General features: G+C 60.2%; 107 protein-coding genes and 2 pseudogenes (2 of these 109 cut by a window edge). 57 read left to right on the forward strand and 52 right to left on the reverse strand.

All coding sequences use genetic code 11. From position 1 onward, the window contains the following. From SGN16_RS12140 to SGN16_RS12195, 12 genes and pseudogenes are all read left to right on the forward strand, one after another. On the forward strand, nucleotides 1–58 hold the 3' portion of the coding sequence (locus tag SGN16_RS12140; RefSeq protein WP_335944157.1) for a DegT/DnrJ/EryC1/StrS family aminotransferase. It extends 1058 nt beyond the left edge of the window; the window shows 58 of its 1116 coding nt (coding positions 1059–1116); its start codon lies beyond the left edge, outside the window; its stop codon occupies nucleotides 56–58. Further along, entirely contained in the window at nucleotides 42–911 is an 870-nt protein-coding gene (locus SGN16_RS12145) for a sugar phosphate isomerase/epimerase family protein (protein ID WP_335944158.1), read from the forward strand. The genes SGN16_RS12140 and SGN16_RS12145 overlap by 17 nt, the downstream gene beginning before the upstream one ends. Beyond that, the gene (locus tag SGN16_RS12150) at nucleotides 895–2169 is read left to right on the forward strand and encodes a M20/M25/M40 family metallo-hydrolase (protein ID WP_335944159.1); all 1275 of its coding nucleotides are present in this window, start codon (nucleotides 895–897) and stop codon (nucleotides 2167–2169) included. The genes SGN16_RS12145 and SGN16_RS12150 overlap by 17 nt, the downstream gene beginning before the upstream one ends. A gap of 6 nt (nucleotides 2170–2175) precedes the next feature. After that, nucleotides 2176–3261 carry an Ldh family oxidoreductase gene (locus tag SGN16_RS12155; protein ID WP_335944160.1) on the forward strand — a complete coding sequence of 362 codons (1086 nt, stop codon included), beginning with the start codon at nucleotides 2176–2178 and terminating at the stop codon, nucleotides 3259–3261. Continuing rightward, nucleotides 3258–4175, forward strand: a complete 918-nt coding sequence (locus SGN16_RS12160) for a Gfo/Idh/MocA family oxidoreductase (protein ID WP_335944161.1) — start codon at nucleotides 3258–3260, stop codon at nucleotides 4173–4175. Before SGN16_RS12155 ends, SGN16_RS12160 begins: the two co-directional genes overlap by 4 nt. Further along, entirely contained in the window at nucleotides 4165–4581 is a 417-nt protein-coding gene (locus SGN16_RS12165; protein WP_210644315.1) for a hypothetical protein, read from the forward strand. The genes SGN16_RS12160 and SGN16_RS12165 overlap by 11 nt, the downstream gene beginning before the upstream one ends. Before the next feature lie 68 nt (nucleotides 4582–4649). Beyond that, a pseudogene (locus SGN16_RS12170) lies at nucleotides 4650–5150 on the forward strand (phenylalanine--tRNA ligase beta subunit-related protein); the annotation flags it as partial. A gap of 84 nt (nucleotides 5151–5234) precedes the next feature. Beyond that, on the forward strand, nucleotides 5235–6446 hold the full coding sequence (gene trpB, locus SGN16_RS12175; RefSeq protein ID WP_246883143.1) for a tryptophan synthase subunit beta: 1212 nt from the start codon (nucleotides 5235–5237) through the stop codon (nucleotides 6444–6446). Beyond that, nucleotides 6443–7231: a tryptophan synthase subunit alpha gene (gene trpA / locus SGN16_RS12180; RefSeq protein WP_335944162.1), complete on the forward strand. Its 789-nt coding sequence runs from the start codon at nucleotides 6443–6445 to the stop codon at nucleotides 7229–7231. Before trpB ends, trpA begins: the two co-directional genes overlap by 4 nt. Then, nucleotides 7228–7854 (forward strand): phosphoribosylanthranilate isomerase, encoded by a 627-nt coding sequence (locus SGN16_RS12185; protein WP_335944163.1) that lies wholly within the window; start codon nucleotides 7228–7230, stop codon nucleotides 7852–7854. The genes trpA and SGN16_RS12185 overlap by 4 nt, the downstream gene beginning before the upstream one ends. 64 nt (nucleotides 7855–7918) lie before the next feature. After that, nucleotides 7919–8950: an anthranilate phosphoribosyltransferase gene (gene trpD / locus SGN16_RS12190; protein WP_335944164.1), complete on the forward strand. Its 1032-nt coding sequence runs from the start codon at nucleotides 7919–7921 to the stop codon at nucleotides 8948–8950. A gap of 29 nt (nucleotides 8951–8979) precedes the next feature. Next, complete coding sequence (locus SGN16_RS12195; RefSeq protein ID WP_210644324.1) at nucleotides 8980–10272, forward strand: nucleotide sugar dehydrogenase; 1293 nt, start codon at nucleotides 8980–8982, stop codon at nucleotides 10270–10272. Here SGN16_RS12195 and SGN16_RS12200 read toward each other — a convergent pair. The 3 genes from SGN16_RS12200 to SGN16_RS12210 all read right to left on the reverse strand — a co-directional run bounded on the left by SGN16_RS12200 (nucleotide 10254) and on the right by SGN16_RS12210 (nucleotide 13183). Continuing rightward, entirely contained in the window at nucleotides 10254–11054 is an 801-nt protein-coding gene (locus tag SGN16_RS12200) for a LuxR family transcriptional regulator (protein WP_210644326.1), read from the reverse strand. The genes SGN16_RS12195 and SGN16_RS12200 overlap by 19 nt on opposite strands. Before the next feature lie 78 nt (nucleotides 11055–11132). Next, nucleotides 11133–11717 (reverse strand): aminodeoxychorismate/anthranilate synthase component II, encoded by a 585-nt coding sequence (locus SGN16_RS12205; protein ID WP_335944165.1) that lies wholly within the window; start codon nucleotides 11715–11717, stop codon nucleotides 11133–11135. Continuing rightward, complete coding sequence (locus SGN16_RS12210; protein ID WP_335944166.1) at nucleotides 11714–13183, reverse strand: anthranilate synthase component I family protein; 1470 nt, start codon at nucleotides 13181–13183, stop codon at nucleotides 11714–11716. The genes SGN16_RS12205 and SGN16_RS12210 overlap by 4 nt, the downstream gene beginning before the upstream one ends. Before the next feature lie 654 nt (nucleotides 13184–13837). Between SGN16_RS12210 and SGN16_RS12215 the strand changes: the two genes are divergently transcribed. The 7 genes from SGN16_RS12215 to SGN16_RS12245 are packed head-to-tail and all read left to right on the forward strand — an operon-like array spanning nucleotide 13838 to nucleotide 19443. Further along, complete coding sequence (locus SGN16_RS12215; protein ID WP_210644331.1) at nucleotides 13838–15190, forward strand: phenylacetate--CoA ligase family protein; 1353 nt, start codon at nucleotides 13838–13840, stop codon at nucleotides 15188–15190. A gap of 8 nt (nucleotides 15191–15198) precedes the next feature. Then, nucleotides 15199–15744 (forward strand): acetyltransferase, encoded by a 546-nt coding sequence (locus tag SGN16_RS12220; protein ID WP_210644333.1) that lies wholly within the window; start codon nucleotides 15199–15201, stop codon nucleotides 15742–15744. Nucleotide 15745: 1 nt separating this feature from the next. Further along, nucleotides 15746–16429: an iron-containing redox enzyme family protein gene (locus SGN16_RS12225; RefSeq protein WP_335944167.1), complete on the forward strand. Its 684-nt coding sequence runs from the start codon at nucleotides 15746–15748 to the stop codon at nucleotides 16427–16429. A gap of 3 nt (nucleotides 16430–16432) precedes the next feature. Further along, nucleotides 16433–17044, forward strand: coding sequence for a flavodoxin family protein (locus SGN16_RS12230; RefSeq protein ID WP_210644337.1), 612 nt, complete (start codon nucleotides 16433–16435; stop codon nucleotides 17042–17044). A 5-nt stretch (nucleotides 17045–17049) separates the two neighbouring features. Beyond that, the gene (locus SGN16_RS12235; RefSeq protein WP_210644339.1) at nucleotides 17050–17955 is read left to right on the forward strand and encodes a DMT family transporter; all 906 of its coding nucleotides are present in this window, start codon (nucleotides 17050–17052) and stop codon (nucleotides 17953–17955) included. Beyond that, the gene (locus tag SGN16_RS12240) at nucleotides 17942–18844 is read left to right on the forward strand and encodes an alpha/beta fold hydrolase (RefSeq protein ID WP_210644341.1); all 903 of its coding nucleotides are present in this window, start codon (nucleotides 17942–17944) and stop codon (nucleotides 18842–18844) included. Before SGN16_RS12235 ends, SGN16_RS12240 begins: the two co-directional genes overlap by 14 nt. Further along, complete coding sequence (locus SGN16_RS12245; protein WP_210644343.1) at nucleotides 18838–19443, forward strand: acyl-homoserine-lactone synthase; 606 nt, start codon at nucleotides 18838–18840, stop codon at nucleotides 19441–19443. Before SGN16_RS12240 ends, SGN16_RS12245 begins: the two co-directional genes overlap by 7 nt. On the opposite strand, the gene kdgR is transcribed toward SGN16_RS12245, so the two are convergent. Next, entirely contained in the window at nucleotides 19419–20201 is a 783-nt protein-coding gene (gene kdgR / locus SGN16_RS12250; protein ID WP_335944168.1) for a DNA-binding transcriptional regulator KdgR, read from the reverse strand. The two genes, SGN16_RS12245 and kdgR, sit on opposite strands and share 25 nt — an antisense overlap. 155 nt (nucleotides 20202–20356) lie before the next feature. On the opposite strand from kdgR, the gene SGN16_RS12255 reads away from it, so the two are divergent. From SGN16_RS12255 to uxuA, 6 genes are all read left to right on the forward strand, one after another. Then, on the forward strand, nucleotides 20357–21358 hold the full coding sequence (locus SGN16_RS12255) for a sugar kinase (RefSeq protein WP_335944169.1): 1002 nt from the start codon (nucleotides 20357–20359) through the stop codon (nucleotides 21356–21358). A 4-nt stretch (nucleotides 21359–21362) separates the two neighbouring features. Further along, nucleotides 21363–22574 (forward strand): D-mannonate dehydratase ManD, encoded by a 1212-nt coding sequence (gene manD, locus SGN16_RS12260; protein ID WP_335944170.1) that lies wholly within the window; start codon nucleotides 21363–21365, stop codon nucleotides 22572–22574. 54 nt (nucleotides 22575–22628) lie between these two features. Continuing rightward, a complete protein-coding gene (locus SGN16_RS12265; RefSeq protein WP_335944171.1) occupies nucleotides 22629–23660 on the forward strand; it encodes a Zn-dependent oxidoreductase in 1032 nt (343 codons plus the stop codon). 78 nt (nucleotides 23661–23738) lie between these two features. After that, nucleotides 23739–25031 carry an MFS transporter gene (locus SGN16_RS12270; protein ID WP_335944172.1) on the forward strand — a complete coding sequence of 431 codons (1293 nt, stop codon included), beginning with the start codon at nucleotides 23739–23741 and terminating at the stop codon, nucleotides 25029–25031. Nucleotides 25032–25048: 17 nt separating this feature from the next. Next, a complete protein-coding gene (locus tag SGN16_RS12275) occupies nucleotides 25049–26503 on the forward strand; it encodes a mannitol dehydrogenase family protein (RefSeq protein ID WP_335944173.1) in 1455 nt (484 codons plus the stop codon). Between the two features lie 16 nt (nucleotides 26504–26519). Continuing rightward, the gene (gene uxuA / locus SGN16_RS12280; RefSeq protein ID WP_210644356.1) at nucleotides 26520–27695 is read left to right on the forward strand and encodes a mannonate dehydratase; all 1176 of its coding nucleotides are present in this window, start codon (nucleotides 26520–26522) and stop codon (nucleotides 27693–27695) included. Nucleotides 27696–27851: 156 nt separating this feature from the next. Here the strand turns inward: uxuA and SGN16_RS12285 are convergent, their stop codons facing one another. From SGN16_RS12285 to SGN16_RS12295, 3 genes are all read right to left on the reverse strand, one after another. After that, nucleotides 27852–28565 (reverse strand): FadR/GntR family transcriptional regulator, encoded by a 714-nt coding sequence (locus SGN16_RS12285; RefSeq protein ID WP_210645227.1) that lies wholly within the window; start codon nucleotides 28563–28565, stop codon nucleotides 27852–27854. An 84-nt stretch (nucleotides 28566–28649) separates the two neighbouring features. Beyond that, entirely contained in the window at nucleotides 28650–30176 is a 1527-nt protein-coding gene (locus SGN16_RS12290; protein WP_335944174.1) for an altronate dehydratase family protein, read from the reverse strand. A 13-nt stretch (nucleotides 30177–30189) separates the two neighbouring features. Then, nucleotides 30190–31200 (reverse strand): zinc-binding alcohol dehydrogenase family protein, encoded by a 1011-nt coding sequence (locus SGN16_RS12295; protein ID WP_335944175.1) that lies wholly within the window; start codon nucleotides 31198–31200, stop codon nucleotides 30190–30192. Between the two features lie 612 nt (nucleotides 31201–31812). On the opposite strand from SGN16_RS12295, the gene treA reads away from it, so the two are divergent. After that, entirely contained in the window at nucleotides 31813–33438 is a 1626-nt protein-coding gene (treA, locus tag SGN16_RS12300) for an alpha,alpha-trehalase TreA (RefSeq protein WP_335944176.1), read from the forward strand. Between the two features lie 86 nt (nucleotides 33439–33524). Here treA and SGN16_RS12305 read toward each other — a convergent pair whose 3' ends face one another. From SGN16_RS12305 to SGN16_RS12320, 4 genes and pseudogenes are all read right to left on the reverse strand, one after another. Then, on the reverse strand, nucleotides 33525–34751 hold the full coding sequence (locus tag SGN16_RS12305; RefSeq protein ID WP_335944177.1) for a zinc-dependent alcohol dehydrogenase: 1227 nt from the start codon (nucleotides 34749–34751) through the stop codon (nucleotides 33525–33527). Nucleotides 34752–34895: 144 nt separating this feature from the next. Beyond that, a pseudogene (locus SGN16_RS12310) lies at nucleotides 34896–35110 on the reverse strand (cupin); the annotation flags it as partial. A gap of 7 nt (nucleotides 35111–35117) precedes the next feature. After that, on the reverse strand, nucleotides 35118–36077 hold the full coding sequence (locus SGN16_RS12315) for a diguanylate cyclase (RefSeq protein WP_210644365.1): 960 nt from the start codon (nucleotides 36075–36077) through the stop codon (nucleotides 35118–35120). Between the two features lie 3 nt (nucleotides 36078–36080). After that, entirely contained in the window at nucleotides 36081–37079 is a 999-nt protein-coding gene (locus SGN16_RS12320) for a response regulator (protein ID WP_335944178.1), read from the reverse strand. A gap of 276 nt (nucleotides 37080–37355) precedes the next feature. Here SGN16_RS12320 and SGN16_RS12325 point away from each other — a divergent pair, with 276 nt between their 5' ends. The 3 genes from SGN16_RS12325 (at nucleotide 37356) to SGN16_RS12335 (ending at nucleotide 38397) form a co-directional block, all read left to right on the forward strand. Then, nucleotides 37356–37421, forward strand: coding sequence for a hypothetical protein (locus SGN16_RS12325; protein WP_335944290.1), 66 nt, complete (start codon nucleotides 37356–37358; stop codon nucleotides 37419–37421). Between the two features lie 67 nt (nucleotides 37422–37488). Beyond that, nucleotides 37489–37650, forward strand: a complete 162-nt coding sequence (locus SGN16_RS12330; RefSeq protein WP_210644368.1) for a DUF2986 domain-containing protein — start codon at nucleotides 37489–37491, stop codon at nucleotides 37648–37650. 51 nt (nucleotides 37651–37701) lie between these two features. Beyond that, nucleotides 37702–38397 (forward strand): tRNA (adenine(22)-N(1))-methyltransferase TrmK, encoded by a 696-nt coding sequence (locus SGN16_RS12335; protein WP_335944179.1) that lies wholly within the window; start codon nucleotides 37702–37704, stop codon nucleotides 38395–38397. A 30-nt stretch (nucleotides 38398–38427) separates the two neighbouring features. On the opposite strand, the gene glcF is transcribed toward SGN16_RS12335, so the two are convergent. The 3 genes from glcF to glcD are packed head-to-tail and all read right to left on the reverse strand — an operon-like array spanning nucleotide 38428 to nucleotide 42206. Continuing rightward, entirely contained in the window at nucleotides 38428–39645 is a 1218-nt protein-coding gene (gene glcF, locus SGN16_RS12340) for a glycolate oxidase subunit GlcF (protein WP_335944180.1), read from the reverse strand. Between the two features lie 9 nt (nucleotides 39646–39654). Continuing rightward, a complete protein-coding gene (glcE, locus tag SGN16_RS12345) occupies nucleotides 39655–40707 on the reverse strand; it encodes a glycolate oxidase subunit GlcE (RefSeq protein ID WP_335944181.1) in 1053 nt (350 codons plus the stop codon). Continuing rightward, on the reverse strand, nucleotides 40707–42206 hold the full coding sequence (gene glcD, locus SGN16_RS12350) for a glycolate oxidase subunit GlcD (RefSeq protein ID WP_335944182.1): 1500 nt from the start codon (nucleotides 42204–42206) through the stop codon (nucleotides 40707–40709). Before glcD ends, glcE begins: the two co-directional genes overlap by 1 nt. A gap of 201 nt (nucleotides 42207–42407) precedes the next feature. Between glcD and SGN16_RS12355 the strand changes: the two genes are divergently transcribed. Beyond that, nucleotides 42408–43100: a type 1 glutamine amidotransferase domain-containing protein gene (locus SGN16_RS12355; protein ID WP_335944183.1), complete on the forward strand. Its 693-nt coding sequence runs from the start codon at nucleotides 42408–42410 to the stop codon at nucleotides 43098–43100. 72 nt (nucleotides 43101–43172) lie between these two features. Here SGN16_RS12355 and SGN16_RS12360 read toward each other — a convergent pair whose 3' ends face one another. The 3 genes from SGN16_RS12360 to SGN16_RS12370 form a co-directional block, all read right to left on the reverse strand. After that, the gene (locus tag SGN16_RS12360) at nucleotides 43173–43685 is read right to left on the reverse strand and encodes a hypothetical protein (RefSeq protein WP_335944184.1); all 513 of its coding nucleotides are present in this window, start codon (nucleotides 43683–43685) and stop codon (nucleotides 43173–43175) included. Nucleotides 43686–43894: 209 nt separating this feature from the next. Next, entirely contained in the window at nucleotides 43895–45922 is a 2028-nt protein-coding gene (locus SGN16_RS12365; RefSeq protein WP_335944185.1) for a methyl-accepting chemotaxis protein, read from the reverse strand. Nucleotides 45923–46210: 288 nt separating this feature from the next. Continuing rightward, nucleotides 46211–47206, reverse strand: a complete 996-nt coding sequence (locus SGN16_RS12370) for an aldo/keto reductase (protein ID WP_210644383.1) — start codon at nucleotides 47204–47206, stop codon at nucleotides 46211–46213. 112 nt (nucleotides 47207–47318) lie between these two features. Here SGN16_RS12370 and SGN16_RS12375 point away from each other — a divergent pair, with 112 nt between their 5' ends. Continuing rightward, the gene (locus tag SGN16_RS12375; RefSeq protein ID WP_335944186.1) at nucleotides 47319–48242 is read left to right on the forward strand and encodes a LysR family transcriptional regulator; all 924 of its coding nucleotides are present in this window, start codon (nucleotides 47319–47321) and stop codon (nucleotides 48240–48242) included. Nucleotides 48243–48256: 14 nt separating this feature from the next. Here the strand turns inward: SGN16_RS12375 and phnE are convergent, their stop codons facing one another. Genes phnE through SGN16_RS12395 form a run of 4 tightly spaced genes read right to left on the reverse strand, consistent with a single transcriptional unit; the run spans nucleotide 48257 to nucleotide 51487 of the window. Beyond that, nucleotides 48257–49024, reverse strand: coding sequence for a phosphonate ABC transporter, permease protein PhnE (phnE, locus tag SGN16_RS12380; protein ID WP_335944187.1), 768 nt, complete (start codon nucleotides 49022–49024; stop codon nucleotides 48257–48259). Then, on the reverse strand, nucleotides 49021–49848 hold the full coding sequence (locus SGN16_RS12385; protein ID WP_335944188.1) for an ABC transporter permease: 828 nt from the start codon (nucleotides 49846–49848) through the stop codon (nucleotides 49021–49023). Before SGN16_RS12385 ends, phnE begins: the two co-directional genes overlap by 4 nt. Further along, complete coding sequence (locus SGN16_RS12390) at nucleotides 49842–50639, reverse strand: ATP-binding cassette domain-containing protein (protein WP_335944189.1); 798 nt, start codon at nucleotides 50637–50639, stop codon at nucleotides 49842–49844. The genes SGN16_RS12385 and SGN16_RS12390 overlap by 7 nt, the downstream gene beginning before the upstream one ends. Beyond that, complete coding sequence (locus SGN16_RS12395) at nucleotides 50636–51487, reverse strand: putative selenate ABC transporter substrate-binding protein (RefSeq protein ID WP_210644398.1); 852 nt, start codon at nucleotides 51485–51487, stop codon at nucleotides 50636–50638. The genes SGN16_RS12390 and SGN16_RS12395 overlap by 4 nt, the downstream gene beginning before the upstream one ends. Nucleotides 51488–51722: 235 nt before the next feature. Here SGN16_RS12395 and SGN16_RS12400 point away from each other — a divergent pair, with 235 nt between their 5' ends. Further along, a complete protein-coding gene (locus SGN16_RS12400; RefSeq protein WP_335944190.1) occupies nucleotides 51723–52634 on the forward strand; it encodes a hypothetical protein in 912 nt (303 codons plus the stop codon). Between the two features lie 222 nt (nucleotides 52635–52856). Here SGN16_RS12400 and SGN16_RS12405 read toward each other — a convergent pair whose 3' ends face one another. After that, entirely contained in the window at nucleotides 52857–53666 is an 810-nt protein-coding gene (locus SGN16_RS12405; RefSeq protein WP_335944291.1) for an AraC family transcriptional regulator, read from the reverse strand. Between the two features lie 93 nt (nucleotides 53667–53759). Between SGN16_RS12405 and SGN16_RS12410 the strand changes: the two genes are divergently transcribed. Together SGN16_RS12410 and SGN16_RS12415 are read left to right on the forward strand one after the other, a co-directional pair. Next, nucleotides 53760–54716 carry a threonine dehydratase gene (locus tag SGN16_RS12410; RefSeq protein ID WP_335944191.1) on the forward strand — a complete coding sequence of 319 codons (957 nt, stop codon included), beginning with the start codon at nucleotides 53760–53762 and terminating at the stop codon, nucleotides 54714–54716. Nucleotides 54717–54978: 262 nt separating this feature from the next. Then, nucleotides 54979–57333, forward strand: coding sequence for an EAL domain-containing protein (locus SGN16_RS12415; protein ID WP_335944192.1), 2355 nt, complete (start codon nucleotides 54979–54981; stop codon nucleotides 57331–57333). A gap of 31 nt (nucleotides 57334–57364) precedes the next feature. Here the strand turns inward: SGN16_RS12415 and SGN16_RS12420 are convergent, their stop codons facing one another. The 7 genes from SGN16_RS12420 to SGN16_RS12450 form a co-directional block, all read right to left on the reverse strand. Beyond that, nucleotides 57365–57802, reverse strand: coding sequence for a phosphate ABC transporter substrate-binding protein (locus tag SGN16_RS12420; protein ID WP_335944193.1), 438 nt, complete (start codon nucleotides 57800–57802; stop codon nucleotides 57365–57367). 11 nt (nucleotides 57803–57813) lie between these two features. Continuing rightward, nucleotides 57814–59034: a hypothetical protein gene (locus SGN16_RS12425; RefSeq protein ID WP_335944194.1), complete on the reverse strand. Its 1221-nt coding sequence runs from the start codon at nucleotides 59032–59034 to the stop codon at nucleotides 57814–57816. Nucleotides 59035–59198: 164 nt separating this feature from the next. Next, on the reverse strand, nucleotides 59199–61061 hold the full coding sequence (locus tag SGN16_RS12430) for an ATP-binding protein (RefSeq protein ID WP_335944195.1): 1863 nt from the start codon (nucleotides 61059–61061) through the stop codon (nucleotides 59199–59201). A gap of 189 nt (nucleotides 61062–61250) precedes the next feature. Beyond that, the gene (locus tag SGN16_RS12435; protein WP_210644412.1) at nucleotides 61251–61985 is read right to left on the reverse strand and encodes a transporter substrate-binding domain-containing protein; all 735 of its coding nucleotides are present in this window, start codon (nucleotides 61983–61985) and stop codon (nucleotides 61251–61253) included. 24 nt (nucleotides 61986–62009) lie between these two features. Next, the gene (locus SGN16_RS12440; RefSeq protein ID WP_335944196.1) at nucleotides 62010–63353 is read right to left on the reverse strand and encodes a diguanylate cyclase; all 1344 of its coding nucleotides are present in this window, start codon (nucleotides 63351–63353) and stop codon (nucleotides 62010–62012) included. 1 nt (nucleotide 63354) lies between these two features. Then, a complete protein-coding gene (locus SGN16_RS12445) occupies nucleotides 63355–64113 on the reverse strand; it encodes a transporter substrate-binding domain-containing protein (RefSeq protein WP_210644415.1) in 759 nt (252 codons plus the stop codon). Nucleotides 64114–64474: 361 nt separating this feature from the next. Beyond that, complete coding sequence (locus tag SGN16_RS12450; protein ID WP_210644417.1) at nucleotides 64475–65218, reverse strand: GntR family transcriptional regulator; 744 nt, start codon at nucleotides 65216–65218, stop codon at nucleotides 64475–64477. 134 nt (nucleotides 65219–65352) lie between these two features. Here SGN16_RS12450 and SGN16_RS12455 point away from each other — a divergent pair, with 134 nt between their 5' ends. From SGN16_RS12455 to SGN16_RS12480, 6 genes are all read left to right on the forward strand, one after another. Beyond that, on the forward strand, nucleotides 65353–66192 hold the full coding sequence (locus SGN16_RS12455; RefSeq protein WP_335944197.1) for an ABC transporter ATP-binding protein: 840 nt from the start codon (nucleotides 65353–65355) through the stop codon (nucleotides 66190–66192). Further along, nucleotides 66189–67190 (forward strand): ABC transporter substrate-binding protein, encoded by a 1002-nt coding sequence (locus SGN16_RS12460; RefSeq protein WP_335944198.1) that lies wholly within the window; start codon nucleotides 66189–66191, stop codon nucleotides 67188–67190. The genes SGN16_RS12455 and SGN16_RS12460 overlap by 4 nt, the downstream gene beginning before the upstream one ends. 7 nt (nucleotides 67191–67197) lie before the next feature. Beyond that, complete coding sequence (locus SGN16_RS12465) at nucleotides 67198–67947, forward strand: ABC transporter permease (RefSeq protein ID WP_335944199.1); 750 nt, start codon at nucleotides 67198–67200, stop codon at nucleotides 67945–67947. Nucleotides 67948–67999: 52 nt separating this feature from the next. Beyond that, nucleotides 68000–70369 (forward strand): hypothetical protein, encoded by a 2370-nt coding sequence (locus SGN16_RS12470; protein WP_335944200.1) that lies wholly within the window; start codon nucleotides 68000–68002, stop codon nucleotides 70367–70369. A gap of 85 nt (nucleotides 70370–70454) precedes the next feature. After that, entirely contained in the window at nucleotides 70455–71261 is an 807-nt protein-coding gene (locus SGN16_RS12475) for a DeoR/GlpR family DNA-binding transcription regulator (RefSeq protein WP_335944201.1), read from the forward strand. Between the two features lie 115 nt (nucleotides 71262–71376). Continuing rightward, on the forward strand, nucleotides 71377–72303 hold the full coding sequence (locus tag SGN16_RS12480; protein ID WP_210644428.1) for a Gfo/Idh/MocA family oxidoreductase: 927 nt from the start codon (nucleotides 71377–71379) through the stop codon (nucleotides 72301–72303). A 105-nt stretch (nucleotides 72304–72408) separates the two neighbouring features. On the opposite strand, the gene yghU is transcribed toward SGN16_RS12480, so the two are convergent. From yghU to SGN16_RS12530, 10 genes are all read right to left on the reverse strand, one after another. After that, on the reverse strand, nucleotides 72409–73248 hold the full coding sequence (gene yghU, locus SGN16_RS12485) for a glutathione-dependent disulfide-bond oxidoreductase (protein ID WP_210644430.1): 840 nt from the start codon (nucleotides 73246–73248) through the stop codon (nucleotides 72409–72411). 257 nt (nucleotides 73249–73505) lie between these two features. Further along, nucleotides 73506–73742, reverse strand: coding sequence for a thioredoxin family protein (locus SGN16_RS12490; RefSeq protein ID WP_210644432.1), 237 nt, complete (start codon nucleotides 73740–73742; stop codon nucleotides 73506–73508). A gap of 20 nt (nucleotides 73743–73762) precedes the next feature. Next, complete coding sequence (locus tag SGN16_RS12495; protein WP_210644434.1) at nucleotides 73763–74800, reverse strand: permease; 1038 nt, start codon at nucleotides 74798–74800, stop codon at nucleotides 73763–73765. 27 nt (nucleotides 74801–74827) lie between these two features. Next, entirely contained in the window at nucleotides 74828–75907 is a 1080-nt protein-coding gene (locus tag SGN16_RS12500; RefSeq protein ID WP_335944203.1) for an ArsO family NAD(P)H-dependent flavin-containing monooxygenase, read from the reverse strand. A gap of 65 nt (nucleotides 75908–75972) precedes the next feature. Beyond that, entirely contained in the window at nucleotides 75973–76161 is a 189-nt protein-coding gene (locus tag SGN16_RS12505; RefSeq protein ID WP_210644437.1) for a DUF2892 domain-containing protein, read from the reverse strand. Between the two features lie 13 nt (nucleotides 76162–76174). Then, nucleotides 76175–76594 (reverse strand): DUF6691 family protein, encoded by a 420-nt coding sequence (locus tag SGN16_RS12510; protein ID WP_335944204.1) that lies wholly within the window; start codon nucleotides 76592–76594, stop codon nucleotides 76175–76177. A gap of 2 nt (nucleotides 76595–76596) precedes the next feature. After that, entirely contained in the window at nucleotides 76597–77031 is a 435-nt protein-coding gene (locus SGN16_RS12515; RefSeq protein WP_210644441.1) for a YeeE/YedE family protein, read from the reverse strand. 43 nt (nucleotides 77032–77074) lie between these two features. Then, entirely contained in the window at nucleotides 77075–77878 is an 804-nt protein-coding gene (locus SGN16_RS12520; RefSeq protein WP_335944292.1) for a sulfite exporter TauE/SafE family protein, read from the reverse strand. A 28-nt stretch (nucleotides 77879–77906) separates the two neighbouring features. Then, entirely contained in the window at nucleotides 77907–79577 is a 1671-nt protein-coding gene (locus SGN16_RS12525; protein WP_210644445.1) for a bifunctional protein tyrosine phosphatase family protein/NAD(P)/FAD-dependent oxidoreductase, read from the reverse strand. A 38-nt stretch (nucleotides 79578–79615) separates the two neighbouring features. Beyond that, the gene (locus SGN16_RS12530; protein ID WP_335944205.1) at nucleotides 79616–80494 is read right to left on the reverse strand and encodes an MBL fold metallo-hydrolase; all 879 of its coding nucleotides are present in this window, start codon (nucleotides 80492–80494) and stop codon (nucleotides 79616–79618) included. 226 nt (nucleotides 80495–80720) lie between these two features. Here SGN16_RS12530 and SGN16_RS12535 point away from each other — a divergent pair, with 226 nt between their 5' ends. The 6 genes from SGN16_RS12535 to SGN16_RS12560 all read left to right on the forward strand — a co-directional run bounded on the left by SGN16_RS12535 (nucleotide 80721) and on the right by SGN16_RS12560 (nucleotide 85498). Next, complete coding sequence (locus SGN16_RS12535) at nucleotides 80721–82040, forward strand: sigma 54-interacting transcriptional regulator (protein ID WP_210644448.1); 1320 nt, start codon at nucleotides 80721–80723, stop codon at nucleotides 82038–82040. A gap of 155 nt (nucleotides 82041–82195) precedes the next feature. After that, nucleotides 82196–82372, forward strand: coding sequence for a cytochrome oxidase putative small subunit CydP (gene cydP / locus SGN16_RS12540; protein WP_178084266.1), 177 nt, complete (start codon nucleotides 82196–82198; stop codon nucleotides 82370–82372). After that, entirely contained in the window at nucleotides 82369–83940 is a 1572-nt protein-coding gene (locus tag SGN16_RS12545) for a cytochrome ubiquinol oxidase subunit I (protein WP_335944206.1), read from the forward strand. Before cydP ends, SGN16_RS12545 begins: the two co-directional genes overlap by 4 nt. Then, entirely contained in the window at nucleotides 83933–85069 is a 1137-nt protein-coding gene (gene cydB / locus SGN16_RS12550) for a cytochrome d ubiquinol oxidase subunit II (protein ID WP_335944207.1), read from the forward strand. The genes SGN16_RS12545 and cydB overlap by 8 nt, the downstream gene beginning before the upstream one ends. Before the next feature lie 22 nt (nucleotides 85070–85091). Further along, complete coding sequence (gene cydX / locus SGN16_RS12555; protein WP_335944208.1) at nucleotides 85092–85214, forward strand: cytochrome bd-I oxidase subunit CydX; 123 nt, start codon at nucleotides 85092–85094, stop codon at nucleotides 85212–85214. Continuing rightward, complete coding sequence (locus SGN16_RS12560; RefSeq protein WP_335944209.1) at nucleotides 85211–85498, forward strand: cyd operon YbgE family protein; 288 nt, start codon at nucleotides 85211–85213, stop codon at nucleotides 85496–85498. Before cydX ends, SGN16_RS12560 begins: the two co-directional genes overlap by 4 nt. Before the next feature lie 36 nt (nucleotides 85499–85534). On the opposite strand, the gene SGN16_RS12565 is transcribed toward SGN16_RS12560, so the two are convergent. Next, nucleotides 85535–88279: a cation-transporting P-type ATPase gene (locus SGN16_RS12565; protein ID WP_335944210.1), complete on the reverse strand. Its 2745-nt coding sequence runs from the start codon at nucleotides 88277–88279 to the stop codon at nucleotides 85535–85537. A gap of 57 nt (nucleotides 88280–88336) precedes the next feature. Next, the gene (locus tag SGN16_RS12570; protein WP_210644452.1) at nucleotides 88337–89260 is read right to left on the reverse strand and encodes a universal stress protein; all 924 of its coding nucleotides are present in this window, start codon (nucleotides 89258–89260) and stop codon (nucleotides 88337–88339) included. Between the two features lie 255 nt (nucleotides 89261–89515). Between SGN16_RS12570 and SGN16_RS12575 the strand changes: the two genes are divergently transcribed. From SGN16_RS12575 to SGN16_RS12585, 3 genes are all read left to right on the forward strand, one after another. Beyond that, complete coding sequence (locus SGN16_RS12575; RefSeq protein ID WP_335944211.1) at nucleotides 89516–90589, forward strand: NAD(P)-dependent alcohol dehydrogenase; 1074 nt, start codon at nucleotides 89516–89518, stop codon at nucleotides 90587–90589. 306 nt (nucleotides 90590–90895) lie between these two features. Further along, a complete protein-coding gene (locus SGN16_RS12580) occupies nucleotides 90896–92143 on the forward strand; it encodes a DUF4010 domain-containing protein (RefSeq protein WP_335944212.1) in 1248 nt (415 codons plus the stop codon). A 100-nt stretch (nucleotides 92144–92243) separates the two neighbouring features. Then, nucleotides 92244–93155 carry a universal stress protein gene (locus tag SGN16_RS12585; protein ID WP_335944213.1) on the forward strand — a complete coding sequence of 304 codons (912 nt, stop codon included), beginning with the start codon at nucleotides 92244–92246 and terminating at the stop codon, nucleotides 93153–93155. A gap of 54 nt (nucleotides 93156–93209) precedes the next feature. Here the strand turns inward: SGN16_RS12585 and SGN16_RS12590 are convergent, their stop codons facing one another. Next, nucleotides 93210–93773: a GNAT family N-acetyltransferase gene (locus SGN16_RS12590; RefSeq protein ID WP_335944214.1), complete on the reverse strand. Its 564-nt coding sequence runs from the start codon at nucleotides 93771–93773 to the stop codon at nucleotides 93210–93212. Nucleotides 93774–94021: 248 nt separating this feature from the next. Between SGN16_RS12590 and SGN16_RS12595 the strand changes: the two genes are divergently transcribed. Continuing rightward, complete coding sequence (locus tag SGN16_RS12595; RefSeq protein ID WP_210644460.1) at nucleotides 94022–94915, forward strand: universal stress protein; 894 nt, start codon at nucleotides 94022–94024, stop codon at nucleotides 94913–94915. Here the strand turns inward: SGN16_RS12595 and SGN16_RS12600 are convergent. Next, nucleotides 94905–95888 (reverse strand): zinc-dependent alcohol dehydrogenase family protein, encoded by a 984-nt coding sequence (locus SGN16_RS12600; protein WP_335944215.1) that lies wholly within the window; start codon nucleotides 95886–95888, stop codon nucleotides 94905–94907. The two genes, SGN16_RS12595 and SGN16_RS12600, sit on opposite strands and share 11 nt — an antisense overlap. 242 nt (nucleotides 95889–96130) lie before the next feature. Here SGN16_RS12600 and SGN16_RS12605 point away from each other — a divergent pair, with 242 nt between their 5' ends. The 3 genes from SGN16_RS12605 to SGN16_RS12615 all read left to right on the forward strand — a co-directional run bounded on the left by SGN16_RS12605 (nucleotide 96131) and on the right by SGN16_RS12615 (nucleotide 100900). After that, a complete protein-coding gene (locus tag SGN16_RS12605; protein WP_335944216.1) occupies nucleotides 96131–98500 on the forward strand; it encodes a phosphoketolase family protein in 2370 nt (789 codons plus the stop codon). Nucleotides 98501–98566: 66 nt separating this feature from the next. Then, entirely contained in the window at nucleotides 98567–99457 is an 891-nt protein-coding gene (locus SGN16_RS12610; RefSeq protein ID WP_210644465.1) for a universal stress protein, read from the forward strand. 87 nt (nucleotides 99458–99544) lie between these two features. Continuing rightward, complete coding sequence (locus SGN16_RS12615) at nucleotides 99545–100900, forward strand: MBL fold metallo-hydrolase (RefSeq protein ID WP_335944217.1); 1356 nt, start codon at nucleotides 99545–99547, stop codon at nucleotides 100898–100900. 195 nt (nucleotides 100901–101095) lie between these two features. On the opposite strand, the gene SGN16_RS12620 is transcribed toward SGN16_RS12615, so the two are convergent. The 5 genes from SGN16_RS12620 to SGN16_RS12640 all read right to left on the reverse strand — a co-directional run bounded on the left by SGN16_RS12620 (nucleotide 101096) and on the right by SGN16_RS12640 (nucleotide 107142). Next, on the reverse strand, nucleotides 101096–101632 hold the full coding sequence (locus SGN16_RS12620) for an Hsp20/alpha crystallin family protein (RefSeq protein ID WP_335944218.1): 537 nt from the start codon (nucleotides 101630–101632) through the stop codon (nucleotides 101096–101098). A 90-nt stretch (nucleotides 101633–101722) separates the two neighbouring features. Then, the gene (gene arcD, locus SGN16_RS12625) at nucleotides 101723–103216 is read right to left on the reverse strand and encodes an arginine-ornithine antiporter (protein WP_210644471.1); all 1494 of its coding nucleotides are present in this window, start codon (nucleotides 103214–103216) and stop codon (nucleotides 101723–101725) included. A gap of 137 nt (nucleotides 103217–103353) precedes the next feature. Continuing rightward, nucleotides 103354–104106 carry a fumarate/nitrate reduction transcriptional regulator Fnr gene (fnr, locus tag SGN16_RS12630; RefSeq protein ID WP_335944219.1) on the reverse strand — a complete coding sequence of 251 codons (753 nt, stop codon included), beginning with the start codon at nucleotides 104104–104106 and terminating at the stop codon, nucleotides 103354–103356. A 477-nt stretch (nucleotides 104107–104583) separates the two neighbouring features. Then, nucleotides 104584–106413, reverse strand: a complete 1830-nt coding sequence (gene ftsH / locus SGN16_RS12635) for an ATP-dependent zinc metalloprotease FtsH (protein WP_335944220.1) — start codon at nucleotides 106411–106413, stop codon at nucleotides 104584–104586. Nucleotides 106414–106494: 81 nt separating this feature from the next. Beyond that, nucleotides 106495–107142, reverse strand: coding sequence for a BON domain-containing protein (locus SGN16_RS12640; RefSeq protein ID WP_335944221.1), 648 nt, complete (start codon nucleotides 107140–107142; stop codon nucleotides 106495–106497). Nucleotides 107143–107383: 241 nt separating this feature from the next. Here SGN16_RS12640 and SGN16_RS12645 point away from each other — a divergent pair, with 241 nt between their 5' ends. Together SGN16_RS12645 and SGN16_RS12650 are read left to right on the forward strand one after the other, a co-directional pair. Then, nucleotides 107384–107638 (forward strand): Lpp/OprI family alanine-zipper lipoprotein, encoded by a 255-nt coding sequence (locus SGN16_RS12645; RefSeq protein ID WP_210645232.1) that lies wholly within the window; start codon nucleotides 107384–107386, stop codon nucleotides 107636–107638. A gap of 142 nt (nucleotides 107639–107780) precedes the next feature. Then, a complete protein-coding gene (locus SGN16_RS12650; RefSeq protein ID WP_335944293.1) occupies nucleotides 107781–108551 on the forward strand; it encodes an EAL domain-containing protein in 771 nt (256 codons plus the stop codon). A 92-nt stretch (nucleotides 108552–108643) separates the two neighbouring features. Here SGN16_RS12650 and SGN16_RS12655 read toward each other — a convergent pair whose 3' ends face one another. Together SGN16_RS12655 and SGN16_RS12660 are read right to left on the reverse strand one after the other, a co-directional pair. Next, complete coding sequence (locus SGN16_RS12655) at nucleotides 108644–109042, reverse strand: VOC family protein (RefSeq protein WP_210644479.1); 399 nt, start codon at nucleotides 109040–109042, stop codon at nucleotides 108644–108646. Between the two features lie 79 nt (nucleotides 109043–109121). Next, the gene (locus SGN16_RS12660; protein WP_335944222.1) at nucleotides 109122–110105 is read right to left on the reverse strand and encodes an EamA/RhaT family transporter; all 984 of its coding nucleotides are present in this window, start codon (nucleotides 110103–110105) and stop codon (nucleotides 109122–109124) included. A 93-nt stretch (nucleotides 110106–110198) separates the two neighbouring features. On the opposite strand from SGN16_RS12660, the gene SGN16_RS12665 reads away from it, so the two are divergent. Further along, nucleotides 110199–111140: a LysR substrate-binding domain-containing protein gene (locus tag SGN16_RS12665; protein ID WP_335944223.1), complete on the forward strand. Its 942-nt coding sequence runs from the start codon at nucleotides 110199–110201 to the stop codon at nucleotides 111138–111140. Here SGN16_RS12665 and gstA read toward each other — a convergent pair. After that, a complete protein-coding gene (gstA, locus tag SGN16_RS12670) occupies nucleotides 111129–111740 on the reverse strand; it encodes a glutathione transferase GstA (RefSeq protein WP_335944224.1) in 612 nt (203 codons plus the stop codon). The genes SGN16_RS12665 and gstA overlap by 12 nt on opposite strands. Nucleotides 111741–111858: 118 nt before the next feature. Here gstA and SGN16_RS12675 point away from each other — a divergent pair, with 118 nt between their 5' ends. Further along, nucleotides 111859–112785 (forward strand): transcriptional regulator GcvA, encoded by a 927-nt coding sequence (locus tag SGN16_RS12675; protein WP_335944294.1) that lies wholly within the window; start codon nucleotides 111859–111861, stop codon nucleotides 112783–112785. A 51-nt stretch (nucleotides 112786–112836) separates the two neighbouring features. Here the strand turns inward: SGN16_RS12675 and SGN16_RS12680 are convergent, their stop codons facing one another. Further along, nucleotides 112837–113927, reverse strand: the 3' portion of a protein-coding gene (locus tag SGN16_RS12680) for an OprD family porin (protein WP_335944225.1). 253 nt of this gene lie beyond the right edge of the window; the window shows 1091 of its 1344 coding nt (coding positions 254–1344); its start codon lies beyond the right edge, outside the window; its stop codon occupies nucleotides 112837–112839.

Here is a 113927-nt window from a genome sequence, read left to right on the forward strand (position 1 = left end):
GCAGGTTTCGCGCGTCATCGAGGCGTTGAAGGAGTTCAGCCATGCCGAGGTCATTTAAGCTCACGGGGATCGCCGATGAAGGCTGCGCGTCCTTGGCCGAGCAGTTGGCGTGTCATGCGGAACTGGGCTGGCGGCATCTGGAGCTGCGCAGTGTCGACAGCGTGCCGCTGGCCAACCTGTCGGAGCGATCACGCGTATCGATGTGCGATTCGCTGCTCGCACAGTCCGTGGAAGTGGTGGTCTTGGCCTCGCAGATCGGCAATTGGGGCAGCAGGATCGATACCGACTGGCAGACCGACTGGGCCGAGTTGCAATGCCTGTTACAGATGGCCGGGCGTCTTGGGACGCGGATGATCCGTGTCATGTCCTACCCCAATTGTGGCTGGGAAGAGGCTCGCTGGCGGCATGCGGTCATTGAGCGATTCAAGCGTCTGGTCGAGGTGGCCGAAGATGCCGACGTCGTGCTGATACACGAGAACTGTGCCGGGTGGGCCGGCCAGGGAGCCGAGCAGACCCTGCAATTGCTCGATGCCGTTGGCTCGGATCACTTGAAGCTGTTGTTCGATATCGGCAATGGCTTGAGTTATGGCTATGACGCCTTGGCGTTTCTGCGCCAAGTTCTCCCGCATGTGGCGCATGTGCATCTGAAGGATGGGGGCCGGGAAGCGGACGAAGTGCACTACACCTTCCCCGGGGAAGGTCAGGTGCGGGCCAAAGACTGCATCAATCTGCTGTTGGACAAGGGTTACGACGGCTGGTTTTCGATCGAGCCGCACCTGTGCCTGATCCCGCACCTCAAACAGTCGGCTACGGATCCGCATCGACAACGGCAGATCTATCAGGCCTATGCCGGGCATGCACGGGACTTGCTGCAATCGTGCCAGGAGGCGAAACATGCTATTCACGGATAAATACGTAGACCGGCTTGAGCAACTGCTGTGCATCGACACGGTAACCCCGATGGAGACCGGCCAGCCCTCGGGCATCGCACAGGCCAATACGCTCTTCGCCCAGTGGGCGCAGGCAGTGGGCATGCGCGAGGTGTTCAACGGTCCTGGTGCCTTGCCCGATGAGGCGCGGGTGCCGGTATCGGTACAGCGCCGGATGAACGAGGCGCCGCAGTTCCTGGCTTGGCAGCCCCATAGCGTGCTGGAGATCGGCAACGGGCCGCGGGAACGCACGGTCATGTTCAATTTCCACATGGACACTGTGTCGCCCCACCTGCCTGTGCAGGTAGTCGATGGCTGCGTGCAGGGGCGCGGTGCGGTGGACAATAAGGGGCCAGGCCTGGCGGTGCTGGCAGCGCTGGAGGCCTTGCAGATGCAAGAGCCGCGGGCACTGGATGATATCCGCGTGCTGATCCAGGTGGTCGCCGGTGAAGAAGGGGGCGCCATGGGCGTCTATGGTACCCGTTACCTGTGCGAGCAAGGCCACCTGGGCTGTCTGAACATCTTCGTGGAGCCGACAGGACCTGGTTACTTCGATGCTTCTACCACCTCGATGACGTACGAAGTACGGATGGATGGCAGGGATTCGACCGACGACTTTCCGCACCAGGGCGACAATGCAACGCTGGTTCTGGGCTTTGTCGCCCAGGCCATGGCTGCCCAGTTGGCAGAGCCGTTGCACGTGCTGCAGGTGAAGATGACCCTGGCCGGTCTGCATACGGGCATGCACCACAACCGGGTTTACGGTAGTGGGCACTGCCTCTTCAATTTTGCCTATCGCAGTGCCGCTCAGGCGCGAGATGCCGAGGTGCTGGTCGAGCAGGCGTTCGACCAGGCGTTGCAGCAATGCAGTTCACGTTTCGCCCAGAGCCCGCCTTTCCTCATGACCCTCGAACGCCTGCGTACCACCTGCAGCGCTCGCTGGCTCAAGCGCGGCTTGCCGGTCCTGAACAACCACCATGTGGCCTTGCAGCGCCTGTTGGGCGAGGCCGGCATCGTGGCGAACCCGGATGCCGAACAGGCTTTCACCTGCGATGCGATGTGGGCTCAGGTCGACGGCGCCTACAGCATCGTCTGGGGGCCGGGTTCACTGGCCGACAACGGTGCGCATACCTCCCGTGAATTCGTTTCGATCAATGACCTGGAAACCTTCGCAGTTGCGGTGAAGGGGCTGCTACGCCGCTTTGCCGAGCCGATCGAAAACACTCTCAAGCAAGGATAAAACACTATGGATTTCTTCTGCATTGCAGCCAATGAGCTGCAGGGGTTCACTGTGGCTGCCCTTAAGGCAGCCGGGTTCACCGCATCCCAGGCCCAGAAGGCGGCGCCCGTGTTATTGCATGCCGATCTGAACGGCCACGATACCCATGGCATTGCCAACCTGGCCAATGTCTACATCGCCGGCGCCCGGAGTGGCGAAATCAATCTGGCCGCCACCGGTCAGTGGATCAGCGACCAAGGGGCCTGCGCCACCCTTGATGCCAATGGCGGGCTGGGGCTGTTGGCGGGACAGCAGGCCATGGAACGGGCCATCGAGAAGGCTCGGGACTTTGGGATTGGCTGTGCGGTGGTGCGCAACAGTTCCCACTTCGGCGCGGCGGGTTTCTACGCCAGCATGGCGCTGGAACACGGCATGATCGGCATGGCCATGACCAACCTGGGTCGTGAGCCCGTCGCTCACCCGTTGGGCAGTGTGGCGCCCTTGATGGGTACGAACCCGATCAGCCTGGCGGCTCCGGTGGCTGCCATGCCAGCGCCATTCCTGTTGGACATGAGCACTACAGTTTGCGCCAGCGGCAAGATCAAACAGGCCATTCGACGCCAGCAAACCATTCCCACTGGCTGGCTTCACGATGCCGAGGGCCGCGAGGTCACCGATCCTGGCGCGTACCTGAACGGCAGCGGGATGTTGCCGATGCTCGGCGGGGCTTACGCGGAGCAGGGCGGACACAAGGGCCTGGGGCTGGGCCTGATGGTCGAGATCCTGTGTGGGGTGCTCAGTGGCGCCCAGACAGGTGCGGACCATGCCAGACCGGGGCGCAATAGCATCGGTCACTTCTTCCTGGCCCTGTCTCCCGATGCCTTTGGCGCTGGCGAAGGCTTTCGTTCATCGATGGACCGATTACTCCAGTACATCACGCAGGCGCCCGTGCATTCGGCGTTCGACCCGCTGAGCTATCCCGGCGCGCCTGACCTGAGGGTGCGTACCGAACGCTTGGCACAGGGCATTCCCGTCGATGCCGCACTGTTGGAACAGCTCGACAGCATCGCGGGACAACTCGGCATTTCACCGATCACGAGGACAGCGGCATGACGATCAGGCTTGGCATCATCGGCATGGGAGTGATTTCCCATTACTACCTCAAGGCGCTGCAAGACAGCACCCTGTGCCAACTGGTGGCGGTGTGCGACAAGGCGTCCGAACGGCTGGCGCCATTCGCAGCGACGGATGTGCGTTGCCACACCGATTACACCACCTTGCTCGCCGACCCGGATCTCGACGCGGTGATCATCAACCTGCCCAACCATCTTCATTTCACCGCCTGTATGGCTGCCCTGAAGGCGGGCAAGCATGTGTGCTGCGAGAAGCCATTGACCCTCGAACTGGACCAGGCCGAACAGTTGCGCGACATGGCCCGCCGCTCGAACCTGACCCTGCTCACGGCCTTTCACCGACGCTACAACATCCACCTGCTCAATGCCGTGAAGCAAGGTCTGTTCAATGATGCGGTGCATGTGCGGGCGCGTTATCACGAGCGCATCGAAGATCATGCCGGCCATGACACCTGGTACCTGGACAGTGCTTCCTGTGGCGGCGGCTGCATTGCTGACAATGGCCCGAATGTCTACGACACGCTGAGCTTCGTACTGGGTCGGTTCGAGGTCACCGGGGCGCAGGTTCGTCGAAATGCGATGGGGATCGACATGGGAGCGTTCGTCACGCTAACCAACGCGGACGGGCTTGAGGCGAGCGTTGAACTGAGCTGGGACTACGCCCACGGCGAACAGAAGGACCTGGTGATCGACTACGCCGACGGACGCCAGGTCGTCGTCGACTTGCTCAAGGACAGCGTGGGTTTCAAGACGTCCCTCTATCACGAATACGAGGGTGTCATCGCCCATCTCGCCCGGAGCATCCAGGGCATGGCCGAAGACGGTTCGATCGGTGTCGATGCGGTGCGGCTGGTGCGCGCCACCTATGCGATGGAGGCCCGCGATGCTCGCTGAACAGCCCCGTCGGCCATCCAAGGCCAGGCTCGAGGCACGGCTGGTGAAGCTGCTCTATCACACTCAGCAAGCACGTGGCATGACGCTGATCGAGCACCGCTCCCGTTGTGTACGGCGCGGCGAGTTGCACGAAGTAGTGACGACCGATCAGGCAGGGGCCGAGCCGGGCGACCGGATTGAGCGGGTCGGCTTCATCGGTTTCGTCGAAATCCAGCAGGCCGGGGTCATCGAACGCGGTGATCGAGTGCTGCTTGGCGATACCTGCGTTGGTCGGGTCATTGGCTTCGACGAATGCCATTTTCCCAACCATTACAACATCCTGATAGCGGCGGACGACCTGCTGACCGGTGGCACCCTCAGGGATTGCGGCTTAGGCAGTTACCTGCACTTCGAGGAAGAACAATGAACGAGATATTCGAGATCAATGTATCGGCAGCGGCGCGTGAGCAGTTCCCAGGCGCCAGGGTCCTGGCAATGCGCCTGCCTGGTGTGGGAAGCGTCGATGGGGCAGGGCTTGACTGGTCGGCCAACCGCGCGGCATGGACAGGTGTGGACAAGGACGCGTTGTTGACCCATCCGTCGATTGCGCCGTATGCGAACTACTACCAACGTGCGGGCATCAACCCGCGCAAGCACCTGCCTTCGGTCGCCAACTTCATCCACCGTGCATTCGGCCGGGCCCAGGCCCGGTTGCCGCGCATAAATGAGGTGGTCGACACGGTCAACTGGGTGGCGGTCTCTACCATGACTTCGCTGGGGGCATTTGATGCCGCGGGAATCGAAGGACCGGTGCTGTTGGACCTCTCTGGCGAGGACGAATCGTACGAGCCCGTCGGCGGTCAAGGACGCGAGCCGCTGCCGGCCGGCCTGCTGGTGCTACGTGACTCAAAGAAAGTCCTGTCGCTGTTTTCCATTCGAGACACGGTCCATACCGCTACGCATGACAGCACCTCTGAGCTGTTGTTGCTAGGGTGCGTATTGCCGCCACTCGACAGCACGCCAGTCAGGGCGGCCCTGCAACTTGTCGCGCAACGCCTGGGAGGCGGGCGTTCGCCGGCGCTGGAAACCTTGGCGGGGCAAGGTCCTTGGTTCGCTGACCATGGTGGTTGTTTTATCGCTGAAACCCTCTCGCCACCGGTCAGCGAACTGACCGAGCGTTATCAGCACATCATTGCCAGTGCAGCGTTCCAGCAACGCTATCGCAGCTTGCTCAAACACTATGTGGGGCGGGCCACTCCCTTGACGCTGGTGGAGAATTTCTCGCGGGAAATCGGGGTGAAAACCTACCTCAAACGCGAAGACCTGGCCCATACCGGTGCGCACAAGATCAACAATGCCCTGGGACAGGCGCTGCTGGCGCAGATGATGGGTAAACGCCGCGTGATCGCAGAAACAGGCGCAGGCCAACATGGTGTGGCGACCGCGGCGGCTTGTGCCCTGCTGGGGATCGAATGCGTGATCTACATGGGCTTGCGTGACATGCAACGCCAAGCGCTGAACGTACAACGCATACGCCTGATGGGCGCGCGGGTAGTGGCGGCCACCGGCGGGACCCAGACACTCAAGGACGCGATCAACGACGCCCTGCGCGACTGGGTGGCCAATGCCGACACAACATATTACCTGCTGGGATCGGCGTTGGGCCCGCACCCATACCCGGCCATCGTCCGCTATTTCCAGAGCGTCATCGGCGACGAGGCCCGGCAGCAGTTCGCAGCGCTTGAGGACGGAGCACTCCCGGATGCGCTGGTGGCATGTGTCGGAGGGGGATCGAACGCCATCGGCCTGTTCTCGGCCTTCATCGAGGAGCCTGGCGTGCAACTGTTCGGTGTCGAGGCCGCCGGCCAGGGCGAGAGCAGTGGCAATCACTCGATTCGTTTCGGCCAGGGCGGACAGAGCCGGTCCGGGGTCTTGCAAGGGTGTCGCTCCTACGTCCTGCAGGACGCCAATGGGCAGATAGGTGAGACCCACAGCATCGCGCCCGGGCTGGATTACCCAATGGTCGGGCCCGAGCATGCCCAGTTGCGTGACAGCGGTCGCGCCAACTATCTCTGGGCCAGCGATGACGAGGCGCTGCAAGCCCTCCAACTGCTGTCGCGCTGTGAAGGCATCATCCCGGCCCTGGAAAGCGCTCATGCGTTGGCCGGCGCCATCAAGGTCGCGCGGCAACTGCCCCAGGGAGCGCGAATCATCGTCAACCTCAGCGGGCGTGGCGACAAGGACATGCAAACCATTGCCCAGCTCACGAGTGCGGAGGAAAACCCCCAATGAACCGTATCGACGGCTGTTTCGCCGAGCTCGCCCGGCGGGGCGAGAAGGCACTGATGCCTTACCTGACGGTCGGCTATCCGGCACTGGACAGCCTGCCGGAGCTGGTAAAGGCCGCACGCAATGCTGGTGCCGATGTCATCGAGCTGGGTGTGCCTTTCTCCGATCCGGTCGCCGATGGCCCGGTGATCCAACAGACCAGCCACGCAGCGATTGCCAATGGCATGACCATGACGTTGGCGTTGAAGCAGATCGCTGGACTCCCCCAGGACGAGCAGGCGCCCGCCCTGGTGGTCATGACCTACACAAACCTTCTGCTTAATCATGGCTACGAGCGGTTCGCCGCGCAGGCGGCTGAGGCGGGCATCAGTGCGGTGATTGTCCCGGACATGCCCGTCGAAGCCAGTGGTGAGCTACGTGCTGCCTTGGAGGCGCGAGGGTTGTATCAGATCTTTCTGATGACGCCGAACCTCAGTGACGAGCGCCTGCGCGCGATTGCCGGACACGCCAAGGGGTTCATCTATCTGGTATCGGTGCTGGGCACGACCGGTGAACGCGACCAACTGGCCGACATCCGCCCGTTCGTGGAAAGGGTACGGCGATTTACTGACTTGCCTTTGGCTGTCGGTTTCGGCATCGGCACCCCCGAGCAGGCCAGGGCCATGTGGCAGCAGGCAGAGGGCGTGATCATTGGCAGCGCCTTGGCACGCCGGCTGGATGATCCAAGCGAAGCCGCTACGCAGGCCCATCACTATCTGGCGGCTTTCAAGACCGGGGGGCGGCGATGAATAGCTGGCAACAGGGAACGATCAAGGTGTGCGGGGTCCGGACTCCGGAGGATATCCAGGCATGCCTGCAGGCCCGTGTCGATCTGATCGGCCTGGTCATGGTGCCCGGTTCCAAGCGCGAACTGTCGCTCAAACAGGCAACGGCCTTGCGCGATCTGATCGGTGACCGGGCCAGGGTCGTGGGCGTGTTCATGAATCAGCCGTACAACCAGGTGTACGAAACCACCCAGGCCCTGGACCTGGATCTGGTGCAGTTGCATGGCCAGGAGCAGGGGCGTTGTTGGGAGCAGCTGGGACGGCCTTTGATCCGTCGTGTGATGCCGTCGGATTACCGCCGCGATCGAAGGGCCTCGGCGCTCCCGCTGGTCGATGCCGGGGCAGGCCATGGGATTGCGCATCCTTGGCCGGCAGCGCGCTACCCGGAGGCGATGATCGCGGGCGGTTTGACGGTCAACAGCGTCGCCGCGTTGATCGAAGCGCTCGAGCCTGCGGCCGTGGATGTGTCCTCGGGGGTGGAGTCGTCGCCAGGTTGCAAGTCGCCCCAGGCTATTGACGAGTTCTGTCGAAATGCCCGGATCGCCTTCGGGCAAGTGCGACGCGTGCAACGCAGCAGCAATCAGTAGTGACGGCAGCCGCCGTGGCCTGCCAACAGGCGGGATAAGCCCAGGTAACAAGTGAGGGAAAACAATGCCGCAGAACGTGCGTGGAGTGGTTGCACGGTACAGCCAGGGGGAGCCGGTCGAGGCGCATCAGCTGCAAAGTGCCTTTCGAGCATTGATGCAGGGGCAGTTGCCGGATTCGTTGATCGCTGCGTTGCTGGTGGCTTTACAAGTGAAAGGCCTCGATAGCCAGGCGATCGAGTGTGTTGCCCGTGTGGTGCGTGAATTTCTGGTCCCGGTCCGGCATTCGCTGGCGGGTCCGCTGGTGGACCTGTGTGGAACAGGAGGGGATGCGCGGGCCACGTTCAATGTATCGACCACCGCCAGCTTCGTGGTGGCCGCGGCGGGTGTGCGGGTGGCCAAGCATGGCAATCGCAGTGTCAGCTCGACCTGTGGCAGCGCCGATGTGCTGGAGGCGCTGGGCCTGGATTTGCAATTGACGCCCGCGCAGATCGCGACATGCCTGGAACGGGTGGGAATTGGCTTCATGTTCTCGCCAGTCCATCGACCGGCTCTGCCGGGCTTGACGCGGGTCCGCAGTGAGCTGGCCATCCGCACCATTTTCAATGTCATCGGCCCGCTGACCAACCCCGCCGCGGCGAGCAGGCAATTGCTGGGTGTGTTCAGTGCCGAGCTGGTGCCGATCATGGCGCAGGTACTCAGGGCACTGGGCAGCGAGCGGGCGCTGGTGGTCCACGGCGAGGATGGCTTGGACGAGATTTCCCTGTCCGGTAGCACGCTGGTCGCTGAGCTCTGGGATGGCGACATACGCCAGTACCACCTCCACCCCAGCGATTTCGGACTGAAAGTGTGCGATCTGGCGAGCCTGCAGGTCAGCAGCATCGAACAGGCCCGGGCGTTATGCCTGGAAGTGCTTGCGGGTCGGGAGGGTGCTCCACGCGACATTGTCCTGCTCAACAGTGCCGCGGCGCTCTACCTGGGCGACAAGGCCGGGAGTATCGCCCAGGGGCTGGAGCTGGCGACCGACATTCTGGACAGCGGACAGGCAATGCAAACCTACGAAACGTTGTTGTCATTTACCCGTGGATTGCGAAATTGAAGGCACAGCCGGGTTTCAAGGAGCGAAGTATGGAACAGACTTTTGGGACTGTCGCGGTGGTGGGGCTGGGCTATGTCGGGCTTCCTCTGGCGGTCGAATTCGGCAAGCGCTTGCCGACCATCGGCTTCGATATCTGCCAGCACAGCATCGATCAATTACGCGATGCTATAGATCCGGCCGGGGAGCTTGACGAGGAGCAGATGCAGCAGGCGAACTTGCTCACTTATACGAGCGATCCAGCGGCGCTGCGCGGCGCGGACATTATCATCGTCGCGGTCCCCACGCCTGTGGATGCGGCGAATCAACCGGACTTGTCACCCTTGATACGGGCCAGCGATACGGTTGGCCGGCATATGAAAGCCGGGGCATTGGTCATCTACGAGTCTACCGTCTACCCGGGTGCGACCGAGGAGCGCTGTATTCCCGCCTTGCAGCAGGCTTCGGGGCTGGTGTGGAAAGAGGACTTCACGGTCGGCTACTCGCCTGAACGCATCAATCCCGGGGACCGTACTCACACGCTTTGCGACATTGTCAAAGTCGTGTCCGGCGACAGTCCGCAGAGCTTGCAGACCGTGGCCGCGTTGTACGAGTTGATTGTCCGCCCAGGCGTGCACCGGGCTCCTTCGATCAAGGTGGCTGAAGCGGCCAAGGTTATCGAGAATACCCAGCGCGACCTGAACATCGCCCTGATGAATGAGTTGTCGCTGATCTTCTCGGAACTGAAGATCGACACCCGCCAGGTGCTGGAAGCGGCGAACACCAAGTGGAACTTCCTGGATTTCAAGCCGGGGCTGGTTGGCGGTCATTGCATTGGCGTCGATCCCTATTACCTCACCTACAAGGCCGAGTCCCATGGTTACCATCCCCAAGTGATCCTTGCCGGGCGGCGGATCAACGATGGCATGGGCAAGTGGATCGTCGAGAAAACCATCAAGCTGCTGATCGCCGCCAACCGTGTGGTGAAGGGCTCGACGATCAATGTGCTGGGGATCACGTTCAAGGAAAACTGCGCGGATGTACGCAATTCGAAGGTTCACGACATCATCGTCGAATTGCGAGCCTATGGCGTCAACGTCCATGTGCATGACCCACTGGCCGACGCAGCGACGGTCATGCGTGAGTACGACTGCGCATTGAGCAGTTGGGAGCAGCTGCCCGCAGGCGATGCGATGATCGTGGCTGTGCCGCATGAGGTCTATCGACGCACCTCACTGCAGCAAATGCGCACCAAGTTATTGCCCGGGGCCTGTGTGATCGATGTCAAGGCTGTCCTGGATCGAGAGTCCTACGAGGCTGAGGGTTATCATTTCTGGCGCCTGTAAGCCGGTGGGACAACCGCAGGCATGACCAACCCGCAGGCCGCCGCAGCACTGACGGCCTGCTGGCGACTCACTGAGCCGAGTTTGCGTCGGGCATTGAGCAAGTGGAAGTCGATGGTGCGCTCGGAACAGGTCAGGATGTGGCTGATTTCCCAGGTGGTCTTGCCGACGCTGGCCCAATACAGGCAGTCCATTTCCTTGGGCGTCAGGTCCTGGCGGGGTTGGGCGGGCCCCTGCAACTGATGGCGCATCCCGGCGAGCAGGTAGGGGATGAGCATGAACAACTGATAGACGGCGGGGTTGGAAAACCCCTCCTGTTCGGTGATCTGGGTGTCGTCGAAAGCCACGCTCAGTGTTCCTCTGAGCAGTTCGTAGCGCAGCGGGATGCTCAGGCCGCTGCGCAGGCCGTGTTGCTCGCGTTGCTGCCAGAAGTGCCGGGAGCGTCCACGGGCGCGCCTGCGTTCGCTGTCCCAGAAAAAAGGCACCAGTTCGCGTCGACAGTGCCGCAGTATCGGGTCGATCTCGATCAGCCCGTCACCGCGATAGTGTTCCAGCCAGCGTTTGGGAAAGGTGGTGATCAGGCCGGCGAGGGGGTCGGTATCCCGGCGTGCTACCGGTCCCAGGCTGATGAGGTAGCTGCCGAAGCCGAGCTGGCGCAAAACTTTGTTGACCAGGCGCTCCCAATCGCAACGGTTGGCATCTTTGGCCAGACTCATGAAGGCGGTCAGCGGTGCGGTTCGCCCGGCCTGGGTCCGGTCGCAGACGGGGGAGTTGAGTTTGTCCATAAACGAGTCGCTCTTGTTATCGCGGGAATGAAACAGCCGGAGCACGGAAAAGAAGGGGCGTGTGCCCCTCCTGGCGAATCACTGGTGCACGTGACACCGGATGAAACTGCGGAACAGTTCCAGGCCGTTTTCAGTCAGGATGCTTTCAGGGTGAAACTGCACCCCCTCCACCGGTAGGTGCTGATGCCGCACGCCCATCACATAGCCGTCATCGGTGGACCTTGAGGTAATCTCCAGGCAATCGGGTAACTGCTGGTCGCTGATCATCAACGAGTGATAACGGGTAGCCTGTATGGCGCGGGCTTGCATATGGTCATAGACACCCTTGCCATCGTTCTCGATCTTGCTCACCTTGCCGTGCATCACGTGCGGGGCCCGGCAAACCTGGGCACCGAAGGCCAGGCCGATGGCCTGATGACCCAGGCAAACGCCCAGCAGCGGCAAACGCCCCTGAAAGTGCCGGATCACTTCGATGTAGCCAACGTCGGCCGGATGCCCAGGGCCGGGGCCCAGTACACAGAAATCCGGCGAGAAAGCTTCGATACGCTGGATCAGGTCGGGCACGTCGTGACGTTCGACGCGGGTTTCCAACCCCAGTTGTTCCAGGTATTGGCTGATGATAAAGACGAAGCTGTCGTAGGCGTCGATCAGGAAGACTTTCACAGTGCGATCTCCTTGCCGGTCACTGCCCGGTATACAGAACCCATCTTGTACAACGTCTCTTTCCACTCCAGCTCGGGAACGGAATCGGCGACCACCCCGGCGGATGCGCGCAAGTGGTAGGTACCCTCGTCGAAGACCGTCGAGCGAATGCACAGGGCGGTATTGACGCTGCCATCGAAACCCACCAGGCCCAGGGCGCCGGCGTAGATACCACGGCGATTGCTCTCCATCCCCTCGATCAACTCCATTGCCCTGACCTTGGGTGCGCCGGACATGGTCCCGGCGGGGAACGAAGCCTTGATCACGTCGTAGGCATCCAGGCCTGGGCGCAGCAGGCCGCGAACGTTCGACACCATGTGATAGAGGTGCGAATACTCCTCCACCAGCATGAACTCGTCGACTTCCAGCGAGCCGGCCTGGCAGACGCGACCGATATCATTGCGACACAGATCGATGAGCATCAGGTGCTCGGCGCGCTCCTTCTCTGAACGGGTCAGCTCCAGGACCAGTTGAGTCGGATCGACGCCAGGTTTCTTGCCGACGGTGCCGGCAATCGGGCGCATCTCTATCAAGTCGTCCTTGATCCTGACGAATAGCTCAGGACTGGCACCGATCAGGTCGATACCGCCCACATGGGCCAGGTACATATAAGGAGAGGGGTTGCGAAGACGCAGGTTCTGGTACACATCGAATGGCGAAACCTGCGAGCGAATACGAATCTCATGGCCAAGCTGGATCTGATAGACGTCGCCAGCGCGGATGTGCTCCATCGCCACTTCGACACGTTCGAAAAATTGCTCCGGAGTGACCGTGCGGGCTTCCTCGAATGTCTCAGGATACGGTGGCGGCTCCACTGCCTCGCACGCCACAGGCGTGGTCAGGAAGGGGTAATCCTCCACCGTCCGGGGTGCCCATAGCGGGTGGTTGTTGATCAGGGTCTCGACAATGCCGTTGCTGTGGAAATAAACCAGTGTCTGATAGACCGACAGAGCGATGAGCGGATAGTCGTAGGTCTGTTCGGCCAGATCGGGAAGCCGCTCGATCAGGCGCACGCAGTCGTAGGAGAAATAACCGAAGAACGCCAGGCTGGAAGGGGCATTGGGCGCGGGCTGGAACGTAGCCTGGATCGCCCGGAGCAGGTTCCATGCGGCCTCGCTGTCCGGCAGATGGATCTTGTACGCGTGGTCTATCTGCACGTCTGCTTCGCGCAGGCAGGCGGACAAATGTTCACAAAGCGCAGGACAGCCGCGCAGCTGTGCCTGGCCCTCATCGATACACACTTCGAAAAGGGGCTCGAGCCCAATGATTGTCGCCTTGCGATCACGGCTTGGACCGGACAGTGATTCAAGAATGAAGACAGACTCGCGACCCAGTTGTTCCAAGGCATTTGCATATATGCCAAGTGCATCTGTAGATCGACGTTCTTCGCGGCGAAGAACATTGACGTCAATTAAATGTTTATTCATGGTTAATACCATTTTTTAGGTGCAACGATTCAGGCACTCCATTAAGAGAGCGCCACGGGAATATAAAGTGCACGAACACTTTAAATGGGTGCTGACGGATATCCTGAATAGTCGGGACGAACGCTTTTTATGTCGCGCGCAATACAAGGCTTGCAACGGATTGCGGCCAGGCAATGTGCAGGACACAAGGCGCGAGCGCCTTCGATTTCATGGGTAAAAGATCAGGACGTTGCTGGCAAGCAGCAGACAGGCTCCGGTCTTCGCTGAATTAGCGACGCCAGATATTGCTTTTGAAGATGGCCAGAATGGCCCGGGAACAGCTGTCGGGATAGCTGTGGGAGGAACTGATAGCAGAAAGGTGATAGTACATTTTAGACATCCCAGTCTTGGCTAGGCACTGCGGGAATGATCGGCAGTGCGGCGAAATTACCAGTGCGCCCCAGGGCTGTCAACAGTTGGGCGGATATTAATCTTTCATTCTTTCTTAGTGTCAATGATCAGCTGATCTATCCCGCGCATATGTAATCGCGCGTGCCCTTAACAAGAAACTCGTGCGCGCACAACTGCGGAATAGCGCAGCTGGGTATTTGTAACTTCTGTCACTAACGTAGCGGCCGTTGAGTTCCAGTAACCCATCAAACCTGAGCGGCTGAAATGAAAGAGCATTTAGACACATTCAAGAAGCGGTACGATCCGATTCATCATGCCTATTGGACCGATGTCCTGAGCGACACCGCGCTGGCTGCATGGCACCAAGAACAGTTGCGGGAAGTGATCGGCCACGTGAAGCGTTCTTCGCCGTTCTATGCCAGGCACCTCGCCCAGGTCGACGAGCGTTCGCTGACCTTGGATGACCTCGTCACCTTGCCATTCACGACCAAGGATGACTTGCGCGAAGCCGGGTTCGATATTCTGTCCGGCCCGTTGGAAGACAGCATCTTCTATTACGAGACCACAGGCACCACTGGGCCTGCCACGCCATGCCCGCGGGACCGCAAGGAAAGCTACGCGAGCAATCGTCAACTGGCGATGGCCTATCAGGCGGTGATCGAAAAGCACTTTCCAGGTGAGAAGACCGTAGTCGGCATCATGGGGCCTACCGAGGTCCACTCCTTCGGCGACACCCTGGGCGATGTCTGCACTCAGCTCGACGTGTGCAATGCCAAGATTTGGCCGCACTCGCCGGTGATCGGCTGGCCCAAGGCGCTGCAACTGCTCAAGGACCTGCGGATCGGGGTGCTCGCTTCCGCACCGGGGCTGTTGCTGGCCATGGCCAAGGAAGCCGAGCGCCAGGGCTTCAACCCGCGCGAGGACTTCGCCCTGCGAGCTTTCATGATGAGTGGAGAGCTGTGCACTCCGGCGTTGAAGAACAACCTCTACAGCCTGTGGGGTGCGCAGGCCTACAACAGTCTGTATGGCTCCCAGGAAGCGATGATCATCGCGGCGTGCAACGCCAACGACCAACTGGTACCTCATCGTCTCAACTACATCATCGAAGTGCTTGATCCCAAAACCGGCGAGAGCCTGGGCGGTACCGGCGATGGTGAGTTGTGCGTAACCATGCTGATTCCCGGTAGCAAGCCGTTGATCCGCTACCGCACGGGCGACCTGGTCTCGATCCAGTCGCGTCCGGGCTATCCCCAATCGATGCGCCAGACCGTCAAGGTCGTCGGTCGAGTGAAGGATGCCGTGCAACTGAACGATCGTGCTTTTTCGGCCGCACAGATCGAGCAGGCGCTGCTTGAAGGCGTGGAACAGTGCCTTGGCTATCAGATCGTCCTCAGCCGCGCCAATGAGCGCGATACCGTCATCGCCAAGCTGGAGATGTCGCGCTTCTTCGATGGCGATCGCGCACGCCTGGTGCTGCTGATCAAGGAGCGCCTGCGCGAACGGCTGGGCGTCGAAGCCACGGTCATGGTGGTGGGCGATCTTGCCGAACACGTGAACCTTGGCAGTTGGTTCAGCTGGAAAGAAGCCCGCATCGTCGATCAACGCGAAGGCCAGTGAGGTCACCGATGAGCTTGTCTGTTCGCGTGATCGACAGCGCCAGTGATCTGTTCGAGTCCGTCAGGCAACTGCGCAGTCGCTACCTGGGGACCAACCCGGCGAAGGAGGATGACTTCGATCGAAGGGAGCAGCTGCGCGACGCCATGTCCTACCACCTGGTTTATCTGGACAACGACGAAGTGGTTGGGACGCTGCGCGTCACACCGCTGGGCCATGGCCTGAGTTTCGTCGAGCGGGCCGTCAATGTGCACGCCTATTTCCAGCAGTCGACGGATGCCTTCGATGCCAATCGGCTGGTGCTGGACGAGCGCTACCGCGGCGGGCGGCACCTGCGCATGTTTCTCCTGCAGGCGGCGATCTGGCTGAAAGCCAACACCCACCTGCGATTCATCTCGGCACTGTGTCGCGGCCAACTGGCTGCGCTGTATGTCGGCCTGGGCGGGCGCGTGCTGGAGGAAGACGTGACCTGGACCGGGGAACAGGTCGAGCGGCGCTACAGCCTCGTGTACCTGGAACTCGAAAGTGTTTACCACAATGTTAAAGGAGCCAATTGAAATGCAAGCATTCTTCAAGGAACTCGACGCTATCGTCGATGCGGGCTGGGCCCAGATCAAGCAGGGCGCCTACTGGAAATTCAGTCTGGACAACCCTACACCGCCAGCCCTCTACCAGCAGCTCATGTTGCAGGTGTACCACTACACCCGCTACAACTCGGTCAACCAGGCGGCTTGCGCCTACAGTGCCGACCCGGAAGAAACGACGTTGCTGCGCTTCGTCTACAAGCACGCCCTGGAAGAGCTGGGCCACGAGCGCATGGTGCTGCGCGACCTCGAGTCGGTCGGGCTGCTGCCGCAGGACATGCCGGCACCCCTGGCGCCAACCCAGGCGCTGATCGCCTTTCTCAATGATGTGGCTATCCGCAAGGGGCCGATCGCACGGCTGGGCTACAGCTATTGGGCCGAAGACGTCTACGAGCACATCCAGCCGATCCTGGACCGGTTCCGCACTGACCTGGGCTTGAAGGACGAACAGATGACGTTCTTCGTCGCCCACTCGACCATCGATGAGAAGCACGCCGAAGAAGTGCGCACGGCCATGCAGCGTGCGGTGAAGACCGAGCAAGATCGTCGCCAGATCAAGGAAGTGGCACGCGTCACGTTGTGGCTGACCGGGCAGTTGATGGAGGAAGCGTTGCGAGCCTATCTGGCTGGCGAAGAAGGGCTGCGAGAGGCGTCCTGAATCATGAATCTGACCATCATTGTTGGCTCTAGCCGACCTTGTGGTGTCAGTGCACGGGTGGTGGCGCTGGTGCGCCGCCACTTGGGCGAGGAGGTCGAGGTCGATGCCATCTGGCTCAAGGACTACCGGATCGATTATTGCGATGCCGACAACGCCTGCTCAGACCAGGACTGCGAGTTGCAGGACGACGTCGGGCAGTTGGTGGCGCGGCTGGATCGCGCCGATGCGGTGCTCTATCTCCCCGTCATGCACGCCTACGGCACCAACAGTCGTTTCCAGGCGTTTCTGGAGCGAGTCGGCTATGGCTTCCTGCGTCCACGCCAACGTCCCCTGCGCGACAAGCTCGCGGCGATTGCGGTGGTCGGTCGGCGCTATGGGCACACGGCTGTTTTCTCCCAGGTCGCGCTGAACGTACTGCTCAACAAGATGATTCTCGTCGGCTCGGGATTCCCGCCGTGCTTCCAGACACAGCTGGCCCACGATCCAGAAGCGGAACAGGCCTTGTGCGAGACGCTGGACCGGCTCTGTGAGCACTACCGTCGACTTCATCCAACGGAGGTTGCCACAAGCAAGCCGGAAAGAATCCTGCGGCCCATTCAATTTCAGAAGGGATAACTGTCATGCCATTGAAAGATTCATTGCTGGCGCTGCTGGTCGCGTTGCTCTGGGGCGCCCAGGTTACCGCCGTGAAGATGGGGGGCGCCGAGCTGCCGCCTATCCTCATGGTCGCCATGCGCTACGCGATCATGGCGCTGTTTCTCCTGCCCTTGCTCAAGCGGGTCAAGCGTGAGCAGTTCGGGGCCGTGGCCGTGATCGCCACGATCACCGGCACTTTGCATTTTGGTTTGCTGTATTGCGGTATCGCCCGGGTAGACGCCTCTACCTCGGCAATCATCTATCAGTTGACGGCCCCCTTTACCCTGATTCTGGCGTTCGCGTTATTGGGTGAAGTCCTGAAAATGCGCGTACTGGCGGGCATTGTGCTGGCGTTCGCCGGCGTCCTGGTACTGCTGGTCAAACCGTCGGCGAGCGGGACCTTCGTCGGCATGCTCCTGGTGGCGCTCGCGGCCTTGGCATTCGCTGTCGGATCGGTGTTGACCAAGCGTCTTGGGCCGCTGGACCCGCTGGCCTTGAGTGCCTGGACCGCTGTTATTGCCGCACCGCAACTGTTGCTGTGGTCCTTCATCCAGGAGGGTGGACAATGGGCAAGCATCCATACGGCCAGCGCTCAGGCGTGGTGGGCAGTGCTGTACACAGCGCTCAGTGGTGGTCTGCTGGGGTTCGGTCTGTGGTTCTGGTTGCTTGGACGCAACTCGATGCAGCAGCTGAGTCCGTATTTGCTTCTGGTGCCAATGTTTGCGATCGCCGTCAGCCAGATCATGCTCGCCGAAGGCATTAGCCAGCGCCTGCTGATCGGGGCCGTGTTGACGTTGTCCGGCGTGGCGCTCTGCCAACTACGGCTGCCCGCAAAACTCTTTCTAAAGGGCGCTAGCAAAGGGCAAGGAGTGGCGGATGAACAGCGTTGATCGACTGTTGCTTGGCAGCTTGCGCCTGGTCCAGCGCTGGCGGTTCGGTTTGAGACTGCGCTGGCACACCAGTGGGCAAGGGCGCTTGGCCTACCTGCAAGGCACTGCGCCTCAGAAGGGGCCGACACTGGTCATCCTTCATGGCTTGGGCGCCAGCAAGGACCAGTGGGGGCCCGCGATGCTGGGCATGGCGCGCCATTACCCTTGTGTTTTCGTCGATTTACCAGGGCATGGCCAATCCTTGTACGAGTCGCGTGCAGGCTTCGGACCGCAGGCCTTGCTGCCAGCGCTGGAGGGTTTGTTGGAAACGGTAGGCGAGGGGCCTTTCGTGCTGGTCGGCAGCTCTTTGGGCGGTTGCGTGGCCGGGCTGTATGCCGCGAAGTACCCGCAGCGTGTCAGTCATCTGGTCTTGCTGGCACCGGCTGGTCTCGGTCCGACGGTGTTAGGGCCGGCATTACAAGCCAGCCTGCAAGGGCAAGGAACCGTCTTCGGCTACCGTACGGTCGAGGAGATGAAGCGCTTCTGGAGCCTGGTGTTCAAGCGGCCTCCCCAGGTGCGAGGACGCCTGGCGCAGGCCATGGCAGCCAGCGGTAAATCGAGGTTTGCTGCCGTGCAGCGGGCCATCGAGGATTTTCGCCGCGAAGGCCTGGACGTCCTTCTCGAACGGCTTCCGCAGATCGCTTCGAAGACGCTGGTGATCTGGGGGCGACATGACCAAGTGTTCCTGCCCGTCGCCCTGGAGAACCTGCTCCAACAACTGCCCGATGCCCGTGGTCAGGTCATCGAGGACTGCGGGCATGTGCCCTACCTTGAACGGGGTGCCGAGGTGGTCGCGGCCATCACAGGGTTCCTATCAACCTCCCGTGCCGGGGGGGATCGACCATGCTAGAAGTGATTGCCAGCACCCGCAGCGAGATGTCCCCGGCCTTGTTCAAGGCACTGGCGCGCTATCGGTATGAAGTGTTCGTCAAGGGCCTCGGCTGGGCATTGCCCTGCGCCGAGGGCTTTGAGGTGGATGACTTTGATCGGCCGGATACGGTGTATGTCCTGGCCCGCGACAGTAGGCAGGAAATCGTCGGATGCGCGCGGTTGATTCCTACCGATCGTCCCTTTCTGTTGGGGGAGGTGTTTCCCCAGTTGATGGGCGACACGCCGTTGCCGTCCTCAAGTTCCGTCTGGGAATTGTCGCGGTTCGCCAGCCGACGTCCACTGTCGCGACGCGCCCAGGTCATGCGGGCCTGGCACGACACCACATGGCTGATGAGCAAGGTTATCGGCGTCGCGCAGACCCTCGGCGCACGGCGGTTGATCGCATTCAGTGCGCCGGGAAACGAGCGCCTGCTCAGGCGCATGGGGGTCAGCACTCACAGGATTGCGGGGCCGCAGATGGTCAATGAGTTTCCCGTGGTGCCTTTCTGGATCAATGTGGCGGGTTATCGTCACCGTACAGTTGCAGAGAAGACTCAACGCGAGTGCCAGCCCAACTGAGCTGAAATCTGTTGCGTAGCTTCCATCAGTTGCTTGACGTAGTCCTGCTTCAACTCTTCCCGGAAGCGAAAACACGGGAATGAAACGCTCATGCCGCCGATCACGTGACCGAAACGGTCGCGAATCGGCGCCGCCAGGCAGCGCATGTTGTCTTCGAATTCTTCATGGTCTTCGGCATAGCCTTGTCGGCGAACGGTTTCCAATTCTTCCAGATAGGCTTGGACGCTGGTCAGTGTGTTGGCCGTGCGGCGCTCGAAGCTTTCTTCCTTGAGGTGCGCGAGCAACTCATCTTCTTCAAGCCAGGCCATCAGCACCTTGCCGATGCCGGTGCAATACAGCGGCGCTCGCCGACCGATACGCGAGTACATGCGCAGGTTGTACTTGGAGTCGATCTTGTGCACGTAGACGATGCTGCCTTCGTCAAGAATCCCCAGGTGAACCGTCTCGCCCGTCAGCTCGTTGATCCGCCGCATGCCTGGCTCCGCCTCCCGGACGATATCCAGGTGGGGCAGGGCCTGGGCGCCCAGTTCAAATAACCGGACGCTGAGACGATAGCGATCCTCGGCATCCTGCACCACATATCCCCGCGCCTTGAGCGACTGCAAAAAGCGATAAACCGTGGCCTTGGACATGTCCAGTTTGGTGGCGATTTCCGAGACACCGCTTTCTTCCGGATGCTCGGCCAGGGCCTCGAGAACGGCCATGGTCCGGCCCACCGCCGATACCAGCTCGTTGTTTGGGATGACGCTGTTGTCCATGAAGGCTCCAACGTGAAAAGTAAAACCCAAGGATATACGCAAGCAGAACAAAACGCTGTTTCATTTTTGCTTGACGAGACGGGAAATCTGATTAGACTCGGGCCTTGCAAGAAAATGAAACGCCGTTTTAAAAACATAAAAAAGGCGCGTTGATTATGGATGTAACGCTTGACCATGGCCCGCAGACCCGCTCTGCCCGCCCGCTGAAGGTGGCGTTGGTGGGGGAGTGCATGATCGAGATGCGCGGTGAACCGGGCGCCGCGATCACCCAGACCTTCGGCGGCGATACGCTCAATACGGCGGTGTACCTGGCGCGATCGAGCGGCCGTGACGCAGTGGCCGTGGACTACGTGACAGCCGTGGGGGGCGATGGGTTCAGCGTGGCTATGCGCCGATCCTGGCGAAACGAGGGAGTCACGGACATCCATGTACGGGTGATCGAAGATGCGCTGCCGGGGCTGTATTTCATCCAGACCGATCCACACGGCGAGCGGCGTTTCCTCTACTGGCGCGGGGAAGCGGCGGCGCGGCGGATGTTCGACGGGCCTGAGGCCGACGCCATGTTGGCTGCGCTGGCCGAGTACGACTACATCTATCTGAGCGGTATCAGCCTGGCGATCCTCAGCGGCGAAGGCCGTGAGCGCCTGATGCAGGCCTTGCATCTGGCCAGGCAAGGCGGCACGCGCATCGTCTTCGACAACAACTACCGCCCCCATCTTTGGCCTGATCCTGACGCGGCTCGGCAGGCCTACCGTGAACTATTGCGCCTGACCGACCTGGCCTTGGTCACCTGGGAAGATGACGCCATCCTGTTCGGCTACCGCGATACCGATGCCTTGTTCAGTGCTTATGCGCAGAAGGGAATCGGCGAAGTAGCCCTCAAGCGCGGTGCCGATTCCTGCTTGATCCAATGCCCGGCTGGCCGTTTCGCCGTGCCTGCCCAGCACGTTGCCCATGTCATCGATACCACCGCCGCTGGCGATTCGTTCAGCGCCGCTTACCTGGCCTGTCGCCTGCAGGGCGGCGATCCGGAGCAGGCCGCTCGCTGGGGCCATTGCCTGGCTGCCCAGGTTGTCCAGTACCGAGGTGCACTGATTCCCCTAGCGGCCATGCCGAATATGGGAACGCTCTCATTTCCTTCTGTTGCACAGGTTTGACCTTATGAAAATTCTTGAAGCGCGCGTCATCGTTACCTGTCCGGGTCGCAACCTGGTCACCCTGAAGATTGTCACCGATGAGGGCATTTACGGCATTGGCGATGCGACGCTCAATGGCCGCGAACTGGCGGTGGTCGCGTACCTGGAAGAACACGTCCTTCCCGCGTTGATCGGCCGCGATGCCCACCGCATCGAGGACATCTGGCAGTACCTCTATCGCGGCGCGTATTGGCGTCGTGGCCCGGTAACCATGACCGCCATCGCCGCCGTCGATGTCGCACTTTGGGACATCAAGGCCAAGGCGGCGAACATGCCGCTGTATCAGTTGCTCGGTGGCAAGAGCCGTGAGCGGGTGATGGTCTACGGGCACGCCACTGGCAAGGACATCGAAGGCTGCCTGGATGAAGTCGCTCGCCATGTCGAGTTGGGCTACAAAGCCGTGCGCGTGCAATGCGGCATACCGGGTATCGCCACCACCTACGGCGTCGCAAAGCGCAGCGGTGAACGCTATGAGCCGGCCGACAGTGACCTGCCCGCCGAACACGTCTGGGACACCGCCAAATACCTCAACCACGTCCCCAGGCTGTTTGCCGCCGTACGCGAGCGCTTTGGCGACGACTTGCATATCCTCCATGACGTGCACCATCGCCTGACCCCCATCGAAGCGGGGCGCCTGGGCAAGGCCGTGGAGCCATACAACCTGTTCTGGCTCGAAGACTGTACGCCGGCCGAAAACCAGCAGAGCTTTCGCCTGATCCGCCAGCACACCACCACACCGTTGGCCGTTGGCGAGGTGTTCAACTCCATCCATGACTGCCGCGAGTTGATCCAGGAGCAGTTGATTGACTACATCCGCACGACGCTGGTGCATGCCGGCGGCATCACCCATGTGCGGCGCATTGCCGATTTTGCCGCGTTGTTCCAGGTGCGTACCGGTTTTCACGGCGCCACCGACTTGTCACCGGTGTGCATGGGCGCGGCCCTGCACTTCGATACCTGGGTGCCCAATTTCGGCATCCAGGAACACATGCCTCATGAAGAGCGCATCGATGAGGTCTTTCCCCATGCCTATCGCTTCGAGGACGGCCATTTCACGCCCGGCGATGCGCCGGGGCATGGCGTCGACATTGATGAAGACCTCGCCCGCCAGTACCCCTACAAGCGAGCCAGCCTGCCGGTCAACCGTCTAGAAGACGGCACGCTCTGGCATTGGTGAAGCGTTTCCAACACATCAAGCGGCGGGGCGCACGTCCCCGTCAGGAGTGACCCGATGAAAGCGTTCCAGGTTAGAGCACCCTTCGAGTTCGGGCTGGCCCAGGTCGACCGACCCCAGGTCGCCTATGGCGAGGTCCAGGTCGATGTGGCTTACGCCGGCATCTGTGGCTCGGACATGCACATCATTCATGGGCAGAACGCATTTGTGCGTTTCCCCCGAGTCACCGGCCATGAGTTTTCCGGGGTGATCCGGCAAGTCGGCGAAGGCGTTGAACACCTGCAGGTGGGCGACCGGGTGTGCGTCGATCCGGTGATCAGTTGCGGCACCTGTTATCCCTGCCGCATTGGCCGACCGAATGTCTGCACGCGGCTGCAAGTGATCGGCGTGCATCGCGACGGTGGCTTCAGTGAGCAGGTCTGTGTCCCTGCGCAGAATGCCCACCGCTTGCCCGACTCAATGTCCCTCAGCCACGGAGCCCTGGTGGAGCCTTACTCCATTGCCCTGAATGTGCTCGATCGCATGCAGCCCCATCCGGGCGACAGCGTGCTGATCTATGGGGCCGGTGTTATCGGCCTGACCCTGGTACAGATGGCCCGGGCGCTAGGGCTGACCGACATCACCGTGACCGATGTCATCGACAGTCGCCTGGAGACGGCCCGGGCGCTGGGTGCGAGCCGGATCCTCAACGGTCAGCAAGTCGATGTCGAAAGCACAATGCGGGAACTCACCCAGGGTGAGGGCGTGCCGTTGATTGTCGATGCCGCCTGCATCCCGGCGCTGATGCCGCAGATGGTGCGCCTGGCCTCGCCGGCCGGACGCATCGGCTTGCTGGGTTTCAATGCCACGCCCAGTGATCTGGTGCAATTGGAGATGATCAAGAAAGAACTGACCCTGGTGGGCTCGCGGCTCAACAACCGCAAGTTCCCCAAGGTGATCGAACTGATCGCCAGCGGCCAGCTGCAGGTCCAGGACCTGATCAGCCATCGCGTCACTTTCGACGAGATGCCCGGTGCAATCGACCTGATCGAAAAACACCCCGAGCAAACCCGAAAAGTACTGGTGGAGCTGACGAACGCCCAGCACTGAGCCGTCTGTACCACCGATTTCATCGTGCCTGTTATGGGCATCCTCACCGAATAAACACAACAAGCGGGAGGTTCCACCATGTTTGGTCAAGGACGTAGCTTAATCATCATCATGCTGTTCCTGGCGGGGGTCATCAACTACCTCGACCGCTCGGCGTTGTCTGTGGCAGCCCCTTTTATCCAGAAGGACTACGGTCTGAGTACGGGTGAAATGGGTATGATCTTCAGCAGTTTTTTCGTCGGCTATGCCGCCTTCAATTTCATCGGTGGCTGGGCCGCTGATCGATACGGCGCCAAGACCACGCTGCTGCTGGCCATGGTCTTGTGGTCGTTGTTCAGCGGCCTGACTGTGCTGACGGTGGGCTTCGCCTCGCTGGTGCTCATCCGGATTCTGTTCGGCATGGGTGAAGGACCGTTGAGCGTCACCACCAGTAAGATGGTGAACAACTGGTACACCCCCAAGCGCAGGGCGCGGGCGATAGGCACGTCGATGTCCGGCACACCGTTGGGTGGGGCAATTTCCGGTCCTGTGGTGGGTTTTATCGCCGTCACCTACGGCTGGAAAATGTCGTTCATTATCATCATGGTGATCGGCCTGGTCTGGGCGGCGGTGTGGTTCAAGTTCGTCAAGGAAAGGCCAGAAGGCGAGGGCGCCGAGGAGATTCTTCGGGCCGAGGGGCAAAGCGAGCTGGCGGCACAACCGGTGTTCCCGCTGCGGTACTACCTCAAGCAGCCGACGGTGCTGTTCACATCCTTGGCATTCTTTTCCTATAACTACACGTTGTTTTTCTTCCTGACCTGGTTCCCCAGCTACCTGACCATGGCCCACGGGCTGAACGTCAAGGACATGAGCATCGCCACGGTCATTCCCTGGGTCCTGGGTTTCCTCGGCCTGGCCTTGGGCGGTTTCATTTCCGACTTCGTGTTCAAGAAAACCGGAAAGATGATGTTCTCGCGCAAAGTGGTGCTGGTGACGTGCCTGTTGGCCTGCGCCGCCTGTATCGCTTGTGCCGGGATGGTCAAGACCCTGTATCCGGCGGTCATCCTCGTCGCTTTGGCGGTGTTCTTCCTTTACCTCACCGGCGCCATTTACTGGGCGATCATCCAGGACACCGTACCGGCGGCGCGAGTGGGTGGCGTCAGTGGCTTCATGCACTTTCTGGCGAACACCTCGGGCATTGTCGGCCCGACCTTGACCGGCTTCCTGGTGCAGTTCACCGGTTCGTTCACCAGTGCGTTCCTGCTGGCGGGGTTGTTGACTGTGATCGGTGCCGTGTGTGTGGCGCGCTATGTAAAACCCCTGGCGGTGGCCAATACCGGTGACTCGCCTGCACAAGGCTCACAACCGGTTTCGGCCCTGAGCCATCCCTGAACAGAAGGAGTGTATTGATGCCTGTTGTGAAGCGAGTGCCCTCCACCGGCGCTGCAGCGCAGATCGGTATCGTCCATTTGGGCTTGGGCGCGTTTCATCGCGCCCACCAGGCGGTCTACCTGCAGCGCCATCTCAATCGCCATGGTGAAAGTGATTGGGGGCTGTGCAGCGCCAATCTGCGCTCCAATCGCACCTTGGTCGATCAATTGCGTGAGCAGGACGGTCGCTACCATGTGGCTGAGTACCGCGACCGCGAGCAGGTGACGCTGCGCGAGATCGGGGTGTTGCGCCAAGCTTTGTATGTGGGAGAGGGCGGTCATGACCTGGAGCTGCTATTGCAGCGCATGGCCGCGCCGCAAACGCGGATCGTCACCCTTACCGTCACCGAAAAAGGTTATTGCTTGAGCCCGTCCTCGGGGCAACTGCGCAGCGAAGATCCGCTGATTGCCCATGACATCGCTCATCCACAAGCGCCGCGCTCGGCCCCCGGTATTGTCCTTGAGGCCCTGCGCCGTCGCCGCGCCGCCGGCATCCCGGCATTCACCGTGCTGTGCTGTGACAACATGCCCGATAACGGTCAACGCACCCGTCAGGCGGTCAGCGCGTTGGCGGCGAGGCAGGATGAGGCGCTGGCGCAGTGGGTCGACCAACAGGTGGCGTTTCCCAGCTGCATGGTCGACCGCATTGTGCCTGCGATGGATGGCGAGTCCTTTCGGCGGCTGGAGCAGATGGATTGTCACGATGCGGCGGCAGTGGTCTGTGAAAGCTTCAGCCAGTGGGTGATCGAGGATCACTTTCCCCTCGGACGCCCGGATTGGGAAGTGGAGGGCGTGCAAATGGTGGAGGACGTGCGCCCGTTCGAGACGATGAAACTGCGCATGCTCAATGGCAGTCACTCGTTGCTGGCCTATGTGGGGTTGCTGGCTGGCCATGAGTCGGTGTTCGACGCCGTCAGTGACGCGAATCTGGCACGGCTCTTCGAGCGTTACATGGCTGAGGAAGCGGCGCCCACCCTGGACATGCCGGCGGGCATCGATCTTTCGCTGTATGCCCGCGATCTGAAGGCGCGCTTTGCCAATGACAGCCTGCAACATCGCCTGCGCCAGATCGCCATGGACGGTTCGCAGAAACTGCCGCAACGCTGGTTGCTCGGTGCCCGGCACTTGCTCGATCAAGGGCGAGGTATCGACTGTACCGCGCTGGGCATCGCGGCATGGATTCACTACTGCACGCAACCGTTGCCGGGTCATCCGATGCACGTGGTTGACGACCCTTTGAGTCCGACTTTTGCCGATCTGGCGGGGCGCTTCGACGGCGCATCGTTGGTGGAGGCCTTTCTCGATTTGGACGAAGTCTTCCCGGCCGCGTTGTCGGAGCGTCCGGCGTTTCGTGAGGCTGTGCAACGTGCTTATGGCGCCCTGATTCGCGACGGTATCGGCAGCTTTTTGCAGACCTTTGCCGCACCCAACTAACAAAAAGGAGAACAACATGGAACAGACATGGCGTTGGTTTGGCCCCAAAGACCCGATCTCCCTGGCGGACGTTCGCCAAACCGGTGCGACCGGTATCGTCACCGCGTTGCACGAAATCCCCAACGGCCAGGTGTGGCCGGTGGACGCCATCGCGGCGCGTAAAGCGATGATCGAAGCGGCTGGTTTGAGCTGGTCGGTGGTGGAAAGCATTCCGGTGCACGAGGACATCAAGCGTGGCTGCGGGCGGCGTGACGAGTACATCGCCAACTACCAGCAAAGTGTGCGCAACCTGGCGAGCTGTGGCATCGATATCGTGTGCTACAACTTCATGCCGGTATTGGACTGGACCCGTACTGACCTGACCTATGCGCTGGCGGACGGTGGCTGGGCGCTGCGTTTCGATCAAACCGCATTTGCTGCCTTTGACTTGTTCATCCTCCAGCGTCCGGGGGCGCAGGCTGAATACAGCGCCGAGGACATCCAGCAGGCCAAGGCCTACTTCGAGCAACTGACGCCGGCCCAGAGCGAGACCTTGGTCAACACCTTGATCGCCGGCCTGCCCGGTGCCGAGGAGCACTACAGCCTGGAAAACTTCCGGGCCTTGCTGCGCACCTACGCCGATATCGACGAGGCCAAGTTGCGTGAACACCTGGGGTATTTCTTGCGCGCGGTGATCCCGGTGGCAGAGGAAGTGGGTGTGCGCATGGCGATCCACCCGGACGATCCACCCCGGGCGCTGCTCGGCCTGCCACGCATTCTGTCCACCGCCGAAGACGCCCAATGGTTGCTGGACGCCGCCCCGAGCCCGGCCAATGGCCTGACGTTCTGCACCGGTTCCTATGGCGTGCGCGAAGACAACGACCTGGTGGCGATGGCCAAGCAGTTTGCGCCGTTCATCTACTTCACCCACCTGCGCTCAACCCGCCGGGAAGCGGATCCGCGCAGCTTCCACGAAGCCCATCACCTGGATGGCGACGTCGACATGGTCGGGGTCATCAGTGCCTTGGTGGCCGAAGAGCGCAGGCGTGAGCGCGAAGGCGGCCCGCGCTTGCCGCTGCGTCCGGATCATGGGCATCAATTGCTCGACGATCAGCACCGCAAAAGCAACCCCGGCTACTCGCTGATCGGTCGCCTCAAGGGCCTGGCGGAAATCCGTGGTGTGGAATTGGCCGTGCGGCAACAGTTGAGCTAGCCAGGACACACGGCCCCTGTGGGAGATTCATATTCACCCCAAATCCCCTGTGGGAGCGAGCTTGCTCGCGATAGCGGCGGTTCGGTTTGCAGGGATGTTGACTTTGCCGCCTCCATCGCGAGCAACGCCCTCGCCACAGGCTCATAAACTGCAGGGCTAGTCGCTCAGTTCTTCCGGCCCCAGCGCTTGTAGCCAACGGTTCTCCGAGCGGCTCAAGTGCTGGCGCATGGAGGTCTGAGCACCGAGCACATCTTTGCTGGCGACGGCGCGCAGGATCGCCTCATGCTCGATGACGGCGGCTTCCCAGGTCAATGCGTTCTCGGAATGCTTGCTCAGGTGCGCCGAAATAGGGTTGTGTCGTTCATCAAACAGCGCGGTGATGATCCGGACCAGGGCAGAGTTACCGCTCATTTTGGCCAGGCGCTGATGAAACCTGCGGTCGTCCTCCAGAGGGGGCTGGCCGTTGGCGATGCTGGCGCGCATGGCGTCGATACATTCCTGCAGATAGCGGTAGTCGCTTTTTTTGCCATGCAAACAGGCCAGGATCACCGACTCACCTTCGATCAGGGCGCGCGCCTGCATCAGTTCCGAGGGGCTTTCGCCCAAGGTTTCGCTCTGGTTTTTCCCGTCCATGGGGCGGGTGCGCACGTACACGCCCGAGCCCATCTTGATTTCAATTTCGCCCTCGATTTCCAGGGCGATGAGCGCCTCGCGCAGCGAAGGCCGGGAAACCCCCAGCAGTTGGGTCAAATCGCGCTCGGGAGGAAGCCTGGAGCCTGCCTTGAAGTCCCCCTGGACGATGTAGTTTCGCAGTTGGTCAGCGATTTTCTGGTACGGCTTTCGCTCGGCGGCGTTGATCGGTGAGACCATGGCAACGGTGTCCATCGGATAGTCTGCGAAGGCTACCATAGGCGCTTGATGCTGTTCATTCATGTGGGAGCGATGGTGCGGCAATCACATCACCGCGCCAATCTGCCAAGGCACAAACTCGTTATCGCCCAAGCCATTTTCCTCACTGCAGGTGCGGTGTCCGGAAGCGGTATCGAGCATCAATTGGAACAACCGTTCACCGGCCTCGGCCACCGACTCCAGGCCATCGACAATGCCTCCGGCGTTGAAATCCATGTCCAGCTCCATGCGTTGGAACAGGCGGGTATTGGTGGCGATTTTCAAGGATGGTGTGGGCTTGCAACCGTAGGTCGAACCACGGCCCGTGGTGAAGCAGATGAGATTCGCGCCTCCCGCCACCTGGCCGGTCGCAGACACCGGGTCGTAGCCGGGCGTGTCCATGAACACCAGGCCTCGGGCATCCACCGTTTCAGCGTATTGGTAGACACCCATCAACCCACTGGCGCCTGCTTTCGCCACCGCACCGAGGGATTTCTCCAGGATGGTGGTGATGCCGCCGGCCTTGTTGCCAGGCGAGGGGTTGTTGTTCATGTCACCGTCGTTGTGGCGCACGTAGGCTTCCCACCAATGGATCCGCTGCATCAATTTTGCCGAGATGTCAGCGGATGCCGCGCGGGCCGTCAGCAGGTGTTCGGCGCCATAAATTTCCGGTGTTTCCGAAAGAATGGCGGTGCCGCCATTTCGCACCAGCAGGTCTACAGCGGCGCCGAGTGCTGGATTGGCGGTAATCCCCGAGTAACCATCCGAGCCGCCGCACTGCAGACCGACCCTCAGATGGCTGGCCGCCACGGCAGTACGTTGGAAGTCGTTGATGATCGGCAGCATCTGCTCGATATGGGAGATGCCTCGTTGCACAGCTTCGCGGGTACCGCCGGCGTCCTGAATGATCAGGCTGGCCTTGAGCGGCGCTGAGCGATCGCCGAGCTCGTCCATCAAGGGGGTGAGTTGGTTGACCTCGCAACCCAGGCCGATCAACAGCACGCCAGCGAAGTTGGGGTGATCGGCATAGCCACGCAAGGTACGCTTGAGGATATCGATGCCTTCACCCGTAGCCCCCATGCCACAGCCGCTGCCATGGGTAATTGCCACGACGCCATCGACGTTGGGAAAGTCTTTCAGGCGCTCGGCAGAGAAGGCGTTGGCGATGTGTTTGCACACGGTTGCCGAGCAGTTGACGCTGGAAATAACCCCGATGTAGTTGCGGGTACCAACGCGCCCATCATCGCGCACGAAACCCTCGAACGTCGCCGGCTCACCGCTGAGCACGGTAGGTATATAAACGTTCTGCACGCTCTGTTCGGCACTGGTCGTGGGCATGTCCAGGTTGTGCACGTGGACATGATCGCCGGGCTCTATGCCCTGGGTCGCCTGGCCGATGGTCTGGCCATATTTGAGTACCCGTTGGCCAGCCAGCACCCTGCGCAGGGCGATCTTGTGCCCGGACGGAATCGGCTGTCGGGCGACTAGCGCGATGCCGTCGGCGTTCAACTGTTGGCCCGTGGCAATATCGCCACGGGCCACAGCGACATCGTCACCAGGGGTCAACACAAGCAGAGAAGACGGCAGGTTCATGGTACGTCCTCCTCTAGCACTCGATGATTGCTTTGACGACACCCTGCTTGGGGTCGAGCAAGGTGCTGAACGAATGGGCGACGTCGCTGAGTGTCAGTCGATGGGTGTTCAGGGCGGCGTCCGGGATCAATCCGTTGCGCAAGCATTCTTCCACGTGGCGGAAGTCTTCCTGAGTGGCGTTGCGGCTCCCCATCAACGTGGCTTCACGCTTGTGAAATTCGGGGTCGGAGAAGGTGATGGAGTCCCGCACCACTGAAATCATCACATAGGTGCCGCCGTGGGCGATGAACTCGAACCCGCGCTCCATGGCCCGGGCATTACCAGTGGCATCGAACACCACGTCGAAAAAATCACCCTCAGTCAGTTCCGCCAGGGCCTGCTTGTCGCCTTCGCCGATTTGCACGGCGGCATGGATATTGAGATGTTGCCGACAGAACGACAGACGATCCTCACGGGTATCCAGGACAGTGACTTGCGCCCCGCGCAGGCTGGCGAAGATCGCCGCCGCCATGCCGATCGGGCCGGTGCCGACTATCAGGGCGCGTTTACCCGTCTGGACATTTGAGCGCCGTACAGCATGAGCGCCGATGGACAGGAATTCGATCATCGCCGCCTGATCAAGGGAAACCCCCACGGCCTTGTGCACGAATTGGTGGGGAACGCTCAGGTACTCAGTGAAAGCCCCGTCGCAATGCACACCCAGCACTTGAATGCGGGTGCAGCAGTTGGTCTTGCCCTGGCGGCAGGCGATGCAGGTTCCGCAGGAAAGGTAGGGCATCACGTAGACAACATCACCGATGATGAGGTCGCTGGCGCTGTCCGTCTCTTCTACCAGTCCGGAAAACTCGTGGCCCATGACACGCGGGTATTCGAGGTAGGGCTGGTTGCCGGTGAAGATATGCAGGTCAGTGCCGCAGACCCCGACGCGCTTGACCCGGATGAGGATCTCTCCTGGTTTCCTGGGTGGTTTGTCACGTTCGATGGTGCTTAGCGAGCCAGGTTCGTTACAGATGACGGTCAACATGTCGATGCTCCTTGACTGGCGCGCAGACAACGGGTGCCTGCACGCGCAGGAGGGTTGCGAGCAGCCGGGTACCGCGCCCGGAGCTCTTTTTTTGTTATAGGCGGGTCGTAACCCACTCGGTCGATCTTCGCCCAAAACCTACACGCCGGGGAAAATATTGGCAAGACCAATTTGTTATTTTATAAATTGGACTGACCAAAGTGAAATTTAAGGAGGTGTCTCACGCTTCTCTATTAACATCGCCAGGCCGATGGAAAAAAGGCAACTGTGGGCCGGAAAACGTTTCGGGGCGCAATGGCGGGTGGACTGCTATGGGGAGTTTGGATGAGCACACAATGGGAGAAAAAGGGTTGTCCGGTTTGCCGGGCGCTATGGGAGTCCGGCCAGCATCCCCCTGAGCTTGCCATGAGCATTGTTCTCCATTCCCGCTTGCATCGATGTTCATCGTGCGCAGCCTTCTGGGAGCAGTTGGAGCGTTATGCCGACGTCATTTGTGAGCGGCAGGCGCGTGCGTCATATCCTGAAGCTTTCCAGTCGGAGGGGGTTTAATGAACCCAGGCCATTCCTTCATGTCAGTCGTTTGTCAGGACCGACAACATGATGGAGCTGTTTATGCGACCTATGGATTTCACCAGCCTGTCCTTCGCCGCGTTGCTGTGCGCGGCTTGCTCAAGCCAACCGGCCGCGACATGGAGTTACGAAGATGCCCAGGGGCGAGCCAATCTGCCGCCCGACCAGGCCTATCCCGAACTGTTTGAAGCGGTTCAGCGCGGGCAGCTTTTCACTGACCAGAAACACTTCGTGGACGCGCTGCCCAAGCGTGATCCGGCGAAAATCCGCGCCGATTACCTGGCTCGTCGGGGGAGTGATGGCTTCGATCTGAAAATTTTCGTGCAGGACAATTTCATCGAATCCGGCGAGGCGCAAAGCCCGGCGTCGAAACCTGGCGCTTCGATTGAAGAACACATCGACAATCTCTGGCCGGTGTTGAGCCGAAGTTACAAGCAGGTGCCGCAATACAGCAGCTTGCTGCCCTTGCCGCAGCCCTATGTGGTGCCGGGCGGGCGCTTTCGCGAGATGTATTACTGGGATTCCTACTTCACCATGCTGGGGCTTGAGCAAAGCGGTGAGAAGGCCCGGGTTCGCCAGATGACCGACAATTTCGCCTACATGATCGATACCTACGGCCATATTCCCAATGGCAATCGCACCTACTACCTGAGCCGATCGCAGCCGCCGTTCTTCGCTTACATGGTGGAGCTGCAGGCGCACATCGAAGGTGAGCAGGCCTACGGGCGCTACTTGCCACAATTGCAGAAAGAATATGCCTACTGGATGGAAGGAGCCCAGACGCTCAAACCCGGGGCAGCCGCCAAGCACGTGGTCAAACTGGCCGATGGCAGTGTTCTCAATCGTTATTGGGACGCCAGCCCGACGCCTCGCCAGGAGTCCTGGTTGCAAGACGTCAAGACTGCCGAGCAGGCGCCGGACAGGCCCAAGGAGGAGGTTTGGCGTGATCTGCGTGCTGGCGCCGAAAGTGGTTGGGACTTCAGTTCCCGTTGGCTGGGCGATGGCCAGAATCTGACGACCATACGCACCACCTCCATCGTGCCCGTTGACCTGAACAGCCTCATGTATCACCTGGAGCGGACTATCACCAAAGCCTGTGAGACCGTTCAGAACACACCCTGCGTCCAGGCTTATGGGCAGCGCGCGGAGCGGCGTCAGCGGGCTATCGAGAAGCACTTGTGGAATGCCGAGGCAGGCTTCTACGTGGACTACGACTGGCAGAAAAACCAACAACGCCAGCAGCTCACCGCCGCTGCGCTTTTTCCGCTGTTTAGCGGCCTGGCCTCCACCGAGCACGCCAATCGCACCGCCGATGCGGTACGCGAAGGCCTGTTGCGTCCCGGCGGCATCGCCACCACCCAGGTCAGCAATGGCCAGCAGTGGGATGAGCCCAACGGCTGGGCACCGCTGCAATGGGTGGCAGTAGAGGGGTTGGACCGCTACCAGCAAACAGCGCTGGCGCAGCAGATCGGCAGCCGTTTTTTGCAGCAGGTTCAGAACCTCTACCGCAAGGAAAACAAGCTGGTGGAGAAATATGATTTATCTGCCCAGGGCAATGGTGGGGGAGGCGGCGAATATGAGTTGCAGGACGGCTTTGGCTGGACCAACGGCGTGACGCTGAAACTGATGAGCAAGTATGGCGCAACCCCACCCACCACCAGGCCGTAGACTGAACACCGTGGCGAGGGAGCTTGCTCCCGCCGGGCTGCGCAGCAGCCCTTGAGTTTCCCTCACCACCATGAACCCGCCAAGTCTCAAGTCAGAGCCATCGTACCATTCGGCACATCACCCTCCGGCAACACCACGTGCGGGCTGCCCGGCGTCAAAATGACCTTCCTGCAATCCTCCTGCTTCTTGTCGAAAAGCTTGTAGCCCTCGGCGGCCTGCTCCAGCGACATCCGGTGGCTGATGATCACCTCAGGGGACAAGCGACCGGTCTCGATATGGCCAAGCAGTTCAGGCAGATAACGCTGCACATGGGTCTGGCCCATCTTGAAGGTCAGGCCTTTGTCGAACGCATCGCCAAACAGGAAGCCGTGGATGAAGCCGGCGTACACCCCCGGCACGCTCACCACGCCGCCGCGCCTGACTGCCGCGATACATTGACGCAGCGCCTTGCCGCTGCTGCCTTCGAGCTTGAGCGTGGCCAGCACCGTTTCGGTGGTGCTGCCCTTGGCCTCGAAGCCCACCGCATCGACCACACCGTCCACGCCGCGCATGCCTCTGGTCTGACGAATGATCGTGTCCGCTGGGTCGTCGTCTTCATCGAAGTTGATCGGAATCACGCCGTAGGTTTGCTGCGCGTAGGCCAGGCGATAGGGATGATGATCGACCATGAAGATCTGGTCGGCGCCCAACATCCGCGCGCAAGCGGCACTCAACAAGCCGACGGGCCCGGCGCCGTAGATCGCGATACTCGAACCCTTGCCGATCCCAGTGTTGGTGACCGCTTGAAACGCGGTCGGCAAGATGTCCGAGAGGAACAGTACCTTTTCGTCCGACAGGGTCCCCGGCACCTTGAACGGCCCGGTATTGGCCTTTGGAACACGCACGTACTCGGCTTGGCCACCCGGTATGCCGCCGTACAGGTGGCTGAAACCGAAAAGTGCCGCGCCCGGTGCAATGGCCTTCTTGTTCAGGATCGCGCCACGCCCGGTGTTGGTGGTTTCACAGGCGGCGAACAGATCCATCTGGCAGAAAAAACAGCTGCCGCAGGCGATCACGAACGGAATCACCACACGGTCGCCGGGTTGCACCGCAGTCACCGCTGAACCCGTTTCCTCGACGATCCCCATGAACTCATGTCCGAAGATATCACCGTGCTCGACGGCGGGGATTTTCCCGCGATAGAGGTGCAGGTCGGAACCGCAAATCGCCGTTGCGGTAACGCGCAGAATGATGTCGTCGCTGTCCACCAGGATGGGGTCGGCGACCGTATCGACTTTCACACTGTGGGCACCGTGATAGGTGAGTGCTCTCATGACGTCCTGCCTCTCTCGATAGTTGGTAAAGGGCAGAGGGGCGATTCCAGACGGAAGTTCACAGAGATGACGGGCCATGGGACTAGCGGTCGTTTAGTGCTGCGAGGGTACTTTTGGACGGGTTCTGGTAGCGTTGCCTGGGTGCTATCGCCGGCTTGTCCAGTAGCGAACGATAGCCTCATCTCGCCCCTGCACCGGATCCCTTTCGGGAAATGGCAGGGTGGCGATATTCGCCAGTTTGGCTTCGCTCGGTGCTTCACGGCAGATGTCGGCTTGTTGGCCGGGAGGGTAGGCGCCGACTACCAGAAAATTCTCGCTGGCGTGCAGTTGCAGTGGCCTGTACCGGCGGGGAGCAGCATCCGCAGGCTAAACCTGCTCGTACACTGTCACCCGGTTACGCCCGGTCTTCTTCGACGTATACAACGCCTGGTCCGCCCGGGCGATCAGGTCGGCGTGGCTGTTCGAGGGTTGGCTCAGGTCGGCCACTCCCAGGCTGATGGTGAAACGGATGCGCTGGTCGTTGTACACCACCTCCAGCGCCTCTACGGAGTGACGCATGCGTTCGGCGAAAGTGTGCGCACCAGTGCTGTCGGTATCCGAAAGCACCACGCCAAACTCTTCACCGCCATACCGGCCGACCACATCGGAGTCGCGCGCATGTTCGCGCAGCAGCCTGGCGACATGCTCGATGACCTTGTCGCCGGCCTGATGGCCGTAAGTGTCGTTGACTCGCTTGAAGTGATCGATGTCGAGCATCACCAGGCTCACCGCGTTGCCGTAGCGCTGGTGTCGAGCATAGGCGGCCCGCAGGCTTTCCTCCCAATGACCGCGGTTGTACAACCCCGTCAGTCGATCGGTACTGGAGAGTTGTTGCAGTTGCGCATTGGCGGCTTGCAGCTGATGCCGGTTGGTGGCGACGTCGGTGACGTCATAGATCACCAGGCAGATGTGGTTGATTTTGCTGTCGGGCGAGCGCAGCGGGAGCAGGGTGGTGTTCTGGTACATGAACTCTTCGCTGCCGGTGATCGGCTGATAGTTCTCGAACCGTACCAGATACGGACGTTGCTCCCACACCGTGAACGCTGGAGTGCCCAGGGTGGCGACGCTTTCCACCTTGCGACTGAACCACTGACGATCGATTTCGGGGAACAGGCTGAAAATAAGTTGATTGTGGGCATCCTTCGGCTGCACCCCGGAGCGGTTCTCCATGAAGGTGTTCCAGACCTGCACGCGGTAGTCGCGATCGAGCACCACCACGCCGACATCGATACTCTGAACGACGGCAAGCAACCAGTGAAATTCGTTCAGATCAATAGAATCGTTCATGGCTCAGTTCATCAAATAGGCGAGTTTGTGGGTCAACCGCTCGATGGAGTCTTCCGTGAACAGCAGCAATAGGTCGAAACGAATATCGTGCCCTTCCAGGCTGTAGCTGATTTCCACTGCCAGGGTCTTTTTCCAGCGCTTGCGGTTGACCCGGATCAGCTCATCAATCGCCGCGTGTTGGCCAAGAATCTGCGGGTGGCCCTGAGAGAATCCCACATCGATCTGTTCGGCAATGCTGGTCAGGCAAGCGCCGATCAGGACGCTGGAAAGGTCCAGCAGCATTTCCAGGTCGGAGTAGTCGCTGCTCTGACGTTGCATCAGTTGCGCGATGTCGGAGATTTCCGAGTCGTGAAACATCAGCAGGGCTTCACCCGCGATGCCACTGCCAATGAAACCCTGGCAGATAGCCGTGAGTTGCTGCGAGCTGCTGGCATCGTTCAGCGCCATATGCAACTCACCGACTTCGAGGATGTTCACATTGGGCACGGGCAGTTGCACAAAAACGCCCAATACCTTGGCGATCAGGGCGGCGGCCTGACCGATGGCGACATTGACTGTCTCGCGGAACACATCGTGAAAACTGATGGTCGTGTTCGATACTGGACGATTTTGTAGCGGTGTCTGGCCGGGTTTCGCCAATAGCCCCAATCGACTGAGGGTCTGGCGCAGCTCATTTTCGTCGAAAGGTTTTTTCAGGAATGCCAGTGCACCCAGCTCATGCACGCGGCGCACTGCTTCTTCCTGGACGTCACCGGAGATCACGATGACTTGCGCCTTCAGGCCTTCGGCGCGCAATGCGCTCAATACCTGATAACCGTCCATTTCCGGCATGGTCAGGTCGAGCAACACCACCTGTCCCAACCCCTGGCGTATGGCGTCCATGGCCTGGCGGCCATTGGTGGCCTCGGTGACCGAAACCGGCCAGTCTGCGGGCAGCGCGCGTAATACCTGTTTACGGGCCATGTTGGAGTCGTCACACACCACTAGGGGAATCACTGACACAGAAGGCTCTCATCGGGGGGTGGATATCAGGGAAACTCTTACGTGCATCATGACATAGGGTAGCAAAGAGCACCTAATGCACAGGTTTTCCCGGGAGCGCCATCCAACAACATAGGCGGCTTGTGGGGGGGCGGCCAAGGCTGCGCGCCTGGCATTGCGGCGCAGCGTGCTTGTACCGCGACAGATCGAGGCGCGCCTCTGTAGGCCGCTTGCCAACAGTGCTACAGTCCCGCGCTTTCAGGATGGGGCGTCGTGGGCGCGTTGGCATCGCTTGCAATGATCGACCTCCCTTTCAGTGTCGTCGCCGATACGTTAATCCTGCGTATGCGATTTTTCATATGAAGCCTGCCGAGGAGTAGCGCTATCCCGGTATCCTCATAACCACTCAGCATCCATCGAAGTAGAAAACATGAATCGTCGTAAGAAAATAAATCAGTTGCTCAAGGCTCATGCCAAAAAGGCCAGTGCCAAATTGGCACCGGCCAGCAAGTCCAGGTACATCAGCAAAGCCGACCGATTGAAACTGGCCGCTGAAGCCAGCCCAGATGCGATCATCCTGCCTGAGGACTGACCCAGGCAGTTTTAAGGTTCTGGACGTTCGTAGTAAAAAAAGAGGTCGTAGTTGAACCAGCAGACGTTGTCCATGCGCCTGGAGCGCGTGGCGGAGCAGGTACCCATAGGCGCCCGCCTGGCCGATATCGGCTCGGATCACGCCTACCTGCCGGTGGCATTGATGCGCCGTGGCGCCATCGCGGCGGCGGTGGCGGGTGAGGTGGCATTGACGCCGTTTCGCTCGGCCCAACGCACCGTGGCTGAAAATGGCCTGGACGAGCAGATCAGCGTGCGCTTGGCCAACGGCCTGGCGGCGATCGAGCCGGGAGACGGGATTACGGCGATCAGCATCTGCGGCATGGGCGGCGAGACGATTCGCGACATCCTCGACAGCGGCAAGGCGTGCCTGAGCGGCCAGGAGCGCCTGATTCTGCAGCCCAACGGTGGCGAACAACCGTTGCGCCAATGGTTGATGGAAAATCGCTACCGCATCCTTTGCGAGCTAGTGCTGCGGGAAAATCGCTTCGACTACGAAATCATTGTCGCCGAGCCTGACGGCCCGGTGTCGTACACCGCCGAGGAGCTGTACTTCGGCCCGCTGCAGATGCAGGCCCGCAGCCCGGCGTTCCTGGCCAAGTGGCAGCGTATGCTGCGCCTGAAGCAGCGAACCCTGGCTGACTTCGCCCGGGCGCGAAAGACCGTGCCCGAGGACAAGGTGCAGGAGGTCGTGCGACAGGCCCGGTGGATCACTGAACTGCTGGCTTGAGCCGGCCCATCGGTCGCCCTACAGGGTTGTCTAGATCAGTGCTTCTTCGACCAGTTCGATCCAATGACGCACCGGTGTGCGTCCGGCGCTGTCGAGGTGGGTCTGGCAGCCGATGTTGGCCGTTACGATCACTTGCGGATTGCCGCTCTCCAAAGCGTTGAGCTTGTTGTCGCGCAATTGCCGGGACAGCTCGGGTTGGGTCAGCGAATACGTGCCTGCCGAGCCACAACAAAGATGACTGTCGGGCACCGTCGTGAGGCTGAACCCGAGGCGCCCGAGTACCCCTTCCACGGCGCCGCCGAGCTTCTGGGCATGCTGCAGGGTGCAGGGGCAGTGGAAGGCCAGGCGCCGGTCGCCATGCAGGCCGAGGGTTTCCAGGGGTTCGGCGTGCAGCACTTGCACCAGGTCGCGAGCCAAGGTGCTGACACGTTCGGCCTTGGCGGCGTAGGCCGGGTCATGCTTAAGCAACTTGCCATACTCTTGCACGAAGGCGCCGCAACCGCTGGCGGTCTGGACAATGGCTTCGGCCCCGGCCTCGAGGGCTGGCCACCAGGCGTCGATGTTGCGCCTGGCCCGCTCGAGGCCTTTTTCCTGGGCATTGAGGTGGTAGTCGATTGCCCCACAACAACCGGCCTCTGGGGCCGATACCACCGAGATGCCCAGGCGATCCAGGACGCGTGCGGCAGCGGCGTTGGTGTTGGGCGACAGGGTCGGCTGCACGCAACCTTCGAGCATCAGTACATGGCGCGCATGGCGTACTGGCGGACGTGGCTTGGCCGCAGGGTGCTGGCGCGGCAGCTTGGTTTGCAGGGCATGGGGTAGCAGCGGACGGAAAACCTTCGCAACCTGGGTCAACGCTTTGAAGAGTGCTGGCCGTGGCAGTACCGCGCGCAGGCCCTGGCGAAACATGCGTTCGGTGAGCGGGCGCGGTACCTTCTGCTCGACGACAGCGCGACCGATATCCAGCAGGTTGTGATATTGCACGCCGGATGGACAGGTGGTCTCGCAGCTGCGGCAGGTCAGGCAGCGATCCAGGTGCAACTGGGTCTTGGCGGTGACCGCCTGGCCTTCGAGTACCTGCTTGATCAGGTAGATGCGCCCGCGGGGGCCGTCCAGTTCATCCCCCAGCAATTGGTAGGTGGGGCAGGTGGCCGTACAGAATCCACAATGCACGCATGAGCGCAGGATACGCTCGGCTTCCTCGGCGCGGGGGAGGCTTTTGGCTTGTTCGCTCAGATGGGTTTGCATGGCTCGTCCTCAGAGGTCGGCGTACATACGGCCCGGATTGAAGATGCCCTGGGGGTCGAGCTGCTTCTTCAGGTTCTGGTGGTAGCGCAGCAACGGTCCGGCCAACGGCTGGAAGGGCGTTTCGTCGATGGCGTAGAGGGTTGCGTGACCACCGACGTTGGACGCAGCCTGGCGAATGATTTCAGGCGCAGCCGTGGATTTCAGCCACCGCTGGGCGCCCCCCCAGTCCAACAGTTGTCGACCGGGTAGATCCAGGGGAGCGATGTTGTTCGGCAGCGAAAGCCGCCACAACGGTTCGGGTGTGGCAAAGAACCCCAGGCGCTGTTCCCGCAGGTCAGCCCAGTAACTGTTATCGAGGGTGTCGCCACCGAGACGGTCGATGGCCGAGGCCACCGAGCCCTCGCCACCTTCCAGGCGCAGGTGCAGTGCCGCGCCGTCATGACAGGCCGCGCTGATCGGGATTGGCTGCTGGCCCCATTCGGCCAGTTCACCCAACGCCTGGTGAACATCCATTTCCAGTCGCACGCTGCGGCACTGGCGTGGCTTGGGCAGGACCTTCAAGGACACCTCCGTGAGTAGCCCCAGGCAGCCGAAGCTGCCGGTCATGAGGCGCGACAGGTCATAGCCGGCGACATTCTTCATGACTTCGCCGCCAAAACGCAGCAACTTGCCTTGCCCGGTGATGACCCGGGTGCCCAACACGTAATCCCGCACCGAGCCGGCCCAGGGGCGCCGTGGCCCGGACAAACCGGTGGCGACCATGCCGCCCAGGGTCGCCTGCGGGCCCAGGTGTGGGGGCTCGAATGGCAGGAATTGGCCGGCGGCGTCGAGGGCTGCTTCGAGCTCCACCAGGGGGGTGCCGGCGCGTGCGGTGAGCACCAGTTCGGTCGGGTCGTAGCTGACGATGCCGCGATGCAGGCGGGTATCCAATATGTCACCGCGGGCTGGTCGGCCCAGCATGGCTTTGCTGTTGCCGCCTTGGATGCGCAGCGGTGTGCGTTCGCCGAGGGCGTGGTTGACCTGTTCCAGCAGCGTGGCGCTGGCGTCATGATCGTAGGGCATCAGAAGCGCTCCAGTTCCGGGAACGGCAGGTTACCGAGGTGCACGTGCATCGAACCAAACTCCGCACAGCGCTGCAGGGTCGGGATGTTCTTGCCGGGATTGAGCAGGCCCAGCGGGTCAAAGGCCTTTTTTACCGCGTGGAACACGGTCAACTCGTCGCTGTTGAACTGCGCGCACATTTGGTTGATCTTCTCGCGCCCGACACCATGCTCCCCGGTGATGCTGCCACCGACTTGCACGCACAGTTCCAGGATCTTGCCGCCCAGCGTCTCGGCGCGCTCCAGCTCGCCGGGCTGGTTGGCGTCGAACAGAATGAGTGGGTGCATGTTGCCGTCCCCGGCATGGAATACGTTGGCCACGCGCAGGCCATGTTCGTCGGACAGGTCGCTGATGCCTTTGAGCACCCGCGGCAGTTCGCGTCGTGGGATGGTGCCGTCCATGCAGTAGTAGTCCGGTGAGATGCGCCCCACGGCGGGAAACGCGTTCTTGCGCCCGGCCCAGAAACGCGCCCGTTCGGCCTCGTCGCAGGCCACCCGCACATGAACGGCCCCGGCAGCCTTCAAGACGGCCTCGACCCGTTCGCAATCGTCCCGCACATCGGCTTCCACACCGTCCAGTTCGCACAGCAGGATGGCCGCAGCGTCTACCGGGTAGCCGGCGTGGATGAAGTCCTCGGTGGCTCGAATCGACAGGTTGTCCATCATCTCCAATCCGCCGGGGATGATCCCGGCGGCAATGATGTCGCCCACGGCGCGACCGGCCTTTTCCACCGAGTCGAAACTGGCGAGCAGCACGCGGGCCACCTGGGGCTTGGGCAGCAGTTTGACCGTCACTTCGGTGATGATGCCGAGCATCCCTTCCGAGCCCGTGAACAGGGCCAGCAAATCGAATCCAGGCGTATCCAGGGCGTCGCTGCCCAGCGTCATGCTTTGGCCCTCGACGGTGAGGATGTCGACCTTGAGCAGGTTATGCACGGTCAGGCCGTACTTCAGGCAATGCACGCCGCCGGCGTTCTCCGCCACGTTGCCACCGATGGAACAGGCGATCTGGGAAGACGGATCGGGTGCGTAGTACAACCCGTAAGGCGCGGCAGCCTGGGAGATCGCCAGGTTGCGCACCCCAGGCTGGACTCGTGCATAGCGGCCTTGAGGGTTGACTTCCAGGATGCGATTGAAGCGCGCCATCACCAACAGAAGCCCCTGTTCCAACGGCAAGGCGCCGCCCGACAGCCCGGTGCCGGCACCTCGGGCCACGACCGGTACCTGACGGGCATGGCAGATACGCAACAGCGCCTGTACCTGCTCGATGCGCTCGGGCAGGGCGACCAACAGTGGCATGACGCGGTAGGCCGAAAGCCCGTCGCATTCATACGGCCTCAGGTCCTCCGGGCTGTGCAGCAGCTCAAGGTCGGGGAGGGCCTCACTCAGTTCTGAAATCAGCGCGGACTTGTCGACCCGGGGCAATACACCATCGACGCGCTCATCGTAGAGAATATTCATAGGCTTCTATTGTTCTTAGTGCCAGACGAAAGGGCATTTGACAGTGTAGCGCTCGATGGTTGAGCCAAGCACATTCATCGGGTCCTGCCAGTCGGGAAAGTATCGCGACGGCCCACTGAACGTCTGCGCCCGCCCGCCCTCTGAAGCTAGAGCAGGGCGGCGACCACGCGCCGTCCATTAGCACCAGGAGGAAAGGCACGCATGAAAATTCTAATGGTCCTTACATCCCACGATCAGTTGGGCGACACCGGCAAGAAAACCGGTTTCTGGCTGGAAGAGTTCGCCTCGCCCTATTACGTGTTTGCCGACGCCAAGGCGACAGTCACGCTTGCATCTCCCAAGGGCGGACAGCCGCCACTGGACCCCAAAAGCGATGAGGAAGATGCCCAGACAGCCGCCACGCGCCGTTTTCGCGCCGATTCGCAGGCCCAAGCGGCCCTGGCCAACACGGTGCCGCTGGGCGAGATTGATCCCTATGATTTCGATGCCGTGTTTTACCCCGGCGGTCATGGGCCGCTCTGGGACCTGGCCGAGGACACGGATTCGAAGACCCTGCTCGAAGCCTTTTATGCCGCTAACAAGCCCGTGGCCGCCGTTTGTCACGCTCCTGGCGTGTTCAAGAACGTTCAAGCCCCGGACGGCCAGCCTGTGGTGAAGGGCAAGAAAGTGACCGGGTTTACCAACTCAGAGGAAGCGGCGGTGGGGCTGACACACGTGGTGCCGTTTCTGGTGGAGGACATGCTCAAGGCTAAAGGCGGCGAGTATTCCAAGGGGGCGGACTGGGCGAGCCATGTGGTCGAGGACGGGCACTTGATCACGGGTCAGAACCCGGCTTCATCCGAAGCGGCCGCCAAAGCGTTGCTCAAGCGGCTGGGGCAGGAACAGATGGCCTGAGCCGTCGCAGGAGGCGGCCCGGCTTGGGCCGCCTATGAGTGCCAGCGGGTCACTGTATCCGCTGCCAATACCCTATGCGCCTGGCTTGGCCGGTGGTTGCCCCTGCATGTAGCTTTGATGCCGCATCATTTGCTCCATCATCATCTGTTGCATGCCGGTGAACCTGTCCATCATGTACTGGTGTTGACTTCTTTGCTCCGCAGGCAACTTCGAGTAGTCCTGCCAGCCCATCATGTGTGCGCCGCCCATCATCTTCCCTTTGCCCATCATGCCCGGGCCTTGGCAGCATCCCATCATTGCCGGCCCCCCCATTGCGTGCATCATGGCCATGCCACTCTGCATCGTATTCCAATGTTCCTGAAGGAGTTTCTGCCGCTCCTGAGGATCCTGGGTCTGCTGGATCTTCGCCATCTGTTCCTGCATTTTCTGGAAGGTCTCTTGCGCCTGTGCCATCTGTTTGTCGAACTCTGCAACATTGGGGGTTTGTTGCTGCGTCGACGGTACTTCAGATTGCTCTGCTGCTGACGTCCAAAGGGGGGAAAGCGATGCAAGAAGCAAAAGCATGGCCAGTGGGGTATTTTTCATGTCGAGCTACCTGTATGGGGGAGGAGCCGAACCAAAATCAAAGGTTTCACACGATTGTGGAGAGTGGAGTCAGCCGCATTCGTCGGAACTCATGGACTTCAGCATGACAGTCGCTTACTAACGCCCCCAAATGATGAGTAGATATACCCGGGACAACCTTGATTTATGTCATCTTCGAAGGTGGCCGCCGGTTTTATGCCTCGACGTGCTCAGGCATTGGCGTGGGTCAGCCCGGTCAAGGTGTCGGCGATGGTCTTGGTGCGTTGCGCCGTCCCTTCAGTGGTGCGGCTTGAGTCCTCCAGGACATCGAGCATTTCGCGCAGTGCGCCCACGGCGGTGGACTGATCTTCGATCTGTTGGGCGACGCCTTGGATCTCCTTTGACAGCAGGTCAATATCCACGCCGATTTCAGCGGCATTCTTGCGGGTGATTTCGGCGAGCTTGCGCACCTCGTCAGCCACCACGGCGAAACCTCTGCCCATTTCACCCGCCCGCGCGGCTTCGATGGCAGCGTTGAGCGCCAGCAGGTTGGTCTGCCCGGCGATTTGCTGAATCACCTGCACGATCGACTGGATACGCAGGCTTGAACTGGCGAGCGCACGCGCGCCGACCACCGCTTCACCGGCTTGCGTGGCCAACTGCTCCACGGTCGTGCCGGCCTGCTCGGCAACGGTGTTTTGCCGATCTATCGTGCCCGTCAGGTCATCCATCGACAGGTGCAGTTCACCCGAGTAATGCTTGATTTGTGTAGCCATATCCGCTTGCTGCTGGCTGGCCTGTGCCAACACCTGGCCCAGGTCTGTCAGGCCGTCGAACACTGGCAGGATCGTGTTATCCAGGCCGCGGGTGTCCAAGGCGCTGTTGAAGTCATTCATCTTGAACGCCATGATCTGCTTGACCACTACGTGGTTCAGGCCCGCCAGCTTCTTGATCTGGCGACGCAGGAAGAAGGCTTTGAACTCGCCATAGTGGGCGATGAAGTTATCGACGTATTCATCGCTGAAACTGGCGCCCTTAGTGATTCGAAAGAAAAAGATCGCCGTGAGCGTCTGATTCAGGTTCAGGCCCAGGATTTCACCAAAAGTCGAAAAGCCGGCCAACGGCACATCACCGAAAATACCGGCCATGCTGCCCAGGTCGCTGCTGTTGTTGAGCCGGCGCAGGATGCAGTCGTTGAGAATGGCCGCTACCGGTCGACCGCCTTTACCTCTGAGGAATTTCTCGTAGTCGATGCGGGTCGCTTCGCGAAGGGGCGTGCGCTTGACCATCACCAGCTCTTCGCCGGGCGCAACGTCGCAGAACAGCTGAATGATTTGTTGTTGATAGTCAATGCGGGCAATGGAGCGCACGAACAGTTCTTCACCCACCCGGATGGCGAACGAGTAGTCGGCCAGTTTCTTTTCCAGCGCTTGGGCTGTGCACTCGAATGCGTCGCACAGTGCTTGCACCATGCTCTTGATGTTGCCACGGCTGTCGATGACCTGGTCAATGGTGCGGTCTTCCACCGACGCGGTCAGCACGTTGAAAGTCAACCCGGCCGGTTGGAAGTTCTGGCTTTTGAATACCCCGAAGCGCACATCCGCGGCGGTTTTCAGGAAGACTATTTGCGCATGGTTCTGGTAACTGCGCTGGCCGTCACTGATCAGGGTTTTCTTGAAATCAGTCTTGCCCCCGGCAGAGCCGCCGACGAACAGGCAAGGGAAACGCCCGGACTCGTAGAGCGCCTCCATAAAGAACGACTCGGACGCCGAAAGACCATCGAACACCACGTAGGCCAAGGTATCACGGTGGTCAATGGGCGTGTTCACCCGCGCCTGTTTGATGTTGTTCACCAGCTTGGCGATTCGCTCACGCATGGCCAGGCGTTTGCCCCCGCTGCGAATGTCTTCGCACTCCAGCGGCACCATCACCACCTCGGCCGAGGCAATCACACTGGAATCAAACAGTTGCAGCACCACCCGGTCCCAGGTGTCGCCGGTCTGGCAGTACAGCGTGTTAGTGCCATTGCACAGCTCTCCAGACGTCGTGCACAGGCTGATAGCACTGTGGGCGAAGCGCTTTTTGACCTTGGCGGCGATCTGGTCGATGTCCAGGTGAGGGGAGACAAATCCGGTGACCAACACCGGTTCTACGCGCACGCTGGCCAGCGCCTGATCAAGTTCGCCAGCGCTACAAACCACGCTGACAGCACCTTGGGTGTGGGCTCGGGCCTTTTTGAAGAGATTCAGTAGATTCATGGCTGGACTCGTTGAGTGCGACGTGACGCATACAAGGTATACGTGCAGAGGCCTTACTCTGTATCGGCCACGGCTGGGTAGGCTGGAGCGAACTTGGCAGCAGTGGCTACGCAGAGGCGCCTGGCGGCGTTCAGGCTGTACGGCAACGCCTGCGCAGGATCCTTTGCGTATAACCCAGTCTCAAACTATCGATTTCCATCGGCCGCCCACAGTGTCCTTTCGTCTGTGTTGCCTGCGCCCAATGATTAGCGACTTTCGTACATACCCAGGGCAAACCCGGCGACTCGATCAGCCGTTCAATAGAGTCATCGTCTGCGCACTGTACCGATCGCCGGCCACAACCCCTTCGGCGGCAAAAATTTCATCCAGATGGGCCAGCTCATCGGCGCTCAATGCCAGCGTAGCGGCTGCGACATTGCTCTCCAGGTATTTGCGTTGCTTGGTGCCCGGGATCGGGATGACGTCGTTGCCCTGAGCCAATACCCACGCCAGGGCCAGTTGCGAAGCGCTGATGCCCTTGTTCGCAGCCAATGCCTTGACCCGCTCCACCAACACCAGGTTTCGACTGAAATTGTCGGCCTGGAAGCGCGGGTTGAAGCGGCGATAATCATCGGCGGCAAAATCGTCCGGGCTCTTCAGCTCACCCGTCAGAAACCCGCGGCCCAGCGGGCTGTAGGCGACGAAGGCAATGCCCAGGCGCCGACAGGTGTCGAGCACGCCATTGTGCTCAGGGTCACGGGACCACAGCGAGTATTCGCTTTGAACCGCAGCCAGTGGATGGACCGCATGGGCCCTTTGGATGGTCTCGGCGCTGGCTTCCGAGATGCCAATGTGGCGGACCTTGCCTGCCTTGACCAATTCGGCCATGGCCCCGATGGTCTCTTCGATGGGAACGAGCGGGTCAACGCGGTGCTGATAGTAGAGGTCGAGGTAGTCGGTATTGAGCCGTTTGAGGCTACCCTCGACCGATTGCCTGACGTATTCGGGGCGGCCATTGACGCCTCGGGCGTGGGGGTCGCTGCTGCGCACCAGGCCGAACTTGGTGGCCAGGCAAATGCTTTCACGCTTGCCGTGCAAGGCGCGTCCGAGCAGTTCTTCGTTGGTGTGCGGCCCATACATGTCAGCGGTGTCGAACAGCGTCACGCCCAGTTCCACGGCGCGGTGCAGCGTGGCGATCGCCTCTCGCTCATCCACCCCGGTGGTGTAGAAGTCCGACATGCCCATGCAGCCCAGGCCGATGGCTGAAACGTGTGGGCCGTGATGGCCGAGTTGGCGGGTCATCATGATGATTGCTCCTGGCTGTAAATGACCCGTTCAGTTTCCATGAGGCTGTTTTATGGATAAACCCGTGATTTTTGGTTTAACTATTCGTGAAATCTAAATAGTGAGCCCGAAAATGGATCGATTACAGGCAATGCAGGTGTTCAGGCGTATCGTCGAACTGGGTGGTTTTGGCAAGGCGGCCGACGATCTGGGACTGCCCCGGGCCACTGTCAGCCTGTTGATACAGCAGCTGGAAACCCACTTGGGTGTGCAGCTGTTGCAACGCACCACGCGGCAAGTGCGTGCGACCCTCGATGGCGAGGCCTATTACCAGCGCTGCGGTCAACTGCTCGACGACCTCGACGACCTCGAGAGCGCGTTGTCGGTGCAGCGCAGCCAACCGCGCGGCACCTTGAAGGTGGACATGCCCATCGCCTTTGGCTGCACCTGGATCCTGCCGCACCTGCCGGACTTCTATCGGCGCTACCCGGGACTGCAGTTGGACATCGGTTTCCACGACCGGCAAGTCCATCTGCAGCGCGAGGGCGTGGATTGTGCGATCCGTGCTGGCAATGTCGTCGACCAGGCCTTGGTGGCACGACCCATTGTGCGGCTGCAACAACTGACCTGCGCCAGCCCCGACTACCTGGCTCGTTCGGGCACGCCCCAGCGGTTAGAGGATTTACCAGAACATCGAGCCATCAACTTCGCGTCGGGCAATGGGCGATTTTTTCCTTTCGAGTTCGAGGTGGCGGGGCAGTTGCATGAGTTGCAACTGCCGGGCGAACTGACTGTCAACAACGCCGACGCCTACGTGACGGCCTGTGAGGCAGGATTTGGCTTGATTCAAGTACCGCGTTACCACGTTCAACGGCAGTTGGCCGAGGGGCGCCTGGTGCAAGTGCTGGATGAATACGCCGTGCCGTTATGGCCGATCTCAGCGGTGTACCCACCGCATCGACAGTTGTCGCCTCGGGTGCGGGTCTTTATCGACTGGGTGATCGAGCTGTTGCACGGGGTGGCGGATGCGCAGGGGGAGTTGATGGTGAGGGTCTAGAGGGCGCGACCACGTCAAGCCTGGACCCAACGCTGACGACTCCAGCTACTCAACGTATCGACCGCGAACACCAGTAACAGCATCGCCAGGATCACCGTGCTGCCCTGGGCTTCCTGGAACAGACTGAGGCTGACATAGAGCATTTGCCCCAGGCCTCCGGCGCCGACGAAGCCGAGCACGCTGGCCATGCGGATATTGTTTTCCCAGCGGTACAGGGTATAGGCCAGCAGTTGGGGCAACAGATTGGGCAGTGTGCCGTAACAGAATGCCACGACAGCATTGCCGCCCTGCAGGCGGATGGCGTTGGCCGGTTCCGCCGGGGTATTTTCCAGGGCTTCGGCGAACAGCCGACCGAGTACGCCAGTGGTGTGCAGGGCTAACGCCAGGGTGCCGGCATTGGGGCCGAGTCCTGCGGCAAGGACCATCAGCGCGGCCCACACCAGTTCCGGAACCGCGCGCAAGGCATTGAGCACCAGGCGCGAGGCGCTCTGGAACGGCCAGCCATAGCGCCCGGCTGCGGGCAATGCCAATAACAAGCCCAAGACTGCCGCCAGCAGCGTGCCGATGGCGGACATCGCAAGGGTTTCCACCGCCCCATGGCCAATTGCACGCAGGTGGCCCGGGCTCAGGTCCGGGCTAAGAAAGCGCTGGGCATAGGCGCCCATCCGGCTCAGGTTGCCACTGTCTCCCAGCTCCCCGAGGTCGATGCCCAGATAGGCGAACGAGGCGACGACCGCAGCGCCGATGCCCAGGACAATGAGCGCGTTGAACAGGCGATTCATGCCAGCCTCCAGCGCAGCAGGCGGCTGAGTTGATCGGCGAGCAGCACCAGGACGAGGAACGTCAGCAGCAGGCTGGCCACTTCACCTCCGGCGAACATGCGTAACGACAGGTCCATTTGCTGGCCCAGGCCACCGGCGCCGACGAAACCCATCACCACCGAAGCACGAATCGCGCACTCCCAGCGATACACCGTGTAGGACAACAGTTCCGCCGCGACATTGGGCAGGATCCCGTAGCAGAACGCCGCGAGCCGGCTGCCGCCCGCCTGCAGCAGCGCGTGGGCTGGGCGTTGGTCGACTGACTCGTAGATTTCCGCGTAGACCTTGCCCAACATGCCGCTGTAGGTAATGGCGATGGCCAGCACCCCGGCGGTCGGGCCGAGGCCGACGGCGCGCACGAAGAGCAAGGCCCAGACGATTTCCGGCACGCTGCGCAGGAAGATCAACAAGCCACGTACAGGCCAACGCAGCAGTTGGCCCCAATAGCTCGGTTGACCGGCATGGGAGGCCGCAGACAGCGACAGGGCACGGCTGGCCAGCAGGCTGGCGGGAACGGCCAGCAGCAGCGCCAGGGCCATACCGGCCGTGGCGATGGCCAGCGTTTGCAATGTGGCTTGCAGCAACAGCCCGATGAATTCCTCACCATGGGCTGGCGGCCAAAAGGCCGAGACAAAACGGCCCATCTCGCTCTGACTGTCACTGGCTGCCAGCACGCCGAGGTCCAATTCGCTGAAGCGAATGCCCGGCCACAGCAGGGCCAGCGCCAGCAAACCGAGCAGCAGGCGAGGACGGGCGGCGGGGTCTCGGGTATCGCGTGTCAGCATCGGGGAATCTGTACGCTCAAGGGCGGTGTCGGGATCGGCGTGGATTGCAATTGTTCATTGGCGTAGAGCTTGTCGAGCAGCGCACGGTCGACCGCTTCGGTTGGCAAGTCGAACAGGACCTGTCCATCGCGCAGGCCAATGATCCGCGAGAAATGCGCCAGGGCCAACTCCACCGCATGCAGGCTGGCGACCAGGGTGACGTTGTGCTCCCGGGCATGGCGGCAGAGCACCGACAGCGTGTGTTCGGCCAACACCGGGTCCATGGCTGATACCGGCTCGTCGGCCAGCAGCACCTCCGGCGCTTGATACAGCACGCGGGCGATGCCAACGCGTTGGAGCTGACCGCCGGACAGTTGCTGGCATTGCGCGAACAACTTGTCGCCCAGGTCAAGCCTGGCCAGTGCCGCACGAGCTCCCGGGATATCCAGTGGATGCAGCAGGTTCAGCAGGCTCTTGCCCATCCCCCACTGGCCCAGTTTGCCGGCCAGAACCGCAGTGACGACGCGCTGGCGCGGCGGCAGCGGGGGCGCTTGATGGATCAGGCCGATACGCGCGCGCAGACGTTGACGCTGGCGCGCCGACAGCTGCCAGGCCCGTTCGCCGAGCACCCGCATTTCACCGCTGCCCGGACGCAGAGCGGTGCCCAACACGTTGAGCAGGCTCGACTTACCCGCGCCGGACGGGCCGATGATGGCGACCTGTTCGTTGGCGCCGATGTGCAGGTCCACGTCACGCAGTGCCTGGACACCGTTGCCATGGACGAGGCTGACCTGGGTCAGGTGCAATGTCATTTGAGCAGTTCGGCGGCGCGTGCGGCTTCCTCGATGCCCTTGTAGTTCTCAGGCTTGGTTTCGATGAAGCGGCTGGCGGCCTGCAGGTCGAGGATTTCCTTGTCTTTCGGGTTCGCTGGATCGAGCGCCAGGAAGGCGGCCTTTATCTTGGCGGCCAGGGCGGGGTCGAGGGTGCCGCGCACCGTCCAGTTGTAGTCGAAGTAGGCCGGTGTGGTGGCAAACACCTTGACCTTGGAGGTGTCGACCTTGCCGGCGGCGACCAGTTTTTCCCAGACACTGGCATTCAGCACCCCGGCATCGACCTTGCCGGCCTGAACCCAGGCGACGGTGGCGTCATGGGCGCCCGAGTAGCCGACCCGGCTGAAGTAAGTTTCCGGCTTGATGCCGTCCTGGAGCATGAAATAACGCGGCATCAAACTGCCGGAAGTCGAAGACACCGAGCCGAATGCGAAGGTTTTGCCCTTGAGGTCGGCCAGGGACTTGACTGCGGGGTCGGCAGTGATGAATTTGCTGGTGAATTGGGCATCCTGTTCGCGCTGTACCAACGGGATGGCGTTACCGGTCTTCAGGCGTGCCTGCACGAAGGTGAAGCCACCCAGCCAGGCCATGTCGATCCGGTCGGTGGCCAGTGCTTCGACCACGGCCGGGTAGTCGCTCACGGGCACGAACTCGACTTTCATGCCGGTTTGCTGCTCCAGGTAAGCGCCAAGTGGCTTGAACTTGCGCAGCAGCTCGGTAGGGGCTTCATCGGGAATCGCGCTGACCTTGAGCGTGTCGGCGGCCTGCGTCAGCAGGGTGCAAAAAGACAGGGTCAAGCCTGCGGCCAGTGCCAGGGAACGCTTGAACATGGAAGATCTCCGGTACATTAACGCAAGAATGTTTGAGCGCCAGGCATGGGTTGATGGCAGGCGCTTTGTGAGGGTAGACGAAAGGAGCCCTCTCGACCGTTTTTGGCCGAGCCGTTGAATCTCTGTTAATCGTACCGGCGGGATCCTACAAGCCCACGCCTATGATGCAAGCAGTTCTTGATCCAAGCATGATCAACGATCCGATGAACGATGACTTCAAGAGCCTATTCGATCCATGAGTGATGACGTCTACACACAATTCATGCGCTTCAAGACCCCTGATCCCGAGATTGGCCCACGGGAACAGGCGCCGATGCTCGCTGAGGAGCAAGCCTGGGCGCGTGAGCGCGCCCTCATGCACCGCTTTGACTGGATCGAGGTGCTGGTTCCGCCGTTGTGCCTGGGGCCGGTGCTGCCGAGCCTCGCGTTCTTACTGAGCCTGTGGCTCTATCAAGCGCTAATTGCCCCGGGTTTGGATGTCGACCGGATCGTCGGTGACTCCCTTGGCTGGCTTGCGCTCGTGACGCTGCTGTTCATGGCGGCTTGGGCGCTGCGCAACTACGTGCGCGATACCCGCGACCCGACCAAACGCTACTGGCAGTCCATGCCGGATCGAGGACTGGTCGAGCTAGAACGCCATACCCTGATCTCTGGCACCAGCCTGTGGTCTTGCGACTATGACCCGGATTGCAACACCCTCATGCAATGGACCAACGGTAAGCTTGAGTGCGTACAGGACTCCGGCGTGTCGCAATGGCTCTTGGCCCAGACTGCCGCGGGCCACTGGCTCGTGCTCAAGGAGGGATATCCGGGCGACTTCACCTACGCACGGATCGGGAAAATGCCCCCGCTGGACAAGCAGATGCAACCCCGGCAGCACCTGACGATCGCCTTCGCCCCCGGCACCAACCTGCCGCTGGGGCGGCGTTTCGACGGTGCGCCGCTGCCGCTGATACAGACGCCGTATTGGGTGTCTGCCGATGAACTCAAGCGCCTTGTCGAAGTCGCTCATCACTGGACTTTTTTCCCACCGAACCGTTATGCCGTGGTCAATGACCAGGACGCCAGGTGGGTGCAATGGCTGGTGGACAGAGCCCAAGCCAGCGTCGGGCCCCGGCCGGAGCGACGCATTCCGACGGTGGTTTAATCTACCCGGAAACAGTGAGTGCTCAAGTACTTGCGTCGCCGCGCTCGCCCAAGTTATCCAGAAAAACCGTGAGTATGTCTGTGGATAACCGCGTTACAGCCCGGTGGCTGGAGCGTTTCAACAGATGATCAAAAAATAAACAGGCCGACGGTTGTTCAAGGGGCAGGACGGTTCAACAAACAATTTTGCATAAACCAGTCGATCACCGGGCCCTGCCAGATATCAACCTCTGCGCAACTGCCCCGGACTGACGCCAAGGCGTTGCTTGAAGACGGTCGCCATATGCGCCTGGGAATTAAAGCCACAGGTGTGGGCGATCTGCGCCAATCCGGCTGTCGAATCACGCATCAAGGCACGGGCTCTGGCCAGACGTCGATCGATCAGGTAGCTATGGGGGCTTTTGCCCGTCGCATGCTTGAAGGCGCGCATGAAATAGCCTTCGGACAATCCGAGCAATCCCGCCATCGCCGGCACACTCAGCGGGCCGTCGAGGCCAGCGTCAATGAACTCATCGAGCAGGCGCATGCGATTACCGGTGATAGAACCTGCGGGCGCGGGCGTCAACGCCAGGTTGTCCATCGTCCGCTCAGCCAGTCCGAGTGCCCAGGCCTCCCAGTCGTCTTCGATAGAGGCCCGCAACAGTGCCGCGCGCATTCGTCGGGCGAGGGCAATGGCCTGCTGATCGATGCGATTGTTGAAGGCCCGATCGCCTACCAATGGAAAACCGTCTGTACGCATGACCCGCAGGTACTCACCGCCCCCCGGTGATTCGGAGAACACGTCACACTCGGCCGGGACGAACGCCAGGCCATTGGGCATGGCCTCGAAGGGCTGCACGCGGTCGCTGCCAATGGCATGCAAGCCTCGCTGGCTGTCAAAGGCAAAGCCAATCGCTGCCTGGGTCGCGACATAGCGGGCGGCGTAGGCGCAGCCGGGTAACAATTCAATCGCCCATGGGCCTGCCTCGATACGACGGACCGGTTCGGATGGACGCGATGGCGGCAGGCGGTTTCGATGGATCATGAACACCATAGTAGAGAAGAGTGAGAGCAAAAGTCAGGTCAGTTTTCTGAAAGCCGCCGTCCGGTGCCCGTGTCTAGACTGGGCAAAACCTGGAGGTCACCCATGTACACACTGACTCGCGACGATCTTGAACAAGCTGCTCATCATGTCTACCAAGTCATGCCGGCAACCGCCCAATACGCCTGGCCGTTGCTGGCTGAACGGCTGGGTTGTACGGTGTGGGTCAAGCACGAAAACCACACCCCGACCGGTGCTTTCAAAGTGCGCGGTGGTATCACCTTCATGCACTGGCTCAAACGCACCCACCCAGGCGTCAAAGGCGTGGTCACCGCCACTCGTGGTAACCATGGCCAGAGCCTGGCGCTGTCGGCAACGGCACAGGGTTTGCGGGCATTGATCGTGGTGCCGGAGGGTAATTCCGTCGAAAAGAACAACGCCACGCGCGGCTTTGGCGGCGAGGTGGTTGAGTACGGCCGCGACTTCGATGAGGCCCGTGAGGAAGCTGTGCGCCTGGCGCAAGTGCATGGCCTCTACCTGGTGCCACCGTTCCATATTGAATTGGTCAAAGGCGTGGCCACTTATGCCTTTGAATTGTTCAAGGCCGCGCCGGACCTGGACACTGTCTACGTGCCGATTGGCTGTGGCTCGGGGATTTGTGCGGTGATCGCCGCCCGTGATGCCCTGGGTCTGAAAACCCAGGTGGTGGGTGTGGTGTCCACTGAGGCGATGGCGGCAAAGTTATCGTTTGAAACGGGAGAGCTGTGCGAAACCGCCTCGGCCAACACCTTTGCTGACGGCCTTGCCGTGCGTAGGCCAATTCCCGAAGCCTTCGCCATCTACGGGGCCGCCGCGACACGGATCGTGTCGGTCAGCGACCAGGAAATTACCGAAGCCATGCGCGTCTATTACACCGATACCCATAACCTTGCCGAAGGAGCGGGCGCGGCCGCTCTGGCTGCGCTCATGCAGGAACGTGAAGCGATGGCAGGGAAGAGGGTGGGGGTAATCCTGTCGGGTGGGAATGTCGATAGATCGGTGTATGCGAAAGTGATTGAGTGAATAAGGGCATGTCTTTGTGCTCAGCTCATTTTTTCAGCATCGACATTCAAGATGTCAGGCATTACGACGGCATCTTGCTCGACCTATAGATCCCGTTGACCTCGAGTAAGCCCCCGCACTGACAGACGCCGTTTGTAGTCTATAGTTTTCAGCAGACCCGGAATCCTTTCGTGTGGCCGATCAGGAGCAATTGACTCCGCGAGCCGTAACCGCATCGGATACCCGCAAGCCGTCAGCAGTGAAACGATGCAGGGAGCACATCATGCCGGTCCAACGGTCGAATATATTGGGATCGGCCCCTGATATTGCCAATGCTGAAAACCCCGTTTCCGCTACGGCCAATAGCCTGTTTCGGCGCGGGTTTGAGCAAGCCAAGGAAATCTACATTTTATTTCCGCTGCTGGCCGCTTTCCTGCTGCTGAGCATCTGGTTGGGCACCCTGTACCTGATCAAGGTCGAACAGGTTCGTGCGCAGCAAGACGCCGCCACGGCAAGCCTGGAAATCGGCGCCACGTACGAAGCGCAGATTCTACGGGCTGTGCGTGAGATCGATCAGACGCTCAAACTCGTCAAATACACCTACGAGTCCGAGGGCGAGACAAACCCGCTGCCCAAACTCAAGGCGCGGGCGTTATTGCCGCCCCCGTTTTTGTTTGATGTCAGCGTGGTTGATGCTGACGGCCGGGTCGTTGCGAGTACGCAGCCGAGCGAGGCAGGGACTAGGGTCGCTCAGGATGAGCCGAAAACGTTGCGGCGCGACAATGCATTGTCGATCAGTCGTCCTTGGAAAAGTCCGGTGACGGGGGAGTGGAAGCTGCGTTTCAGTCGCCCCCTCAATTCGACTGGTGGCGCGTTCTCCGGGGTTGCGATGGTTGAGGTCGATGCGGCCTATTTCGTCAGCAGCTACGATGCCTCGAAACTCGGCAACCAGGGCACCCTGGGGCTACTGGGGACTGACGGCATCTTCAGGGCCCGGCGCACCGGGGAGGCGGTACTGGCCGGTGATGCGGTCGATTACGCGGCAGTGGTACCGGATACTGAAAACACTGAAACGGTACTCTCGACCAATGAATGGGACGGTGTACGGCGCTACACCAGCGCCCGCCAACTCTACGACTATCCACTGGCAGTGATTGTCGGCTTGTCCGAGGAGGAACAACTGGCCGCGGTGACGCGGCAGGCGCATACCTATCTTTGGCGAGCGGCGGGCGGCAGTCTATTGCTGGCGTTGTTGGTCAGTTTGTTGAGCCGGATGAGCTGGCAGCTGGTACAAAGTCGTTTGCGGGCCGCCGAAGCGAAAATAGCCTACGCCGAACGTGTCGAGTATCTCGCTTATCACGACGGCCTGACGTCGCTGCCCAATCGCAGTCTGTTCAGCAAGATGTTGAGCCAGAGCATCAGCGAGGCAAGCCGTTATCATCGGCAACTGGCGGTTCTGTTCCTTGATCTGGACCGTTTCAAACAAATCAATGACACCCTGGGGCACGATGCCGGCGACAAACTGTTGCAAGAAGTCGCAGGGCGACTCAGGGCCTGTCTGCGCCACAGCGATACCGTCGCCCGATTAGGCGGCGACGAATTTGTGATATTGCTGCCAGAGCTGTCCGAGGACTCGTACGTGGCGATCACCGCGCAGAAAATCCTGTCCACCATTGCCCGGCCTTTTAACCTCCAGGACCATGAGTTCCGTGTGACCGCCAGTGTCGGCATCAGCCTCTTTCCGCGCGATGGCCTAGACGAGCAGACACTCAAGAAAAACGCCGATATCGCCATGTATCAGGCCAAGCAACAAGGCAAGAACAACTTCCAATTTTATTCCGAGAAGCTGAACGCGGGCTCTCTGGAGCGAATGACCCTGGAACTGAGCTTGCGCCATGCCCTGGAGCGCCAGGAGTTCGAGCTGCACTATCAGGCCAAGCGAGATATTCGCAGCGGCCAGATCACGGGCATGGAAGCGCTTTTGCGCTGGGATCACCCCGACCTGGGAATCGTCGCGCCAATGCAGTTCATTCCGATTGCCGAAGAGACCGGTTTGATCGTGCCGATCGGCAAATGGGTGCTCAAGACTGCCTGCCTGCAAAACGTTGCCTGGCAGCAACAGGGCCTGCCGCATTTGGGGGTGGCCGTGAACCTGACAGCACGTCAGTTTGCCGATGAGAATCTACTCACCGATCTCGCTGCGATACTGGCTGAAACCGGTATGGAGGCGAGTCTGCTGGAACTGGAGATTGCCGAAAGCCTACTCATGCAGGATGTCAAAAGAGCGTTGAGCGTGTTGACCGGGCTTAAACTCCTGAAAGTCCGGATCGCCATCGATGATTTCGGTATCGGTTATTCTTCGCTCACTGCGCTCAAGCAGTTTCCGCTCGACGCCATCAAGATTGACCGCTCATTTATCTGTGATGTCACCAGCGTCTCAGAAGACAAAGCCCTGACCGAGGCCATCATCGCGATGGGTCGAACCCTCAGCCTGACGGTGGTTGCCCAAGGCGTGGAAACCAAGGAGCAGGCCGATTTTCTCCGGGAAAATGCCTGTGACGAATTCCAGGGTTTTTACTTTAACCGGCCGGTACCCGCCGATCAGTTCAAAGTGTTGCTACAAGCACAGGCGCGATAGCCAAGGCCTCGACGGCTTGAGCACCGAGTACTCATTGCGGCTCGAGCGGTAGTGCCCTGACGCTGCCATCCACCTCGTTTGCCTCGATATAGCCAATGCTGTCGGGATTCTCCGCGATACGTTTCTTGACTTCGGCGCTATTTGAAACCGCCTGCGGAGGCTGCCCTCTACCGGTAAAGATTATTTTCGACCAGTGCGCTTTGAGCTGGGACGCAGACTTGCCAGTGAACGTTGAGTAGAACTCATCGCGGGTCGCCGAACTTTCAGTCTGATCAATCGGAACCGCCGGTCCACCGCTGGGAAAACGGCTGGTCTTGCCCAGGAATATATCCGCCACCTGATTGCGTGCGAGTGCTTTCACCGGGTTGGAAGTGGCCACGACCACGACTACATCGGCCTTGACGGGAGTGCAGGCCAAGCACACGACGAGCCCCACAACAGCGAACCCGCAGAGCCTCACAAACCACATGACCTGCTCCATCAGAAGACAAAATCGACGGCTAGACTGATCACACTGAACGAGCCACCCGACTCGAAGTCCGGCTGGGTATTGATTAGCGGACCGATAGAGTTGCCCTTAAAGCGGGTGTGATCGTACTGTAATTTTGCGTCCATGTTTTTGGTGAAATCCCAGCGCACGCCAAGGGAAAGCGTTTGCTGGCCTTCGTTCGATCCCAGGATGGTGTTGAGGGCATTGTTGAGGCCGATGGCGGGTAAAGTGGACGCCGTCAAACCCGTTGCGGAAGTATCGGACTCCGCCCTGGAGCGAGCGTAGGTGATGAAGGGGGTGAGCGCGTCAACTCGGTAGCCACCGCTGACATACCAGGCGCTTGTCCGGCCTATTGCTGAATGACTCCTGAGACGTCCCCACTCGCTCATTACGAACCAATCACCAGGATCATAGCTGGCGCCTATTCCAAAAAAACTAGCGGGCGTGCTGTTGGAGTCGTAACGATCGGCAATGGCATCACCTTCTGCGCCGAACGCCCTGAAGGCATCGAAAAATGAGTTGAATTGCTCCACGGTCAGTTCGGTTTGACTGTAGCTGAAGCGCGTGGTCAGGGCGCCGAACTCGGTGGTATTGGTAATGCCCCAAAGATCCCTCGCCGTGGCCTGGCCGGCGCCGTCGGGCTGTCGGCTGTCGTGCTGGCCGTAGTTACCCTGCACGGTATTGGTGATTTCATCGATATGGAATCTATAGCTGAGGTCTACACCGTCGCTGCTGGTGATGGGGATCAGGCTGTAGACTTCCATCGGCGGACGTACCCAGGGCAGCGTGTATCCCACTTTTCGGGTATCGGAGAGCAAAAAAACCGGTAATACGGTGCGACCGACGCGTGCACTGAAGTCTGGCGTGAACTGATATTTGATGTTGGCCCACTCGACGAAGGGCCTGTAGCTGTTGTCGTAACGCTGTTCCGAGATGACCTGCACCACGGCTGAGAGCTGGGGTGTGAACGTGGCGATCAGTTGGGCGCCGATCAGGCTGTCGACGTCGGCGCTCCAGTTGCGCGAGTGGCCTGCACCGTTGGGCTTGAAGATACTGGAGGTGAAGTCGGCTTTTTTCTCGCTGGAGTGGACGATCCCCACCGTGCCGAAACTGCTCAGCGAAAACATTGACGTGTCAGCTTCGGCGGCGCTGACGGCGCCGGCATACAGCGTCATTGCTGCCAAGCTCAGGGTGTTCAGTTTTGGCAGCATAGGCTTAATGCGACCTCACTGGAGAAGGCACCCTTGGGGGCAGGCACGAACCCACGACAGGGAGCTGTTCGGTATTGGCCAGTGGGGGATGAGGAGGGATCGCCATGCGTTTATTCCTTGTAACGTTGGCTGAAACTGCGCGATACCACGAATCGAAGCGTAGCCTAGATCGCCAGTTTGAGGGTAAAGATCGCCCCTTTTCCCGGCCCATCGCTATGCGCCTCCAGCGAGCCCCCCATCTCCATGGCTGCCAGCACGCAGCTGTGCAGACCAAACCCATGGCCGTCTTTGCGCGTGGTAAAACCATGGGCAAAAATCCGTGTCAGGTTCTCTGGCGCAATGCCTTCGCCGTTGTCGATCACCTTGATAGTCAAGGTCTTTCCTTGCTGGACTGCACTGTGAAGGGTGATCTGAGGATATCGATCCGGTCTGTCATCCATCGCACTGCTGGCATTTTTTATCAGGTTGACCAGGATTAGCAGCACCCGGTGTTTGTCCAGCTGTAGCAAGGGTGTTTCTGCATAGTCTCGGACCACGGTTATCTGGCGAGCGGCGATTATTCCAGCATTCATGCGCAGGGCGTCCTCGATCAGTTCCTTTATTTGTACGGCTTCGGCGATGCTGGAAGCGCCGGCATAGGATTGTTGGGCGGAGACGATTTCCTTGATGTGATCAACGCTCTTGCTCAGTTGTTCGAGCTCATCGGTCATGCTTTGTTGCTCGAGCGCAAGCGCGTCCACCAGTTGGTTCAGATAGCCTGGCAGGAGCTTGCCTTTCTCGTCGTGCGACATGAATTCACCCAGGTCATCGGCATGCTGGTTCATCAATTGCACCGCCTTGCCAAGCCCCAAGGCCTTGCTGGTACGCAGCTTGCGGGTGACGAGTTCTGCCGAGATGTTCACGCTATTGAGAACGTTGCCCACGTTGTGCAGTACGTTGGTGGCGATTTCTGCCATGCCGGCCTGGCGGGCTACAGCAGCGAGTTGAGCCTGGGTTTCGGCGGTGCGTAAACGACTTTGCGCCAGTTGCCAGCTCATCCGGGCGAGCACCCCCACCAACACCACCAGCAAGAGACTGCCGCCCGCCGCACGCCACAGATAGGTGTGCGCTTGTCGAGTCACCGCGGCCAGTTGCTCCTCCTCGGACAACCCGACAATCACCGCCAGCGGTAAATCGTAGAGTTGGCGGGCGCTGGTGTAACGCCGCACCCCGTCCCATCCATTGACCGCGAGGACCGCTTCGGTATTTTCCGTGTCTGGCACCACCACTGCGTAATCGACTGCATCGCCGGCCGATACCGTCTCTGCGCTGCGTCGTACCCGGAAGATGCCGTCGGTGCCCAGTAACCCGAGTACGCCCTGGTCGCCGAGTTTCGAGACGTCATAGCTGCTGACGAAATAGGCTGCATCGACCTCGACCCTGGCGATCCCGGAAAACCCGCCATCTGGCGCATCCAGCCGGCGACTGAAACGCAATCGCCATTCGCCTGTGCCGGGGCTTTTCCAAGGGCGACTGATCAGCAGTGAGTCGTTGCGCTGCAGTGCCTGCAGTTCATCCGGGTCGGGAATATTGGCCTGCTCGTGGCCCCGCGTGCTCGCCACGAGCCCTCCGGCAGAGTTGACCACGCTGACGTCAAACACCAGGGGCGGCGGTAACAATGCCCGCTCTTTGAGCCTGGGGAGGGGGTTGCGCTGACCTTCCTCTTCATAGGTGTATTTGACAAGCTTGAGGGTTTGATCGATTTCATGAACGGCGCGCAGCATTTGTGCTTCATACGTGGCGCCGATTTCCAGGCTTGCGGTTGCTGCGCTCTGTTGCGCGCGGGTATGTTCAACCTCGATCAGGTACAGCGTGGCTGTCCAGATCGCCAGTAACAGAAGAACGGCCAGCAGCGGGAATAGGATGTAGGCTTCCTTGGTCTGGTCGAAGCTGCGTCGAAGCAGGTTGGTCGTGGTACCGGAATTGGCGCCGGGGGAATTGGCGATGCCAGGGGCCGACCTCAATGTATTCGGCTGTTGGATCAGCATGATGTGCTCCCTGCATCGTTTCAATACTGAAGGCTTGCGGATATTCGACGCGGTAATGGCTCGAGGAGGTTGTCGCTCCTGATTGCTCGAGCAAAAGAGGGCCGGATCTGGAAGAACTATAGACTACAAACCGTGCCTGCCATTGCCTTGCTCGTCTTGGTGACGAGGAACTGCAGGGACGCCCCTTGCCTAACGCTTTTCACTCATGATCCGCGCCACTTCGCCCGAAGCCTTGAGCTGTTCGAAGGCCTGTCGGGCCCTGGCGACGACTTCGTCCGAAGTACTTAGGCTGAAGGCCAAGTTGACCCTATGGGGCTGCTCATCGAGCGAATAGACTTCTTCCAGGGAGGTGAAGTCCACACGGGCATCCTTGCTCATCAGCCGTGCAGTGTTCTCAGGCATGGGCAGCAGCTGGATCTGATGATTCAGCAGTTTCTGAAAGTTATCGTGGTTATCGACCGACACGACCAGTCGGGTAAACCCTTTTTGTTGCAGGAAAACCTGCTTGGCGTCATTACGCACCACACCTACGTCGTACTGCTTGGCCTCTTCAAGGTTGTGGATGACGATCGCCTCGCCTCCGCGCATTTTGTAGAACTTGGTTGTCACCCGGTGTATTTCGCCCACCCACTTGAATAGCTCTTCGCGGGCCGGAGTACGATCCAGTGGGAAAATCAGCACATTGGGTTCGTGCAAGGCCTTTTCGTAAGCCCGTGCCCACGGATACAGCGACATTCGGTAGTCAGTGAGTTCTGCGCGCTTGAGGGTTTCTTCGGCGATGCGAATGCCCGGTCCGACGAGTTGGCCATCACGGGCGTAAGCGTACAAAGAGTCTTCGGTCACGACTTCAATGGTCTCGGCGTGGCTTTTGACGCTGACCAAGGCCAGGAGCAAACATGAACAGAGCATCAGGCGATAGTGCATAAAGACCTCATTACGCGCGAAGGTTTAGATAACGACGCGATCGCGCCCTTGGTGTTTGGCCCGGTACAGGGCCTGGTCAGCGCGTTGCAACAGTTGATCGAAGTGATCCATGGTCTCGGGGTCCAGCTCGGCGACGCCGATGCTCAGGGTGACGAAGGGCGACACTGCCGAGCCGCTGTGGGGCAGTTCACGTTCGGCCAGGCTCTCACGCAGCCGCTGGGCAGCGTCATAAGCCTGCTTTGCGTCGATGTTCGGCAGCACCACGACGAACTCCTCGCCCCCCAGGCGAGCGGTCAGTTCACCAGAGCGCCCGAAAACGCTGCTCAGGGTTTCGGCGATCTGTTTCAAGCACAGGTCCCCCTGTATGTGGCCGTAGGTGTCGTTGTAGCTTTTGAAAGAGTCGACATCGCACATCAGCACCGCCAGTGGGGTCTTGTGGCGAATCGCACGGCGAAACTCGACTTCCTTGAGTTCATCGAAATAGCGACGGTTGGCCAGGCCGGTCAAGGCATCGTGACGTGAGAGGGCTTCGAGCGACTGGTTGGCCGCCTTGAGTTCGGCGGTGCGCGCCTCGACCAGCTCGGCCAGTTGATCGCGGCTGGCTGCAAGCGCCAGTTCATCCGAGTGCTGGCGCTCCAGGTGAGCGTGGAGATTGTCTTGAAGGGCATTGACTTGAAATTCCAGCAGGCTCAGCTCGTCTTGGCCGTGCACCGAGCGCTGCAGCTTGAGGTGCTGCTTGAGTGTTTGCGGAGCGAGTCCGCTCAGATGGCGGGCGATCTGCACCACGTGTACGGTCACCAGGCGGTTGAACATGGTCATGACCAGGCCGGCCAGCAACAACGATTGGATGACCTGGGTAATGACGATGCTGCGTGCTTCGTCCCAGAGACGCTCCCAAAGCAGATGATTGTCGCCTTCGATGGTCAGCTCGCCGACCTTTTCATTGGCACCGATGTAGGGTTGCGCGACGAGCTGGCGATGCAGCACCGGCGCCACCCCTGATGAGCCAACGGTGTATCGATTGAGTTCGATGATTTCAGGCGACTGACCAGGCCGCAGGATATTGAGCACCACGCGCCCCACCGGCGCGGCCGTCGCAACGCTGCTGAGCTGTTTGTCCAACGATTCACGGTCCATTTCCCAAATGGCGTGGGCCAAGGTGTTTTGGAACACTTGATCGATCAGGACAAGCTCCGAATTCATCTCCGTCAGGTTGTGCTCCCAAGCCATCCAGGTGCGCAAGGTGACCATGGCCAAGGTAAAGAGCAGGCAGAACAACAACGTGGCAAGCACCAGGCGGCGGCCCAGTGAGCTGAAGACCCTGGCCTTGGATTGTCGAAGGGGGGCCGCCCGGAAATGGCCGGTCATGTCACAACCACTTACGCACGATGGCGTCGTAGACACCATTGCGCCGGATAGCCTCCAGGCCAGCACGGAATTTCTCAACCGTTTGGGGCGGCGTCTTGCGGCTGAACGCCATGTTCAAGCCGTCCTCACTGCTCAGCTCGGGAAGCGGCAGTGACTGGATCAGCACTTTTTCCGGGTCCTCGCCGTTCTGACGGGTCAGGTACAGCGCGTTGAGCTCATTGGAAATCCAGAGCTCCACGTGATCGACCTTGAGCTTGCGATAGTTGTGCTCGTACTTGGTGCTCGACTGCAATTCTTCGCCGATGCGAAAACCCTTTGAGACCAGATATTGTTCGCCCACGTCCTGATTGACGGTGGCGATCTGATGACCATGGGCATCGGCCAGCGAGTTGAGTTTTACCGGACGGTCAGCCAACGAATACATGAACCATTTTGTGGGGCCGATCGTACCTATCCACTGGAAAAGCGACTCGCGTGCAGGTGTACGAACGATTGAATAAATCAATACGTTACTTTCATTGAGCGCCAACTCATAAGCGCGCGCCCAAGGCATGGGCTGGATGGACGCCTCGACGCCGACTTCCTTGAGTACGGCTTGGACCACTTCGGTGCTCATGCCTGTGACTTGCCCATTTTCCGTCATGTTATAGGGCGGCAGTTCCTCGGTAACGATGCGCAGGGCAGGCTCTGCCGCGCAGGCACCTGCAGCAAGGAACATCAGAACACCACCCATTAGTAGGCGATTAAGTGGCAAACCCATCGATCATTACCCTATGTAACCTGCAGAGCCCAGCGCGGACATGAGCCGTCGCTCATAGGGTTATCGGCTGGGCTGGCGCCTGCTTGAGTTTTGCCGGGCATGCTGGCTTTTGAGGTGCGGATGATTTTGCGAGTTTGCGGCGCGCGGGGAGAAAGGAGCGGGATTTTCGGTTCTGGCAACGGAATAGGGGAGGGGCTCAGGCTGGTCAAGCATCTTGGACCTTGTCGTGGCTCAGTGCTGTCGTCCCTGACAACCGTGAGCGGAGCAGGTCAGAACAGCTGAGTGAACAACCAATACAGACTCCCGGACAGCAGGATCGCAGCCGGAAGTGAAAGCTTTAGCCTCCCAGAGTGGGAAGGCATTAACTGACCGGGTTGGATTTGAAAACCCCGCTGAGGATGAAGGCATAGCGTTCCGGCCGGATAAAAAAGGTCGTGCGGTCGCAGCAGCGGCCGTCGGCAAAATAGGACGTGCGCTCCATCACCAGCAACGCGGCGCCGCGTTTGACATGCAGCGCGCTGGCCAGGATTTTGTCGGCCTCTTGCGCGCGGATGGCAAGGTCGGCTCGGGTGACCGCCATCCCCGTGATCGACTCGAGAATGGAGTAGATCGGTTGATGTTCGACATCTGCCCAAGTCACGTTCGCCAGCTCGGCCGGTAAATGGCTGCGCCCTAGCGCGATAGGCTCGCCATCGACGAAATGAAGCCGCTCCAGCAGCAGGCAATCTTGCGTTTCTGCAAATAAACCACGCAATGCATCTGGAACGGGCTGCAGGGTATGGCTGATCACCTGCATGCTCGGTTGCAGCCCTTGCAGCAACAACGCTTCGTGAAAGCTGCGCAACGCATCCAGGCCGTGGCGTACCTGCTTGGCGGCCACGAAAGTGCCCTTGCCTTGTTTGCGCTCTACGACGCCGTCATCGCTGAGCTTGCCCACCGCCAGGCGCACGGTGACGCGACTTACCCCAAAGCGTTTGCCCAACTCCGCTTCAGACGGCAGCTTGCCGCTGGGTTCGTAGTCGCCGCGTTGAATTTCCTCTAGCAACTGATGGGCAATCTGTTCGTAGAGCGAAGTGGTGCTGTCGCGAAGAATGGATGTGGACACTGTGAGCTTCCATGACCTTGAGTGGGGCAAGTCACCTTCACTTCTAAGGTTATAAAAATAGGTTATTGGGACTACTTGTATTAATACGTATTATGTCAGGCAATCCCATTGTAAACGACCTGACGACACTTGCCATGCTCAAAACCGTTCCCTACCCCCAGCAGCAAGCCGATGCACTGACGGTCGATGACATCAGCTTCAGTTACCCCAACGGGCACCGGGTTTTTTCCTCGTTCAGCCTGAGCGCCAAGCCCGGCGAGTTCGTCGCGATCCTTGGGCCATCGGGCTGCGGGAAAACCACCTTGCTGAATTTGTTGTCCGGTTTCGCGCAACCGCAAAGTGGCCGCATCACCATCAACCAGACCGCGGTACGGCCGGAGCGTTCGGAGTTGGGTTATGTGTTCCAGGCACCGCAATTGTTTCCCTGGTTGAGTGCCCTGGAGAACGTTCGTTTCGGTCTGCGCATGAGCGCGCAAGTCGACGAATCGCAGCAGCGCGCCCAGGCGCTGCAATACCTGCGCCTGGTCGGCCTGGAGAGCGCGGCGCAACGGCTGCCGCACCAGCTTTCCGGTGGTATGCAACAACGCGTGTCCCTGGCCAGGACCCTGGCCCTGGAGCCCAGCGTACTGCTGATGGACGAACCGTTCGCCGCGCTGGATGCCATCAGCCGTAACAGCATGAATGAAGAGACGTTGCGTATCTGGGCCGAGTTGGGCCAGACGGTGTTGTTCATTACCCATGACATTGATGAAGCGGTGTTCCTGGCGGATCGGGTCATTGTGCTCAACATCGCCCCGGGCGGTATCCACAGCGAACTGGAGATCCACCTGCCGCGTCCCCGCTCCAACTTGAAAACCCGTCGTCTACCGGCCTTTCTCGATTACCGCAATGAGCTGATGGAGCGCATTTCCCAGGTCATGGACGCGTCCCAAGCCACTGCTTACCTCACCCCACAACTCGAGCTGACAGCATGATCAAACGTTCTCTGCTTGCCTTTTCATTGTCAGTCGCCGCCTTGGCAGGCAGCGCATTCGCCGTGGCGGGCGAGGAGAAACCCCTGCGTGTGGGGTATGTCTTCGCCATGGCCAACGCGCCTGCGTTGATCGCTGACAAACAGGGTTACTACCGTGAGCAAGGCTTGAATGTCGACCTCAAGGCGTTGGGCGATGGCCCGGTGATCCAGCAGGCATTGGCCGCCGGTGAATTGGATGTGGCCTATGTCGGGACCCCGCCGGTATATCAATGGTTTTCCCGGGGGCTGCAAAGCCGGATCCTGGCGAAGGTCAATTACGGTCAGGCCGCGGTGATTGTCGACGCCAAAAGCCCGATCACACGCCTGGATGAACTCAAGGGGAAAAAGCTGGCCGGGGTCAAGAAGGGCAGTGGCATGGATGTGCTGTTGCGCGGTTATGTCCTGAAGGAAAAGGCCGGGCTCGATCCCGACAAGGACCTGGACATCATCGACATGCCACCCGGCAATATGAACGCTGCCCTGGAGCGCGGCATCGTCGACGCAGCGTTTTCCTGGGAGCCCTTCGTCAGCCAGTCGGTGTTGCGCGGTTCGAGCCGGATCCTGCTGGACGTGAACCAGGCGCTGCCCAATTACCCGTGGTACGTGGTGATCGCCTTGCCGAAGACCTTGCAGGAACGCCCGGACGACGTGGTGAAGCTGCTGCGTGCCCATCGCAAGGCCATCGCCTTCCTCAACGAGCATCCCGTCGAATCGAACCGGCTGATCGCTGAGGCGTTCAAGCTTGAGGCGGTGCAGGGCACCGACGGCAAGACTATCGCACCAGAAGCCATCATTGCCCAGGCACGCAACCGGTTGGGCTGGTCGGCGGACTTGCAGGCGGCGGATATCCAGTTCATCCAGCGCCTGATGAATGACTCCCATGACTTGGGTTTTATCGATACCACGCTCAAGACCGAACAGATCGTGGACACCTCCTACCTGGAACAAGCCTCGCGCTGAGTCTGTCATGTCCTTGCCAAAACCGAATTGGGGATGGGCGTCGCTGCCATTCCTGCTGTTGATCTGGATGGCCCTGGCCAGCCGTTTTCCCACTTACATCCTGCCGCAGCCCTGGGACGTTGCTCGCGAGGCTGTGCGCTGGCTGGGCGACCGTTCGCTGTGGCAGCACCTGCGGGCCAGCGTCCTGGAGGAGGTTGGCGGTTTCTGCGCGGCAGTGATCGTTGCAGTTCTGCTGGGTACTGCCGGTGGCCTGTCCTCGCGGTTTCGCGACTTTATCTCGCCGCTCAACAGCCTGTTCATGGCCATCCCGCCCATCGCCTGGGCGCCGCTGATCATGATCATTTTCGGCCTGGGCTATGTCTCCATCGTGCTGGTGATTTTCATTGCCGCGATGTTCCCCATGGCGGTGACCATTCAAGAGGGTGTGCAGAGTATCCGCGGCGGTGAAGTTCGTGCGGCACGCACCCTGGGTGCCAGTTCGTGGCAACTGCTGGCCCATGTCTACCTGCCGGCTTCATTGCCTTTCGTGACGGCGGCCTTGCGCATCGGTTTCAGCCAGGGCTGGAGGGCACTGGTCGCGGCGGAAATGATCGGTGCGTCCCAGGGCATCGGCTGGATGGTCTCCACGGGCGGGCAGGTCGGCAACATCAGCCAGGTGCTGCTGGGCATTGTCGTGATTGGCCTGATTGCCTGGCTGATGGAGAGCTTCGTATTCCGGCGCATCGAGCGCCACTACCAGAAATGGCGCGTGCAATAAGCATCGCCCCACGTATTCGAACCCTTCAGTGGACCACTGCACGAGGTGTCATGTGAGTAACGTTTTCGATCCCCGCGAAGCCGGGCATTACATCGCCCCACAAGGCCTGTACGAGCGCAACAAAAAACGTCCATTCCTGGGCAGCATCCACTGCGACCGTGACACCCTGGTCGCCGGTCAGTGGGATGAAATCACCCTGGTCTACGAGGTTGGTGGCAGCGGCCTGGCGGATGGCGCCTGGCTCAAACTGGCCTTCAAGTTCTACTCCGACTGGGCCTTGTTCCAGACCTCCAATCCGGCCGGACCCAACTATGTCAGCGCGGAATATCAAGCTGGGGAGTTGGTCCCCGGTCAGAGCCAGGCCACCGTGCAACACCTGAAAGTGCGCTTCGACCAGAAAGGCCATGAACGGCCGTTTCAGAAAGCGATCATCATCGACATCATCGACGGCTACCTGAACCCCGGGGACAAAATCACTATTCGTTTGGGCGATCGTCGTCAGGGCGGGGCGGGGACGCGGGTGCAGAGTTTCGTCGAGAAGGACTTCCGTTTCCGCCTGTTCATCGACCCGTTGGGCAGCTCCAAATTTGCCGAGGTGCCGGGTGATCCATTGCTCGACATCGTGCCGGGCCCGGCCCAGAGCGTGCAGTTGATCGCGCCGCGACTGATCAGCGCCGGTGAGCCGTTCGATGTGCTGCTCAGGGCGGATGATGCCTGGGGCAATACCTGTCGCAACTTGCCGCTCAACGGTGTTCTGACCTTCGTTGACCCTGAAGGCCGCGAGCGACAACAGCCATTCACGTTGGCGACTGAAGGTTGGGCGACCGCGCGAATAGAGGCGGTCGATCTCGCGGCGCAGGGGGAGTGGCGCTTGTCCGCCGAGGTACAGGCGACCTCGGTACGTGGCGCTCAGGCGTTTATCACGGTTGACCCGGCCGGTACAGCGCTGCGTCCGCTCTATGCCGACCTGCATGTACACTCCGATGACACCGTGGGCACCAACGACACCTTGTACAACCTCAGCTATGGTCGCGACGTGGCCGGGCTCGATGTGCTCGGCTACACCGCCAACGACTTCAACATCACTGAGCAACGCTGGGACCAGGCGGTCAAGCTGATCCACGAACTCAATGAACCGGGCCGATTCGTGTGCTATCCCGGCACCGAGTGGTGCGGTAATTCCTGCGCGGGAGGGGACCGTAACGTGGTGTTCCTGCATGACCGAAAACCCGAGTTCCCCTTCGACAATCAGGGGCGACTGGTGCGCTCCTTCGAATGGAACGAGTTCACCGCCGGTACTATCAAGCCGGGCGCGTGGCCGGTGGACGAGTTGTACGCCGCCTATGCCAAGGACCCCGAAGGCCATCTGATGATGCCCCATGTCGGCGGACGCCGTTGCAACCTCGACTGGCATCATCCTGAGCTTGAACGGCTGATCGAAGTAGGCTCGGCCTGGGGCCAATTCCACTGGGTCTATGCCGAAGCGCTGCAGCGTGGCTATCGAGTGGGAGCTGCCGCGAATAGCGATGAACACCAGGGCCGTTGCGGTGGCGGTGTTCCAGCCACGGCGGTGTTCGGCTCGCGCGGCGGGTTGACCGGTGTAGTCGCCGAGGCCTTCGATCGAGCCAGTGTCGGCAAGGCCCTCCGCGCCCGCCGCACCTTTGCCACGACGGGTGAACGTTCGTTTGCCAGCCTGCGCCAGGGCAAGCATTTCATGGGTGAAGTCTTCACCACCGATTCGAATGCCACGCTGGACTATCGACTGCTCGGAGAGGCAGGTTGGGAACAGGTCGATCTGTTCGATGGCGACAAATTGATCTGGTCGCGCAACCTGCACCAGGAACTGGGGTTTTCCGCGCAACGCATTCGCCTGCGCCTGGGCGGTGCCCGGATCAAGGACCGCTATCGAGGCGCCTACTGGACCGGCGAGATCCGCATCACCGGGGCGGTCATCAACGGCTTTCGCGCCTTGGGCCTCGATCATCCCGAGCAAACCGTCTGGCGCAAGGACGCCACGACGCTGGCCTTTCGCACCGACACCAACGGCGATACCGACAGCATCGAAATAGAACTGTCGCAACTGGTTGGCGCCACGCTGCAGGTCCACAGCCGGATCGATAATTACGTCAAGGTCGGCGACCCGTCTGAACCGCAGCCCTACGTACATGCGCCGAAGGTGCTGATGGAGCTGTCCGGTGAAGAGTTGCTGGCGCAATCGCAAGTCATCGAAGAGCTACCGGGCGCCGAATTGAAAGTCTCCCTGGAAAGGACCACCGCTGCAGCGCTGCCTCGTGAGCTACGAGGGAACATTGAACTGGCCCGGTTGAACCTGGAGCCGGGCCGTGAACATCCACTGTTCATCTGTGCCCGTCAGCGGGATCAATCCCGGGTCTGGACATCGGCGCTGTTCCTGACGTTGTAAACGTTGGGTTTGACGCCCCGTTGGATAGACGGCATATTTGCTCGATTGTGAGCATTTATGCTCGTTTATGTAGGTGGTTGATCCCATGAATTCACCCCACGAAGTATTTCCCGGCGAACGCCAGCAATTGATCCGCCAGCGCCTTGTCCGGTACGGTCGAGTGATTGCGGCTGATCTGGCCAGCGAATTCAAGGTTTCAGAACACTCGATACGCCGGGATCTGGGCGCATTGGCAGCGGCGGGGTTGTGCAAGCGTGTCTATGGCGGCGCCATACTGTTGCCCGGCGTCGGAGGGTCACTGGAGGTTCGAGTACAGCAAGACACCGCACGCAAGCACAGTCTTGGCCAAGCGGCGGCATCGTTGCTGAGGGCAGGCCAGCATGTTTTCATCGATGCCGGATCGACCAACCTGGCCATCGCCAGTGCCATTGACCCGCAACTTGAATTGACCCTCACGACCAACTCGCCATTGATTGCCGTGCAACTGATGAAGTTGCCCCGTGCCGAGGTCATCGTGTTGGGCGGTCGCTTGAACCCGGTGGCTGGAGGTTCGATCGGGCTGACGGCGGTACAGCAATTGCGCCAGTTCAGTTTTGACCTTTGCTTTCTGGGTGCCTGTGCCATCGATCCGGACAACGGTGTTACGGCGTTCGGTCTGGACGATGCTGAATTCAAGCGCGCAGTGGTCGCCGCCAGCGGTCAGGTGGTGACGGCCGTGACCAACAGAAAACTGTCCAGCGTTGCTCACTATCAGGTGGCGTCCTGTGAAGACGTCGCCGCCTTGGTGGTGGAGCACGACGCGCCGCGTGAGCGCCTGGAACCCTTTTTCGGCAGGGTTTCCAGCATCGTGACGGCGACCTGCGAACAGCGACGCGGCCAAGAGCAGGGATGAGATGCTGGCCGTCGCGCGCCAGACAATCAAACGTACGCTGGGCGAGCCCATTGTCTGGCTCGCAGTTTGCGTCTAGTTTGCTGCCCCATCATAAGTACAAAAACAGGAGTCATCGATGCAACCGATTCGTCTCGGTCTGGTGGGCTACGGCAAGATTGCCCAGGATCAACACCTTCCCGCAATCCTCGCCAACCCCGCGTTCCAGTTGCTCGCTGTCGCTACGCAAGGGAAACCCTGCGCCGGCGTGGAGAACTTCCAGTCCCTGGGCGAGCTGCTCGAAAAGGGCCCGCAGGTCGATGCGATTGCGTTCTGCACACCGCCGCAAGGTCGATTCGCATTGGTGCAACAAGCGTTGACCGCTGGTAAACATGTCCTGGTCGAAAAGCCGCCATGCGCCACGCTGGGTGAAGCGATGGTGTTGGTCGAGCAGATACAGGCGCAAGGCGTCAGCGGTCTGTTCGCCTGGCATTCGCGTTACGCGCCCGGCATCCAGGCGGCCCGTGACTGGCTGGCCAGCCGTACCCTGCAAAGCGTGAAAATCGACTGGAAGGAAGACGTGCGCAAGTGGCACCCGGGCCAGGCGTGGATCTGGCAACCCGGAGGCCTGGGCGTTTTCGATCCGGGCATCAATGCCTTGTCAATTGTGACCCACCTGCTGCCACTGCCGCTGTTCGTCGAATCGGCCGAACTGCGCGTCCCGAGCAACTGCCAGTCGCCTATCGCTGCAGGCATCAACATGTCTGATACGCGTCACCTCGAGGTCCACGCCGAGTTCGATTTCGACCATGGTCATGATGAACTCTGGAGCATCGAGATCCGCTGTGCCGAAGGTCTCTTGCGACTGGACAACGGCGGTGCCCTGTTGAGTATCGATGGCGTGCGCCAGACCGTTTCGCAGGAGGGCGAGTACGCAGCGGTGTATCGGCATTTTCAACAGCTGATCGCTGACAAGGCCAGCGACGTGGACCTGCAGCCGCTGCGACTGGTCGCGGACAGCTTTTTTGTCGGCAGCCGCGCCTCGGCAGAACCGTTCTACGATTAGCCGCTGTCGGGGGTAGCAGCAGCGGGCCAGTCGATCCATGCGTCGACTGGCTGCGCTTGCGCTTGATCCTATCCGGTGCTGAGCACGAAAGCGGGCAGGTGCCTTTCAGCCCAGATCCTCAGCCTGATGCCGCTCCGGCACTTGGCTCGCTTCATCGCCCCACGTCCGGTTGACGCGTTGCCCACGGATGACCGCCGGCCGCTTGGCGATTTCTTCCGCCCAGCGCTGCACATGGGTGTATTCGTGGGCAGCGAGAAACTCGGCGGCCGAGTACACGTTGTTGCGCACTAGTTGGCCATACCAGGGCCAGACCGCGATATCGGCGATGGAGTAGTGCTCGCCCGCCAGGTATTGGCTTTCGCTCAGGCGGCGATCCAGGACATCCAGTTGGCGCTTGGCCTCCATGGTGAAGCGATTGATGGGGTACTCAAGCTTCTCCGGTGCGTAGGCATAGAAATGCCCGAAGCCACCACCCAGGTAGGGAGCTGCACCCATTTGCCAGAACAGCCAGTTCAGGGTTTCGGTGCGCCCGGCCAGGTCAGTGGGCAGGAAGGCGCCGAATTTCTCTGCCAGGTAAAGCAGGATCGAACCGGACTCGAAGACGCGGATGGGCGGCTCCACACTGCGGTCCTGCAAGGCCGGGATTTTTGAGTTTGGATTGATCTCGACAAAACCGCTGGAGAACTGGTCGCCCTCGCTGATGCGAATCAGCCACGCGTCGTATTCCGCGCCTGCATGCCCGAGGGCCAGCAATTCCTCAAGCAGGATGGTCACTTTTACGCCATTGGGTGTCGCCAGCGAGTAGAGCTGCAACGGGTGTTTGCCGATCGGCAGTTTCTTTTCGTGGGTCGGCCCGGCAATCGGGCGGTTGATACTGGCGAACTGACCGCCAGACGGAGCCTCATTTTTCCAGACCTTGGGAGGAATATAGGGCGCTTGACTCATGGAACGTACCTCATCGTTTGCTGGCGGTGATCATGTAGACCGCGCAAGAGGGGGGCGCCTGGCGTGATGCGGTAAGCGGCACGCCAGAGAGGCCGAAGCCTGGCCTTCGAATGAAAGCAGAGAAACTATCATAGGCTGCGTGGCGCGTGGTGGTCGGCGCGCCAGAGCCCCTGACTGGGAGACGATCAAGGCATCAGATATCTACTGTCAGCCGGATCATTATCGATGTGAGTGGTCGATCGACGGATGCGGCCTGTTTACGTGCTCAGCCATAGTTCGACTTTATCTCGGCTCGGAATGCCTCCGGAATGAACAACTTTGCCATCAATGACCACGCTGGGTGTCGATATAACCCCATAGCTCATGATGTCACGCAGCTCTTCCACTTTTTCCAACTTCACAGGCACGCCTTTCGCTTGAGCGACTTGCTCGATGATGGCGATTGTCGATTTACACTTGGAGCAACCGGTACCTAGAACCTTGATATCTTTCATGGGAACCTCGGCGGATGGACTTACAGAACGAAGTTGAAGGCGTAGCCAACGACGAGAATGCCGGCGGCGACGACACCAATGAAGGTGGCGATCAGGCGGACTTTCAACACCTTGCGCAGAATAACCATCTCAGGGAGGGAGAGGGCAATGACGCTCATCATGAAGGCCAGTACCGTGCCCAACGCTGCACCTTTGGCGAGTAGCGCCTGGACAATGGGAATGATCCCTGCTGCGTTGGTATACATGGGGATGCCTATCAGGATCGCGACTGGGACAGACCACCACGCCTCTTTACCCATGAAACTGGCCATGAAATCTTCGGGCACGTACCCATGAATACCTGCGCCAATGGCAATACCAGCCAGGATGTATGGCCAAACGTTTCCGACGATTTCACGCACGCTGCCAAAACCGGCATAGATCCGTTCATGCAGCGGCATGTGTATGTCTTCTGCGGCTGCCTGGACTTTGGGCATGTCGCGAACCCAATCCTCTAGAGAGTCCTCCATTTTCAAGCGCCCGATGATCCAGCCTGCAACCACTGCAATAAACAAACCGAGACTCAGGTACAGCAGCGCAACTTTCCAGCCGAACAAGCCCAATAGCAGTGTCAACGCGACCTCGTTCACCATGGGCGCGGAAATGAGAAACGAGAAGGTCACCCCTAAGGGCACGCCTGCTTGAACAAAACCTATAAATAGAGGAACCGCGGAGCACGAGCAGAACGGTGTAAACACCCCTAGAGAGGCCGCCATGACGTTGGCCATGCCCTCGCTGCGTCCGGCCAATATTGCGCGGGTGCGTTCGGGTGTGAAGTACGAGTTGACCATTCCCATCAAGAACACGATGCCGGTCAGCAGCATCAGTACCTTGGGCGTGTCATAGAAAAAAAACTGCAGGGCACCACCCAGGTGGCTGTCACGCTCGACAGGCAGCGCTGCAACCAACGCCTCCGAGATCGGGATAAGGGCTTCATACAAACCGAGCCAGACAAGCACGGCTACCACCAAAAAAAGGCGGGGACTACGCTGTGGCCAGCGCACAATGATCTCGTTCATGTCCACACCTCCTGGGACGGAGCCGGGTTAGGCGACCACTTGATCGGCCAGAGCCGCTGCGATTTCGCTGACCGTGCTGCGAGCCGTGCGGGTTACGCCGATCAACGTGGCGGAAGCCGAACCGGTCCACTCGCCATAACCGACCAGCCATAACCTGGGTTCTTGAGTCGAGCGCGTGCCTTCGACTTCGACACGGCCCTCGCTGTTGACCACGCCCAGGGAGTCCAGATGCTGCAGGGCGGGGCGAAAACCGGTGCACCAGATCACCACGTCCACCGCAGACTCTGAACCATCGGCCCAAATCACGCCATTGCGAGTAAACCGTTGGAAAGGTCGGACAGATTTGAGCGCATGGCGCACTCGCGCATCGACAACGGGGGGCACCATGACGATGTCGCCCAGCCCGCCCACGGGCTGCTCGATGACGCGGCCCTGCTGTTGGGCTTTCCAGCGCTCGGTGGCGCGCTCGAACAACACGCGCCCATCCACTTCGTCGGGCAAGAACAAAGGTTCTACGGGCGTCACCCAGGTGGTCTGGGCGACTTTGGAAACCTCCGCCAGAATCTGCGCCCCTGAATTGCCGCCTCCCACCACCAACACGCGCTTACCCGCGAACGGCTGCGCCTGGACATAGTTCGCGGAGTGCAACTGTTGGCCGGCGAATGACTCGGCATCCGGGTAGTAAGGAATGTAAGGATTGCTCCAAGTGCCCGTGGCACTGACCACGGCCTTGGCATCCCAATGCCGGCCGTCAGCCCATACGCGCAAGCCGGTGTCTGTTCGCTCCACCCGATTGACCCGTACCGGACGCACCACTGCAAACTGATAGCGTTGTTCATACTGCTTGAGGTAGTCGATCACGTGGTCGCGCGATGGGTAGCCGGCTTGCGTGGGGGGCATCATCCAGCCTGGGATCGAACTCCACGTGGCCGGGGAGAACAGGCGCAACGAGTCCCAGCCATGCCGCCATGCGCCTCCGGGCTCTTGCTCGGCGTCGAGGATGACAAACGTCAGTTGCGTGCGGCGCAGGAAATAGGCCACCGCCAAGGCAGATTGACCCCCACCGATAATGACAACGTCAAAGGCGCTGGAGGGCGAGTCAGTCATGGCGGCGAACCTTCAAGGGCATGGATGGAATGGCTCCAATGGCGGCAGTGGTTCCTGCCACCGTCTCAGTAACGCTTGCACGTTTTGATGCCCAATAACGTATAGATCGGGCAGAAGCGGAAAATGCCAGTGGCCAGCGGCACCAGGCCGATCCAGCCCCACAAGCCGATCACACCGGTCAGGCTCAGGGCGATGAGAACAAGCCCGATGACTATGCGCAGGCTACGGTCAATGGTTCCGATATTGGCTTTCATGCTGATCTCCCGATCAATGGGGGCGCCGGGTCTCCAGCGCCGTGAACAACAACATGCCCGCCAACATGGCCAGCATGAACACAATGATTTGCCAGTGTCCGGTCAGCAGGATGGCCACGGCAGGGCCAGGACAGATACCGGCTATGCCCCAGCCGATGCCGAACACCAGGCTGCCGCCGATCAGGCGTGGGTCCAGCTCACGTTTGACCGGTAGTTGCATAGGGCTTCCCAGCACTGAACGCGATTGCCGGCGTGCCCAGGTAAGCGGGCCGATGGCAATGCCAATCGCACCGATCATCACCAACGCCAGGGAAGGGTCCCAGGCACCGGCCAAATCCAGAAAGGCCAGCACTTTCCCCGGGTTGGCCATGCCTGCCAGGAGCAGACCGAGGCCAAAGAGCAGGCCGGCGATGAATGCAGTCAGTTTGAGCATGTTCAAACCCCCATCACATGACGCAGGACAAAGACTGTCGCGAAACCGCTGAACATGAAGCATGCCGTGGCGATCATCGAGCGCGGCGACAGGCGCGATAGGCCGCACACGCCATGGCCACTGGTGCAACCCGAGCCATAACGGGTGCCGATACCCACCAACAGGCCGGCGACGACCAGCCCGAGCCAGCCGCTGTGGAACTCAATCGGCGGCAAGGTGGCAAACAGTCCCCATAAGAGCGGTGCGACCAGCAGGCCCAGAAGGAACAGCGCTTTCTCGCCCACGCCTTCGCCGCCGCGCTGCAAAAGGCTGCCGATCAGCCCACTGATGCCAGCGATACGCCCATTGGCGACGACGAACAGGCTGGCCGCCAGGCCGATCAACATGCCGCCGGCGAGGGATGACCAAGGTGTGAAGTTGAGCCAGTCAACATTCATGAGTGTTCTCCGGTACACAATCGTTGATATTCCACTACAGGGGTCAACCCAGGGCTTTTACCAGCAGGGCCACTGCCACCAGCGTAGAAACCAGGGCAAAGCCTTTCTGTAAGTAGGGTTCCGGCAGCCTGGCCGCGATCAGACGCCCGCCAAGCATGCCGCTGAGTGCGCCAATGGAAAATGGCACGGCTACCGCCCATTGCAAGTGACCGGCCGCCGAACTCGCCACAACCCCCGACATGGAAACCAGTGCAATCACCGTCAGCGACGTGGCGAGCACCGACTGCGTGGTCAAATTGGTGTAGCGCTGGAGCGCCGGGACCATGACGAAACCACCGCCGACCCCGAGCAAGCCGGAAAGCACCCCTGCGACCACGCCTGAAAAGGTGAGTGCCCAGGCACATGGGCCGGTCCAGTTCAGCTTGCCGCGGTGCTCATCCAGGACACAGGGCGGTGGCTTGCCCCTGCCAGATGCCTTTGCTCCGGCGCGCGCAGGCCGTGATTTTTGAAAGGCCCGCCAAGCCACGTACATCAGCAAAAGGGCAAACATGATCGTCAAGGGCGCGTTGGGAGTACGTTGAGCCAACCACAGGCCGACGGGGGAGCAGACGATCCCCGCCCCAGCGGTCAGGAGTGCGGCCTTATAGCGTACGATACCGTTCCTGAGCCCCATCACGGCGCCCAGGGTGGCGGCTAAGCCCACGGCGAGTAAACCAATAGGCCCGGCTTCGGCCATGCTCAATCCCACGCCAAACACCAGGAACGGGACCGCGAGTATGCCTCCGCCCGCGCCGGTCAGCGCCAGAATCACGCCCACGGTGAAGCCCAGTAGCAAGACGCTCATCATCTGGTTCTCCTGGCGTTCAAGTCCGTTTTCATAAGTCCGCCAGCTCGGGTTTTGCCAGCCACTCATGGCCCTTGAGCATTCCCCTCCAATACAGGGGCGGCAGAATCCGCTCTTTGAGCAGCCACGCCAGCCGCGAGGGGCGGGTTCCGTCAATCAGCCAGGACGGGAAACTGGGGGCCACCTTACCGCCGTAGGTGAATTCTGCGAGGACGATCTTGCCCCGTTCCACCGTCAGCGGGCAGGAACCGTAGCCGTCGTATTGGGCACAACCCTCGGCCTTGCCCATCGCCGCCAGAACGTTATGGGCGACCACGGGGGCCTGCTTGCGTGCCGCTGCCGCCGTTTTGGCGTTGCTGGTATTGGCCGCGTCTCCCAGCGCGTGGATATTGGCCCAGCCTTTGTGGCGCAGGGTCGCGGGATCGACGTCAAGCCATCCTGCCGCATCCGCGAGGGGGCTGACACGAATGAAGTCCGGCGCAACCTGTGGTGGCACGACATGAAGCAGGTCGAAGTCGCGGGTGACACTGTGGGTGCTGCCGTCAGGCCTGACGCAACTGAAGGTGGCCGTGCGCTCGGGGCCATTGACGCTTGTCAGGGTGTCACCGAAATTCAAGTCGATGCCGTAGGCGTGGATGTACTTCATTAGCGCGGGCACGTAGTCGGGAACACCGAACAGCACCGTCGCGGCACTGCAGAAATCGATCTCGATATCCCCCAGCACGCCTTCGCGCCGCCAATGATCGGCAGACAAGTACATGGCTTTTTGCGGCGCTCCCGCACACTTGATCGGCATGGGCGGTTGTGTGAACACGGCTTGTCCACCGCGCAGTTGTCGCACCAGTTCCCAGGTATAGGGCGCCAGGTGGTACAGGTAGTTGGACGTCACTCCGTTTCGCCCCAGGGTGTCCGACAACCCTTCAATGGCGTGCCAGTTGAGTTTGAGGCCAGGGCACACGATCAGTTGCTCGTAGCGGACGACTCTGCAGCCGTCGAGAATGACGGCGTTTCGATCCGGTTCGAAAGCCGCTACCGCAGACTTGATCCAGTGCACGCCGCGGGGAATGGTCGCGCCCATCGTGTGGGCTGTTTGGGAGGCTTCGAAGACCCCGCCGCCGACCAGCGTCCAGCCAGGTTGGTAGTAGTGCACATCCGCCGGATCGATGATGGCAATGTCGAGTCCTGGTTCGCGAGCCAATAAACTCGATGCCGTCGCGATGCCTGCGGCGCCGCCACCGATAATCACCACGGCGTGTTCGGCCTCGGCCACTTCGACAGGCGTGCGGCCTTTATTGGCAATGCGACGAATGACGCCTTTCATGTCGAACCCGGCTTTTTTGGCGGTTTCGACGATCTGTGGCAAAGGCTGGTGCTCGGCTTGCGACAATGCCCACATCGTTGTCGAGCGCATGCCGGAACGGCAATAGGCCAATATCGGTTTTGGCACGGATTCAAGCAACTTGCCGAACGCTACGCCTTGTTCGTCCGTGACCTTGCCGGACTCGGCGGGCAGATAGTGGGCTTCAATACCTATCGCTTGGGCCACACGTTTGATCTCGGCAAACAACGGCTGATCGCTGCCTTCACCGTCCGGGCGGTTACAAATGATGGCGCGAAAGCCGGCATTTTTGAGTTCATTCAACTGATTGGGAAAAATCTGCTCTGAAACCGATAAGCCGGGCGCAAGGTGGCGGATGTCCATAACTGTCTCCGATCGGGAAGTTTTTCTTATAGGGGGCGTCAGAGCACGTTGAGCGGGATCTTGAGATAGCGCGTGCCGTTGGATTCGGGCTCGGGAAAGTGGCCGGCGCGCATGTTGACTTGCACCGAGGGCAGAATCAGCGTCGGCATGTCCATCGATGCGTCACGCTTGGTGCGCATCGCGACAAAGGCTTGCTCACTGATGCCGTTACGCACGTGGACATTGTCGGCGCGTTGTTCGGCCACCGTGCTGGCAAACTGCACCTCGCGGCCACCGGGCTGGTAATCGTGGCAGGTGTAGAGCACGGTGTTGGCCGGCAGGCTCAATACCTTGTTGATGGATTGAAACAACGCGCGGGCGTCCCCACCCGGGAAATCGCATCGCGCGGTACCGTAGTCGGGCATGAACAATGTGTCACCGATGAATGCAGCCGTTTCCAGGCCGTCGCTGATGACGTACGTCATGCAGGCCGGGGTATGGCCCGGTGTATGCAGCGCGCGGCATTGCAGTGCGCCGATCATGAAAGGTTCGTCGTCGACAAACAGGTGATCGAACTGGCTGCCATCGCGGGCCATCTCTGCACCGATATTGAACAGGCTGCCAAAGACTTCCTGCACAGCGGCAATGTGGCTGCCGATACCGATTTTGCCGCCGAGCTTTTCCTTCAAGTACGGTGCGGCGGTGAGGTGGTCGGCATGGACGTGGGTTTCGAGAATCCATTGGACCGTCGCGTTCAACGCGGCCACCCGGGCCATCAACTTGTCGGCAGAGGACGTCGTGGTACGACCCGACTTTGGGTCGTAATCCAGGACACTGTCGACCAGGGCGCAATAACCGGTCGATTCATCCAGCACAAGATAACTGACAGTGTGGGTCTCAGGATCGAAGAACCCTTCGACGTGCAATTTTACGGTCATGACCTGCCTCCTCTGGGACTCTAGCCGCTCAGAGAATACACAGAGCAATAAGTCTGCCATGCCAGGATCAAATTTTTGTTTGTGCTCAACTTATTGATTTTATTGGTTTTAAATTGAATTTTTGGCGATGTGTTTACCCGGGTTGATACAAGGTTACTGCCACTGGCAGTTTTTATTGGCATAGTGGCAGTGTCAATTTTAGCCAGGACAATGCACCGGAGCCGCGATGACCAACATCCTGCCGCCCATCCAAGAACACCTTCCGCATCCGGACCAGGTGCAGTCCCTGGTCTCGTTTCTCGAGCACGAACCACATCCGATGATCGTGCTTGATCCCGATTACAACATCCTGGCAGCGAACACGGCTTACCTGCGTCAGTTCGGCAGTGCCGACAAATCGTTTATCGGCCATAAGTGCTATCGGATCTCCCATCACTACGATGTCCCTTGTGACCAGGCCGGTGAGCATTGTCCGATGAAAAAGGCCAGGGAAATGCGTGGCCCGGATCGGGTCTTGCACATCCACCACACCCCCCGTGGGCCTGAGCACGTTGATGTGGAGCTGCGCCCGATCCTGGATGAGCACGGCGACATCACCGCTTACGTGGAACGTTTGACCCTGGTGCGCAGCGCGTCAGCCAGGCCTAGCAATGAGGGCTTGGTGGGCCATTCACCGGCCTTCAACCAGGCACTGTCGCAACTGCAGCGCGTCGCGCCATCGATGTTGCCGGTGTTGCTGCTGGGCGAGTCCGGCACAGGCAAGGAACTGTTCGCCAGGGCTGTTCATGAAACCAGTGACCGCGCCACCGGACCCTTTGTGGTGGTCGATTGCTCCGGGTTGACCGAAACGTTATTCGAGAGCGAGCTGTTCGGCCATGAAAAAGGCGCGTTCACCGGCGCCACAATGCGCAAGCCGGGTCTGGTTGAAACGGCCCAGGGCGGTACGTTGTTTCTCGATGAGATCGGTGATGTTCCGCTGACCATGCAGGTGAAACTGCTGCGGTTGATTGAATCTGGAACCTATCGCCGTGTTGGCAGTGTCGAGACCCAGCATGCCAACTTCAGGTTGGTGGCGGCGACTCACAAACCGTTAGAGAAAATGGTGGAAAGTGGTGAGTTCAGGCAGGACCTGTACTACCGCATCAGTGTGTTTCCCATTCACTTACCCCCCTTGCGTAACCGGGTGGAAGACATCGGCTTGCTGGTGAACTCGTTTCTGCAACGTGCCGGTAGAGGCAAACGCCGGCTGACTATCGATTCCGCTGCCTTGAAGCAGCTGCAGCAGTTTTCCTGGCCGGGCAATATCCGTGAGCTGCGTAATGTCCTGGAAAGGGCCAGCCTGTTCGCCGATGACGGCGTGATTCACTCGGTGCAATTGCCCCAGGCCGCTGCGGTGCCTACCCCATCGGCTACGCCAGTGCTCGACAGCAGGACATTGGCGCAGGTGCTGGCAACTTTTAAAGGCACTCGCAGCGAACTGGCTGAACACTTGGGTGTGAGTGAACGCACGTTGTACCGACGACTGAAAGAACAAGGTTTGTCCTGAAGGCCGTCAGCCCTGACTGCCATTGACTGCCACCTGGCAGGACTTTTTTCCTTTCCGAATACCCGGCGAGCTGGGTGAGTACGCATAACTGATTGTTATATAGGGATAAAAACTGGTTTTCCCGCCTTTGGCATGACGCGTGCTAATGCCCCGTCATGACTATTTCCGATAAACGACTACGGCGCCATTTGCTCACGGCAGTACTGATCAAGCTGATTGTGCTGACAGTGCTGTGGTGGGTGTTCGTCCGGGATTCGCGCGTCAGCGTCGACTCGAACACCATCGGCGAACGGTTCGGCGTACCCACCTCGGCTCAAGGGGCAAGCAAGTGATTTCAGAACAACTGGTGGACCTGTCACGGCTGCAATTTGCAGCCACTGCGCTTTATCACTTTCTTTTTGTACCGCTCACCGTGGGCATGGTGTGGCTGCTGGTCATTATGGAAAGCGTCTATGTCATGACCGGCAATGTCATCTGGAAAGACATGACGCGATTCTGGGGCAAGCTGTTCGGCATCAACTTCGCCCTGGGGGTGACGACAGGGATCACGCTGGAATTTCAGTTCGGTACCAACTGGGCGTACTACTCGCACTACGTCGGGGACATCTTCGGCGCCCCGCTGGCGATTGAGGGCCTGATGGCGTTCTTTCTCGAGTCCACCATGATCGGCCTGTTCTTTTTTGGTTGGGACCGTCTGAAGAAGCAGCATCACTTGCTGGTCACATTGCTGATGGCGATCGGTACGAACCTGTCAGCACTGTGGATCCTGATTGCCAACGGATGGATGCAGAATCCGGTGGGTTCAGAATTCAGCTATATCACCATGCGCATGGAAATGGTCGATTTCTGGACAGTGGTTTTCAATCCGGTGGCCCAAGCCAAGTTCGTGCATACCGTTTCGGCGGGTTATGTCACGGGCTCGATGTTTGTATTGTCGATTTCCAGTTGGTATTTGCTCAAGCGTCGTGACGTCGAGTTTGCCAAGCGCAGCTTTCGGGTGGCGGCGGCTTTCGGGCTGGCCTCTGTCTTGAGCGTGATAGTGCTGGGGGATGAGTCCGGCTACACGGTGGGCGAAGCGCAGCAAACCAAAATGGCCGCCATGGAAGCCATGTGGGAGACAAAACCTGCACCGGCCGGCCTGACCCTGGTGGCGAGCATCAATGAAGCTGAGTCCAGGAACAATTGGGAAGTCGAGGTGCCCTGGCTGATGGGGCTGATTGGAACCCGCTCGGTCAGCAAACAGATTCCGGGTATTCACGACATCAAGGAAAAAAACCGCGCTCGGATCATCCGCGGTATTACCGCCGTCAATGCCCTTGAAGCACTGAGGGCAAATCGCGGCGATCCCGTCGCACTCAAAACTTTCGAAGCCTATAAGGCTGATCTGGGTTTTGGCTTGCTGCTCAAACGTTATGTCCAGGACGTCAACCAGGCGACGCCGGCAATCATCGAAACGGCCGTCAACGATAGCGTTCCACGCGTGACGCCGATGTTCTGGGCATTTCGCATCATGGTGGGCCTTGGTTTTGCCATGCTCATGCTTTTCGGACTGGCATTCTGGAGCACCTTGAAGTCCGGCTCTACACATCGTCGCTGGTTATTGCGCTGGGCTCTTTTCATGCTGCCTGCGCCATGGCTCGCCTGCGAACTGGGCTGGTTTGTTGCCGAGTACGGTCGCCAACCCTGGACCATCTACGGCGTACTGCCGACCCATATGAGTGTCTCCACCCTCAGCGTCAACAACCTGTACGGCTCGCTAGCCGGGTTCGTTGCTTTCTACACAGTACTGCTGGTGGTGGAAATGTTCCTGATGGTCAAGTTCGCCCGCCAGGGGCCCGGCAGCCTGGGTACAGGCCGTTATGTCTACGATGCTAAGTTGAAGGAGCTGCACCATGCTTGATTACTTCACCCTGAAAATTATCTGGTGGGCGCTGGTCGGCGTCCTGTTGATAGGTTTCGCCATCATGGACGGCCACGACATGGGCGTGGGTACGCTGCTGCCGTTTGTTGGCCGCAATGACATGGAGCGCCGCGTTGTCATCAACACCGTGGGGCCGCATTGGGATGGGAATCAGGTCTGGTTCATCACGGCCGGCGGCGCGCTGTTCGCCGCCTGGCCGGTGGTGTATGCCACGGCATTCAGCGGATTCTACTGGGCGATGATCCTGGTTCTCTGGGCATTGTTTTTCCGCCCGGTGGGTTTTGACTACCGCAGCAAGATCCACAACCCTGCCTGGCGCAGTACCTGGGATTGGGGGCTTTTCGTCGGCGGGGCGGTGCCGCCGTTGGTGTTCGGGATCGCGTTTGGCAATTTGCTGCTGGGGGTACCGTTTCACTTCGATCAATACCTGGTGTCAACGTACACCGGCAGTTTCTGGCAATTGCTCAACCCTTTCGCGCTGCTGACCGGCATCGTAAGCAGCGCCATGATTATCCTGCAGGGCGGCACGTACCTGGCCCATCGCACTGAGGGTGGCATTCAGTCCAGGGCTATAACAGGCGCGGTGGGCGCTGCGATAGTGCTGGTGTGTTCATTCATCGTTGCCGGTATCTGGCTGCAATGGATTGAGGGCTATCGCATTGCGTCGGTGGTGGATACCGCCGGGTTGCCTGACATTCTCAACAAATCGGTCGTGAGAGAGGCGGGGGCCTGGATGGCTAACTATGGCCATTATCCCGCGCTGTGGCTGCTGCCGGCGCTGGGATTGGCTGGCGCTGCCGGTGCCGCGCTGTTGCTGGTGATGCGCCGCACGCTTTCAGCATTTGTCGCCTCATCGCTTGCGGTGGTCGGCGTCATCAGCACCGCAGGCGTATCGATGTTTCCCTTCGTCATGCCGTCATCAACGATGCCTGCGGCGAGCCTCACGGTGTGGGACAGCGTCTCCAGTCATCTGAGTCTGGCCATCATGTTCTGGGCCACGTTGATCTTCATGCCACTGATTGTCCTTTACACCTCCTGGGCGTACCGCGTCATGCGCGGCAAGGTCACCGTCGCACAGATCAAAGCCAACGAACATTCAGCCTACTAGTACCTGCAAAGGAGTCAAAGACATGTGGTATTTCGCCTGGATGCTGGGAGTCGGTTTTGCGTTGCTGCTGGCGATATTGAATGCGATGTGGGGTGAGAACGAAGCGGGGCGAGCCTTGAGTGACAGCGGCGAGGCACCGCTATGACATCACCACTCTCCACAGCCCATCCATCGTCACGTATTCATGTGCTGAGTTTGATTATTGCGGTGAGCATCATGTTGGCCTGCACGCTTTACCCTCCCATGATGGCCACCCCTGCGGGGAAAGCTGATCACGCGCTGGCTAGTGTGTTGTTTGCTGCCATGAGTGTGGCCTTTGTGAGGGGGGTGGGTTTTGTTCCTCACGCCTTGGTCTGGCGATGGCTGTTTTCGGGGTGGGTCTGCTTTGGCGCGCTTGTACTTGCAGGCTGGTTAAAGTACTCGCGTTAAGCGCTGATGTACCAACGTCGGGGGCTTTGTGCCGGCTCATCCCAGTGAGGGCGTGGCACCCTTCGATTCGGTTAAACGCAGCCGAATCTGTTTTTCAATCTCGATGAGGGCAAAGAACGCCACACCAATCCCGATGACCAGCAGTCCGTCCATGAAAGGGACGGGCTGCGTGGCAAACACCTTTTGCAAGGTTGGCGCGTAGGTGATAGCCAATTGAGAGAGCGTGACGGTGATGACGGTCAGCCACACGACCTTTGTCCCGCGCACAGCCCTCCAGGTCAGGGAGGTGCCGTAGATATTGCGTATGAAAAACAGGTGGAATACTTCCATCACGACCAAGGTGTTGACCGCAAGGGTACGGGCCAACTCCACTGGATAACCGCGGTCGAGCGCATACGAAAAAATGCCGTAGACACCGCAGAGAAAAAGAATGGAAACCAGCACCATGTGCCAGACCAAGGCACCGCTGATCAAAGGTTCGTGCCTTGAGCGGGGAGGTCGGCGCATGCTGTTTTCTTCCGTCGGTTCGAACGCCAGGGCGATGCCGAGAGTTACTGCGGTAATCAGGTTGATCCACAAAATCTGTATGGCGGTCACAGGCAGCGTGAAGCCAAACAGCAGCGCGACGATGAGGGTCATTGTCTCGCCTGCGTTGGTGGGTAATGTCCAGCTCAAGACTTTCTTGATGTTGTCATAGACCGTCCGTCCTTCACGCACCGCGGCCACGATAGAGGCGAAGTTGTCATCGGCCAGCACCAGGTCCGCGGCCTCTTTTGCGGCCTCACTGCCTTTGTCACCCATGGCGATACCGGCGTCTGCGCGCTTGAGTGCTGGCGCGTCGTTGACGCCATCGCCAGTCATTGCCACGGTCATGCCGTTCGATTGCAGCAACGTCACCAACCTGAGCTTATGTTCAGGGCTGGTACGGGCGAAGATGTTCACCTCCTTTAACGCTTCCTTCAGTACGGCGTCGTTCATGGTGTCCAGGTCGAGGCCGGTCAGAACCCTGTCGGGATTTTGCAGGCCAATCTGATAACCGATGGCGCTGGCGGTGCCGGAGTGGTCTCCGGTGATCATTTTCACGGCAATACCGGCCGTCCGGCACTGTGCAACGGCCTGCCTTGTCTGCGCGCGGGGCGGGTCGATCATTCCCACCAGGCCAAGCAGCGTCAGCGTCCCTTGCACGTCACCTAATTCCAATACGGTGTGTTCGGGCTGTACTGGCCTGATGGCAAACGCCAGGACGCGATGACCTTTGCTGGCAATGGCATTGGCCTGTTTGTGCCAGTAGGCGGTATCGAGCCGTTCAGTCGCGCCGGTGCTGGCGCGTTGTTGCGTGCACATGGCCAGGATCTGCTCGGGCGCACCTTTGACATAAATCGCCGCTTGCCGCTCATGGTTGTGGTGCAGCGTTGCCATGAAGCGGTGTTTCGCGTCGAACGGTATGGCATCGGTACGAACCCAGGTGCGTCGCGCTTGTTCGTGGTCGATTCCGGCTTTTGCGCAAAACGCCAGCAAGGCGCCCTCCATCGGATCGCCCTCGACCTTCCAGGCTTGCTCATGCTGCCTCAGCGCGGCGTCGTTGCAGAGGCTGGCCGCTTGCCCGAGCTCGGCCAGTGCCGGGTGATTGGAGGTATCAATCAACTGATCCTCCAGGTTCATGTTTCCGGTTGGCTGATACCCCACACCGTCGACGCTGAAGGTCAGGTCACTGATGACAACCGACGCCACCATCATTTCGTTGCGGGTGAGGGTACCGGTCTTGTCCGTGCAGATGACGGATACCGAACCCAGTGTTTCGATGGCCGGCAGGCGCCGGACGATGGCATTGCGACGGGCCATCGCCCGCACCCCGACCGCGAGGGTAATCGTGAGTACGGCGGGCAACCCTTCGGGTATCGCGGCGACAGACATCCCCACCACGACCATGAAGATCTCGGTGAAGGGGTAATGCCTGACGAAGTGACCGTAGATGAGTAACAGACCCGCGACCGAGAGAATCAATATCGTCAGCCAGCGCGCGAAAACGTGCATTTGCTGCACCAGCGGCGTCGTCAGAGCCTCTACGCCTGACAGCAGTGTGCTGATGCGCCCGATTTCGGCTGATGTCGCGGTCGCAACCACGACCCCAGAGGCCTGCCCACAGGTGACCAGGGTGCCGCTGAATGCCATGCAGGCACGGTCACCCAGGGCCGCTTCACGTCGCACCGGTTCGGTATGCTTTTCAACGGGGGCGGATTCACCGGTCAGAATGGCTTCCTGGATCTGCAGCCTGTTTGTGCGCAGCAGGCGAAGATCAGCCGGTACTTTGTCGCCGGCCTCCAGCAAAACGATATCGCCTGGTACCAACTCCTCGCCTGCGACACTCAAGCGTTCGCCGCCACGAACCACCGCTGCGCGCGGTGCCAGCATCTGCCGGATGGCGTCCATGGCTTGTTCTGCCTTGCCTTCCTGGGCGTAGCCAATGATTGCATTGGCAAGCACCACCGCAAGAATGACCACCGTGTCCCACAGATGCTGCAACAGGGCAGTCATCGCTGCGCACGCCAGCAGCACATAAATAAGAATGTTGTGGAACTGCAACAGGAACCGCAGCCACGCGGGGCGTCGAGCTGATGCAGGCAGGCGATTGAAGCCCGTGCGCGCGAGTCGAGCTTGAACCTCGAGCTCGTTCAGCCCGACATGCTCGTCGACCTCTAATAGGCCCAGCACCCGTTCTGCGGACTGCGTGTGCCAAGCCAGCGGACCGGTGGGCATCGCGGATTGCTCCGGTCGCTTCATCAAGCTTCCCATGCGCACAGGCCCATTGTTGGCCGGTCATCGATGATGACCGTGGTTTCAGCCAATCTGTTGGGGGGCAATCACCCACAAGCTGCAGGGCATCTTGTACAACAGGCCCTCCACGGTGCTGCCAATCAGTTTGTCCAGGGTGCCGTAGCGCACGCGGCCCATGACGATGACATCGATATCGTGGGAGGCGGCGTAGCTGGCCAGCACCTTGGCCGGGTCGCCCATGATCATGCGCCGCTGTTCCGGGGCGATACCGTTGCGTTCGGCCAACGCATCGAAGGTTGCGCCTTGGGATTCGTAGAGCTGTCGGGCCAGGGCCGAGGAGAAGAACATCGAGCCATTGCCGAAACCATATTCGGCAGCGGTGATGGACGAAAGATCATAGGCGTAGATGACTTCCAGCGTTGCGTCGCAGCTGAGGGCCAATTTGTTGGCTTCGCTCAGGATCCGATCGTTCAGGCCTTCATAACGTCCGTCGTGATGGAAGGGGTCGACGGCGGCAAGAATTTTGCGCGGGCGAGCGTGGCTGACTTTGTTGACGAAGTGCAGCGGGACTTCGCACTCGTGCAGCAGATGCACGTCCAGCGGCGTGAACATCAGGCGCGAGAACCAGGATTCTGGGGACACCGTCTTGATCAGCGCATCCATTGGCTGCTCCTTGAGGTGAATCAGAATTTCCTGCAGTGGCCGCTCGACCCAAGTGACTTCTGTGGTGACTTCGATGCCAAGTTTGCGTAGTGGCCTGGCCTGTTCCTCCAGCCAGTGCCGATGGCGTTCAATGTAGCCCAGGCGCATCTCCTCCAAGGCCTGCTCATTGACCAGGCCGGCCGTGGCCAGGCCCTCAAGGTAGTCGAAAGCCACTATATGCAGCGCTGCGCCTTCGGCCTTGGCCAGGGCGGCCGCCCGATCGAAGGCCGGGTTGTGTTCCATCAGGGGCGAGACGACTAACATCAAGCGTGATTGCGTAGACATGACAAACCTCCCGGGCAAGGACCTGTTGGCACCGGGCGACGGTTCGCTCGGCGTGGTGTCTTAGCCTGATATTGATCGCCCCGCCCTGCGGTAACTTTGATTTGTATCAAACTCGTCCCACAAGGGTGGAGCAGCACCGATGTGTCGAGGCAACAGCGCAATGTTTGATCATGGTCAACCCGCCCGACGTCATAGCGGCGCAGGCTCGATTCTCACCCTGGAACCCAGGTACATCAGACAAAGGGATCATTCGTCATGACCAAGATGAAAGCCGCAGTTTTTGTGGAAAAGAATCGAATCGTGCTGGAGGAAAAACCCATCCCCGAGGTCGGGCCGCAGGATGCACTGGTGCGCGTGACCACCACGACCATCTGCGGCACCGATGTGCATATCTTGCGCGGTGAATACCCGGTCGCCAGGGGGCTGACGGTAGGTCATGAGCCTGTTGGCATCATCGAACGGCTGGGATCCCAGGTGCGCGGTTTCGTCGAAGGTCAGCGGGTGATCGCCGGCGCCATTACCCCCAGTGGTCAGAGCTACGCTTGTCTGTGTGGCTGCGGTTCCCAGGACGGCCCGGACACGCGCCATGGCTTTCGTGCCATCGGTGGCTGGAAGTTCGGCAACACCATCGATGGTTGCCAGGCGGAGTATGTGCTGGTCCCCGACGCGCAGGCTAACCTTTGCCCGATTCCAGACGGGCTCAGTGACGAGCAGGTACTGATGTGCCCCGACATCATGTCTACCGGGTTTTCCGGTGCCGAGCGCGCAGAAGTGAGCATCGGTGATACGGTCGCGGTGTTTGCCCTGGGCCCCATCGGCTTGTGTGCAGTGGCCGGTGCGCGGCTCAAGGGCGCGAGTATCATCATCGGTGTCGACGCGGTGGCCGAACGCATGAGTATGGCACGGCGATTGGGGGCCACTCATGTCGTCAATTTCAAGGACGGCGACGTGGTGGAACAGATCATGGCATTGACCGATGGGCGCGGAGTGGACGTTGCCATCGAAGCCCTGGGTACCCAGGGAACGTTCGAGTCGGCACTGCGAGTGCTGCGTCCCGGCGGGCGCTTGTCGAGTCTTGGGGTGTATTCCAGCGACCTGAAAATCCCCCTTGCTGCCTTCGCGGCGGGGCTGGGGGACTACAGCATCGTCACCACTCTTTGCCCTGGCGGAAAAGAGCGTATGCGCCGGTTGCTGGCGGTTGTAGCCAGCGGCTCGGTGGATCTGTCACCGTTGGTCACGCATCGCTTCAAGCTTGACGACATCGAAGCGGCGTATGACCTGTTCGCCCACCAGCGAGATGGTGTGATGAAAGTTGCCATCACGCCTTGAAGAGGGCCAGACCAGCAACAACAAGTTGTTCACTCTCGCCCTCATCCGGCGTCGGGAGGCAGGCCATGAATATTCGGATAGAAGAGCAACAACCAGGGCCACTTTGGGTGGTGCATCTGGACGCTTGGCAGGTGGGTTTCAGACGTCTGGGCGATGCTCAAGCATTTGTAAATACATTGCAGGCTCGAATCGACGCGCCACATGCCTGGCCCTCGGTTGACAACCCTTCGCGACCAGGGGTGACGGGTGCTGCACGCGTGACACCACACGAAATGCCTGATCACGTTTGCCAATAGAGTGATCATTATGACCGAGGCCCTGGCCTTTGCTAATGCTGCTGCGGCACTGGGCGTCGGCCTTCTGGTGGGGCTCGAGCGCGAGCGGCGCAAAGGCGAGGGCGACAGGCGTGATTTCGCCGGCCTGCGTACCTTTGCCGTCACCGCTTTGCTGGGTTATGTCACGTTCCGGGTCGGTGGCCCGTTATTGCTTGGGTTCATCGCGCTTGCGCTGGGAGCTGTGGTGACTGCGGCGTATTGGCGAAACCTCGACAAAGACCCCGGTATCACCAGCGAGGTGGCGTTGTTCGCGGTGTTGGCATTGGGCGCGCTCTGCGTGAGCGCGCCAGCGCTGGCGATAGCGATTGGTGTGGTGATGGCCGGGCTGCTCGCCAGCCGCCAGACGTTGCATCACTTTGCCCGCAGCCAATTGACCGCCGACGAGCTGCGCGACGGCCTGATACTGTTGATTGCCGTGCTGGTCGTGCTACCCCTGGCGCCGGATCGTTACCTCGGGCCTTACAATGCAATCAACCTGCGCACCATTTGCACCCTGACGGTCATGCTCATGGCCGTGGGCGCGCTGGGGCATGTCGCGGTGCGCACCCTCGGCACCCGCTACGGCTACCCCCTCGGCGCGATTGCCTCGGGGTTCGCCTCCGCCACGGTGACCATCGCATCCATGGGAAACATCGCCGCGAAACAGCCAACCCATCTCAAGGTGCTGAGTGCTGCCGCGGTGTTATCCAACCTGGCGACCCTGGCTCAAATGGCGCTGATCCTCAGTGCCGTGGAACCCGCCCTGTTGCGTTGGATGTGGGGGCCTTTGCTCTGCGGCACGCTGATGACATTGCTCTGCGGCGGTATGCTGATGCTCTCTCGTTCCAGGGGGCGGGCCGATGAACCGATCAAGGCGGGTGGGGCGTTCAGCCTGAAATTGGCATTGACGGTGACGCTCATGATGACCGGGATTACCGTCCTGTCGTCGGCGATGCTCGACTTGTTCGGGCAGACCGGGGTGGTCGTGACCGCGGTTTTCAGCGGGCTGGCCGACGCCCATGCCTCGACAGCCTCCATCGCTTCCCTGGCGAAGGCCGGGTTGTTGCCCTTCGACGGCATCGCGGTGCCGGTCTTGATGGCGCTGAGCAGCAACTCCTTGAGTAAATGCGCGGTGGCTTGGTTCAGTGGCGGGCGCGGTTTCGCCGCCTATGTAATTCCCGCTCAGGTGCTGGTGACGCTGGCAATGTGGGCTGGGCTTGCGGCCCAGCGATTCGCTTGAGTGATGGCAGTTTGATGAAGATCAAGTCCTGTGCTTGGCATGCGTCCATTCTGGAACCCTCAATCCTTTAAGTGGCAGCCGCCACGTGCCGAGGTGTTCCATGTCCCAGACTCAACGTTTGTTGTTATTGGCGCCTGACGCCATGATCCGTACGCCAGCCTTCGACCGCGCCACCGAACTGGCCCTGGCCCTGGATTTGCCCCTGCACATCGTTGCGATCGATTACCTGGACTTGCTTTCGGTGGCCGGTCTTTTCGCCCCGGAGCAGGTCAAGCAAGCGCGTGAGGGCTACCTGGAAACCCATCGGCATTGGCTGTGGCAACAGGCCGAGGTGGCGCGTCGACACGGAGCGGAGGTGACCTGCGAAGTGGTTTGGGGCAAGGATCCCTATCAAGCTTTGCAGCAATATGTCAAAGAGATGCCATTGGCGCTGATCATCAAGGACGCCCAGCCGGAACCGGCGATGAAACGGATCTTTTTCACGCCGCTGGACTGGCGCTTGCTGCGTGACTGTCCGGTGCCGGTGCACCTGGTCACGGACGCCCGCCACCCCCGGCCCCGGCGGATCCTGGCGATTGTCGATGTGCTGCGCAGTGAAGACCAGGACCTGGTGTTCAACGACCAGATCGTCGACGCCGCCGTGAAACTGGCTGAACAGTGCAACGCCCAGGTCGAGTTGCTACACGCTTTCGACTGGACGGCGGTATACGCCTCGGACATGGGCATCGGCGCGCTGCCCCTGGCCACCGGGCTCTACGAAGCGTTGGGCAAGGCGCAGCACGAGGTATTCGAGTCCCTGGCCGAGCGCCATGGGGTCGAGCCGCAGCAGCGTCATTTCATTGAAGGCACGCCATTGAACGGCATCTGCACGTTCGCCGCTGATCATCAGATCGATGTGATCGTCATGGGCACCACTGAGCATCGTGGCCTGGATCGGCGTTTGGGCACCACCGCCGAACTCATCTTGCAACGGGCACCCTGCAGCGTGTTGGCGATCAAGCCGCAGGAGTAGGGGGCGGCAACTTCGCGCGGGGCCTCGATGTGCGGCCCCGCGCCAGTGTTGTGGCTAGAGATAGAGACGGTGGATGACCTGCCGGGTGTCCTCGGGGTCGGAACGGGTTTCAAACCCCAGGCTATGGGCCAGGTCACGCATGGGGGCATTGCTGGCGGCGTCGATGGAGTACATCTGGCGATAGCCGTTTTTCCGCGCGGTATCAATCAAATGCTCCATCAACAATGTCCCCAGCCCCAGGTTCTGCCAGGGATCGGCGACGGTCACGGCGCACTCGCATTCGTGTTCGCCGGTCGCGCAATAGCGGCTGACACCGATCTCGATCAACTGGCCGTTGTCATGGACCAGGGCAATGTAGGCCATGCGCGTCTTGCAATCGATATCCATCAACTGGTCGAGCATGGCGGTGCCTGGCTCATTGATTTGCGCCAGGAAACGCATGTGCCGGGACTCCGGCGACAGGCGCTTGATGAAGTCATATTCGCGCTGGCGGTCTTCATCGCGCAGCGGCCTGATCAACACATGGCGGCCGTCCTTGAGTGCCTGGATCCAGTGCTTGCCGCTGATGCTGGCATACAGGGCAGCGGCGCGATCGTTGTGGTCTTTGACAGTGAGCATGATGTGATCCTCCTTCGGATTCGAAGCTGCGTTGCAGCAAGAAAGGCTACGCATTCGGTACTGTTCTACGCCCACAGCGGCGATGGATTCTGATCTGGATCAGTCCTCGTGTGCCCAGCTGTCGATTGCCCCGTAGTTGATTCAGATCAAACCGCTTGGGGCGTTGATGGGCGCACGCTGCAAGTCGCGCCGCAACGCGCCGGCGCGAGCTTTCCGGTCCGAGGTGAACAACCCGATGGAGGTGTGTGATGGGGCAATACCAGCGCCTGCTCTTGATCGTCGAACCCGATCTGCATCCTTGCGCGGCGATGCGACGGGCCTGTGCCCTGGCCAGGGCCAGTGGCGCCGAGCTGCATTTATGCGCCTTCGTTCAGCCGCCACCGCGCACCCACTTGTGGGGTGAAAAAATCGACCAGGCGACGATCCAGCGCTATTTGCACCGTTACCGTCGCTGGATGGTGGAGGAGTCCGCACTGCTCAGGGAGGAAGGGTTGGCGGTGACGACACACGTGGTGTGGACCATTCATCCGCTGCTGGACATTCTGCGCTACGTCGAACAGTTCCAGCCCGACCTGTTGATCAAGGACGTCACCCTCGAACCTTTGCTCAAGCGCGTTTTCGCCACGCCGCTGGATTGTCATCTGTTGCGCGACTGCCCGGTTCCCGTGCATTTGGTCAACCAGGCGGTGCACGGTTTGCCGCGCCGGGTGGTGGCTGCGGTGGATCCCTCGGATCCCGAGGCCAATGCCTTGAACGAGCGCATCGTCCAGACGGCCGCTGCCTTGGCCCGGCAATGCGATGCTTCGTTGCACCTACTGTATGCCTGCGACCTGTCGCCGGCCTTCAACGGCGAAGCCTCATTACTGGCCGGGGCCTGGGATGAGGACTTTGCCGACGCCTTGCGCGAATCGTTGCATGCGGCGTTCATCAACCTCGCCGAACATTGTGAGGTGCCGGCCGAGCGCCGGCACTTCGTCATCGGCCTGCCCGTGCCGGTGATTCATGAATTCCTCGAGGAGTTCGAGGTGGACGTGGTGGTGATGGGCACCGTGCACCGTGCCGGTCTAGAGCGTTTGATCGGCAGTACGACGGAGCGGGCCCTGTATTCGGTGCCGGGCAGTCTGCTGGCGGTCAAGGGATGAGCACGATGGCCCCGTTGACCTGGCCGCTCCTCAGGCGGTCCAGGGCTTGGTTGGCTTGCTCCAGTGGGTAGCAGGTCACGTTGCAATGCACGGGCGTGCGCTGGATCTGCTCGAAAAACGCCACGCCGTCCGCGCGAGTCAGGTTGGCCACTGAGCGCACGCTGCGCTCCTGCCATAACAGGCGATAGGGGAAGGCTGGGATGTCGCTCATGTGAATGCCGGCACACACCACGCAGCCGCCTTTGGCGGTGGCTTGCAAGGCCAGCGGCACCAGGGCGCCGACGGGGGCGAATATCAGGCTGGCGTCCAGCAAGTGTGGAGGTGCCTGATCCGATGGCCCGGCCCAGGTCGCGCCCAGCGAACGGGCATAGTCCTGGCCGCTGTCATCACCGGGGCGAGTGAAGGCATAGACCTGCTGACCCCGGCCCACAGCGACCTGGATCGCCAGGTGTGCAGCGGCGCCGAAACCATAAAGACCGAGGTGAGGGGCGTTTTGCGCCATCTGCAAGGCCCGGAAACCGATCAACCCGGCACACAGCAAGGGCGCCGCTTCGGCGGCCTCCAGCGTGTCAGGAAGAGGAAAGCAGAACCGCGCATCGGCGACGGTGTAATCGGCATAACCACCGTCCAACTGGCAACCGGTGAACAGCGCCTGGTCGCACAGGTTCTCTCGGCCCGAGCGGCAGAACTCACATACACCGCACGTCCACCCCAGCCAGGGCACGCCTACGCGCTGGCCTATCCAGTCCGAGGCCACCTGTGGGCCAACGGCGATCACTTCACCGACAATCTCGTGGCCCGGCACCCGCGGCAACCGGGCCTGGGGCAGTTCACCGTCAAACAGATGCAAGTCGGTGCGGCACACACCGCAGGCTTGCACCTTGATCAGCATTTGCCCGGCGGCCGGCGTCGGTCGCGCACGTTGTTCCAGTTGCAAGGGTTGCCCGGGCGTGTGCAGGACCATGGCGCGCATGAGCATTCTCCTGTGTGAGCGGGCGCTCGCCCTGCTGGCGAGCGGCGCCAGACCATCGAGCAAGCACCTTGTATGACCTTAGCTCCCCTGGTTCTGATGTAAATCAAGTCGCGCTCATTGCCGCGCTCCAGAATCAGGCATGGCAAGCCGTTCGAGAACGGCAAAGGCGATCAGCCGACGAAGTGGAATCCGGCCGGGTTTTTGTGCTCCACCTGCCAACCCTGTTTCTTGCGGAGGACGTGATGAGCGATTTTCTCAGCCCCGACCAACTGGAAGGCATTGACGCCTACTGGCGTGCGTCCAATTACCTGGCCGTGGGGCAGATCTACCTCAAGGACAACCCCTTGCTGCGCAAACCGCTGCAACAGGGGCACGTCAAACCTCGCTTGCTCGGCCACTGGGGCACGACGCCGGGGTTGAATCTGATTTACGTGCACCTCAATCACCTGATCAAAACCCATGACCTGAACATGATCCTGGTTACCGGCCCCGGTCATGGTGCCCCGGCCATCGTCGCCCAGAGTTACCTGGAGGGCAGCTTCACCCAGTGTTATCCCGCGGTGGAGCAGAACGAAAACGGGATGCTGCGCCTGTTCCGGCAATTTTCCTGGCCTTATGGGTTGTCCAGCCATGTCTCGGCGCAGATTCCCGGCTCTATCCATGAAGGCGGGGAGTTGGGGTATTCCCTGGCCCATGCCTATGGGGCGGCATTCGATAACCCGGACCTGATCGTAGCCTGCGTCATCGGCGACGGTGAGGCCGAAACCGGTACGTTGGCGGCGAGCTGGCATTCCAACAAGTTCCTCAACCCCCGGCGCGATGGCGCCGTATTGCCCATCCTGCATCTCAACGGTTTCAAGATCGCCAACCCCACGCTGCTTTCGCGCATCAGCGAAGACGAGCTGTCGGCCCTGATGTATGGCTACGGCTACGATCCTTATTTTGTCGAAGGCGATGATCCACAAGCAGTGCACCAGCAGTTGGCCAGGACCCTGGACGGCATGTTGCTCAAGATTCGGGAAATCCAGCGCATGGCCCGCGCGGACTCGTCAGGGCGTACGCCGGAGCGTCAGCTCTGGCCGATGCTGGTATTGCGCACGCCCAAGGGCTGGACCGGTCCGAAATTTGTCGATAGCCAGCCGGTCGAAGGCACCTGGCGCGCCCACCAGGTGCCGCTGAGCCACTTCGAGCTGCCCATGCATTTGACGCAACTGGAACAGTGGCTGCAGAGTTACCGGCCGCAGGAACTGTTCGACGACAACGGTGCGTTGCTGCCGGACATTGCCGCGTTGGCGCCGACCGGTCATCGACGTTTGGGCGCCAACCCCCACGCTAATGGCGGCCTGCTCCTCAAACCCCTGGAGTTGCCTCGGTTTACCGACTACGCCGTGCAATTCTGCGCGCCCGGCAGCATGCAGGCAGAGGCCACCCGGGTGCTGGGCGGTTTTGTCCGTGATGTGATGAAGCACAACCTGTTGGCAGGCAACTTTCGCTTGTTCGGCCCCGACGAAACCGCCTCCAATCGTCTTGATGCGGTGTACGAGGTCAGTGGAAAAGCCTGGATGGCGGCGCTGGAGGCGGGCGATACGAACCTGGCGTGCGAAGGCCGGGTGATGGAAATCCTCAGTGAACAGGTGTGTGAAGGCTGGCTGGAAGGGTATTTGCTCAGCGGCCGGCATGGGCTGTTTTCCTGCTACGAGGCGTTCATCCATATCGTCGACTCGATGTTCAACCAGCACGCCAAATGGCTCAAAACCGCCGCCCAGATCCCATGGCGCGCGCCGGTCGCTTCGCTCAATTACCTGCTCACGTCCCATGTCTGGCGTCAGGACCACAACGGTTTTTCCCATCAGGACCCGGGGTTCATCGACCTGGTGGCGAACAGGAGCGCCGACGTGGTGCGCATCTACCTGCCAGCAGACGCCAATTGCCTGTTGTCCGTTACCGATCACTGCCTCAAGAGTCGCAATTACATCAATGTCATCGTGGCCGGCAAGCAGCCAGAATGGCAGTGGCTGGACATCGATTCGGCCATTCGGCACTGCTCGATCGGGATCGGTCGCTGGGCCTTTGCCTGCCACAACGACGAAGACCCGGACGTGGTGATGGCCTGTGCCGGTGACGTGCCGACCTTGGAAACCCTGGCCGCTGTCACGCTGCTGCGTGAATACGTGCCCGACCTGCGCGTGCGGGTGGTGAATGTCGTGGACCTGATGGCCCTGCAACCACCGCAACAGCATGCCCACGGGTTACCGGACGCCGAGTTCGATGGGTTGTTTACCGTGGACAAGCCGGTGATTTTCGCCTTCCACGGCTATCCGTCGCTGATCCATCGACTGGTCTACAAACGGCACAACCACGATAACTTCCATGTCCGCGGTTTCATGGAGGAGGGCGCCACCACTACACCGTTCGACATGGCGGTCATCAACCACCTGGACCGCTATCAACTGGCGCTCGATGTCATCCAGCGCGTGCCACGTTTGCAGCCGCTGGTGGACCGCGCTCGGGATCGCTACTGGGCAACCATGGAAAAGCATCAGCTGTACCTCATCGAGCATGGGCAGGACATGCCCGAAGTCTTGAACTGGTGCTGGACGCCGCCGCAATGACCGTCAACACGCCTCATGGCATCGACACCGCACCGTGGTGATCGAGCCTGATTTTGGAGACCCATCATGAGCCAGTACCAACGTCTGCTGCTGATCCTCAATCCGGCACAACGCCATTCGCCCGCCCTTCATCACGGCGCGGCCCTGGCGGCGGCCAGCGGGGCACACTTGCATATCACTGCGTTGATCCCCTCACTGGAGATCCTGTCGCTGCTAGAAGAGGAGCCGCGCGAAGAGGCGCGGCAGAACTATCTGCAGGACCACCGCCATTGGTTGGAGGATGAGGCGGACAAGATGCGTCGCCGTGGTCTGCGGGTCACCACTGAGGTGGAATGGGCCCATACGATGGGCAAGCAGATTCTGCAACACGTCACGCAGATCCGGCCCGACTTGCTGATCAAACAGGTGCAGCACGAGCCTTTGCTCAAACGAGCTTTCTTCACCCCGCTGGATTGGCAACTACTGCGTAACTGCCCGGTGCCGATGTACCTGGTGGGCGCCACCGGTCATGCGCTGCCGCGTAAGGTGGTCGCGGCGGTGGACCCTTCCAGTGCATTTGCCCAGAACAGCGGGCTCAATGACCGCATCATTCGCGAGGCAATGGGGCTGGCCCTGCAGTGCGATGCCGAGCTGCATCTGGTTCACGCCTATGAGGTGTCGTCAGTCTATCTGGGGGATGTGGGTGGTGGCGGCCTGACGCTGTCGCAGCTCAGCAAGGAGCTGCGCAGGAGCCTGGAAAAAACCTTCCTGGAATTGGCGAGCCTGTTCGGTGTGCCGGCTGAGCGCCGGCATTTTCTATTGGGGCATCCGGTTTCGGCCCTGAGTGAATTTGCCTTGGAGCATGAGGTGGACGTTATCGTCATGGGTCGATTCCAGCACAATGATCTGCATGGATTGCTGGGCAGCACGACCGAGCACATTCTGTACCAGGTGTCATGCAGTGTTCTGGCGGTGTGATCCGCTGGGTAGTTGATAAAGATCAACGGTAGCCGGGGCAAACAGTGTGACCAATAGGCTTCCTATCGATTGTTCAGGAGCACCGTCATGCGCATGACCTTTCTCGGGGCCGCCGGCACGGTCACCGGCAGCAAATACCTGCTGGAGCACGACGAACAGCGCATCCTGGTCGATTGCGGTCTGTTCCAGGGCTACAAGCAATTGCGCTTGCACAACTGGGACCCGTTCGACCTGCCAATGCGTGAGCTGGACGCGATCGTATTGACCCATGCGCACCTGGACCACAGCGGCTACCTGCCGGTGCTGGTGCGCAATGGTTATCGCGGTCCGATCTATGCCTCGCCGGCGACCTGTGAACTGGTGAAAATCCTCCTGCGCGACAGTGCCCGCCTGCAGGAAGAAGAGGCCGAGTACGCTAACCGCAAGGGATTCTCCAAACACGACCCGGCGTTGCCGCTGTACACCCTCGAGAATGCCGAGCGAGCGCTGAAATTACTGCGGCCGATCGCGTTCGAACATCCGGTGGAAATTGCCCGAGGGGTGACGATATTGCTGCGCCGCGCCGGGCATATCCTCGGTGCCGCCACGGTGCAGGTACAGGCCGGTGGCCTGACGCTGGTGTGCTCCGGCGACCTGGGGCGGCCCGAGGACCCGGTGATGTTTGCCCCGCAGACCATCGGGCAGGCAGATTATCTGCTGGTGGAATCCACCTACGGTGACCGTCGGCACCCGCGTGAGTCGCCGGAAGATCAACTGGCCGATGTCATTACCCGCACGGCATTGCGTCGCGGTATCACCCTGGTGCCTTCTTTCACGGTCGGGCGCGCACAGCTGCTGATGTATCACCTGTATCGCCTGAAACAGCGCCACGCCATCCCCGATATCCCGATTTACCTCAACAGCCCCATGGCCATCGATGTCACCCGGTTGTATCAGCGCTTTGGCGCTGAGCATCGGCTGTCCAGGGAAGAGTGCGAAGGCATGTGTCACATCGCCCATCCGGTTCGCTCGGCCAAGGACTCCATGGCCTTGGACCTGCAACGCACCCCGGCGGTGATCATTGCCGCCAGTGGCATGGCTACCGGTGGGCGGGTGCTGCACCACCTCAAGAGCCTGGCGCCCAACCCTATCAACACCTTGTTGATGCCGGGGTTCCAGGCGGGTGGTACGCGGGGCGCCAGGATTGTGGCGGGTGAGCCCTCGGTGCGTATCCATGGCAAGGACGTGCCGATCAATGCCGAGGTAGTGCCGATGCAGACGTTGTCCGCTCATGCCGATGCCGACGAAATCATGCAATGGCTGCGCGGCTTCAAGACTCCGCCACGGCATACCTATGTCGTTCATGGGGAACCCAACGCCTCCGATGTCCTGCGCCATCGCATTCACGACGAACTGGGGTGGTCGGTGTCCGTGCCCGAATACCGCGATAGCGTGGAACTCTGACCCACCGCCATCGCGAGCAAGCTCGCTGCCACTGGGGATTTGTGGTGGTCGCAGGATTTATCTTCACCGCCGTCCAATGTGGGAGCTTGCTCGCGAAGAGGCCGGTAGCGGCAACCACGTAGTCAGCCTGAAATAAGCCCAGCCCAAAAAAAGCCCCTCGTCGTTGGCCGGCGAGGGGCAGGGGTGTCCAGCGTTTCAGTCAGCCTTGATCGGCACGACTTTTTCCGCTTTCAGTGCTTCTGGTTTTTTAGGCAGCGTCAGTGTCAGCACGCCTTTGCTGTACTGGGCTTCGATCTTGTCGCTATCGATCCCTTTTGGCAGGTTGAACACCCTTTCGAAGGAGCCGTAATGGCGCTCGGACAGGTGATAACCCTTTTTATTTTCTTCCTTGGTTTCTTTTTTCTCCCCCTTGATGATCAGGTTGCCATTGGCCAGGCGGATTTCGATGTCCTTTTGATCCATGCCAGGCAGTTCGGCAGTGATTTCAAAGCTCTTCTCCTTTTCGCTGATGTCCACGGCCGGCAGGCTGGCGGCGAACTCGCGGCGCCAGAAAGGCTCGACATCGAACAACCCGCGACTGAAGGGCGAAAGCCCGGTCCCGCGGTTGAAATCATCGAACAGGTGGTCGACCTGCTGACGGAGTTTTTCCAGCGGATGCCAGAGGTCAGCCTTGGCGGGATGCTGAGCATTGTCTTGGGTGTTGACCGGCATTTTCTTCACTGAATTGGACATTTTGATTTTCCTCTTTGGTGATGCCCGGACGGCCCTTGGCGCCATTGCCAATGGCCGCTCCCGGACGGGTCAATGCACGCTTGCAAGCTTTTACAGCGAGAGCTGGCCGGACCAGAGCATCCAACCGGCGAAGATCGCCGCCACCCAGATCACCAGCAGCAGGGCCCAGCCGAAACCGTTCAGGGCGTGGCCCGTCCTGGCCCGTTGAGCACTCAGGTAGATCAACGAACCAGGGGCGTAGAGCAGGGCACTGAGCAGCATGTACCGGGGACCAGCGGCGTACAGCAGCCAGACGCAATAGGCAGTGGCGATCAGAGCGATGGCCATGTCGCGCAGCTGCAGGCCGCGATGGCCGGCGTAAGTCTGGCCTTGCCAGGTCATTTTCAGCGCATACAGGCCGCTGAACAGGTACGGCAGCAGGATCATCGAAGTGGCGAGCGAAATGAGGGCCAGGTAGCTGGCACTCGAATACAACGTCAACAACAGGAACAACTGGATGCAGCCATTGGTGATCCACAGCGCGTTGGCGGGCGCACCCTGCTGGTTTTCCGAGGCCAGCAAACGCGGCATGACCTTTTCCTTGGCCGGGGTGAACACCGATTCAGCGGCCAGCAGGGTCCAAGCCAGCAACGCGCCGCCCACCGACACAATCAGGCCAATGCTGATCAGCACCGCCCCCCAGGGGCCGGCCACCGATTCCAGTACTCCCGCCATGGACGGGTTCTTCAGGGCGGCCAGTTCGGGTTGTCTGAGGATACCCAGCGACAACAGGGAAACGGCAATCAGCAGCAGCAACGTCAAGACAAAGCCGATCACGGTGGCCCGGCCCACGTCCGCCCGTTCGGCGGCACGGGCGGAAAACACATTGGCGCCTTCAATGCCGATAAACACCCAGACCGTCACCAGCATGGTGCTCTTGACCTGATCCAGCGTACTGCCCAGAGCTGGCGTACCCCAAAAGTCCACCAGGAAGGTGTCCTTGGAGAAACCGGCGATCACCAGCCCAACGAACAACAGCAGCGGCACCACCTTGGCTATGGTGGTCAGGGCGTTCGCCTTGGCGGCGGTGCGCATGCCGCGCAGGATCATCCAGTGCAACGTCCAAAGCACCACAGACGCGCCGGCAATGGCCGCTTTGTTGTTGCCTTCGCCGAACAGCGGGAAAAAGTAACTGAGCGCGGCGAACAGAATCACCAGGTAACTGACGTTGCCGATCCAGGCGCTGATCCAGTAGCCCCAGGCCGAATTGAAACCGAGGAATTCGCCGCCCAGCGCCCGGGCGTAAGCGAACACGCCGTTATCGAGCTCAGGCTGACGATTGGAGAGCATCTGATAGACCAGGGCCAGTGACAGCATGCCCGCGCCGGTGATCAGCCAACCGATCAGGATCGCCCCGGCGCCCGCGCTGGCGGCCATGTTCTGCGGCAGGCTGAAAATGCCGCTGCCGATCATCGAGCCGACCACCAGGGCGATCAGCAAGCTTAACGACAAACGTTTGGGTTCGACCTTTCGCAAACTGCCAGCTAAAGGATGAGGTGTGACGGTCGGGATGACCGGTTCCGTGCCTTGCAGGTGCGTTGCCATGATAGAGCCTCCACGAGACGAAAGGTCCGAGACCGTCGCCCATGCGAAGGTCCGAACGCTGGTATTAATCTCGGCGCAAAGGCATCAGGAGGCATTGATTTAGATCAGAGGTCATGCAGGGTGTACAGCGGTGAACTTCAGAGTTCGGCGTGACGATGGCAACCGGCAACCTTTTGCTTGAGGCCGGGCAAGTCCAGGATCGTGACGTTGCGTCCATGCATGTCCACCAGTTCTTCTTGGCGCAGGTGGGCGATGCCACGACAAATGGTTTCCAGGCGCAGGCCCAGGTAGGAGCCGATGGCTTCGCGGCTCATGCGCAGTACAAACTCCCTGGAGGAATAGCCGCGCATGTTCAGCCGTTGTGACAGGTTCAAGAGAAACGCCGCCAGGCGTTCATCGGCGTTCATGTTGCCGAGCAGCAACAACATGCTGTGGTCGCGCACGATCTCCTGGCTCAACAGTTTATTAAGGTTGTGCTGCAGCGATGGCAGGTCGTGGGCAAGTTTTTCCAGGTTGTTGAAAGGGATCGGGCAAACCTCGCTGTCTTCCAGGGCTATCGCATTACAGGCGTAATGATCGGTGCTGATAGCGTCCAGGCCGAGCATTTCGCCAGGCATCTGGAACCCGGTGACCTGTTCGCGACCGTCCACCGACAGGACGCTGGTCTTGAAGAAGCCTAGCCGCACTGCATACAACGAGCGCAGCGGATCGCCGGTGCGGTACAGTGCCGCGCCCTTCTTGACCTTCACCCGCTGGGCGATCAGGGTATCCAGGCGCTCGACTTCACCGCCCGTCAGGCCTATGGGCAGGCACAGCTCAAGCACGCTGCAATTGGAACAGGCGGTTTTGAGCGCGTGTACGCGCAGAAGTCTAGGTTCGCTCTCGGCCATTGGGAAAACTCCTTTGACGAAGCAATCATAGAAGACCAATCCCACCGCGCCTGTTTTTTGTCATCAAAAGGCATACCGGCTGTCGATTGGCGCTCAGTTCGCAGGCAATCGGCACCGCGCAGCAGCAAACTCGTCACACTAGCGTTTCCAGCTGCACGGGGCGTATTCAACGGCCATTCTGCGGATGTGTTCGTGACGAAATGACGGGCATCGTGACCTGGGAAGGCTTTCCAATGACTCAGAGATGATGGCGGCGATCCATGCGGTGCCGGTGGCTGCGCTTGAAACGGTGGAGGCGCTGTGCAGCGAGTGGATCAGGCGATTTGCCCGCTTATGCCTGGTTTCAATGGTTATGGGTATGAGGATTTTTCCTCAGGCCGGATGAAGTGGTTGTCGAGTTGTTGCAGCGAGCCTGGCAGCGAGAGACCGCGCAGGACCGCCTTCCCAGTAGCTCGCCAGCCCCATAAAAGAGGGCTGTCAAAGAAGTCGCAGCGCCGCCACCGGACGCTTGGTCGGTAAGAGCGGGGCAAACTCTTCAGGGGTCAGTGTCTCTCTTTCCAATAGCAGACGAGCTCCGCTGTCCAGATCGGCCCGGCGACTTTCGAGCAAGGTCTTGGCGCGTTGATAGGCTTCATCGAGCAACGCACGGATGCCCAGGTCGATTTCCCTGGCTGTTTGCTCCGAATAATCTTTTTCGCCGATGTCTTGCAGGCGTTCGCCCAGGTAGGTCGCGCTTTTGCGCTCCAGCACGGCCTGGCCCAGCTCAGGGCTCATGCCAAACCGGGTGATCAACTGGCGGGCGATATCCGTCGCGTGGGCCAAGTCGTCGGCGGCCCCGGTGGAAATCTGGCCATAGACCAGGGATTCTGCGGCCCGCCCGGCCATCAGCACGACCATGCGGTCCTTGAGCATCTGGCAACTGATGAGGAAATGATCTTCGGTCGGACGCTGCAAGGTATAGCCCAGCGAGCCGATGGCGCGCGGCACAATCGAAACCTTGTGGACCGGGTCCATGGCCGGGAGGTTGCTGGCGGCCAGGGCATGGCCCATTTCGTGATAGGCCACCACTTGGCGTTCATCGGGGTGCAGCAGGCTGCTCTTGCGTTCAACCCCGGCAATGATGCGCTCCACGGCCGCCGTGAAATCGTCGAGGCTGACCGCTTCGGCACCGCGACGGGTGGCTACGATGGCGGCTTCGTTGACCAGGTTGGCCAGGTCGGCACCCGTAAAACCGGTGGTGATGTCAGCGATACGCTCACTGTCGAGGTCCGGCCCAGTGAGGATTTTCTGAAGATGGACCTTGAGGATCGCCTGGCGACCCTTACGGTCCGGGCGGTCGATCAGAATCTGCCGGTCGATCCGTCCGGCTCGCAGCAACGCCGGGTCCAGCACCTCAGGCCGGTTGGTCGCGGCGAGCAGCACAACCCCTTCACGCGGGTCGAAGCCATCGAGCTCTGAGAGCAATTGGTTGAGGGTTTGTTCTTTCTCGTCATTGCCACCGAAAGCGCCGACACCACGCATTTTGCCCAGCGCGTCGAGTTCATCGATAAAAATGATACAGGGCGCTGCCTGCCGGGCCTGTTCGAACAAATCATGCACGCGAGCCGCTCCGACGCCGACGAACATCTCGACGAATTCAGAGCCCGATATCGAGAAGAAGGGCACGCCGGCTTCTCCGGCGATGGCTTTGGCGACCAGGGTCTTGCCGGTGCCGGGAGGGCCGACCAGTAACGTCCCCTTGGGGATGTGCGCGCCCAGGCGGGCATATTTCGCCTTGTCCTTGAGGAAGGAGACAATTTCCACCAGCTCGGTCTTGGCTTCGTCGATACCGGCGACATCGGCGAAGGTCACCCCGGTATCGCGCTCGACGAACACCTTCGCTCGGGACTTGCCTATGTTCATGAGCCCGCCCAGGCCCTGTTTCTCCGCCAGCCCGCGAAACAGGAAATGCCAGATCACCATGATCAGCATGAAGGGCAGCAACCAGCCCAACAATCCGTTTAAAAAGGTGTTTTCGTTGATGCCTGTAAAGCCGACCCCTGAATGGGCGAGGTCCGTCGCCAGCGCCGGATCGACCCGTACGGTGGAGAATAGCGTGTGACCCTCAATCGGTTCCTGCAATTTGCCGCTGATGTTTTCTTTCTCGACGCGTAGATCACTGACCTTCTGATTGTTCAACAGCTGCAGAAACTGGCTGTATGGAATGATTTGCACACTGGGGCGTTCAAAAAACAAAAATTGCACGAGGCTGAGCACGATGAGCGCAATGAAGAAGTAGGACAGGTTCCACTGGTGGGTTTTTTTCATGGCCTCGACTCAATAAAAGGCCTTGGATGAACAGGCCGTGCATGAATGACCGGGGAGGTTGCAGGCTCCCCGTGCCGCAACTCAGACCAGCAGCAAATGATCGTCCACTTCCCTGACACCGGGTACCGACCAAGCCGCTCGTTCCGCTATCCGCCGCTGGCGCCATAGGTGAACCTTGCCTTCAAGCCTCACCACGTCACCGTCGACTTTGACGTGAATACCCTGGGCATCCACCTCGGCGCTGCGCTTAAGGGCTTCTTCGATACGGCGCTGGATATTGCCGGCGTCCACTCGAGGTCGCAGGGTAAGTCGGTTATTTACCCCGACCACGCCAGATAACTTGAACACGGCCCGCTCCACGGTTTCCTTCTGGTACTGCCAATCGACTTCACCCTCCAGGTTGACCCAACCGTTCTGCACGATGACTTTTATGTCGCCTTCGGGCACGTCCGAGCTCCAGTTGATGATCTTCAAGGCGCGAGCGGCAATGGTGTCGTCCGCCGTGCCAGCGCCTTTATCCAGCCGAACCTTGATTTCTTCAGCCACGGCGCGCACGCCTTTGATGCTTTTGACTGCGCGTTCGGCGTTGATCTTCTGAGCGTAAGTGCTGACATGACCGGAGAGGGTGACCACGCCGTTGTCCACGGCCACCCCGATATTTGCAGCGTTGATGTCAGGTTGGAACTCGAGTTCTTCCAGAATGGTCTTGCGCAGCGTCAAGTCGTCCATCACGGCGTCCTCCAGGTAATCAGGAAAAGGCGGGGCGCACGCGCCCGGTTTGCTTTTTCTACGCCTGAGGGCTGCAAAGACATTGAGCTAAGTCAACAAGGTTCGAGTGAGCCGCGGTGTGGGTCGTCGGACGAACCATGCAATTGACAAATATCAGCGTGGGCAGGGGGGGTTGTCAGATACTCGGGCCCGTTGTTGGACGTTTTTCCTGTCGCGTTTAACCGAGGAAATAGCGATGACCATGAATAGATATTTGCCGGTCGTATCGATGAGTATTTTCCTGGCGACCACTGCCGGGTGCAGTCATAGGAATACCGAGGAAATGGATGCCCGATTGGAGTCGGCGCAAAATACCGCCGCTGCGGCAGGGCTCAGGGCGGATGAGGCCTACAGGAAGGCTGAACAGGCTGAGATCATTGCCGAGCAGACCCAACGTACCGCCGAAGAGGCCAGCATACGCGCCACTCGGATGTCCGATAGGACCATGCGCAAGTAATCAGTGGATGTACGCGGAGCGGGGCGCGGCGATCTTCGGTTTCCTGGCACTTCAGAAACCCGGGTCAATGCCGATCCAATGGGAATGGCTACACTTCTGTGCAACTGCAAAGTCGCGCCATTCCCGCCACGGAAGACTGATCATGATGAAAGGCTCTGCGTTCCAATCGCTCGGTTGCGCCGAGTGCCGTAACCATGAGGCACTGGGGTTTGATTTCACCATGGCCTTTCAGCCGATCTTCAACGTCCGGACACGTACGGCGTTTGCCTATGAGGCGTTGGTCAGGGGCATCAATGGCGAGTCGGCAGGCTACATTCTGGGGCTGGTGAACGATGATAACCGTTACCGGTTCGATCAGGCATGCCGCGTGAAGGCCATCGAAGAAGCGGCAAGATTGGGCATTCTGGACATCCCCAATTGCTTGCTGAGCATTAACTTTCTGCCCAACGCGGTGTACCGGCCCGAGACCTGTATCCGGGCCACCCTGGAAGCCGCGCGCCTGACAAATTTCCCGCCGGACAGGATCATGTTCGAAGTCACCGAAGGCGAAAGGGTGGACGACCCGGATCATCTCAAAGCCATTTTCGTAGAGTACGAGCGTCAAGGCTTCACCACCGCCATTGACGATTTCGGTTCTGGCTATTCGGGCCTTAACCTGCTGGCCATGTTCCAGCCCCAGGTGCTGAAGATTGATATGGCCCTGACTCGCACTATCGATCAAGACCCCGTCAAACAGGCGATCGTTGAAGGCATCATCCTGGTCGCCAGGCGCCTGGGGATTCTGGTCATCGCCGAAGGTGTCGAGACCCATGCAGAAAGCTCGACGCTATCAGGCATGGGCGTTGAACTGATGCAGGGGTATCTGTATGCGCGGCCTGAGGTCGGACGGCTTTCGGCTGGCAGCTTCGATTAGTCATTTGTTTGCGCGGTCGGACGGCTTTCGCGCGGGATTAAAGCGGCGATCCGCCCTGGTGGCGCGCCGACAGATCGCTCTATGACAACAGATCAATCCGCTACCGGATCATGGCAGCAGACACACAGCTTGTTGCCGTCGAGGTCCCGAAAGTAGGCGCCGTAATAGTCGGGGTGGTAGTGAGGTCTCAAGCCCGGCGCTCCCTCACACGTTCCGCCCAGTGCCAGGGCCGTTGCATGGCTGCTCCTGACGATCTCTCTGCTCGGGGCGAGTAGCGCCACCATCTGACCGTTACCGGGCGCGTTTGCCTTACCGTCGAAGGGCTTTCCAATCACGAAAATCGGCCGGGGAGAAGTTTCTGAAACCCAGCCAGCCCAGCCTTTGGCGGCGTCGCAAAATTTCAATTTGAGACCCAGTCCGGTCATTATCTCTGCGTAGAAATCCAAGGCACGGTCAAAATCAGCGATACCTAAACAGACATGAGAGATCATGATGATTCACCATTTTGCCTATGAGAGCGAAGGAGTTTGGCGCGAAACGATTGACGGTGAAAGGGCTTGCTTCAGCGTTTCAGTCAAGGCATGGCCCGACGGCCGAGGCTTTTCTATCGGGGGCAGTGGCGGTCAGGATGATACGAACAGCCATTACTACCCCCACAAGCACGCCAGCAAGACCCAACGCTTCTAAAAGTGTTGGCAACCGCTGATGAAACACCAAGCCCAGTAGCGTGGCGAATAGTGATTCCAGGGATATCAACTGCCCGGAAAGCACCATGGGGAGGCGCCGGGAGGCCGCGTTCCACGCCCAGGCCCCGACAACTGACGACATGAACGCGATAACGAAACCCCAGGCAAACAAGTGTCCCGCCAGGGAGCCCCTGAAACCCAGGCTCGGGAGCTTGAGAAGATCAAGCGCCTGCACCACCGGTAACAAGCACAAGGTGCCGATTCCCCCGCCGACCAACATGAGCCCGGTCCAGGCACCTGATGCGTTGGCCGGGAGGTTGACCTGGGCACTCTGGCTCAACCAACTGAATACCAGCCACAAAACCACGGCAGCGATCGAGAAAAGCAAGCCCAGCAGCCACGAACCGTCGTCGGTCGAAAAGTGATTGATGCTGCCGATGTTCGACAGCAATAGCCCGCCCGTTAAAAAAGCCAGTGGTATCGCCAGTCTTCGCCATTGCACGGTTTTGTGGGTGGCGTTGCCGAGCAATGCCAGCAAGACCGGCACCATGCCAATAAACGCCGGGGTCAGCACCGGCCCGCCAAAAATGACGCCTGCGGCAATGCAGGTGCTGTAACCGAGGTACCCGATGACTCCGAGGCTTGCACCACGAAACAGTTGGTTGCGACGCAGACGCTTAAGTTGGGTTCGATAAAGGACCACGACACCCACGCCCAGCGCGCCGGCGATCAGGAACCGTATGATCATCAAATCGTAGATCGTGTAGTCACCGGTGACGTAAGGCGCAATGAAATTCAAGGCCCAGCTCAGTGTCGCGACGACGGCAAGGGTCACGCCGGCGAGGGTGTTCGAGTCAGTAGTGGGCATTCACGCATATCCATAAGGCAGTCAGCTCATGTTGCACAGCGTCGCAGCTATGCTACAAACGAGTTCTCGGCCCTGGATGCATTACCCCTGATTATGAATAGCCTTGGAAAGTCATTGCCGCCGCTTGCCAGCTTGTTGCCCTTCGAAGCGGCTGCGCGCTTGGAAAGTTTTTCCAAAGCCGCCGAGGAGCTGCACATCACCCAAGCGGCGATCAGTCGGCAGATTCGCGGGCTTGAAGAGGACTTGGGGCTGAAGCTCTTCTGCCGTCGCAACCGCGCCGTCTTCCTGACCCGGGAAGGACGTGAGCTGGGACGTGTGGTGAGCAACGCGTTGCAAAGCATCAGCGCCAGCGCCGTCAGCCTTCGCCAATCGCCAGGTATGAATCGCGTCGTTTTACTGTGCCAATTATGCGAAGCGTTCTACTGGCTGATGCCGCGCCTCTCGACGTTCCATCAGCGATACCCGCAAATCGAGATCCAGGTGGCCACCTCCACCGGGCCGCTGACTGAGTTCAATGAGCATTTTGATGTGGCCCTGCAAAGCACGGGGCGTCCCAGCGGCGTTCATGGCTTGATGTTCACCGCCGCGGACGAGGTGTTCCCCGTATGCAGTCCTCATTACCTGCGTATCCACAAAACCTTGCCAATCAGTGAGTTACAGTCCCACAGCCTTTTGCACTATCACGCCACGCCGCCGCATTGGATGCAGTGGGACGGCTGGCTCCAAGCGTTTGGACAATCGCTGGACGACGCCTCCAAGGGCTCGGTGTTCGATAGCTACCCCTTGATGCTCCAGGCGGCGGTCGAGGGGCATGGTATCGCGCTCGGGTGGCGGCGCACCGCCCAAGGGCTGCTTGAGAGCGGTGCGTTGGTCAGGCCTTGCGCAGAAAGCGTCCCTTTGCCTGATGCGATATCGGTATTCAGCCGGCCGGGCGGGGAAGGTCGGGTTGAGGTGAGAGCGCTGCTCGACTGGCTTGAAGGTGAATTGGGAATTGATGGTCAGGCCGGCTTCGGTCAGTCGCGGTTAAACCGCTGAAGTTGCCGCTTCGGCGGCAATGGCAGTCCGGACGCTGGGACGTGCTTCGATTCGCGCCATGAACGATGCAAGCACCGGCCAGTCTTCAATTTGGATATCGAAGAACGGCAACCATTTGAGCACGCTGAACAAGTAAGCATCGGCCAGGCCAAAGGTGCCCATCAGGTAGTCCCGTTCTTCAAGCGCCAGGCTCAGGTAGTCAAGGCGCTTGAACAGTTTTTGTTTGAACAGGGTCTTGGTCGGCTCTGGAATATCGGGGTTGAACAGTGGCGCACAGCCGCTGTGAATCTCCGACGAGATGAAGTTCAGCCACTCCTGGAGGCGTACCCGTTCCCAGGTGCCATTGGCCGGTGCCAGGGCGTTGCCCGGAACAAGATCGGCCAGGTACTGAACGATGGCAGGCCCCTCGGTCAGCACGCCGCCGTCATCCAATAGCAAGGCTGCGACGTAGCCTTTGGGATTGATGTCCAGGAAGTTCTGCCCGTCAGCGGTCTGCTTGGTCTGGTTGTTGACCCGGACCAATTCAAAGGCGATGCCCAGTTCTCGCAGCACGATGTGCGGGGACAATGAACAAGTCATGGGGGCAAAGTACAATTTCACGGTATTTCCTCACGCACGATAGTTTCGACGCCTCCAGAGTCGGTGAGAGCGGGTTCATTTTGCAAAGGACTTATTGGGTGCTAGCGTATGACAAAATGTCATGAGTGCTGCAAATAATATGGCCGCCAGAACCCCCTCTCTTAACGGCTTGAAAGCTTTCGAGTGTGCTGCCAGGCACATGAGTTTCACCAAGGCGGCAGACGAACTGAGCGTCACCCAAACAGCCGTAAGTCATCAAATCCGGCGACTCGAAGATGAGCTCGGCGTCCGATTGTTCCTGCGACTCAAGGACGGCCTGGCCCTGACCAATGAAGGCCAGGCTTACTTGCCAGGAATAAGCTCAGCATTTCATGAGATTCGCTGTGCCACGGAGCGACTGCTGGACAGCGGGAATAACAGCGTGCTGACGATCAGTACCCTGGTGTCCTTGGCCTCCAAATGGCTGTTGCCGCGATTGGCGTCTTTCCAGGAGGCATTTCCCGATATCGACGTGCGCGTGACGGCCTCCACCGAGCTGGTGGACTTTCGCAAGGGTGGAATTGACGCGGCGATTCGCTACGGCTTCGGTGACTGGAAAGGCTTGCGTGCTGACTGGTTGATGGCCGATGAGATTTTTCCAGTGTGCAGTCCCACGTTGCTGGAGGGCCGCAATGCGTTGAGCAGCCCCGCTGATTTAGCCAATCAGACATTGCTGCAAGTCAGCGGGATGACCTGTAATGACTGGAACCTATGGCTGAGTGCGGCAGGGCAACCGACCAAATTTGCCGAAGACGCTCGGCTGACATTCGACCTCGCCATGATGGCCGTGCAGGCGGCCATCGACGGTTTGGGTGTCTGCATTGGGCGCTCGAGCTACGTCGATGACGACCTGAAAGCGGGACGGTTGGTGGCCCCGTTCAATCTGAGGTTGAAGTCGGATCTGGGCTTCTACCTCGTGACACCGCTTGAATCGGCCAACTCGGAAAAAGTGCAGGCGTTTAGAACCTGGTTGATGGACCTGGTGAGTCGCTCGGATACGCCGAAAATCAGTGAAGTACTGAGTTGACTCGAGCGTGCGTACATAACGGATAGCCTATTTCGTATCCGCTATGGCGGGTTAGAACGGCCCCAGCTTGAGCGGGTACTGGATGACGATATACAGCCGGTCGATGTCATCGCCGCCCTGGCTGCTGTTGGCGCGATGGCTGACGTGGGACAGTTGCAGGGACAGGTCCTTGGCCGGGCCTGACTGCACGATGTAGTGCAGGTCCAGGTCGCGCTCCCAATGGCGCCCGCCGTCCCCTTGCTGTGGACGGTAGTTGCCGGTGTCGCTATCGAACGGATTGTAGGCACCGCCTTGTGGGGCATGGCTGCCGTCGATCCCGCGTCCCGTCACATAGCGGGCCATGAAGCTCAGGCCGGGGATGCCTAAGGTGCCCAGGTCGAGGTCGTAGCGCGCTTGCCATGAGCGCTCGCCCGGGCCGTTGAAGTCGGCATATTTGATCGAGTTGGCCAGGTAGATGGAGTCGCCGCCGACGAAATCGAAGGGCGTGTCGCCGTTGATTTTCTGATAGGCCAGGGTGAACGCCTGGGCATTGAGCCGGTATTTGCCACTCAGGCTATAGGCGGTGGTGTCGATGGCCCCGGCGACGGCCTTGCCATCGTCGCGGGTGTGGTAGAGGTTGCCGTCGAGGAACAGCTCGCCAAGCGTGGTGTGCAGGTTGGCGTAGTACTGGCGCCAGGTATCGCTCAGTTCGGAGGCGTAGAGCGCGCCACCGAGGGCTTGGCCGCTCAGCAGGTCGGCGCCGATGAAGTCGATGGCGCCGTGGCGCGTGGTCGCCCCGTAACCGGAAAAATCGCCCTCGCTGGTCGAGGCGTCCTGATTCTTGAACGCGCTGAAGTGTCCCGCTTGCAGGTCGACCCCTTCGAACTCATGGCTGGAGAGCAGCAGGCCGCTGGCGTATTCCGGCTGCAGGCGCTTGTCTGCGGTGTCGAATACCGGGCTCTGCACGGTCATTTCGCCGATGGCCAGGGTGGTCCGTGAAGCGTTGAGTTTCAGCGCGCCACCCGCGCTGGAGTACTGGTCTTCGCTTCGCCCATCCTCATCCAAGGGCAATAATCCCGTCCCGGAGTGCCCCTTGCCGCCGTCCAGTTTCAACCCCAGGAAAGCGTGGGCATCGACGCCTACGCCGATTGTGCCAGGGGTGA

This window comes from Pseudomonas sp. G166 (assembly GCF_037027455.2).
GTDB lineage: Bacteria > Pseudomonadota > Gammaproteobacteria > Pseudomonadales > Pseudomonadaceae > Aquipseudomonas.

Coding starts and splice junctions, on each gene's coding strand:
- SGN16_RS12400 (WP_335944190.1), top strand. CDS start 51,723: ATGAGTGATGACGTCTACACACAATTCATGCGCTTCAAGACCCCTGAT.
- SGN16_RS12440 (WP_335944196.1), bottom strand. CDS start 63,353: ATGACCGGCCATTTCCGGGCGGCCCCCCTTCGACAATCCAAGGCCAGG.
- SGN16_RS12295 (WP_335944175.1), bottom strand. CDS start 31,200: ATGTTGACCGTCATCTGTAACGAACCTGGCTCGCTAAGCACCATCGAA.
- SGN16_RS12475 (WP_335944201.1), top strand. CDS start 70,455: ATGAATTCACCCCACGAAGTATTTCCCGGCGAACGCCAGCAATTGATC.
- SGN16_RS12235 (WP_210644339.1), top strand. CDS start 17,050: ATGCCATTGAAAGATTCATTGCTGGCGCTGCTGGTCGCGTTGCTCTGG.
- SGN16_RS12405 (WP_335944291.1), bottom strand. CDS start 53,666: ATGGTGTTCATGATCCATCGAAACCGCCTGCCGCCATCGCGTCCATCC.
- fnr (WP_335944219.1), bottom strand. CDS start 104,106: ATGGCCGAGAGCGAACCTAGACTTCTGCGCGTACACGCGCTCAAAACC.
- SGN16_RS12455 (WP_335944197.1), top strand. CDS start 65,353: ATGCTCAAAACCGTTCCCTACCCCCAGCAGCAAGCCGATGCACTGACG.
- SGN16_RS12360 (WP_335944184.1), bottom strand. CDS start 43,685: ATGAAAAATACCCCACTGGCCATGCTTTTGCTTCTTGCATCGCTTTCC.
- SGN16_RS12365 (WP_335944185.1), bottom strand. CDS start 45,922: ATGAATCTACTGAATCTCTTCAAAAAGGCCCGAGCCCACACCCAAGGT.
- kdgR (WP_335944168.1), bottom strand. CDS start 20,201: ATGGACAACAGCGTCATCCCAAACAACGAGCTGGTATCGGCGGTGGGC.
- cydB (WP_335944207.1), top strand. CDS start 83,933: ATGCTTGATTACTTCACCCTGAAAATTATCTGGTGGGCGCTGGTCGGC.
- SGN16_RS12160 (WP_335944161.1), top strand. CDS start 3,258: ATGACGATCAGGCTTGGCATCATCGGCATGGGAGTGATTTCCCATTAC.
- SGN16_RS12465 (WP_335944199.1), top strand. CDS start 67,198: ATGTCCTTGCCAAAACCGAATTGGGGATGGGCGTCGCTGCCATTCCTG.
- phnE (WP_335944187.1), bottom strand. CDS start 49,024: ATGAATCGCCTGTTCAACGCGCTCATTGTCCTGGGCATCGGCGCTGCG.
- SGN16_RS12315 (WP_210644365.1), bottom strand. CDS start 36,077: ATGAACGATTCTATTGATCTGAACGAATTTCACTGGTTGCTTGCCGTC.
- SGN16_RS12600 (WP_335944215.1), bottom strand. CDS start 95,888: ATGCGCGCCATGGTCCTGCACACGCCCGGGCAACCCTTGCAACTGGAA.
- glcF (WP_335944180.1), bottom strand. CDS start 39,645: ATGCAAACCCATCTGAGCGAACAAGCCAAAAGCCTCCCCCGCGCCGAG.
- SGN16_RS12395 (WP_210644398.1), bottom strand. CDS start 51,487: ATGTTCAAGCGTTCCCTGGCACTGGCCGCAGGCTTGACCCTGTCTTTT.
- treA (WP_335944176.1), top strand. CDS start 31,813: ATGCGACCTATGGATTTCACCAGCCTGTCCTTCGCCGCGTTGCTGTGC.
- SGN16_RS12430 (WP_335944195.1), bottom strand. CDS start 61,061: ATGCTGATCCAACAGCCGAATACATTGAGGTCGGCCCCTGGCATCGCC.
- SGN16_RS12520 (WP_335944292.1), bottom strand. CDS start 77,878: ATGATGAGCGTCTTGCTACTGGGCTTCACCGTGGGCGTGATTCTGGCG.
- SGN16_RS12390 (WP_335944189.1), bottom strand. CDS start 50,639: ATGACATTGCACCTGACCCAGGTCAGCCTCGTCCATGGCAACGGTGTC.
- SGN16_RS12575 (WP_335944211.1), top strand. CDS start 89,516: ATGACCAAGATGAAAGCCGCAGTTTTTGTGGAAAAGAATCGAATCGTG.
- SGN16_RS12210 (WP_335944166.1), bottom strand. CDS start 13,183: ATGAATAAACATTTAATTGACGTCAATGTTCTTCGCCGCGAAGAACGT.
- SGN16_RS12355 (WP_335944183.1), top strand. CDS start 42,408: ATGAAAATTCTAATGGTCCTTACATCCCACGATCAGTTGGGCGACACC.
- glcE (WP_335944181.1), bottom strand. CDS start 40,707: ATGCCCTACGATCATGACGCCAGCGCCACGCTGCTGGAACAGGTCAAC.
- SGN16_RS12165 (WP_210644315.1), top strand. CDS start 4,165: ATGCTCGCTGAACAGCCCCGTCGGCCATCCAAGGCCAGGCTCGAGGCA.
- SGN16_RS12195 (WP_210644324.1), top strand. CDS start 8,980: ATGGAACAGACTTTTGGGACTGTCGCGGTGGTGGGGCTGGGCTATGTC.
- trpA (WP_335944162.1), top strand. CDS start 6,443: ATGAACCGTATCGACGGCTGTTTCGCCGAGCTCGCCCGGCGGGGCGAG.
- SGN16_RS12370 (WP_210644383.1), bottom strand. CDS start 47,206: ATGATGACCCGCCAACTCGGCCATCACGGCCCACACGTTTCAGCCATC.
- SGN16_RS12490 (WP_210644432.1), bottom strand. CDS start 73,742: ATGAAAGATATCAAGGTTCTAGGTACCGGTTGCTCCAAGTGTAAATCG.
- SGN16_RS12660 (WP_335944222.1), bottom strand. CDS start 110,105: ATGCCCACTACTGACTCGAACACCCTCGCCGGCGTGACCCTTGCCGTC.
- SGN16_RS12200 (WP_210644326.1), bottom strand. CDS start 11,054: ATGGACAAACTCAACTCCCCCGTCTGCGACCGGACCCAGGCCGGGCGA.
- SGN16_RS12445 (WP_210644415.1), bottom strand. CDS start 64,113: ATGGGTTTGCCACTTAATCGCCTACTAATGGGTGGTGTTCTGATGTTC.
- SGN16_RS12435 (WP_210644412.1), bottom strand. CDS start 61,985: ATGCACTATCGCCTGATGCTCTGTTCATGTTTGCTCCTGGCCTTGGTC.
- SGN16_RS12530 (WP_335944205.1), bottom strand. CDS start 80,494: ATGACCGTAAAATTGCACGTCGAAGGGTTCTTCGATCCTGAGACCCAC.
- SGN16_RS12425 (WP_335944194.1), bottom strand. CDS start 59,034: ATGCTGCCAAAACTGAACACCCTGAGCTTGGCAGCAATGACGCTGTAT.
- SGN16_RS12150 (WP_335944159.1), top strand. CDS start 895: ATGCTATTCACGGATAAATACGTAGACCGGCTTGAGCAACTGCTGTGC.
- cydX (WP_335944208.1), top strand. CDS start 85,092: ATGTGGTATTTCGCCTGGATGCTGGGAGTCGGTTTTGCGTTGCTGCTG.
- SGN16_RS12225 (WP_335944167.1), top strand. CDS start 15,746: ATGCAAGCATTCTTCAAGGAACTCGACGCTATCGTCGATGCGGGCTGG.
- SGN16_RS12665 (WP_335944223.1), top strand. CDS start 110,199: ATGAATAGCCTTGGAAAGTCATTGCCGCCGCTTGCCAGCTTGTTGCCC.
- SGN16_RS12330 (WP_210644368.1), top strand. CDS start 37,489: ATGAATCGTCGTAAGAAAATAAATCAGTTGCTCAAGGCTCATGCCAAA.
- ftsH (WP_335944220.1), bottom strand. CDS start 106,413: ATGAAAAAAACCCACCAGTGGAACCTGTCCTACTTCTTCATTGCGCTC.
- SGN16_RS12285 (WP_210645227.1), bottom strand. CDS start 28,565: ATGGTCTCACCGATCAACGCCGCCGAGCGAAAGCCGTACCAGAAAATC.
- SGN16_RS12275 (WP_335944173.1), top strand. CDS start 25,049: ATGCCTGTTGTGAAGCGAGTGCCCTCCACCGGCGCTGCAGCGCAGATC.
- SGN16_RS12270 (WP_335944172.1), top strand. CDS start 23,739: ATGTTTGGTCAAGGACGTAGCTTAATCATCATCATGCTGTTCCTGGCG.
- SGN16_RS12560 (WP_335944209.1), top strand. CDS start 85,211: ATGACATCACCACTCTCCACAGCCCATCCATCGTCACGTATTCATGTG.
- SGN16_RS12655 (WP_210644479.1), bottom strand. CDS start 109,042: ATGATCTCTCATGTCTGTTTAGGTATCGCTGATTTTGACCGTGCCTTG.
- SGN16_RS12155 (WP_335944160.1), top strand. CDS start 2,176: ATGGATTTCTTCTGCATTGCAGCCAATGAGCTGCAGGGGTTCACTGTG.
- SGN16_RS12145 (WP_335944158.1), top strand. CDS start 42: ATGCCGAGGTCATTTAAGCTCACGGGGATCGCCGATGAAGGCTGCGCG.
- SGN16_RS12265 (WP_335944171.1), top strand. CDS start 22,629: ATGAAAGCGTTCCAGGTTAGAGCACCCTTCGAGTTCGGGCTGGCCCAG.
- SGN16_RS12220 (WP_210644333.1), top strand. CDS start 15,199: ATGAGCTTGTCTGTTCGCGTGATCGACAGCGCCAGTGATCTGTTCGAG.
- yghU (WP_210644430.1), bottom strand. CDS start 73,248: ATGAGTCAAGCGCCCTATATTCCTCCCAAGGTCTGGAAAAATGAGGCT.
- SGN16_RS12255 (WP_335944169.1), top strand. CDS start 20,357: ATGGATGTAACGCTTGACCATGGCCCGCAGACCCGCTCTGCCCGCCCG.
- SGN16_RS12305 (WP_335944177.1), bottom strand. CDS start 34,751: ATGAGAGCACTCACCTATCACGGTGCCCACAGTGTGAAAGTCGATACG.
- SGN16_RS12525 (WP_210644445.1), bottom strand. CDS start 79,577: ATGGACATCCGCCACCTTGCGCCCGGCTTATCGGTTTCAGAGCAGATT.
- SGN16_RS12505 (WP_210644437.1), bottom strand. CDS start 76,161: ATGAAAGCCAATATCGGAACCATTGACCGTAGCCTGCGCATAGTCATC.
- SGN16_RS12645 (WP_210645232.1), top strand. CDS start 107,384: ATGAATAGATATTTGCCGGTCGTATCGATGAGTATTTTCCTGGCGACC.
- SGN16_RS12515 (WP_210644441.1), bottom strand. CDS start 77,031: ATGAATGTTGACTGGCTCAACTTCACACCTTGGTCATCCCTCGCCGGC.
- SGN16_RS12230 (WP_210644337.1), top strand. CDS start 16,433: ATGAATCTGACCATCATTGTTGGCTCTAGCCGACCTTGTGGTGTCAGT.
- SGN16_RS12565 (WP_335944210.1), bottom strand. CDS start 88,279: ATGAAGCGACCGGAGCAATCCGCGATGCCCACCGGTCCGCTGGCTTGG.
- SGN16_RS12480 (WP_210644428.1), top strand. CDS start 71,377: ATGCAACCGATTCGTCTCGGTCTGGTGGGCTACGGCAAGATTGCCCAG.
- SGN16_RS12215 (WP_210644331.1), top strand. CDS start 13,838: ATGAAAGAGCATTTAGACACATTCAAGAAGCGGTACGATCCGATTCAT.
- SGN16_RS12605 (WP_335944216.1), top strand. CDS start 96,131: ATGAGCGATTTTCTCAGCCCCGACCAACTGGAAGGCATTGACGCCTAC.
- SGN16_RS12245 (WP_210644343.1), top strand. CDS start 18,838: ATGCTAGAAGTGATTGCCAGCACCCGCAGCGAGATGTCCCCGGCCTTG.
- SGN16_RS12510 (WP_335944204.1), bottom strand. CDS start 76,594: ATGCTCAAACTGACTGCATTCATCGCCGGCCTGCTCTTTGGCCTCGGT.
- SGN16_RS12375 (WP_335944186.1), top strand. CDS start 47,319: ATGGATCGATTACAGGCAATGCAGGTGTTCAGGCGTATCGTCGAACTG.
- arcD (WP_210644471.1), bottom strand. CDS start 103,216: ATGGCAACGCACCTGCAAGGCACGGAACCGGTCATCCCGACCGTCACA.
- SGN16_RS12385 (WP_335944188.1), bottom strand. CDS start 49,848: ATGCTGACACGCGATACCCGAGACCCCGCCGCCCGTCCTCGCCTGCTG.
- SGN16_RS12460 (WP_335944198.1), top strand. CDS start 66,189: ATGATCAAACGTTCTCTGCTTGCCTTTTCATTGTCAGTCGCCGCCTTG.
- SGN16_RS12420 (WP_335944193.1), bottom strand. CDS start 57,802: ATGTGGTTTGTGAGGCTCTGCGGGTTCGCTGTTGTGGGGCTCGTCGTG.
- trpD (WP_335944164.1), top strand. CDS start 7,919: ATGCCGCAGAACGTGCGTGGAGTGGTTGCACGGTACAGCCAGGGGGAG.
- SGN16_RS12595 (WP_210644460.1), top strand. CDS start 94,022: ATGGGGCAATACCAGCGCCTGCTCTTGATCGTCGAACCCGATCTGCAT.
- cydP (WP_178084266.1), top strand. CDS start 82,196: ATGACTATTTCCGATAAACGACTACGGCGCCATTTGCTCACGGCAGTA.
- SGN16_RS12415 (WP_335944192.1), top strand. CDS start 54,979: ATGCCGGTCCAACGGTCGAATATATTGGGATCGGCCCCTGATATTGCC.
- SGN16_RS12570 (WP_210644452.1), bottom strand. CDS start 89,260: ATGTCTACGCAATCACGCTTGATGTTAGTCGTCTCGCCCCTGATGGAA.
- SGN16_RS12580 (WP_335944212.1), top strand. CDS start 90,896: ATGACCGAGGCCCTGGCCTTTGCTAATGCTGCTGCGGCACTGGGCGTC.
- SGN16_RS12650 (WP_335944293.1), top strand. CDS start 107,781: ATGATGAAAGGCTCTGCGTTCCAATCGCTCGGTTGCGCCGAGTGCCGT.
- glcD (WP_335944182.1), bottom strand. CDS start 42,206: ATGAATATTCTCTACGATGAGCGCGTCGATGGTGTATTGCCCCGGGTC.
- SGN16_RS12535 (WP_210644448.1), top strand. CDS start 80,721: ATGACCAACATCCTGCCGCCCATCCAAGAACACCTTCCGCATCCGGAC.
- SGN16_RS12410 (WP_335944191.1), top strand. CDS start 53,760: ATGTACACACTGACTCGCGACGATCTTGAACAAGCTGCTCATCATGTC.
- uxuA (WP_210644356.1), top strand. CDS start 26,520: ATGGAACAGACATGGCGTTGGTTTGGCCCCAAAGACCCGATCTCCCTG.
- SGN16_RS12610 (WP_210644465.1), top strand. CDS start 98,567: ATGAGCCAGTACCAACGTCTGCTGCTGATCCTCAATCCGGCACAACGC.
- SGN16_RS12185 (WP_335944163.1), top strand. CDS start 7,228: ATGAATAGCTGGCAACAGGGAACGATCAAGGTGTGCGGGGTCCGGACT.
- SGN16_RS12620 (WP_335944218.1), bottom strand. CDS start 101,632: ATGTCCAATTCAGTGAAGAAAATGCCGGTCAACACCCAAGACAATGCT.
- SGN16_RS12675 (WP_335944294.1), top strand. CDS start 111,859: ATGGCCGCCAGAACCCCCTCTCTTAACGGCTTGAAAGCTTTCGAGTGT.
- manD (WP_335944170.1), top strand. CDS start 21,363: ATGAAAATTCTTGAAGCGCGCGTCATCGTTACCTGTCCGGGTCGCAAC.
- SGN16_RS12590 (WP_335944214.1), bottom strand. CDS start 93,773: ATGCTCACTGTCAAAGACCACAACGATCGCGCCGCTGCCCTGTATGCC.
- SGN16_RS12615 (WP_335944217.1), top strand. CDS start 99,545: ATGCGCATGACCTTTCTCGGGGCCGCCGGCACGGTCACCGGCAGCAAA.
- SGN16_RS12240 (WP_210644341.1), top strand. CDS start 17,942: ATGAACAGCGTTGATCGACTGTTGCTTGGCAGCTTGCGCCTGGTCCAG.
- SGN16_RS12640 (WP_335944221.1), bottom strand. CDS start 107,142: ATGGACGACTTGACGCTGCGCAAGACCATTCTGGAAGAACTCGAGTTC.
- SGN16_RS12585 (WP_335944213.1), top strand. CDS start 92,244: ATGTCCCAGACTCAACGTTTGTTGTTATTGGCGCCTGACGCCATGATC.
- SGN16_RS12500 (WP_335944203.1), bottom strand. CDS start 75,907: ATGACTGACTCGCCCTCCAGCGCCTTTGACGTTGTCATTATCGGTGGG.
- SGN16_RS12495 (WP_210644434.1), bottom strand. CDS start 74,800: ATGAACGAGATCATTGTGCGCTGGCCACAGCGTAGTCCCCGCCTTTTT.
- SGN16_RS12290 (WP_335944174.1), bottom strand. CDS start 30,176: ATGAACCTGCCGTCTTCTCTGCTTGTGTTGACCCCTGGTGACGATGTC.